The sequence below is a fragment of the Lutibacter profundi genome (assembly GCF_001543325.1).
GTDB classification, from domain to species: Bacteria; Bacteroidota; Bacteroidia; order Flavobacteriales; family Flavobacteriaceae; genus Lutibacter; species Lutibacter profundi.
Map to the genome: position 1 here is coordinate 2,113,431 of NZ_CP013355.1, position 115,343 is coordinate 2,228,773.

General features: G+C 29.9%; 102 protein-coding genes, 1 tRNA gene and 3 pseudogenes (2 of these 106 cut by a window edge). 53 read left to right on the forward strand and 53 right to left on the reverse strand.

Features of this window, described 5'->3' with window-relative positions; genetic code table 11:
- The 8 genes from Lupro_RS09345 to Lupro_RS09380 all read right to left on the reverse strand — a co-directional run.
- On the reverse strand, nucleotides 1-291 hold the start of the coding sequence (locus tag Lupro_RS09345) for an ABC transporter permease (RefSeq protein WP_068209206.1). Its footprint begins 831 nt before the window's first position; the window shows 291 of its 1,122 coding nt (coding positions 1-291); the start codon lies at nucleotides 289-291; its stop codon lies beyond the left edge, outside the window.
- On the reverse strand, nucleotides 291-1,397 hold the full coding sequence (locus Lupro_RS09350; protein WP_068211557.1) for an ABC transporter permease: 1,107 nt from the start codon (nucleotides 1,395-1,397) through the stop codon (nucleotides 291-293). The genes Lupro_RS09345 and Lupro_RS09350 overlap by 1 nt, the downstream gene beginning before the upstream one ends.
- A 167-nt stretch (nucleotides 1,398-1,564) precedes the next feature.
- Nucleotides 1,565-2,293 (reverse strand): ABC transporter ATP-binding protein, encoded by a 729-nt coding sequence (locus tag Lupro_RS09355; protein WP_068209209.1) that lies wholly within the window; start codon nucleotides 2,291-2,293, stop codon nucleotides 1,565-1,567.
- 136 nt (nucleotides 2,294-2,429) lie between these two features.
- On the reverse strand, nucleotides 2,430-3,332 hold the full coding sequence (locus Lupro_RS09360) for an ABC transporter ATP-binding protein (RefSeq protein WP_068209212.1): 903 nt from the start codon (nucleotides 3,330-3,332) through the stop codon (nucleotides 2,430-2,432).
- 30 nt (nucleotides 3,333-3,362) lie between these two features.
- A complete protein-coding gene (locus tag Lupro_RS09365; RefSeq protein ID WP_068209215.1) occupies nucleotides 3,363-3,830 on the reverse strand; it encodes a hypothetical protein in 468 nt (155 codons plus the stop codon).
- Between the two features lie 16 nt (nucleotides 3,831-3,846).
- Entirely contained in the window at nucleotides 3,847-4,746 is a 900-nt protein-coding gene (locus tag Lupro_RS09370) for an HlyD family secretion protein (RefSeq protein ID WP_068209218.1), read from the reverse strand.
- A 10-nt stretch (nucleotides 4,747-4,756) separates the two neighbouring features.
- On the reverse strand, nucleotides 4,757-6,013 hold the full coding sequence (locus tag Lupro_RS09375; RefSeq protein ID WP_068209221.1) for a TolC family protein: 1,257 nt from the start codon (nucleotides 6,011-6,013) through the stop codon (nucleotides 4,757-4,759).
- Complete coding sequence (locus tag Lupro_RS09380; RefSeq protein ID WP_068209224.1) at nucleotides 6,014-6,631, reverse strand: TetR/AcrR family transcriptional regulator; 618 nt, start codon at nucleotides 6,629-6,631, stop codon at nucleotides 6,014-6,016.
- Between the two features lie 103 nt (nucleotides 6,632-6,734).
- Between Lupro_RS09380 and Lupro_RS09385 the strand changes: the two genes are divergently transcribed.
- From Lupro_RS09385 to Lupro_RS09420, 10 genes and pseudogenes are all read left to right on the forward strand, one after another.
- A complete protein-coding gene (locus tag Lupro_RS09385; RefSeq protein ID WP_068209227.1) occupies nucleotides 6,735-8,084 on the forward strand; it encodes a serine hydrolase domain-containing protein in 1,350 nt (449 codons plus the stop codon).
- 409 nt (nucleotides 8,085-8,493) lie between these two features.
- Nucleotides 8,494-9,003, forward strand: coding sequence for a hypothetical protein (locus Lupro_RS09390; protein WP_068209230.1), 510 nt, complete (start codon nucleotides 8,494-8,496; stop codon nucleotides 9,001-9,003).
- Nucleotides 9,004-9,038: 35 nt separating this feature from the next.
- Nucleotides 9,039-9,161 carry a LytTR family transcriptional regulator DNA-binding domain-containing protein gene (locus Lupro_RS13955; RefSeq protein ID WP_227807504.1) on the forward strand — a complete coding sequence of 41 codons (123 nt, stop codon included), beginning with the start codon at nucleotides 9,039-9,041 and terminating at the stop codon, nucleotides 9,159-9,161.
- Nucleotides 9,162-9,346: 185 nt separating this feature from the next.
- Nucleotides 9,347-10,279 carry a helix-turn-helix domain-containing protein gene (locus Lupro_RS09395; protein ID WP_068209233.1) on the forward strand — a complete coding sequence of 311 codons (933 nt, stop codon included), beginning with the start codon at nucleotides 9,347-9,349 and terminating at the stop codon, nucleotides 10,277-10,279.
- A 375-nt stretch (nucleotides 10,280-10,654) separates the two neighbouring features.
- Nucleotides 10,655-11,173, forward strand: a complete 519-nt coding sequence (locus Lupro_RS09400) for a T9SS type A sorting domain-containing protein (protein WP_068209236.1) — start codon at nucleotides 10,655-10,657, stop codon at nucleotides 11,171-11,173.
- Nucleotides 11,174-11,241: 68 nt separating this feature from the next.
- The gene (locus Lupro_RS09405) at nucleotides 11,242-11,880 is read left to right on the forward strand and encodes an outer membrane beta-barrel protein (protein ID WP_068209239.1); all 639 of its coding nucleotides are present in this window, start codon (nucleotides 11,242-11,244) and stop codon (nucleotides 11,878-11,880) included.
- Between the two features lie 48 nt (nucleotides 11,881-11,928).
- Nucleotides 11,929-13,698: a hypothetical protein gene (locus tag Lupro_RS09410; protein ID WP_068209242.1), complete on the forward strand. Its 1,770-nt coding sequence runs from the start codon at nucleotides 11,929-11,931 to the stop codon at nucleotides 13,696-13,698.
- A gap of 142 nt (nucleotides 13,699-13,840) precedes the next feature.
- Nucleotides 13,841-13,909: pseudogene (locus Lupro_RS13960) on the forward strand (transposase); the annotation flags it as partial.
- A 389-nt stretch (nucleotides 13,910-14,298) separates the two neighbouring features.
- Nucleotides 14,299-14,657, forward strand: a pseudogene (locus Lupro_RS13750) (OmpA family protein); the annotation flags it as partial.
- Nucleotides 14,658-14,892: 235 nt separating this feature from the next.
- Nucleotides 14,893-15,978 (forward strand): OmpA family protein, encoded by a 1,086-nt coding sequence (locus Lupro_RS09420; protein WP_227807437.1) that lies wholly within the window; start codon nucleotides 14,893-14,895, stop codon nucleotides 15,976-15,978.
- A gap of 9 nt (nucleotides 15,979-15,987) precedes the next feature.
- Here Lupro_RS09420 and sufD read toward each other — a convergent pair whose 3' ends face one another.
- The 4 genes from sufD to Lupro_RS09440 form a co-directional block, all read right to left on the reverse strand.
- The gene (gene sufD, locus Lupro_RS09425; protein WP_068209251.1) at nucleotides 15,988-17,310 is read right to left on the reverse strand and encodes a Fe-S cluster assembly protein SufD; all 1,323 of its coding nucleotides are present in this window, start codon (nucleotides 17,308-17,310) and stop codon (nucleotides 15,988-15,990) included.
- A gap of 7 nt (nucleotides 17,311-17,317) precedes the next feature.
- Complete coding sequence (sufC, locus tag Lupro_RS09430; RefSeq protein WP_068211561.1) at nucleotides 17,318-18,055, reverse strand: Fe-S cluster assembly ATPase SufC; 738 nt, start codon at nucleotides 18,053-18,055, stop codon at nucleotides 17,318-17,320.
- Nucleotides 18,056-18,139: 84 nt separating this feature from the next.
- Complete coding sequence (gene sufB / locus Lupro_RS09435) at nucleotides 18,140-19,588, reverse strand: Fe-S cluster assembly protein SufB (RefSeq protein ID WP_068209255.1); 1,449 nt, start codon at nucleotides 19,586-19,588, stop codon at nucleotides 18,140-18,142.
- Between the two features lie 23 nt (nucleotides 19,589-19,611).
- On the reverse strand, nucleotides 19,612-19,941 hold the full coding sequence (locus tag Lupro_RS09440; protein ID WP_068209258.1) for a HesB/IscA family protein: 330 nt from the start codon (nucleotides 19,939-19,941) through the stop codon (nucleotides 19,612-19,614).
- A gap of 130 nt (nucleotides 19,942-20,071) precedes the next feature.
- On the opposite strand from Lupro_RS09440, the gene thiL reads away from it, so the two are divergent.
- Nucleotides 20,072-21,121, forward strand: a complete 1,050-nt coding sequence (thiL, locus tag Lupro_RS09445; protein WP_068209261.1) for a thiamine-phosphate kinase — start codon at nucleotides 20,072-20,074, stop codon at nucleotides 21,119-21,121.
- Here the strand turns inward: thiL and Lupro_RS09450 are convergent, their stop codons facing one another.
- Both Lupro_RS09450 and Lupro_RS09455 read right to left on the reverse strand, forming a co-directional pair.
- Nucleotides 21,122-21,904: an alpha/beta fold hydrolase gene (locus tag Lupro_RS09450; protein ID WP_068209263.1), complete on the reverse strand. Its 783-nt coding sequence runs from the start codon at nucleotides 21,902-21,904 to the stop codon at nucleotides 21,122-21,124. It abuts the gene before it with no gap.
- Nucleotides 21,905-21,922: 18 nt separating this feature from the next.
- Nucleotides 21,923-22,585: a hypothetical protein gene (locus tag Lupro_RS09455; protein WP_068209266.1), complete on the reverse strand. Its 663-nt coding sequence runs from the start codon at nucleotides 22,583-22,585 to the stop codon at nucleotides 21,923-21,925.
- A 101-nt stretch (nucleotides 22,586-22,686) separates the two neighbouring features.
- On the opposite strand from Lupro_RS09455, the gene Lupro_RS09460 reads away from it, so the two are divergent.
- Entirely contained in the window at nucleotides 22,687-24,009 is a 1,323-nt protein-coding gene (locus Lupro_RS09460) for an aspartate kinase (protein ID WP_068209270.1), read from the forward strand.
- Nucleotides 24,010-24,078: 69 nt separating this feature from the next.
- On the opposite strand, the gene Lupro_RS09465 is transcribed toward Lupro_RS09460, so the two are convergent.
- Nucleotides 24,079-25,371, reverse strand: a complete 1,293-nt coding sequence (locus Lupro_RS09465) for an aminopeptidase P family protein (protein ID WP_068209273.1) — start codon at nucleotides 25,369-25,371, stop codon at nucleotides 24,079-24,081.
- A 147-nt stretch (nucleotides 25,372-25,518) separates the two neighbouring features.
- Here Lupro_RS09465 and Lupro_RS09470 point away from each other — a divergent pair, with 147 nt between their 5' ends.
- From Lupro_RS09470 to Lupro_RS09490, 5 genes are all read left to right on the forward strand, one after another.
- Nucleotides 25,519-26,373 carry a ChaN family lipoprotein gene (locus Lupro_RS09470; RefSeq protein ID WP_068209276.1) on the forward strand — a complete coding sequence of 285 codons (855 nt, stop codon included), beginning with the start codon at nucleotides 25,519-25,521 and terminating at the stop codon, nucleotides 26,371-26,373.
- 92 nt (nucleotides 26,374-26,465) lie between these two features.
- Nucleotides 26,466-27,698, forward strand: coding sequence for a PAS domain-containing sensor histidine kinase (locus tag Lupro_RS09475; protein WP_068209279.1), 1,233 nt, complete (start codon nucleotides 26,466-26,468; stop codon nucleotides 27,696-27,698).
- The gene (locus Lupro_RS09480) at nucleotides 27,695-28,753 is read left to right on the forward strand and encodes a response regulator (RefSeq protein ID WP_068209282.1); all 1,059 of its coding nucleotides are present in this window, start codon (nucleotides 27,695-27,697) and stop codon (nucleotides 28,751-28,753) included. The genes Lupro_RS09475 and Lupro_RS09480 overlap by 4 nt, the downstream gene beginning before the upstream one ends.
- 113 nt (nucleotides 28,754-28,866) lie before the next feature.
- On the forward strand, nucleotides 28,867-29,691 hold the full coding sequence (locus tag Lupro_RS09485; protein WP_068209285.1) for a universal stress protein: 825 nt from the start codon (nucleotides 28,867-28,869) through the stop codon (nucleotides 29,689-29,691).
- Between the two features lie 82 nt (nucleotides 29,692-29,773).
- Nucleotides 29,774-32,554: a VPS10 domain-containing protein gene (locus Lupro_RS09490; protein WP_068211564.1), complete on the forward strand. Its 2,781-nt coding sequence runs from the start codon at nucleotides 29,774-29,776 to the stop codon at nucleotides 32,552-32,554.
- Nucleotides 32,555-32,714: 160 nt separating this feature from the next.
- Here Lupro_RS09490 and Lupro_RS09495 read toward each other — a convergent pair whose 3' ends face one another.
- The 4 genes from Lupro_RS09495 to Lupro_RS09510 all read right to left on the reverse strand — a co-directional run bounded on the left by Lupro_RS09495 (nucleotide 32,715) and on the right by Lupro_RS09510 (nucleotide 39,464).
- Nucleotides 32,715-35,945, reverse strand: a complete 3,231-nt coding sequence (locus tag Lupro_RS09495; RefSeq protein WP_068209287.1) for a VPS10 domain-containing protein — start codon at nucleotides 35,943-35,945, stop codon at nucleotides 32,715-32,717.
- 154 nt (nucleotides 35,946-36,099) lie between these two features.
- The gene (locus Lupro_RS09500) at nucleotides 36,100-36,846 is read right to left on the reverse strand and encodes a succinate dehydrogenase/fumarate reductase iron-sulfur subunit (RefSeq protein ID WP_068209291.1); all 747 of its coding nucleotides are present in this window, start codon (nucleotides 36,844-36,846) and stop codon (nucleotides 36,100-36,102) included.
- Nucleotides 36,847-36,854: 8 nt separating this feature from the next.
- Nucleotides 36,855-38,768: a fumarate reductase/succinate dehydrogenase flavoprotein subunit gene (locus Lupro_RS09505; RefSeq protein WP_068209295.1), complete on the reverse strand. Its 1,914-nt coding sequence runs from the start codon at nucleotides 38,766-38,768 to the stop codon at nucleotides 36,855-36,857.
- 9 nt (nucleotides 38,769-38,777) lie between these two features.
- Nucleotides 38,778-39,464 (reverse strand): succinate dehydrogenase cytochrome b subunit, encoded by a 687-nt coding sequence (locus tag Lupro_RS09510; protein ID WP_068209298.1) that lies wholly within the window; start codon nucleotides 39,462-39,464, stop codon nucleotides 38,778-38,780.
- Nucleotides 39,465-39,650: 186 nt separating this feature from the next.
- On the opposite strand from Lupro_RS09510, the gene Lupro_RS09515 reads away from it, so the two are divergent.
- From Lupro_RS09515 to Lupro_RS09540, 6 genes are all read left to right on the forward strand, one after another.
- Nucleotides 39,651-40,319, forward strand: a complete 669-nt coding sequence (locus Lupro_RS09515) for a succinate dehydrogenase cytochrome b subunit (RefSeq protein ID WP_068209302.1) — start codon at nucleotides 39,651-39,653, stop codon at nucleotides 40,317-40,319.
- A gap of 14 nt (nucleotides 40,320-40,333) precedes the next feature.
- Nucleotides 40,334-42,337: a fumarate reductase/succinate dehydrogenase flavoprotein subunit gene (locus tag Lupro_RS09520; protein ID WP_068209305.1), complete on the forward strand. Its 2,004-nt coding sequence runs from the start codon at nucleotides 40,334-40,336 to the stop codon at nucleotides 42,335-42,337.
- Between the two features lie 9 nt (nucleotides 42,338-42,346).
- Nucleotides 42,347-43,090 carry a succinate dehydrogenase/fumarate reductase iron-sulfur subunit gene (locus tag Lupro_RS09525; protein WP_068209308.1) on the forward strand — a complete coding sequence of 248 codons (744 nt, stop codon included), beginning with the start codon at nucleotides 42,347-42,349 and terminating at the stop codon, nucleotides 43,088-43,090.
- Nucleotides 43,091-43,227: 137 nt separating this feature from the next.
- Nucleotides 43,228-43,734, forward strand: a complete 507-nt coding sequence (locus Lupro_RS09530; RefSeq protein ID WP_068209312.1) for a DUF2975 domain-containing protein — start codon at nucleotides 43,228-43,230, stop codon at nucleotides 43,732-43,734.
- A 2-nt stretch (nucleotides 43,735-43,736) separates the two neighbouring features.
- Nucleotides 43,737-43,946 carry a helix-turn-helix domain-containing protein gene (locus Lupro_RS09535; protein WP_068209315.1) on the forward strand — a complete coding sequence of 70 codons (210 nt, stop codon included), beginning with the start codon at nucleotides 43,737-43,739 and terminating at the stop codon, nucleotides 43,944-43,946.
- 97 nt (nucleotides 43,947-44,043) lie between these two features.
- On the forward strand, nucleotides 44,044-45,201 hold the full coding sequence (locus tag Lupro_RS09540) for a methionine aminotransferase (protein WP_068209318.1): 1,158 nt from the start codon (nucleotides 44,044-44,046) through the stop codon (nucleotides 45,199-45,201).
- On the opposite strand, the gene Lupro_RS09545 is transcribed toward Lupro_RS09540, so the two are convergent.
- Entirely contained in the window at nucleotides 45,198-46,358 is a 1,161-nt protein-coding gene (locus Lupro_RS09545) for a serine hydrolase domain-containing protein (protein WP_068209321.1), read from the reverse strand. The two genes, Lupro_RS09540 and Lupro_RS09545, sit on opposite strands and share 4 nt — an antisense overlap.
- 78 nt (nucleotides 46,359-46,436) lie before the next feature.
- Between Lupro_RS09545 and Lupro_RS09550 the strand changes: the two genes are divergently transcribed.
- On the forward strand, nucleotides 46,437-47,216 hold the full coding sequence (locus Lupro_RS09550; RefSeq protein WP_068209324.1) for an amidohydrolase: 780 nt from the start codon (nucleotides 46,437-46,439) through the stop codon (nucleotides 47,214-47,216).
- Between the two features lie 108 nt (nucleotides 47,217-47,324).
- Here Lupro_RS09550 and Lupro_RS09555 read toward each other — a convergent pair whose 3' ends face one another.
- The 3 genes from Lupro_RS09555 to Lupro_RS09565 are packed head-to-tail and all read right to left on the reverse strand — an operon-like array spanning nucleotide 47,325 to nucleotide 49,557.
- Nucleotides 47,325-48,320: an acyl-ACP desaturase gene (locus Lupro_RS09555; RefSeq protein ID WP_068209327.1), complete on the reverse strand. Its 996-nt coding sequence runs from the start codon at nucleotides 48,318-48,320 to the stop codon at nucleotides 47,325-47,327.
- A 25-nt stretch (nucleotides 48,321-48,345) separates the two neighbouring features.
- Nucleotides 48,346-49,077: a lysophospholipid acyltransferase family protein gene (locus Lupro_RS09560; protein WP_068209330.1), complete on the reverse strand. Its 732-nt coding sequence runs from the start codon at nucleotides 49,075-49,077 to the stop codon at nucleotides 48,346-48,348.
- A gap of 45 nt (nucleotides 49,078-49,122) precedes the next feature.
- A complete protein-coding gene (locus Lupro_RS09565) occupies nucleotides 49,123-49,557 on the reverse strand; it encodes a hypothetical protein (protein WP_068209333.1) in 435 nt (144 codons plus the stop codon).
- 129 nt (nucleotides 49,558-49,686) lie between these two features.
- Here Lupro_RS09565 and Lupro_RS09570 point away from each other — a divergent pair, with 129 nt between their 5' ends.
- Nucleotides 49,687-52,395 (forward strand): endonuclease, encoded by a 2,709-nt coding sequence (locus Lupro_RS09570; protein WP_068209337.1) that lies wholly within the window; start codon nucleotides 49,687-49,689, stop codon nucleotides 52,393-52,395.
- Nucleotides 52,396-52,878: 483 nt separating this feature from the next.
- Here Lupro_RS09570 and Lupro_RS09575 read toward each other — a convergent pair whose 3' ends face one another.
- The 12 genes from Lupro_RS09575 to Lupro_RS09630 all read right to left on the reverse strand — a co-directional run bounded on the left by Lupro_RS09575 (nucleotide 52,879) and on the right by Lupro_RS09630 (nucleotide 66,080).
- Nucleotides 52,879-53,946: a hypothetical protein gene (locus tag Lupro_RS09575; RefSeq protein ID WP_068209340.1), complete on the reverse strand. Its 1,068-nt coding sequence runs from the start codon at nucleotides 53,944-53,946 to the stop codon at nucleotides 52,879-52,881.
- Nucleotides 53,947-53,963: 17 nt separating this feature from the next.
- Nucleotides 53,964-56,492 (reverse strand): TonB-dependent receptor, encoded by a 2,529-nt coding sequence (locus Lupro_RS09580; RefSeq protein ID WP_068209344.1) that lies wholly within the window; start codon nucleotides 56,490-56,492, stop codon nucleotides 53,964-53,966.
- A 211-nt stretch (nucleotides 56,493-56,703) separates the two neighbouring features.
- On the reverse strand, nucleotides 56,704-58,275 hold the full coding sequence (pgi, locus tag Lupro_RS09585; RefSeq protein ID WP_068209347.1) for a glucose-6-phosphate isomerase: 1,572 nt from the start codon (nucleotides 58,273-58,275) through the stop codon (nucleotides 56,704-56,706).
- Between the two features lie 3 nt (nucleotides 58,276-58,278).
- Entirely contained in the window at nucleotides 58,279-59,541 is a 1,263-nt protein-coding gene (locus Lupro_RS09590) for a peptidoglycan DD-metalloendopeptidase family protein (protein WP_068209350.1), read from the reverse strand.
- 55 nt (nucleotides 59,542-59,596) lie between these two features.
- Nucleotides 59,597-60,397 carry a DUF3108 domain-containing protein gene (locus Lupro_RS09595; protein ID WP_068209353.1) on the reverse strand — a complete coding sequence of 267 codons (801 nt, stop codon included), beginning with the start codon at nucleotides 60,395-60,397 and terminating at the stop codon, nucleotides 59,597-59,599.
- A 107-nt stretch (nucleotides 60,398-60,504) separates the two neighbouring features.
- Nucleotides 60,505-61,662 carry a 4-hydroxyphenylpyruvate dioxygenase gene (gene hppD, locus Lupro_RS09600; RefSeq protein WP_068209356.1) on the reverse strand — a complete coding sequence of 386 codons (1,158 nt, stop codon included), beginning with the start codon at nucleotides 61,660-61,662 and terminating at the stop codon, nucleotides 60,505-60,507.
- A gap of 207 nt (nucleotides 61,663-61,869) precedes the next feature.
- Complete coding sequence (locus tag Lupro_RS09605; protein ID WP_068209360.1) at nucleotides 61,870-63,030, reverse strand: homogentisate 1,2-dioxygenase; 1,161 nt, start codon at nucleotides 63,028-63,030, stop codon at nucleotides 61,870-61,872.
- 299 nt (nucleotides 63,031-63,329) lie between these two features.
- Nucleotides 63,330-63,578, reverse strand: coding sequence for a NifU family protein (locus Lupro_RS09610; RefSeq protein ID WP_068209364.1), 249 nt, complete (start codon nucleotides 63,576-63,578; stop codon nucleotides 63,330-63,332).
- Nucleotides 63,579-63,584: 6 nt separating this feature from the next.
- Complete coding sequence (locus Lupro_RS09615) at nucleotides 63,585-64,709, reverse strand: Mrp/NBP35 family ATP-binding protein (protein WP_068209367.1); 1,125 nt, start codon at nucleotides 64,707-64,709, stop codon at nucleotides 63,585-63,587.
- Nucleotides 64,710-64,810: 101 nt separating this feature from the next.
- The gene (locus Lupro_RS09620; protein WP_068209370.1) at nucleotides 64,811-65,146 is read right to left on the reverse strand and encodes an MGMT family protein; all 336 of its coding nucleotides are present in this window, start codon (nucleotides 65,144-65,146) and stop codon (nucleotides 64,811-64,813) included.
- 17 nt (nucleotides 65,147-65,163) lie between these two features.
- A complete protein-coding gene (gene trmB / locus Lupro_RS09625; protein ID WP_068209374.1) occupies nucleotides 65,164-65,835 on the reverse strand; it encodes a tRNA (guanosine(46)-N7)-methyltransferase TrmB in 672 nt (223 codons plus the stop codon).
- A 47-nt stretch (nucleotides 65,836-65,882) separates the two neighbouring features.
- Nucleotides 65,883-66,080: a DUF6341 family protein gene (locus tag Lupro_RS09630; protein ID WP_068209377.1), complete on the reverse strand. Its 198-nt coding sequence runs from the start codon at nucleotides 66,078-66,080 to the stop codon at nucleotides 65,883-65,885.
- A 40-nt stretch (nucleotides 66,081-66,120) separates the two neighbouring features.
- Here Lupro_RS09630 and Lupro_RS09635 point away from each other — a divergent pair, with 40 nt between their 5' ends.
- Nucleotides 66,121-67,044 (forward strand): hypothetical protein, encoded by a 924-nt coding sequence (locus Lupro_RS09635; protein WP_068209379.1) that lies wholly within the window; start codon nucleotides 66,121-66,123, stop codon nucleotides 67,042-67,044.
- On the opposite strand, the gene upp is transcribed toward Lupro_RS09635, so the two are convergent.
- Both upp and Lupro_RS09645 read right to left on the reverse strand, forming a co-directional pair.
- The gene (gene upp, locus Lupro_RS09640) at nucleotides 67,039-67,689 is read right to left on the reverse strand and encodes a uracil phosphoribosyltransferase (protein WP_068209382.1); all 651 of its coding nucleotides are present in this window, start codon (nucleotides 67,687-67,689) and stop codon (nucleotides 67,039-67,041) included. The two genes, Lupro_RS09635 and upp, sit on opposite strands and share 6 nt — an antisense overlap.
- Nucleotides 67,690-67,971: 282 nt before the next feature.
- Nucleotides 67,972-69,009 carry a glycosyltransferase family 9 protein gene (locus Lupro_RS09645; RefSeq protein ID WP_227807438.1) on the reverse strand — a complete coding sequence of 346 codons (1,038 nt, stop codon included), beginning with the start codon at nucleotides 69,007-69,009 and terminating at the stop codon, nucleotides 67,972-67,974.
- Nucleotides 69,010-69,140: 131 nt separating this feature from the next.
- On the opposite strand from Lupro_RS09645, the gene Lupro_RS09650 reads away from it, so the two are divergent.
- The 10 genes from Lupro_RS09650 to Lupro_RS09695 all read left to right on the forward strand — a co-directional run bounded on the left by Lupro_RS09650 (nucleotide 69,141) and on the right by Lupro_RS09695 (nucleotide 79,526).
- Entirely contained in the window at nucleotides 69,141-69,998 is an 858-nt protein-coding gene (locus Lupro_RS09650) for a YicC/YloC family endoribonuclease (protein WP_082703891.1), read from the forward strand.
- An 11-nt stretch (nucleotides 69,999-70,009) separates the two neighbouring features.
- A complete protein-coding gene (gene gmk, locus Lupro_RS09655) occupies nucleotides 70,010-70,585 on the forward strand; it encodes a guanylate kinase (protein WP_068209388.1) in 576 nt (191 codons plus the stop codon).
- The gene (gene nadD, locus Lupro_RS09660; RefSeq protein ID WP_068209391.1) at nucleotides 70,582-71,160 is read left to right on the forward strand and encodes a nicotinate (nicotinamide) nucleotide adenylyltransferase; all 579 of its coding nucleotides are present in this window, start codon (nucleotides 70,582-70,584) and stop codon (nucleotides 71,158-71,160) included. Before gmk ends, nadD begins: the two co-directional genes overlap by 4 nt.
- A 79-nt stretch (nucleotides 71,161-71,239) precedes the next feature.
- Entirely contained in the window at nucleotides 71,240-72,109 is an 870-nt protein-coding gene (locus tag Lupro_RS09665; RefSeq protein ID WP_068209394.1) for a M23 family metallopeptidase, read from the forward strand.
- A 2-nt stretch (nucleotides 72,110-72,111) separates the two neighbouring features.
- Nucleotides 72,112-73,608 (forward strand): GH3 auxin-responsive promoter family protein, encoded by a 1,497-nt coding sequence (locus Lupro_RS09670; protein WP_068209397.1) that lies wholly within the window; start codon nucleotides 72,112-72,114, stop codon nucleotides 73,606-73,608.
- Nucleotides 73,605-74,144 carry an MOSC domain-containing protein gene (locus tag Lupro_RS09675; protein WP_068209399.1) on the forward strand — a complete coding sequence of 180 codons (540 nt, stop codon included), beginning with the start codon at nucleotides 73,605-73,607 and terminating at the stop codon, nucleotides 74,142-74,144. Before Lupro_RS09670 ends, Lupro_RS09675 begins: the two co-directional genes overlap by 4 nt.
- Nucleotides 74,145-74,370: 226 nt before the next feature.
- The gene (locus Lupro_RS09680) at nucleotides 74,371-75,276 is read left to right on the forward strand and encodes a hypothetical protein (RefSeq protein WP_068209402.1); all 906 of its coding nucleotides are present in this window, start codon (nucleotides 74,371-74,373) and stop codon (nucleotides 75,274-75,276) included.
- Nucleotides 75,277-75,314: 38 nt separating this feature from the next.
- The gene (locus Lupro_RS09685; protein WP_068209405.1) at nucleotides 75,315-76,001 is read left to right on the forward strand and encodes a hypothetical protein; all 687 of its coding nucleotides are present in this window, start codon (nucleotides 75,315-75,317) and stop codon (nucleotides 75,999-76,001) included.
- 24 nt (nucleotides 76,002-76,025) lie between these two features.
- Nucleotides 76,026-78,386 carry a tectonin domain-containing protein gene (locus tag Lupro_RS09690; protein ID WP_068209408.1) on the forward strand — a complete coding sequence of 787 codons (2,361 nt, stop codon included), beginning with the start codon at nucleotides 76,026-76,028 and terminating at the stop codon, nucleotides 78,384-78,386.
- Nucleotides 78,387-78,389: 3 nt separating this feature from the next.
- A complete protein-coding gene (locus Lupro_RS09695) occupies nucleotides 78,390-79,526 on the forward strand; it encodes a hypothetical protein (protein WP_144439135.1) in 1,137 nt (378 codons plus the stop codon).
- Between the two features lie 69 nt (nucleotides 79,527-79,595).
- Here Lupro_RS09695 and mscL read toward each other — a convergent pair whose 3' ends face one another.
- The 3 genes from mscL to Lupro_RS09710 are packed head-to-tail and all read right to left on the reverse strand — an operon-like array spanning nucleotide 79,596 to nucleotide 81,773.
- Entirely contained in the window at nucleotides 79,596-80,000 is a 405-nt protein-coding gene (gene mscL / locus Lupro_RS09700; protein ID WP_082703892.1) for a large-conductance mechanosensitive channel protein MscL, read from the reverse strand.
- A gap of 56 nt (nucleotides 80,001-80,056) precedes the next feature.
- Complete coding sequence (gene alr, locus Lupro_RS09705; RefSeq protein ID WP_068211570.1) at nucleotides 80,057-81,166, reverse strand: alanine racemase; 1,110 nt, start codon at nucleotides 81,164-81,166, stop codon at nucleotides 80,057-80,059.
- Nucleotides 81,156-81,773: a thymidine kinase gene (locus Lupro_RS09710; RefSeq protein WP_068209417.1), complete on the reverse strand. Its 618-nt coding sequence runs from the start codon at nucleotides 81,771-81,773 to the stop codon at nucleotides 81,156-81,158. The genes alr and Lupro_RS09710 overlap by 11 nt, the downstream gene beginning before the upstream one ends.
- Before the next feature lie 172 nt (nucleotides 81,774-81,945).
- Between Lupro_RS09710 and Lupro_RS09715 the strand changes: the two genes are divergently transcribed.
- The 6 genes from Lupro_RS09715 to Lupro_RS09740 all read left to right on the forward strand — a co-directional run bounded on the left by Lupro_RS09715 (nucleotide 81,946) and on the right by Lupro_RS09740 (nucleotide 86,703).
- On the forward strand, nucleotides 81,946-82,599 hold the full coding sequence (locus Lupro_RS09715) for a hypothetical protein (protein WP_068209420.1): 654 nt from the start codon (nucleotides 81,946-81,948) through the stop codon (nucleotides 82,597-82,599).
- Between the two features lie 206 nt (nucleotides 82,600-82,805).
- On the forward strand, nucleotides 82,806-83,441 hold the full coding sequence (locus tag Lupro_RS09720) for a hypothetical protein (protein WP_068209422.1): 636 nt from the start codon (nucleotides 82,806-82,808) through the stop codon (nucleotides 83,439-83,441).
- Between the two features lie 97 nt (nucleotides 83,442-83,538).
- Nucleotides 83,539-84,540 (forward strand): DNA adenine methylase, encoded by a 1,002-nt coding sequence (locus Lupro_RS09725; protein WP_068209426.1) that lies wholly within the window; start codon nucleotides 83,539-83,541, stop codon nucleotides 84,538-84,540.
- Nucleotides 84,537-85,139 carry a DUF4254 domain-containing protein gene (locus tag Lupro_RS09730; protein WP_068209429.1) on the forward strand — a complete coding sequence of 201 codons (603 nt, stop codon included), beginning with the start codon at nucleotides 84,537-84,539 and terminating at the stop codon, nucleotides 85,137-85,139. Before Lupro_RS09725 ends, Lupro_RS09730 begins: the two co-directional genes overlap by 4 nt.
- Before the next feature lie 18 nt (nucleotides 85,140-85,157).
- Nucleotides 85,158-86,198 (forward strand): DUF3089 domain-containing protein, encoded by a 1,041-nt coding sequence (locus tag Lupro_RS09735; RefSeq protein ID WP_227807439.1) that lies wholly within the window; start codon nucleotides 85,158-85,160, stop codon nucleotides 86,196-86,198.
- Between the two features lie 67 nt (nucleotides 86,199-86,265).
- Nucleotides 86,266-86,703: a DUF4252 domain-containing protein gene (locus Lupro_RS09740; RefSeq protein ID WP_068209432.1), complete on the forward strand. Its 438-nt coding sequence runs from the start codon at nucleotides 86,266-86,268 to the stop codon at nucleotides 86,701-86,703.
- A gap of 27 nt (nucleotides 86,704-86,730) precedes the next feature.
- Here the strand turns inward: Lupro_RS09740 and Lupro_RS09745 are convergent, their stop codons facing one another.
- Nucleotides 86,731-87,063, reverse strand: coding sequence for an arsenate reductase family protein (locus tag Lupro_RS09745; RefSeq protein WP_068209435.1), 333 nt, complete (start codon nucleotides 87,061-87,063; stop codon nucleotides 86,731-86,733).
- 80 nt (nucleotides 87,064-87,143) lie between these two features.
- Between Lupro_RS09745 and Lupro_RS09750 the strand changes: the two genes are divergently transcribed.
- Genes Lupro_RS09750 through Lupro_RS09760 form a run of 3 tightly spaced genes read left to right on the forward strand, consistent with a single transcriptional unit; the run spans nucleotide 87,144 to nucleotide 90,029 of the window.
- A complete protein-coding gene (locus Lupro_RS09750) occupies nucleotides 87,144-87,599 on the forward strand; it encodes a DinB family protein (RefSeq protein WP_068209438.1) in 456 nt (151 codons plus the stop codon).
- Between the two features lies 1 nt (nucleotide 87,600).
- Entirely contained in the window at nucleotides 87,601-88,839 is a 1,239-nt protein-coding gene (locus tag Lupro_RS09755; protein WP_068209441.1) for a cation:proton antiporter, read from the forward strand.
- Nucleotides 88,840-88,883: 44 nt separating this feature from the next.
- Entirely contained in the window at nucleotides 88,884-90,029 is a 1,146-nt protein-coding gene (locus Lupro_RS09760; protein ID WP_068209443.1) for a cystathionine gamma-synthase, read from the forward strand.
- Here Lupro_RS09760 and Lupro_RS09765 read toward each other — a convergent pair.
- The 3 genes from Lupro_RS09765 to Lupro_RS09775 form a co-directional block, all read right to left on the reverse strand.
- Entirely contained in the window at nucleotides 90,021-90,818 is a 798-nt protein-coding gene (locus tag Lupro_RS09765) for a THC0290_0291 family protein (protein ID WP_068209446.1), read from the reverse strand. The genes Lupro_RS09760 and Lupro_RS09765 overlap by 9 nt on opposite strands.
- A 57-nt stretch (nucleotides 90,819-90,875) precedes the next feature.
- The gene (locus tag Lupro_RS09770; RefSeq protein ID WP_068209449.1) at nucleotides 90,876-92,474 is read right to left on the reverse strand and encodes an Ig-like domain-containing domain; all 1,599 of its coding nucleotides are present in this window, start codon (nucleotides 92,472-92,474) and stop codon (nucleotides 90,876-90,878) included.
- Between the two features lie 89 nt (nucleotides 92,475-92,563).
- Nucleotides 92,564-93,250 (reverse strand): ComF family protein, encoded by a 687-nt coding sequence (locus tag Lupro_RS09775; protein WP_068209452.1) that lies wholly within the window; start codon nucleotides 93,248-93,250, stop codon nucleotides 92,564-92,566.
- Between the two features lie 231 nt (nucleotides 93,251-93,481).
- Here Lupro_RS09775 and Lupro_RS09780 point away from each other — a divergent pair, with 231 nt between their 5' ends.
- The gene (locus tag Lupro_RS09780; protein ID WP_068209455.1) at nucleotides 93,482-94,366 is read left to right on the forward strand and encodes a hypothetical protein; all 885 of its coding nucleotides are present in this window, start codon (nucleotides 93,482-93,484) and stop codon (nucleotides 94,364-94,366) included.
- A gap of 108 nt (nucleotides 94,367-94,474) precedes the next feature.
- Nucleotides 94,475-96,016, forward strand: a complete 1,542-nt coding sequence (locus Lupro_RS09785) for a glycine--tRNA ligase (RefSeq protein WP_068209458.1) — start codon at nucleotides 94,475-94,477, stop codon at nucleotides 96,014-96,016.
- A gap of 176 nt (nucleotides 96,017-96,192) precedes the next feature.
- Here the strand turns inward: Lupro_RS09785 and Lupro_RS09790 are convergent, their stop codons facing one another.
- From Lupro_RS09790 to Lupro_RS09815, 6 genes are all read right to left on the reverse strand, one after another.
- Nucleotides 96,193-96,744 (reverse strand): DUF3575 domain-containing protein, encoded by a 552-nt coding sequence (locus Lupro_RS09790; protein WP_068209461.1) that lies wholly within the window; start codon nucleotides 96,742-96,744, stop codon nucleotides 96,193-96,195.
- 60 nt (nucleotides 96,745-96,804) lie between these two features.
- Nucleotides 96,805-100,197 carry a hypothetical protein gene (locus Lupro_RS09795; protein ID WP_068209464.1) on the reverse strand — a complete coding sequence of 1,131 codons (3,393 nt, stop codon included), beginning with the start codon at nucleotides 100,195-100,197 and terminating at the stop codon, nucleotides 96,805-96,807.
- 33 nt (nucleotides 100,198-100,230) lie between these two features.
- Nucleotides 100,231-100,713, reverse strand: coding sequence for a methylated-DNA--[protein]-cysteine S-methyltransferase (locus Lupro_RS09800; protein ID WP_068209467.1), 483 nt, complete (start codon nucleotides 100,711-100,713; stop codon nucleotides 100,231-100,233).
- Nucleotides 100,703-101,470, reverse strand: a complete 768-nt coding sequence (locus Lupro_RS09805; protein ID WP_068209470.1) for a TatD family hydrolase — start codon at nucleotides 101,468-101,470, stop codon at nucleotides 100,703-100,705. Before Lupro_RS09805 ends, Lupro_RS09800 begins: the two co-directional genes overlap by 11 nt.
- A 358-nt stretch (nucleotides 101,471-101,828) precedes the next feature.
- Nucleotides 101,829-102,569: a tetratricopeptide repeat protein gene (locus tag Lupro_RS09810; RefSeq protein WP_068209473.1), complete on the reverse strand. Its 741-nt coding sequence runs from the start codon at nucleotides 102,567-102,569 to the stop codon at nucleotides 101,829-101,831.
- Between the two features lies 1 nt (nucleotide 102,570).
- Nucleotides 102,571-103,152 (reverse strand): RNA polymerase sigma factor, encoded by a 582-nt coding sequence (locus Lupro_RS09815; protein ID WP_068209476.1) that lies wholly within the window; start codon nucleotides 103,150-103,152, stop codon nucleotides 102,571-102,573.
- A gap of 119 nt (nucleotides 103,153-103,271) precedes the next feature.
- On the opposite strand from Lupro_RS09815, the gene Lupro_RS09820 reads away from it, so the two are divergent.
- The 4 genes from Lupro_RS09820 (at nucleotide 103,272) to Lupro_RS09835 (ending at nucleotide 109,633) form a co-directional block, all read left to right on the forward strand.
- Nucleotides 103,272-104,306 (forward strand): hypothetical protein, encoded by a 1,035-nt coding sequence (locus Lupro_RS09820; protein WP_068209479.1) that lies wholly within the window; start codon nucleotides 103,272-103,274, stop codon nucleotides 104,304-104,306.
- A 173-nt stretch (nucleotides 104,307-104,479) separates the two neighbouring features.
- Nucleotides 104,480-106,474 carry a PKD domain-containing protein gene (locus Lupro_RS09825; RefSeq protein ID WP_068209482.1) on the forward strand — a complete coding sequence of 665 codons (1,995 nt, stop codon included), beginning with the start codon at nucleotides 104,480-104,482 and terminating at the stop codon, nucleotides 106,472-106,474.
- A gap of 6 nt (nucleotides 106,475-106,480) precedes the next feature.
- Complete coding sequence (locus tag Lupro_RS09830) at nucleotides 106,481-109,177, forward strand: CHAT domain-containing protein (protein ID WP_068209485.1); 2,697 nt, start codon at nucleotides 106,481-106,483, stop codon at nucleotides 109,175-109,177.
- Between the two features lie 3 nt (nucleotides 109,178-109,180).
- Complete coding sequence (locus tag Lupro_RS09835) at nucleotides 109,181-109,633, forward strand: retropepsin-like aspartic protease family protein (RefSeq protein ID WP_068209488.1); 453 nt, start codon at nucleotides 109,181-109,183, stop codon at nucleotides 109,631-109,633.
- 2 nt (nucleotides 109,634-109,635) lie between these two features.
- On the opposite strand, the gene Lupro_RS09840 is transcribed toward Lupro_RS09835, so the two are convergent.
- From Lupro_RS09840 to Lupro_RS09850, 3 genes and pseudogenes are all read right to left on the reverse strand, one after another.
- Nucleotides 109,636-110,373, reverse strand: coding sequence for a transporter family protein (locus Lupro_RS09840; protein WP_068209491.1), 738 nt, complete (start codon nucleotides 110,371-110,373; stop codon nucleotides 109,636-109,638).
- Between the two features lie 126 nt (nucleotides 110,374-110,499).
- Nucleotides 110,500-111,714 (reverse strand): 2-oxoglutarate dehydrogenase complex dihydrolipoyllysine-residue succinyltransferase, encoded by a 1,215-nt coding sequence (gene odhB, locus Lupro_RS09845; protein ID WP_068209494.1) that lies wholly within the window; start codon nucleotides 111,712-111,714, stop codon nucleotides 110,500-110,502.
- Nucleotides 111,715-111,749: 35 nt separating this feature from the next.
- Nucleotides 111,750-114,485, reverse strand: a pseudogene (locus Lupro_RS09850) (2-oxoglutarate dehydrogenase E1 component); the annotation flags it as partial.
- A gap of 328 nt (nucleotides 114,486-114,813) precedes the next feature.
- Here Lupro_RS09850 and Lupro_RS09855 point away from each other — a divergent pair.
- Both Lupro_RS09855 and Lupro_RS09860 read left to right on the forward strand, forming a co-directional pair.
- Nucleotides 114,814-114,887, forward strand: a tRNA-Asn gene (locus Lupro_RS09855).
- Nucleotides 114,888-114,970: 83 nt separating this feature from the next.
- Nucleotides 114,971-115,343, forward strand: the 5' portion of a protein-coding gene (locus Lupro_RS09860) for a hypothetical protein (RefSeq protein WP_068209501.1). It continues 32 nt past the right edge of the window; only the first 373 of its 405 coding nucleotides appear in the window; the start codon lies at nucleotides 114,971-114,973; its stop codon lies off the right edge, out of view.

The window sequence follows — 115,343 nt, forward strand, 5'->3', positions numbered from 1 at the left end:
AATAACATCTACATTTCCCTTTAGCATTTCTGAAGATGCAATTTTTTCAGAAGAGAAGCTATCAACAATATTAAAATATGTTGAGGCTTTAAATTTATCAATAAGTTCCCTCGAAAACGAAGAGTGATCATAATCAACAAATGAAAATTTAATATTTTTTATTTCAAATGTTGCTGCATTTGAAAGAATAATTAATTGTATTAAAGGCAATACAAAAATTAAGGGAAGCATTGCTTTATTTCTAAAGATTTGCTTAAATTCTTTTTGAATGATATACAGTATTATCTTCATTATTCTAGTCTAATTTTATACTTTTTAATACTCAAAACAATAAAAAACACAGTCATTGCAACCAAAATTAAAGTTTCTTTCCAAACAAGTATTAACCCAACACCTTTTAGCATAATTCCCTTTAAAATAACAATAAACCATTTTGCGGGTATAATGTGACTTATAATTTGTAAAGGAACTGGCATGCTAGTTATTGGGAAAATAAAGCCAGATAATAAGATTACAGGAAGCATTAGTCCCATTAAAGAAATCATCATTGCAGTTTGTTGCGTATCAGAAATAGTTGAAATTAAAATTCCAAGTGATAGTGCGTTTATAATAAATAAAATACTTTCAAATCCAAGTAAAAATAAATTCCCTTCAATAGGCATTTTAAATATAAAAATACTTAGTAAAATAATAACAATAGCATTAATAATAGAAAGAAATATATACGGGAATACTTTTCCAATAATTACTTGAAATGGTTTTATAGGTGAAACTAATAAAATTTCCATAGTTCCCATTTCTTTTTCACGGGTTATTGAAATAGAAGTCATCATTGCAGAAACAAGCATCAAAATAATGGTCATTACTCCAGGAACAAACATAAAAACACTTTTTAATTCAGGATTATACACCATACGAGATTCTGGGGCAATTTGATAGGGTATTTTTATTTCTTTGTTAATTTGTTGCTGATATTTTTGAAGAATTGAACTTACATAATTAGTAACGGTATTTGCTGTGTTTGGATCGGTAGCATCTGTAATTATTTGAACCGTTGCTAACTTATTTTTGGTTAGTTTTTTACTAAAATCTTTTTCGAAAACTAATACGGCTTTAACTTTTCCCTTTTTAAAAACCGATTCAATTTCAGCTTCATTGGATATAAATTGTTGATTGCTAAAGTATTTTGAAGCACTTATTTTATTAATAATTTCTTGAGTTGTAGCACCCTTTGATTTGTCTAAAATGGCAATATTTACATTGTTAATTTCATTCGTAATGGCAAAACCAAAAAGCATTACTTGTGCAATGGGCATTCCAAAAAGAATAAATAATGAACGCTTATCTCTAAAAATGTGATAAAATTCTTTTTTTATAAATCCTATAAATCGTTTCATATTTTTTTTGTTGTCATCACTAGGAATGAAATGACGAGGTAATCTCATTTTTAAGCTAGAGATTGCCACACTTCACTTTGTTACGTTTGCAATGAGATTTTAGTATTCATTTTTAATTTTCATTTCGACTTCGCTCAGCGACTATTTTTTTAATTTTACAATATCAATTATCCTCTAGCTAATTTTAAAAATACATCATTCATATTTTTTACTTTAAACAGTTCTTTTAATTTTTTTGGAGTATCCAATGCTTCAATTTTGCCATTAACCATAATAGAAACTCTATCGCAGTATTCAGCCTCATCCATATAGTGTGTAGTTACAAAAACGGTAGTTCCATTGTGTGCTGTTTTATAAATCATTTCCCAAAATTGACGTCGAGTAATTGGGTCAACACCTCCGGTAGGTTCATCTAAAAATATAACTTTAGGATTGTGAAGTAGTGCTACAGAGAACGCTATTTTTTGTTTCCACCCCAAAGGTAAAGACCCAACTAGTTCATTAGCAACATTCTGTAGGTTTAGTTCGTCAATTAGTGCTTTGGATTTCTCTTTAATTTTAACTTTTGACAATCCATATATTCCTCCAAAAAAAGTAATATTTTCTTTTACAGTTAAATCGTCATACAATGCAAATTTTTGACTCATATACCCTATGTTTTTTTTGATATCTTCAGGGTGCGTATACACGTCAAAATTAGCTACAGATGCTTCTCCTGATGTTGGTTTTGAAATACCAATAAGCATTTTCATTGCTGTTGTTTTTCCAGCACCGTTTGCACCTAAAAAACCAAATATTTCACCTTGTTTTACTTCAAAAGAAATTTTATCTACTGCAGTAAAGTCACCAAATTTTTTGGTGAGCTCTTTAACCTGTATTACATTTTTTTCTTTCATTTTTTCTTTGATATAAAATCCATCCTTCTAAATTTGTTTCAGAATTTCATGATATTGATTTTAAATGATTACCCTACTTTATTTCAACTTTGCCCAATAATTGGCTGCCAAGTAGAGGTTAAATTAACCCCCTATTTTATCTAGCTAATTCCATAAATGTATCTTCTATAGTAGCTTCTGTTGGCTTTATAACAATATTTTTTAAACCTTTATTTTCTAAATAGTTGTATAAATCTTTTGGATTGAAATTTGAACGTTCATCGGTATAATGCACAAACTCACCAAAAGGATATACGCTATGATTATGCGGATATTTATTTAGGCTTTCTATCAGTTTGTACATATTATCGGTTTTTACATTAAAAATATTTTTCGGATAGTGTTTTACAATTTCTTCAGGAGTATCAATTTGTAAAATTTTCCCATCCTGAATCAGTGCAATCCTATCACACAATGCGGCTTCATCCATGTAAGGTGTTGAAACTAAAATTGTAATACCTTTTTGTTGTAAACGTTTTAGCATTTCCCAAAATTCTTTACGTGAAACAGGATCAACACCAGTTGTTGGTTCATCTAAAAACAACACTTTTGGTTTGTGAATTAGCGCACAGCTCAAAGCTAATTTTTGCTTCATTCCTCCAGATAAATCGCCCGCTCTTCTGTTTTTAAAAGGTTCAATTTGAATGTATATATCCTTAATTAAATCGTAGTTTTCTTCAATTGTAGTTCCAAAAATAGTAGCAAAAAACTCTAAGTTTTCTTCAACGGTTAAATCTTGATATAATGAAAATCTTCCAGGCATATAGCCAACATTGTCTCTAATATTTTTATATTTTTTAATAACATCAAAATTTGCAACGGTTGCTGTACCTTCATCAGCAATAAGAAGTGTTGTTAAAATTCTAAAAATAGTTGTTTTTCCAGCGCCATCAGGACCTATAAGTCCAAATAACTCACCTTCTTTCACTTCAAAAGAAATGTCTTTTACAGCGGTTACACCTTTAAAAGATTTACTAATATGTTGTAGAGAAATACTCATTGTATCAAAACTTAACGATGGTGGTTACATTTATTTAAAATACGTTGAATACTCAGCTAAATGTTTGTTTAACTCGTTATACGTTTTTTTACATTTAAGAATATCTTTTGATGCCAATCCTTCAAAATAATCTTTCATTGGCACAAGGTAATTGTGTAGCTGATTATGCGATTCTCCTTCCATAGTACACGCTGTTATAATAGTGCCAAATTCTTTTTCGAGACTACTTTTTAATTGGGTATAAGCTTCCGAATTTTCTTTTTTAGAGAAATTATCCATCAGTTTTTTCATGTTAGCAATACCTTGAGTTGTTTCTATATTTGCCATCCAAGGGTTTCCATTGTTTAGTTGAATAGAATTTTCACTACTACTGTGTTGCTGTTCTTCAGTTTGCTCTATTTTTTTAGAATCGGCTTCCTTTTTTTCAGACTTGTTTCCACAAGAAATAGTTGTAATTGTAATTAATAGAACAAGTGTTGTTTTGATAATTTTTTTCATGTTATATGTTTGTTAGTTATTGATTATTTGTTGTAATCCACATTTCTGCGGGCATACCAATTTTTAAACTTCCGTCATTTTTTACAGTTACTTTTACGGCATAAACAAGGTTTACACGTTCTTCTTTAGTTTGAATTATTTTAGGGGTAAATTCAGCTTCAGAAGCTATCCAAGTAATTATTCCATCGTAATTTTTCATGGTTTCACCAGCATCAATTTTAACAGTTACGTTTTGTCCAATTTTAATTGAAGCTAATTGAGTTTCACTCACATACACTCGAAGTTCCATAGTGCTTAAATCAGCAATTTTATATAGTGGTTTTCCAAAAGATGTTATTTCGTAAGGTTCGGCATATTTTACTAATACAGTTCCGTTTACTGGATTTGTAATAACGCTTTTTTGTAGTTGATCTTCAAGTTGTTTAACTTGAGCATTGATACTTTTGATTTCATTTATAATAGGTGCATTTTGAGTTTTAACACTTTGTATTTGTTGGTTGATAATATTAATTTGTCCGTTAATATCATCCAATTGTTTTTGTGTTCCAGCATTGCTATTTAATAAATTTTCAATTCTATTTTTAGATATTTCAGCTGTTTTAAGTTGAGCTTCTAAGACATTTATTTGTGATAATACATTTCTAGATTTTGAGTTTATCCCTCGTTTAGATGCTACTAACTGCTCTTTTTTTAATGCTAGTTGTATTGTGTCAATTAAACCTACAACAGTTCCTTTTTGAATTGTTTGCCCTTCTTCAATAGAGAATAGTAATAATTTCCCATTACTTTCTGCTGAAACTACAGTTTCTGTGGCTTCAAAATTTCCGTAACCGTCTGCTTTATTGTTACTGTCATTGCAAGAAATTAAAGTACTTGCAATAACCAACGACCCTAGTATAGTTTTAATAATTTTCATGTGTATGAATTTAGTTTCCTTTAGTTGTTTTATAATTTGTTTTTGCTAATAATAATTCAATTTTATGTGTGCTTAAATTATTTTCAGCTTCGTATAAATTAGTGAGTTCAGTAATATAAGCTGAAGATGTGATAACTCCATTTTTTAATTGAGACTCGGCAGATTTTAATATTTTTTTTCTGAGTTCAATAATGGTTTTATCAGACTCAATAAACGTGGTAATTTTAGCTATTTCAGTTTGTTGTTGGTCTAATTCAATATTGGTGTTTAGTGTAAATATTTCTTGCTGATTGTTTATAATTTCTTTAGTTATTTTTAAAGATTTTTGCTCTTTTTTTCGAGCACTCCAATCAAAAATATTCCAGTTAAGTTTTAGGCCTACCACATAATAGGTTTGAAATGCATTATCTAACATATTTAAACCTGGATTTCCATAACCCCCTGTAGCAAACCCCATTAATTTTGGAGCATTTTTCTTTGCTATAAGTTGTTCAGAAGCGTTAATTTGCTCTTTTTGTAATTGAAACAAATCCAATTCTGGTCTTTTAATTTCAGTATCAACACTTGGTAAAATTGTAGGATTTTCAAGAGATACATTTAGAGAAATATCTTCATCAATTAAAGAAGAGAGTGTTTTTATCAAACTAATTTTATTTTGGTCAATTTCTGTATATTGTTGTTCAATTTTTAGCAGCTCGGCTTCTAAAACTTTATCGGATGTTGGTAGTAAAACACCAAATTTTATACCGGCTTTCACTTCTTTTAATTTTGATACGAGTTGCTTTTTTTTAGCATTTAGCAAAGCCCTTTTTTCTTGTAATAAAATGATAGAGAAATAGAGTTGATTTACTTCTTTTTTAAGTTGGTATAAATTAACTTCAATATTTTTTTGCTGTGCTTTTAATGCAACTTCTTTCACTTTTGTTGAAGCATTAATAAGTCCACCATCATACACCAATTGATTCACAGAGATGGTTGCTTTGTATTGATCTTTGTTAGGAGAAGCTATTGTAACACCAGGGATGGCTATTGGTAATTCTATAACGTCAGATTGATAAGTAGCTTGTGCATCAAAATCTAATTTAGGCAATTTCCCAGTTTTAATAATTTCTTTGTCTAACGTGTTTTGTCTTGCAAACATTTCATATTGTTTTGCAAGAGGGTAATTTTTATTTACTAAAGAATAACACTCGTTTAAACTCAGTTTTTCTTGGCCAAAAGAATTGAGAGTTATACATAGAATTATAAATGTGCTTAATTTTTTCATTTATGTAATTTTTATTGAATTTATAATAAAGTCTGCTACTTCTGTTTTACGTTCTGTCATTAGTTTTTTATAGGCTTTATCATCTACATTTATAAAGCCTTTTAATAGTGGAGCCCCTATAAAAGGGAATATATTTAGAGCCAAAATATTAATAAATAATTGCTCAGCTTTAATGGGTCTAATAATACCTTCGGCAACTTTATCATTCACTTGTTTCTTAAATTTTTCAATATTTGGAAAATGTTTTTCCGCTAGGAGTTTTTGTATAAATTCTGGACTTCTATTTAATTCTTGAATAATAAAATTTGGCAGATATGGGTGCTTAATTACAAATGAAATATAGTTATTACTAAAGCTTCTAATTTTTTCACAAATTGACAAATCAGAATTTATAATCTCATTCAATTGGGGAGCAAGCATAGAAAATGCTTTTTTAAAAACAGCCTCAAAAAGCAATTGCTTACTGCGGTAATAATAATGTAGCATTGCTTTGTTTATTCCTGCCTCATCAGCAATTTCCTGCATACGAGCACCTTCCATACCTTTATGCTGAAAAACACGTTTTGCAGCATTTAAAATTTCAACCTCTGTAGTGTTATTTTTTACCTTATTTGTCATATATCAACTAAATAGTTTAACCAAACGGTTAACAAAAGTAATATCTTTTTTTGAACTGACAAAATAATTGTTACTTTTGCTTTCTGTTACAAAATAAACTACAATGAAAAAAATTCTTAAAGGCTTGCTATTAATAGGGTTGCTAGCTATTGGTTATGTTGCTTATACCTATTACAATAAATTAGATATTATAACAGGTTATGCATCTAAAAATGAAGCTTCTGTAATTTTTTTAGCACATAGAACTCCAGTTTCTGCAGAAAATGAAGATAATAACTTTTCGCCAATTAAGTTAGCAAAAACCACTGTTAATAGCCTAGAAAAATCTGTGACAGCAACCGTTTTTGGCTTAAAAAAAAGAACGGCTGTTTTTAGAGAAGGTTTAGGAGCCGTTTTAATGATTGATGGCGTAAAAGACAGTTTAAAATATGAGATTCCAAAGCGGGATTTTAAGTTTAAAAATTTGCCGTATCCTTATGGAGATAATCCTCAAAAAGACACTATTTTTTCTACGGTTAATTATAGAAGTTTAGACAAAGCAGTTAAAGGTGCTTTTGATAAGAGCGGTGAATACATAAAAAAAACAAGAGCAGTCTTAGTTATTTATAAAGATCAAATTATTGCAGAAAAATATAGCGAAGGTTTTGATAAAAACACACCAATTTTAGGCTGGTCTATGACCAAAAGTATTACTAGCGCAGTACTAGGAGTATTAGAAAAACAAGGTAAAATATCAGTAGATCAAACAAATTTATTCTCAGAATGGGAGCAAGATAAACGCTCAAAAATAACGTTGAATAATTTATTGCACATGAACAGCGGTTTAGAATGGGATGAAGATTATAATAATATATCTGATGTTACAAAAATGTTGTTTTTAGATAAAGACATGTCTAGAATGCAATTGCATAAGCCATTAGTTGGAGAGCCAAACAATAGTTGGAATTATTCATCAGGAACTACCAATTTATTGTCGGGTTTTATTCGTAATCAGTTTAAAACACATCAAGAATATTTAGATTTTTGGTATACAGCGCTAATTGATAAAATTGGAATGCATTCTATGCTAATTGAAACCGATTTAGCAGGTAATTATGTAGGGTCATCATATGGTTGGGCAACACCAAGAGATTGGGTAAAATTTGGATTGTTATACCTGCACAAAGGCAATTGGAACGGAGAACAAATTCTCAATGAATCTTGGGTAAACTACACGGCAACACCTACAAACGGTTCAAATGGCCAATATGGCGCTCACTTTTGGTTAAATGCAGGAGGAGTTTACCCAAATGCACCCAAAGATTTATTTTCGTGTAATGGGTATCAAGGTCAACATGTTTTTATTATTCCATCCAACGATTTGGTTATTGTTAGAATGGGCTTAACAGAAGCTCCTGAATTTGATTTTGATACTTTTTTAAAGGATATTTTGGCTTCTATTAAAAGTAACTAATATTTCTTTTTTAGATGTTTACACTTAACATCCTTTGAATAGGTTGCGTAAAATTAAATACATAATTTTACGCACGTATGAAAGAATAAAATCAATATTGTAAAAAACAATAATTTAATGTGGTGATATTCAAAAACTTACACAAATATTTAAAACTATGTTAAAATATAGATTTATTATTTGATGATAAATATATATTTTAGCATTCCCTCAAGTATAATTAACTAGAAATTACCCCCTTCAGTTTCTAGGTTAATGTATATATGTTTTAAGTAAAAAATACAATCCGTTGAATCTATACCAAATAAATAAGGTTAAATATTATTTTAATTTTATTAGCCCAATAAGTAACAATAAAAAAGACATTACGATTGCTGTATTGTTTGAGTTTGTTTTTATATTTCTCTTTGTGTTTATTTTAAAGCCTTATGTAATTCAAAATCTTTCTGTAATATCAACAATAGAAGTGTCATTTATTTCGGCCTTTATTTTTAGTTTTTTTTCTTGGGTTTATTTTATAAATACAAATAATATTGATTTAAAAAAATGGACTTATAAAAAAGATATTATTAGGTATTTAAAGGTGCTAAGTTTTACGGCAATAATTTTTATGTGTTATGTCTATTACGCATTACATTTTGTATACATTTCGGAAATTACAGTTGATGTAGATAATTTTTTAATTATTGGTTTTTTGTATGTTTTTTTTATTGGTATGTTTTTTTATTTTTTTGCAAAGTTTATGGATTATCTTAAATTTTCAAAGAATCTAACGTTAGATTTATTAACGAAAGAACTAGAAATTGTTGAGCAACCTTCACTTATTTTCTATGGGAAAAATAAAAATGAATTTATTAAAACTAAAGTTAGTAATATTTTATACATACAAACAATAGGACACTATATTAATTTTTTTTAGTTTCTAAAAATGATGGAGAAGTTGAAGTTAAAATAATACGAAATAGCTTTAATAATATTAGTGATAAGTTGAAACAACATAGTAATTTATTTAAATGTCATAGATCTTTTATTGTGAATTTAAATAAAGTAATTAAAATAGAAGGTAATTCGCAATAAGCAACTTTAAAATTAAACAATAACAAGGTAGAAATAATACCCATATCAAGAGTAAACTATAAATACCTTAAAAGAAAGAATGCATTTGGTGAAATTAACTATGCAATTCAAGAAAAAAAACAGTTAGAATTGGTATAAATAACCAAGCGAGGTATTTTCGTAAATTAAAAAATTCAATTTTATATATGGATACAATTATCAAAGTAAATTCTATTGAACAGATACATGAGATGTTAAATTTAGATAAACCAGAGCATCATCTAATTACGGTAATTAATGTTTCCGATTTAGAAATACCACAAGAAATGGTAGGTGTAAAAATTGTAACACACATGTATTGTATTGCTTTAAAAGATGAGCATTGTGGTCTCGAATATGGTAGGAGTAGTTACGATTTTTCAAATGGAGTGTTACTTTTTACAGCACCTCATCAGGCTTTTTCTGCTACAAAACCCTTGACTAAAAATGAAGGAGAAGGATGGCTACTTTTTATTCATCCAGATTTTTTCAAAAAATCATTTTTAGAGAAAAAGATAAGTCAGTATAATTTCTTCGAATACCAAGCTAATGAGGCACTACATCTTTCCAAATCAGAAATAAATTCACTCAATTTTGTAATTTCAAACATTCGAGAAGAATATATTCAAAAGGTTGATTGCCAAAGCCAAAGCATCATTATTTCAAATTTAGAATTACTTCTTAACTATTCGCTTCGTTTTTATGAACGGCAATTTATTGGGAGAAGCATTGATAATCAAGATATTGTAGCTAGGTTTGAGATTATTTTAAAGACCTTTCTAGATGAAAAGTTATTATCTAAAAACGGAATTCCAGATATTTATTATTTTGCAGAAAAAGTTAATCTATCCCCTAACTATTTTAGTGATTTGGTTCTAAGAGTAACTGGAATTCCAGCCAAAACACACATCAATAATCTAGTACTAAGAAAAGCCAAAGAAATGCTATTAGGTAGTAATAAGTCAGTAAGTGAAATCGCCTATTCATTAGGTTTTAATTACCCACATTATTTCTCGCGCTTTTTTAAATTAAAAACAGATATTACACCTAGTAATTACCGAAAGATAAACAATTATATACCTGTTATGCATGTCATATAAAATTTAAAGGAATATTGTTTTCTAATTTTCCAATATTAAAAAATATTGAATAATTTAGGTTTAGGTATCTGTCCTTTTTAATATATGAAATATTTGGATACTTAAGTGTGAAAATTAGCCTGCACAAACATATAAGAATTAGTTAATTCTATAAAAAAATATTTAATCTAAAGAATTCCTTGAGGCTCTGCCTAGGGGGTAGTTCATTAAGTAGTCTTTCGGTAAAAAGTGTTAGTTATTCTAATTTTTGTGTTACTATCAAAATAAATTTAGTATTAGGTTTGCTGTTTATTTGTAATAATGCTTATTTTATGTATCATAGTTTACCGTTTAAGTGAGTAAGTATTAATTTATATCTTTTTAAATCAATGCAATATGCAACAAAGATTACTTTTTAGTATACTACTCTTTATAGTTACATTTCAATTTACGATAGCCCAAAGTACACAGAGCGATTATTTGGTGCGTTCCATCACAGGAGTTTCGGGTTCATCAGTAACTAGTACTCAAAATAATAAAATATTTATCGTTCAACAAAGTGTAGGACAGGCTAGTGTAATAGGTACTTTTAATACTACTAAATATGTCGTACGTCAGGGATTTATACAACCTCATATACTTTCTAAAATTATTAACAATAACATTTCTTTAGATTTAGAAGCTAGCTTTTATCCAAATCCGTTTGTAGAAAGTGTTACTCTAGCATTTGTAGAAAAAATTGAAGGGAAAGTTGAAGTTGCTGTTTTTGATATGCTAGGAAGGTTAGTGTTTTTAAATAGTTATACCGCAGAACAAAATTTAAAAGTGCAATTTCACAACCTCTCAGTGGCCGATTATATTCTAAAAGTAACCGCCAATAATAAGCAATTCGTTAAAAATATTATAAAAAAGTAAACCTCAGTTAAAGGATACTAAAAATATATATAAAAATTACAACCAAACACTAACTCAATTATTTACCGATGAAAAAAATTACTTTATTACTATTAGTACTAGTAGCAACAAGCGCATTTGCACAACAAATTTACATTGAAGGTGGAAAAACGCTAGCATCTTTTGACTATAAAAACTCACAAGGAGATCGTATTGACAATTTACAGGCAACACCACACAGCTTTATGACTGTAGGATACAGAGATCAACTTTTTATAAAAAACCTAAATATATCTTTAGGAACAAGTTACGCTGGCTATGGAGCCATTGGGAGTGATGATGCGGTTGGTAATTATATGGAGTGGGATGTTAATTATTTAGAGTTTAATATAGGGTTAGACTATAAATTGTTTAAAATTAAGAAGGCTCAGTTTTATATAAAAGGAACAGCTTCTATGGCATTTTTTGTTCAAGGAACACAAACTATTAACTATAAGGTAATTGATTTGAAGAGTCAGGATGATTTTGATAAAACTGTATTTGATTTTAGAGCAGGGTTTGGTTTTTTACACCCTATATCCGAAAATTTAGGTTTCTACGTACAATATATGCGCGGAAAAAGTTTAAAATTAAAAGAGGGAACGGCAGTTACTAATGATCAGGAAGAATTAAGATATGTGAGTGATAATATAAGCTTTGGTTTATTGATTAACATATCCAAAAAATAACTAGCAACAGTTCAATTAAAAAATACATTAAAAAAACAACAACCAATTATGAAAAAATCAGTACTATTATTAATATTCATGCTTACCATATTTCAAGGGGTTTCACAAACTAAAGGAATTAGTTATCAAGCTGTTATTTTAAACCCAGAAGCACAGGAAATACCAGGGGTAAATGTACAAGGTAATATATTATCCAACACTACCGTTGGAATCCAATTTACCATTATAGATGCTTCAGGAAATGAAGAGTACCAAGAAAGTCATACTACAAGTACAGATAAGTATGGGATGCTAAACTTATTAATAGGAACAGGGAATCCTACGAGTAGTACTAATTTCTCAGAAATAGTTTGGGATGGAACATCCAAGAAATTAAAAGTTGCTATTGATTTTTCAGGAGGTAGTAATTATTCACTTTTAAGTGAGCAAAACCTTACTTATATGCCACAACCTCCAACAGAACAAGTATCAATTGCAATTGAAACCAATACAGAGGCAATAATTAACGAAATAATAAGAGCGACTGGAGCAGAAGAGCTTAACACTACAGATTTAGCAGCAGAAGTATTAAGGGCAACAACAGCGGAAGGCGTAATCCAATCAGATGTAGATGCAAATCAAACAGCAAGTGAATTAGCAGATGCAACACTAACTACAGATTTAGCAGCAGAAGTGTTAAGAGCAACAACAGCGGAAGGCGTAATTCAATCAGATGTAGATGCAAATCAAACAGCAAGTGAATTAGCAGATGCAACACTAACTACAGATTTAGCAGCAGAAGTGTTAAGAGCAACAACAGCGGAAGGCGTAATTCAATCAGATGTAGATGCAAATCAAACAGCAAGTGAATTAGCAGATGCAACACTAACTACAGATTTAGCAGCAGAAGTGTTAAGAGCAACAACAGCGGAAGGCGTAATTCAATCAGATGTAGATGCAAATCAAACAGCAAGTGAATTAGCAGATGCAACACTAACTACAGATTTAGCAGCAGAAGTGTTAAGAGCAACAACAGCGGAAGGCGTAATTCAATCAGATGTAGATGCAAATCAAACAGCAAGTGAATTAGCAGATGCAACACTAACTACAGATTTAGCAGCAGAAGTATTGAGAGCAACAACAGCAGAAGGTGTAATCCAATCAGATGTAGATGCAAATCAAACAGCAAGTGAATTAGCAGATGCAACACTAACTACAGATTTAGCAGCAGAAGTATTGAGAGCAACAACAGCAGAAGGTGTTAATGCCACTGCAATTTCGACACTGCAAACAGAACAAATAACTCAAAATACTGCTATTGCTGCTAATACCGCTACAATTGGTGAAATAAAGCAAACTATTGCTTTATCTATGCCTAGTGGCTGGGTAAAGCTAGATGGTGCAGCTATTTCTAGTTTAACTAGCACACAGCAAACTGAAGCAGCAAATCTTGGTTTATTTGGAAACTTGCCAAATGCAACAAATGCCTATTTAAGCCAAAACGGTAGTACTTTAGGAAGTGTAAGTGGTAGTAATTCTAAAACCATTGCTCAAAATAACCTCCCTAATGTTACCCTTTCAGGTACAACAAATTCCGCAGGAAATCATAGCCATTATATTTATGGAAATACAAGTGATAACCTTTCATCTGCAGGAGGTAATAGTGATTATGTGCTTTCAAATACTGATGGAGCTGGAGCTGGAGAGTATACAGCTGCTTCAGGAACTCATACACATACTCTAACAACAGTATCTATTAATGGAGGTGTTACACAACAAGCTATGGATATTACACCAACAACGCTAAGTGTGAATACCTATATTTATTTAGGACAGTAACTTGTTTTAATAATTTTGTTGGCCTTAGTTTTGGTAGTAAAACCCTCCTGTATTTTGAGTGCAAAACTTTAATATTACGAAAAAATCTATAAATTGATGAATTAATTAAGAATATTGGAAAGGCTTTTATACTTTAACATTATTAATATATCACTTAATTTGGGTTGTGAAATATCGCTATCAAGTTTTGAAAGGTGATATTCAATTTTGATGTATAGAATTATTAATACAAATTTGTGAAGTAGAAAGAGTTGAAATTCTAAAAGGTGTGATAAGCTTAGACCATATGCATATTGAGTATGCTCACAAAACTAGCCAGTTGTTAGAGAAAAATTTTCACAAGCCTTATTACCAGGGAGTTTAGTATCTCTTTATAGTAAAAATGGTGAAAAGATTGAAAGTATGATTACAGATAAGTATGCATCTTTTAGTTTTAAGATTGATTGTGAAACAGCATATAAAATTGTAGGAACTAAAGAAAATTTCGATCAAGATAGTGAAGAGTTCAAATCATCAAATGAGAAGGGTTTAGAGTTAATTTTAGGATTAACATTGGCTCCTAGCGAGTTTGTTAAAATTAGGGGGCAATTAATGGTGAATATTAAGCCAATTTATTTTGATTTAGATAAGTCAGAAATAAGAAATGATGCGGCAATAGAACTTGAAAAAGTGGTAAAAATAATGCAAAATATCCAGAGCTTAAGATTGATTTAGGTTCACATACAGATAGTAGAGCGCCTGACACTTACAATTATAAACTATCAGAAAAAAGAGCTAAATCAACTATAAATTGGATTGTTGAAAAAGGGATTGAACCTTCGAGAATTACAGGTAAAGGATACGGTGAAACAAAACTTGTAAATAAATGCTCTAATGGCGTACGCTGCACAGAGGCAGAACACCAGTTAAATAGAAGGACTGAATTTATTATTGTAAATCCAGAAGCTATTAAACAATAATTAGTATTTTAAAAATAGGAATAAAAAATGTTACTTTTTAGTGGCATTTTTTGATTAATATAATATTAAGTACCTTGTACTCAGATTGTTTTATAAAAAATTTGTAAATTATTTTTTGTAAAATAAAGAAGACCTAAGAATTATTGTTTGTTAATGTAATTTTGTATAAAAAACAGATATAAAGTATATGTATATCTTTCATCTCAAAAATAGATATAAAGTAAAATATTGTTTTTTGTTTTTCGTATCAGTATTATTCTTTTTATTTGGAGGAAATGTTATTGCTCAAAATTATGAATTGGTTACTGTAACAGGTGTTTTTTCTGGAAATGAAACGGATGATACGATGTTTAAAGCAACTTCACCTACAATTCCTACTTTAGCATATATTAGAGCTCAAAGAATAGCAGGCCCTCAAAGTGGTGTTTTTACTCAAAGTGGAGATAATATTAGGTATACTGCAATTTCAAAAATAGCTGGAATCCCAGGCAATTTAAGTAAAATTCGTTTTTCATTCTTACAGTCAGATAAGAGGAGTTTAATTCCTCCAAATGATTTTAGATTCGTTATAAATGATATAGATGGACCAAACAATGAAGCATTGGCTACAAATTGTAGTGCTAATGTTCGTTTTGTTGGCACAGCAAATCCCACAAATTTAAAAATAGACAATAATCCCCCAGATTTAAATGCTGTTGGAACAGCTGATGAAAATGAAGGTTCTACTAGTAGAGTAATGTTTGAGTTTGATAATATTTCTATAGTTGAATTTGATAATTACGCAAATGATGGTTATTTAAAAGATTTTGATTTAGATGACGATTACCCTATTGCAACACCCTTGTTTGTAGAATGCTTAAATAGTTTTATTGACCATATTGATTTAGACAATCAAGAATATAGAAAAATTGATTTTTCAATGGAGTTTAAAAATATCAATGGAAAGTTAATTATAAATACAAATCCAATATATTTTGATAGAGACAAATACAATATTAGAGAAGATGCTATAACTGAATTGGGAAAAGTATTAAAAATTATGAATAAATACCCTAAAATAATTATTGAGTTACAATCACATACAGATTCAAGAGCTTCAGATACTTATAATATGGAATTATCAGAAAATAGAGCTAAAGCATCTATTGATTGGATTATAAATAAAGGTATTGATTCAACTAGAATAATGGGAAAAGGATTTGGTGAAACAAAATTAGTAAATAAGTGTTCAAATGGCGTTAAATGTAGCGAAACAGAACATCAATTAAATAGAAGAACAGAATTTATTGTTTTAAATCCTGAGGTTCTAAAACAACTATAAATGTATTCTTTACAATTCAAACCCTAGGTTAACTCCTAAATTTTTGGCAATTAATTTGGTAATTCTAGATTTTAATTGTGGTATCTTAATTTTTTCTACCACATCATTTCCAAAAGCAAATAATAACAATGCTTTTGCCTCTTTTTTAGGAATTCCTCTAGATTGCAAGTAAAATAAAGCACTTTCATCTAATTGCCCAATAGTACAACCATGTGAGCATTTTACATCATCAGCAAAAATTTCTAACTGAGGTTTAGCATTAATTGTTGCGCCATTATCAACTAATATATTGTTGTTTTGTTGAAATGCATTCGTTTTTTGTGCGGCTTGTTGTACAAGTACTTTTCCATTGAAAACACCAGTAGATTTATCGGCATAAATACCTTTGTACAATTCATGACTCTCACAGTTTGGATATTTATGGTTTACCAATGTGTGATTATCAACATGTTGCTTGTTATTTAAAATTGAGATTCCGTTTAGGTTAGAAGTTATATATTCACCCTCGTGTTGAAATTCTAAATTATTCCGTATTAATTTTCCACCAAAAGAGTATGTATTAATTGTGGCAATACTTTGCCGTTTTTGAGAAATAAAAGTATGATCAAATAAAGAAGAATTTGAGGTGTCATTCTGAATTTTATAATAATCTACAATGGCTCTTTTATGAGTAAAAATTTCAGTAACAACATTAGTTAATGTTGTGTTTTTTGATAAATTTTGATGACGTTCAATAATTTGAACATGAGAGTTTTCACCTACAATAATTAAATTTCTTGGTTGAAGAATCACTTCCTTTTCACTTCCTGTTGAAAAATTTATAATTTGAATTGGTTTTGGAACAATAGTATTTTTAGGAATATTAATAAAAGCACCTTCTTTTGTAAATGCGGTATTTAATTCAGATAAGCTATTATTATTTTTAGCAATGGTATTAAAATAATTATCAATTACCATTTTATATTTGGGTTTTGTTAATGCTGAAGATAAAACACAAATATCGCATTCATCATGCGTGGTGGTAGATAAAAAAGAGCTAAACACCCCATCAATAAAAATTAATTTGTAAGATTCTATTTCATTAATTAAGTATTCTTCTACATTTTTAAACCCAATAGATTTTTCAGTTGTAGGGAAAAGATTAAAATCATTTTTTAACAATGATTTCAGATTTGTATATTTCCATTCTTCATCTTTTTTTGTAGGAAACCCTAAAACTTCAAAATTGTGAATTGCTTCTTTCCGAATAGTGTGTACGTTTGAATCTAAATCTAATCCTCCTTTATTTTCAAAGGCCAAAAAAGAAGAAACTAATTTTTCTTTTAACTCCATAGTGCTATTATTTTAACCAATCGTATCCTTTTTTTTCTAATTCAAGAGCCAATTCTTTTCCTCCTGACTTTACTATTTTCCCATTGTGTAAAACATGCACAAAATCTGGAACAACATAATCAAGTAATCGTTGGTAATGTGTTATTAGTAAAACAGCATTATCTTTGTTCTTTAATTTATTTACTCCATTTGCTACCACTTTTAAAGCATCAATATCTAAACCAGAATCCGTTTCATCTAAAATTGCCAACTTTGGCTCTAACATAGCCATTTGAAATATTTCATTACGTTTTTTTTCACCACCTGAAAAGCCTTCATTTAAAGAACGTGATAAGAATTTACGATCTAATTCTAGCAAATCTGCTTTTTCACGAATTAATTTCAGCATATTTTTTGCAGGTAATTCTTCCAATCCATTTGCTTTTCGAGTTTCATTAACAGCGGTTTTAATAAAGTTGGTAACGGTAACTCCCGGTATTTCAACAGGATATTGAAATGATAAAAATATACCTTTATGAGCTCTCTCTTCAGGCGCTAAATCAGCTAAGTCTAGGTTGTCTAATACAACAGAACCTTCTGTTACTTCAAACTCTTCTTTTCCAGCGATTACAGCTGATAGTGTGCTTTTTCCTGAACCATTAGGCCCCATAATAGCATGAACTTCCCCAGCTTTTATTTCAAGATTTATTCCTTTTAAAATCTCTTTGTCATTAATACCTGCGTGTAAATTTTTTATTTGTAACATTTTAATTTTTGTTGATTTGTGTATTTGCTTAATATTTTTACACAATTAAACTTATAAACGATTAAATAGGTTAAATTTTAAATTTTAACCAACAGACCCTTCTAAACTTATTTCTAATAATTTTTGTGCTTCCACAGCAAATTCCATAGGTAATTTATTAAGCACATCTTTACCAAATCCATTCACAATTAATGCAATAGCTTTTTCAGTATTTATACCTCGTTGATTGCAATAAAATAATTGATCTTCTCCAATTTTACTTGTGGTTGCCTCGTGTTCTATTTGTGCTGTGTTATTTTTACACTCTATGTAGGGGAAAGTATGTGCTCCACATAAATCTCCCATGAGTAAAGAATCACATTGTGAAAAATTCCTAGCATTGTTAGCTCTTGCTCCAACCTGTACTAATCCTCTATATGAGTTTTGTGATTTTCCTGCTGAAATTCCTTTTGAAATAATGGTGCTTTTAGTATTATTTCCTAAGTGAATCATTTTTGTACCAGTATCGGCCTGCTGATAATTGTTGGTAACAGCAATAGAATAAAACTCACCTACTGAATTATCACCTTTTAAGATGCAGCTTGGATATTTCCAGGTAATTGCACTACCAGTTTCAACTTGTGTCCAAGAAATTTTAGCATTTTTTTCACATAAACCACGTTTAGTTACAAAATTGTAAACACCACCTTTTCCTTCAGCATCTCCAGGGTACCAGTTTTGTACAGTTGAGTATTTTATTTCTGCGTCATCCAATGCAATTAACTCAACAACAGCAGCATGCAATTGATTTTCATCACGTGCCGGCGCAGTACAACCTTCCAAATAACTAACATAGCTTCCTTTATCTGCTACTAATAATGTACGTTCAAATTGACCAGTTCCACCTTCATTAATTCTAAAATAGGTCGATAATTCCATAGGGCAAGTAACACCTTTTGGAATATAACAAAAAGAGCCATCAGAAAATACAGCTGAATTTAATGCTGCATAAAAGTTATCAGTTTTAGGAACAATAGTCCCTAAATATTTTTTTACTAGTTCAGGGTGTTCTTGAATTGCTTCAGAAATAGGCATAAAAATAATACCCTTTTCATTCAGTGTTTTTTTAAAAGAGGTAGCAACAGAAACAGAATCTATAACAATATCAACAGCTACGTTTGATAAGCGTTTTTGCTCATCAATTGAAATTCCTAGTTTCTCAAATGTTTTTAATAATTCAGGATCAACCTGATCTAAACTGTCTAATTTCGGTTTTTGAATAGGTGCTGAGTAGTAACTAATATCTTGAAATGAAGGTTTTTTATAAGTTACATTTGCCCAATCTGGCTCTTCCATTTCTTTCCAAATACGAAAAGCGTCTAAACGCCATTCAGTCATCCAACTAGGTTCATTTTTCTTTTTTGAAATTGCTATTACAACATCTTCATTTAAACCTACCGGAAATTTATCTGCTTCAATATCAGTGTAAAAACCATATTCATATTCCTTGTTCTCAAGGTCTTTTTTTAAATCGTCTTCAGTAAATTTATTCATTTCAATAATTTAAGAATTAAAAATTATAATGAAAAACTCTCACCACATCCGCAGGTTCTTTGAGCATTAGGATTGTTAAACACAAATCCAGTTCCATTTAGCCCACCAGAATATTCTAAAGTAGTACCAATTAAATATAAAAAGCTTTTTTTATCAACAATAATTTTTATAGAGTTGTCTTCAAAAACCTTATCATCTTCTTTTTTAGCTTTATCAAAAGTTAACGCGTATGAAAGCCCTGAACATCCTCCACTTTTAACACCAACTCTAACAAAATCTATAGCAGGATTAAAACCATCATCATTCATAAGCTCTAATACTTTCTTTTTTGCTATGTCTGAAACTTTTATCATAGTATTCTTAATATAGATTAATTCTAAATAAGTGCAAATATAAGTACAAATTATGGTTTTAAAAACCTTTTTGATATGAATAAATGGAATAGTGTTATAGATGTTACTTATAAACTTTTATCTTTGCAAGATGATTGAAGATAAAAACAAATCGCTTACAAGCATCTCAGAATTAGGAGAATTCGGATTGATAAATCACTTAACAAAGAACTTTAAAATTCAACATAAATCTACCATAAAAGGCGTGGGTGATGATGCAGCTGTTTTAAATATAACAAAGAAACAAATTTTGGTTACTACAGATTTGTTGATTGAAGGTGTACACTTTGATTTGAGTTATATGCCTTTAAAACATTTGGGTTATAAAGCGGTAATGGTAAATTTATCAGATGTATACGCAATGAATGGTGATGCAACTCAAATAACGGTATCAATTGCTGTTTCAAATCGTTTTTCTTTAGAAGCTTTAGAAGAACTATACGAAGGCATTCATTTAGCTTGTAAATCATATGGAATAGATTTAGTAGGAGGAGACACAACATCTTCAACCAAAGGTTTGTTAATTAGCATTACAGCAATTGGAGAAGTTAAAAAAGAAGATGTAGTGTACAGAAATACGGCAAAAGAAAGTGATTTACTGGTTGTTACAGGTGATTTAGGAGCAGCATATTTAGGCTTGCAAGTTTTAGAACGTGAAAAACAAGTTTTTGAGGTAAATCCAAATTCACAACCAGATTTAACAAATTACAGCTATTTAATTGAACGGCAATTAAAACCTGAAGCTCGAAAAGATATTGTAAAATTATTGAAAGATTTAGATGTAAAACCAACGGCTATGATTGATATTTCTGACGGACTTTCTTCTGAAATTTTACACATTTGTACCCAATCTAAAGTTGGATGTGATTTGTATGAAGAAAAAATTCCTTTAGACCCTCAAGTAATTTCAACCTGTGAAGAATTTGATTTAAACAGTACAACCATAGCATTAAGTGGAGGTGAAGATTATGAATTGTTGTTTACTATTTCGCAAAAAGATTTCCTAAAAATAAAAGCAAATCCACACCTAACAGTTATTGGCCATATTACTGAAGAGAATATGGGTGTAAATTTAGTAACTAGAGCCAATCAAAAAATAAAATTAACGGCGCAAGGTTGGAATGCTTTAAAAGGAGATTAATTAATAACACAAGTTCACAAAATTTTGTAATGCTTTGGTTACCTCTAATTTATTTTCAATGTAGCTCATATGTCCATCAGGAAATTCAACTACGTTTACTTTAGTATTTTTAGTTTGTTTAATTAAACTTGCATACTCTAGTGCAGGATCTTGTTTTCCAATAATTAGTTGAATTGGAAAGGTGTTAATTTTATAAATTGAAGTATAGTCTCTTCTTATTTTCATCCCTTCTAAAGAAGCTACAATTCCTTGAGGTAACATTTTTAAAGCCTCTTTGGTTATTTGTTGTATTTCTGAAGTAAAAATTTTGCTGTTTTTATTCGAAAAAAGGAATGGAATTGCAAGTTTTACAAAGGTTTTGTGATTTTGTTTAACGGCTTTAATAGCTCTGTCTCTATTTATTTTTTTCTCTTCAGTATCTGGTAAAGCAGAAGAATTCATTAGGCAAAGTCCTTTTACACTTTTTGGATATAAATGTGTAAAAGCAAGAGACACATAACCACCCATACTATGCCCAATTAAAATATATTTTCTGAGGTGTAGGTGAGCTAAAACCGCTTTTACCATGTTAGCTTGGTCTTCCATGGTATGAATATAACCACGGTTTTCAGTTTTACCATGACCAAGTAAATCAACACAAATAACTCTATATTGTTTTGAAAGATTATTGGCAATTTCTGTCCACATAGTACTATTTTCTAAAAAACCATGTAATAAAACAACAACCCTTCCTTTCCCTAAAGATGTATAATGAACATTGATTTTTTTATAAAGGAAAAACATATATTAAAATAGCATTTATTATTGCCTATTTTTTAATCCTTTAATTGCTGAGAATGCCTTGTCAACTACTTCATCTTCTACTAAAATTGTAAATTCGTTAGTTGTTGAAACTACTTCGTATAAGGCAATTCCTTCCCAGGCTAATCGTTTAAAAAACTGATAATATAAACCTGCAATTTTTGTATTTTCTTTTGGCAAACCAATGGTTATAGCAGATAAGTGATCTTTAAAAGTGGTACAATTTTCATTTTTATAACTTTCTTCAATTTGTTCTTTTAAAGAAGTAGTAATTAGTACATTACTTTCATGTACACCACGGGTAAAAGTATAAAATAAATGATTGTGTTTTTTTATAACTTCTAGCATTTTTAGGTGGCTATGTATTAAAGTTGCGGAGTTTCTAAAAGTATAATCAGAAAGATTAGAGCGAACTGTAATATCTCCTAAATTTTGTAGTATTTTATTTAATTTAATTTTATTAGCCATTTCCTTTGGAGGACTGTACCTTCTCAATGCCATCATTATGGCTCCCGATTTTACAGGTTTTCGTAACATTTTAGAGATAGGTTCTTTAAGTTCTTCTGATAATGCGCTGTAATTTAAAATGTTACGATTTAAAGCATCTTCTAAAAAAGGTTGAGAAATTAATATTTCTTCAACACAAGTAGCTATAGTTTTCATTTTGTTAAATAGTTAACAGTTAGTGCAAAATTAGTTTATAATTTTCAAATAATAACATTAAGTTGAAAAATGATTCTAAATTTACACATTTAAAAGACATAATGAAAGTTTTAAAATTTGGAGGAACATCGGTTGGTTCTTCAGAAAACATAAAGAGAGTAAAAAAAATAATCTCGAATGAGGGTAGTAAAATTATTGTGCTTTCTGCAATGTCAGGTACTACAAATACGTTAGTTGAAATTTCTGAGCAAATAAAAGATGGAAATATTTTAGAAGCAACTCAAAATATTGACAAGTTATATGCAAAATACGTGCAAGTTTTAGACGAATTAATAGTTGAGGCTGATTTAAAGAAAGACACTACAAATTATATTAAAATAATTTTTAAATTTTTAAAAGAATGCACTTCTAAAAAATATTCCGAAGCATTATACAACAAAATTGTTTCACAAGGAGAATTGCTTTCAACGTATATTTTTACAAAATATTTAACTCAAGAAGGTGTAAATGCAAGGTTATTGCCTGCGCTAGATTTTATGAGGATTGACAAGGCAAAAGACCCAGATGAATTTTATATTCAACAAAGTTTACAACGCGTAATTAAAGAAACATTACCCGTTGATATTTATATAACACAAGGCTTTATTTGCTTGGATGGTTATGGTAAAATAGCCAATTTACAGCGAGGAGGAAGTGATTATACAGCCACAATAATAGGAGCGGCAATTGGGGCTGAGGAAGTTCAAATTTGGACAGATATTGATGGGATGCATAATAACGACCCAAGATTTGTTGAAAATACACATGCCATTTCAAATTTATCGTTTGATGAGGCTGCTGAGTTGGCGTATTTTGGAGCTAAAATACTACATCCGCAAACGGTAATGCCGGTGCGGAAAGCGAATATTCCAGTTCGTTTAAAAAATACGATGAATCCAGAATCTTATGGAACTTTAATTTCAAAGGACTTTAAGGGAGAGGGTATTAAAGCTATTGCAGCAAAAGATAACATAACAGCTATTAAAATTAAATCGGCACGTATGTTGTTAGCTCATGGTTTTTTAAAAAAGGTATTTGAAATTTTTGAGAAATACGAAACGTCAATAGATATGATTACAACATCAGAAATAGCAGTTTCTTTAACTATTGATGATGAAAAAAACTTAAATTTAATTGTTGAAGAATTGGAAAAATTTTCAATAGTTGAGGTTGATAATAACCAGAGTATTATTTGTTTGGTTGGACATTTAGTGGTGAGGCATCATGAAACACATAGGTTATTTAGGTTATTACAAGATATTTCTATTAGGATGATTTCTTATGGAGGAAGTAATAATAATATTTCACTTTTGGTAGCTACAAATGATAAAATACAAGCTTTAAAACTCTTAAACACATATATTTTCGATTACGAAATTGCTTAAATTACTATGAATTAAATTATTTGGTTAATAGAAAACTCGAAGTGTAAACTTCGAGTTTTTGTTTATAATTTAAGAGTTCATCAAATCTTCAATTTCTTCAATTTCAATTGGAATATTTTGCATTAAGTTAATTGGTTCTCCAGTTTTTTGAACTACAACATCATCTTCTATTCTAATTCCCATATTTTCCTCAGGAATATAAATTCCAGGTTCAACAGTAAATACCATGTTTGCTTTCATAGGTAATTTAAGTTGACCGTAATCATGTGTGTCTAATCCCATATGATGAGAAGTCCCGTGCATAAAGTATTTTTTATAAGCAGGCCAATTAGGGTCTTCATTTTGAATGTCAACTTTATCAATTAATCCCAAGCCTAACAATTCAGCAGACATCAATTTTCCAACTTCCTTTTGATAGTCGGCCCATAAAACGCCAGGAGTAAGCATTTTAGTGGCTGCTTTTTTAACTCTTAAAACAGCATTATAAACTGCTTTTTGCCTATCAGAAAAACGACCATTTACTGGTATTGTACGTGTCATGTCACTTGAATAATTTGCGTATTTTGCTCCTACATCAAGTAACAACATATCTCCATCTTTACACGCTTTGTTATTTTCAATATAATGTAAAATACAAGCGCTGTAACCTGAAGCAATGATAGGAGTGTATGCAAAACCATCAGAGCGATTTTTTAGAAACTCATGCATAAATTCAGCTTCAATTTCAAATTCCATAATTCCGGGTTTTACAAAAGGTAGAATTCTTCTAAATCCTTTATTTGTAATATCACAAGCGTGTTGTATTATTTCAATTTCTTCAGGTTCTTTAACACCTCTAAGTTGTTGTAATATTTGATTGCTTTTTTCCCATTTATGCGCAGGGTATTTAGTTTTGCACATTTTAATAAATCTGTCTTCACGTGATTCCAACTCTTCAGCTTGGCGATAATGTTCATTGGTGTTAAAATAAATGGTATCTGCTTCGGTCATTAAATCATAAAAAACTTTATCAAATTCTGAAAGCCAATAAATAGTTTTAATTCCAGACACTTTAGCAGCTTCTTCTTTAGAATATTTGGCTCCGTACCAAATAGCAATATGTTCATTGGTTTCGGTTAAAAATAAAATTTCTCTATGTTTGGGGTCAATTGCATCAGGAAAAAGTAATAATATACTCTCTTCTTGGTCAGCTCCGCTTAAGTAAAAAATATCACGGTGTTGTTCAAATGGAAGTGTGCTATCAGCTCCAGTTGTAAAAATATCGTTTGAATTAAAAACAGCAATTGATTTTGACTTCATTTGAGCAGTGAATTTTGCTCTGTTTTTTATAAAAAGTTGATTGTTAATAGGATTGTATTTCATGTGTTTAAATTTTTAAAAAGAACGTATCTTGAAATAAGATGATAGGATTTTTTTTATCACAAATTTCATTATTCAAATTTCATAGTAAATAATTAACAACAAAGTTATAAATTTGCCTCAAATCAAAATATAAAAACAATATTATTTATGCGTAAGTTAATTGTATTTCTACTTTTAGTCTCTTTTTCAAAGTTAATGTTCTCACAAAATAAGCCAGCATACAAATTATACAATGCAAAAGGAAATAAAATTTCTTATAAAAGTATGATAAAAAAAATGGAGAAAGCAGATATTGTTTTATTTGGAGAATACCATGATAACCCAATTGTACACTGGTTGCAATTAGAAGCAACGGTAGATTTAAGCAAAACAAGGAAACTTACACTAGGTGCTGAAATGTTTGAAGCAGATAATCAAATAGCTTTAAATGATTACCTAATAGATAGTATTAATCAAAAAGGATTAGATACAATGGCAAGGCTATGGAGAAATTATAAAACAGACTATAAACCATTGGTTGATTTTGCGAAAGAAAATAAACTAGCCTTTATAGCAACAAATACACCGCGTAGATATGCAAGAAAGGTGTATATAAACGGATTTGAAGTGCTAGATAGTATTACTGATAGTGAAAAATTATGGATTGCTCCTTTGCCTATTAAATATGATTCAACATTACCTGGCTATGTAAAATTTAAAGAAATGTTAGGAAATCATGCTACTGAAAACTCTCCGAAAGCGCAAGCTTTAAAAGATGCAACAATGGCCTATTTTATTCTTAAAAACAAAAAGGATAACAAATTATTTTTACATTATAATGGCTCGTATCACTCTGATGATTATGAAGGTATTAATTGGTATTTAAAATTACAAAATAAACATTTAAAAATTATTACGGTAAGTGTTGTTGAACAAGAGAATGTTAAAAAGTTAGATAATGAAAATAAATTAAAAGCAGATTTCATTATTGTTGTTCCTTCAACAATGACTAAAACTTATTAATAAATAATTTTAAAATAGTTTTTTACCTAAAACACTCTTAAATGTTAATTATTTATTAAATTCGAACTTACTATTAATTAAAAAAATATTGTTTGGCTAATCTCTTTCATGAAAACGAATCTGTTTTTAATGTTCTATTCGAAGCTGTATCTGAAGGTGTAGTAGTAGTTGATGAAAATCAAACAATTGTTGCAACAAATACAGCTGCAGAACAGATGTTTGGTTATGTAAAAGGTGAACTGCTAAATAAACACTTAAATAGATTGATACCTTCTAATCACCACGCTGCTCATGGTGAATATTATAAAACATTTTACAAGCAATCTTCGGCAAGAAAAATGGGGCAAAACAGAAGCTTATTTGGGGTACACAAAAAAGGGCATGAATTTCCTGTTGAAGTTGGCCTAAATCCATTTAAAATAAATAATAAAAAATATGTAATGTCAATACTAATAGATATTACAATTCGTAAAGAATCAGAAAAGAAAATTATTGAGTTAAATGATTTGTTAAAAGAGAAAATATCAGTTAGAACAATTGAACTAAATAATACTGTTATTAATTTAAAGGATGAAATTGAAAAACGAATAAAAGCAGAATCAAAATTAATAAGAGCACTAAAAAAAGAAAAAGAACTTAATGAATTAAAAACCAAATTTTTATCATTGGTTTCTCATGAATTTAAAACACCTTTAAGTGGAATTTTAAATGCGGCATTGTTAACAGGGAGGTATAAACAATCTGAAATGCAGCATAAAAGAGAAAAGCATTTGCTTACTATTAAAAATAAAGTTCATTATTTAGATGGAATTTTAAATGATTTTTTATCTGTAGAAAGGCTAGAATCAGGTAAGGTAAAGTATAAATTTGGTTATTTTAAGTTAAGTAAAGTAGTGAATGAAGTGGTTTATAATGCCAATTTAATGCTCAAAAGTGGTCAGCGTATAAATTACCCATCGAATATTGATAATTTAGACGTTTATCAAGATGAAAAAATATTAGAATTAATATTATCAAACCTATTGAGAAATGCCATTAAATATTCTCCAGAAAATACAGAGATTGATTTTAAAATTAGAATTGAATCTAAAGGACTAATATTTGAAATAAAAGACCAAGGTATTGGGATACCCTTCAAAGACCAAAAGTATATTTTTAAACGCTATTTTAGAGCAGAAAATGCTTTAACTAATGAGGGAACAGGTATTGGGCTTAATATAGTTAAAGGTCATTTAGAAAGTTTAGGAGGCACAATAAGTTTTTTAAGTGTTGAAAATAAAGGGACAACATTTATTATTAATTTGCCATTAATTGAAGAAAAATGAAAACAATATTACTTATAGAAGATGACACCGTATTGAGAGAAACAACGGCTGAAATATTAGAGTTGGAAAATTATAAAGTTGTTACTGCAGCTGATGGTAAAAAAGGTGTAGAACAAGCAAAATTAGTTGTGCCAGACCTTGTAATATGCGATATTATGATGCCAGAAATGGATGGTTATGATGTGTTAAAATCACTTTCTGAAGATAATAAAACCAAACGAATTCCATTTATTTTTATGTCTGCAAAAACTGAAGTAAAAGATGTAAGAAAAGGAATGGATTTAGGCGCAGATGATTACCTTACAAAACCTATGAATATAGACCTTTTACTAAGTGCTATTGAGAGTAGATTAGCTAAAGCTGCACTTTTAAATGAAGAAGATATAAAGTCTAATACACCAAATCAAGTTGAAATTTTTCCAACTGAAATTGAGAATATTAATGATCTTAAAAATTATTTTTGTGATTTTGGAGTAACAAAAATTTACAAAAAGAGAGAACTGATATATGAGGAAAATAAATATGCGAAAAATATTTACCTTATTTATAAGGGAAAAGTAAAAAGTTTTAAAATTGATGAATTTGGAAAAGAACTTATTACAACCATTTATAAAGGTGATGATTTTTTTGGTTTTTCAGCTATTATAGACAATTCTCAAAATTATGAATCAACAATGGCAATGGAAAATTCAGAAATTGTTGTTGTAGATAAACGTACGCTACAAAAAATAATAAAAAACAATTACAATCTTTATTTAGAAATATTTCAACTAATTAATGAAAATTTATCTGAGATTAAAGAACAGTTATTACAAATGGCGTATGGCTCTATGAGAAGAAAAACAGCTCAAACTATATTAAAGTTTGCACAAAAAATGAGCTATAAGTCATCAAGTGATATTAATATCTCTCGCAGAGATTTAGCAAGCGTAGCGGGTATAGCTACAGAAAGTTTAATTAGAACTCTTACCGATTTAAAGAAGGAAGGAATTATTGAAATTGAAGGGAGAAATATTAGAATTATTAATATAGACCTATTAGAGGCTATTTATTAGTGTTATAATAAACTTTAACCCAGTTATTTAATTTATTTGTAATATAATTACTGATTAATGTCATTCTTTATGAGAACAGCTATTGTTAATTTTGTGGTTGTTTTAAAAAGTAAATGAAAAATATATTAATCTTAACAGACTTTTCAAAAAAATCTTGGAACTCTATATTATATGCACTTTCTCTATTTCATGCGGGAAATTGTAAATTTTATATGTTGCACGCCCAGAATATTCATGAAAGTAACTTTGAAAAAGCAAGCCCCCAATTTCTAAACAACAAAAAATCAAAAGATTTAAAAAATCAATTTGATATATTAATAGATAAAATTGAAAATACACAATTAAAAGGAAAACATACATTCACTCCAATAGAATCTGAAAAAAATATTTTAGAAGCTACTCGGTTTTATGTAAAAGAAAAGAAAATAGATTTAATTGTAATTGGTACCAATGGTTTGTGCCCTAATGAAAAAAAACAGGCAAATTCTATTTCAGAAGATATAATAACTAAAGTAAAATGCTCTGTTTTGGTAGTGCCTATGGAGGCGCGTTTTAAAGGGCTAAAAGAAATTGCTTTTCCAACTGATTTCACAAATTTTTATGAGGCAAAATTACTAAAAAATTTAACAAATCTTTCAAATTATTCTGAAGCGTTAATACGTTTTTTATTTCTTTCAAAAAAAGAAGTTACTCTTAATAAAGAACAACAGTGGAATAAAGAAACGTTACATGATTATTTTAAAAATCAACCACATGGTTTTCATGTTGAGGTGAACCAAAATTTTGAAGTATCTATCGAAAAATTCATCAATAAAATGAAGATAGATTTAATAATTATGGCGGCAAAAAACTTAAATTTGTTTGAACAAATATTGTTCAGACCTAAAGTAACAACTATAAGTTATTATTCTAAAATACCATTCTTAATTCTTCATTAATTACACCATTATATAATCTCATTATAAAGTTTGAAATAGTTGTATATTTATGCAAAATAAATATTTAATTAACTTTTTTATAATGAAAAAACTAGTCCTAATTTTTGGCTTTTTATTTCTTTCAGCAGAAATAATTTCGCAAACAACTATTATTAACAATATACCTTTTACAAATATAGGCCCATCAATAATGAGTGGTAGAATTGTTGCTGTTGATGTAAACCCTACTAATACTACTGAGTTTTATGCAGCGTATGCTTCAGGAGGTTTATGGTACACCAACAATAACGGAACAACATTTACTTGTGTAACCAATAATGCTCCAACTCAAAATATGGGAGCCATTGCTGTAGATTGGATAAAAGAAACTATTTGGATTGGTACAGGAGAAAGTAACTCTTCTCGTTCATCTTATGCGGGTATTGGGGTTTTAAAAAGCAACGATAAAGGAAAAACTTGGCAAAATGTTGGGCTTAAAGATTCTCAGCATATTGGTAAAATTATTATTAATAAAAACAATCCAAATGAAGTAATAGTTGGAGTAATTGGACATTTATACACCTCAAATAAAGAACGTGGTATTTTTAAAACTATGGATGGAGGTAAAACTTGGCAAAATGTATTATTTATTAATGAAAATACGGGAGTAATTGATATAAATGTTTCTCCAACAAATCCAGCTATTTTATATGCAGCATCTTGGGAACGAGAAAGAAAGGCATGGAACTTTAAAGGAAGTGGTGAAAATTCAGCCATTTATAAAAGTGCTGACTTTGGAAATACTTGGGAGAAAATTTCTAACAAAGGAAGCGGATTTCCTATAGGTGAAGGAGTTGGTAGAATTGGATTAGCAGTTTATAACGATGAAGTTTTATATGCTTTGTTAGATAATCAAAATTTGCGTTCTGCTGAAAAAAAGAAAAAAGAAGAAGGTTTGGTAAAAGATGATTTCAAAAAAATGACTAAAGAAAATTTTTTGAAATTAGATGACAAAAAATTAAATAAATATTTAAAGAGTAATGATTTTAATAAAAAATATACTGCAAAAAACATCAAAGAAACTATCAAAAAAAATGAATTTAAACCTATTGATTTAGCTACTTATTTAGAAGACGCCAACTATGTTTTACTAAATTCAAAAGTAATAGGAGCTGAATTGTATAAATCAGAAGATGGAGGTAAAACGTGGAACAAAACACATAAAAATTATTTAGATGATGTTTATAGCTCGTATGGCTATTATTTTGGAACAATTGCTGTAAACACAATAAATAAAAATAAAGTTTACATAGCAGGTGTTCCTTTATTAAAATCTGATGATGGAGGAAAAACATTTAGATCTTTAAACAAAGAAAATGTTCACGCAGATCATCATGCAATTTGGATAGATTCAAACTTAAAAGGTCATATAATTAACGGAAATGATGGCGGTATTAACATTAGTTATGATGACGGTGAAAACTGGATTAAAAATAATGCTCCTTCGGTTGGGCAATTCTACGCTGTAAACGTTGATTATAAAAAGCCTTACAATGTATATGGGGGTTTACAAGATAATGGGGTTTGGTTTGGTCCAAGTGATTATAAAGATTCAAAACGTTGGGAAAGTACAGGCGATTACCCTTATAAAATGATTGGAGGAGGAGATGGAATGCAGGTTCAAATAGATAATAGAGATAATGAAACTATTTATTCAGGATCACAATTTGGATATTACTACCGTAAAAATTTAAAAACAAATAAACGAATCAATATTCACCCTAAACACGAATTAGGAGACACACCTTATCGTTATAATTGGCAAACACCTATTTTATTATCACCTCACAACCAAGATATTTTCTATATGGGGGCAAATAAATTATTGCGCTCTATGGATAAAGGAGAAACTTTTCAAGTAATTTCCCCCGATTTAACCACGGGAGGAAAAAAAGGAAATGTACCCTATGGAACACTTACTGCCATTTCTGAAAGTCCACTTCAATTTGGATTAATTTATGTTGGTAGTGACGATGGTTATGTCAATGTAACAAAAGACGGAGGTGTTAACTGGACAAATATTTCTAATAATTTACCACAAAACTTATGGGTTTCACGTGTGATTGCTTCGCAGTATAACAAAAACAGAGTTTATGTAACGTTAAATGGATATAGAAATGATGATTTTAAACCGTATGTTTTTGTAAGTGAAGATTATGGAAAAACGTGGAAAAATATCCAAAGTAATTTACCTAATTCGCCTATCAATGTAGTTAGAGAAGATTCAACAGATGAAAATATATTGTATTTGGGAACAGACGAAGGTGTTTTTGTAACGTTTAACAAGGGAGAAAACTGGCAACAGTTTACTAAAGGATTGCCAATTGTACCAGTTCATGATTTGGCAATTCAAAAGAAGGCTAAAGACTTAGTAATTGGAACGCATGGAAGATCTATCTATAAAGCAGATATTACTGCTTTACAAAAATATAATAAAATTAAAAATAATGATATTGTAGTTTTTGAAATTCCTAAAATTGAGTACTCTTCAAATTGGGGAAGTGCTTGGAATCAATGGTTAGAACCAACTGTTCCAAAAATCACCATTCCTTTTTATGTAACAAATGGAGGAACATACGCGGTTGAGATTTTATCAGAAGATAAGCATAAACTTCAAAAATTTTCAGTAAAGGCAAGCAGAGGGTTTAATTATGTAAATTATGATGTTACTTTTTCTGAAGATAAAGGGAAATCTTATTTTATGAAAAATAAAATTTCAATAAAAAAAGCTAAAAATAAAAAGTACTATTTACCAAAAGGAAGCTATATTTTAAAAATTCATAAAGGTTCAACTAGTACAAGTCAAAAATTTGAAGTTCAATAAAATTTAGTGTTTTGTATTAAACGAGGCTGTCTGAAAAGCAATTATACTTGTCATTTTGAACAAAGTGAAAAATCTCAACATCTTGATATATAAGTGTTTAATTTCAAGGAGATTCTTCATTTACATTCAGAATAACACTTTTTAGACAGCCTCTTTTAAGTTAATACTTGAGGTCTTCCAACTCTTTAAAAGGAGACAGGTTTAATTCTTTAATCATTTTTTTATAAGCAGCCCAGTTAGTTTTATAAAATTTATTTATTTTAGAAATAACAACACTTACTTTAGCATCTGCATTTTTAACTAAAGTAATTTCAGTTTTTCCAGGTTTTTGAAGTAATGAGCTAACGTATCTTCTTGCTAAAAACAAATAAGATATTGTACTTGGGAATTCAGTAGCGGTAATACCTTGTCGTTCATCTTTTTTTCCTAACATATCATCTAAAAGATTATCTATTTTTTTTAGAATCTCATCTTGAGATTTTAAAAGTTCTTTTTTATTTTTAATTTTATCTTGAGTTTTAATTCGCTTTTTGTAATCTTCAACAATTTCTTTTGATGTTAATAAACGTTGCGTAGCTACACTGGCAATACCAATTTTGTTCTCTAATTGTTTTAATAAATTATATTTGGCATTTAGAACTTCAGAAGTTATTTTCACTCTAGGGTCGTACTTCACATTAACTGTTTCACTAACAGTTTCATTCCCTGCATGAAGTTTTATAGTGTAAGTGCCTGGTAAAACGGTTATTCCACGTGGTTCAGGAGCATTCTTTTTAACTTTTTCTCTTGAAGGCATCCTTTCCCCCTTTTCTTTTAATCCCCAATATATTCTGTGTAAGCCATTTTTCTTAGGAGCTTTCATTTTAATACTTCGTATAAGTTTATTTTTAGCATTATAAACTTCAAAGAAAATAGAATCAAATTTTACAGATGGTTTTTCTAATTTCACTTCTGTTGTTTTTGAACTCTTTTTCTTTTTTGTTGAATTTTTTTTAATTTCTGGTTTGTTCAAAACATAGGTTATCATAGCTCCTTTAGGTCTATTATCTCCATTAAAAATTGCATTTGCGCCAAAACGTGTGCCAGAAGGTTGCTGATTTTGTGTTATAAAAGCGGTAGGTGGAGTGAATACATGTAATGTCTTGTCAATTATAGATTTACCTTCTTTTGCCATTGCTCTAAAAGGTCTAATATCATCTAAAATATAGATAGCCCTTCCAAAAGTTCCAATTACTAAATCTTGTTCGCGTGGTTGAATTGCCAAATCCATTGTTGAAACTTCAGGGAAGTTATTAGTCCATTTTGTCCAAGTTTTACCCTCATCAATGCTTATGTATAAGCCATATTCAGTACCTAAAAATAATAAATTTTCTTCTTCAATATCTTGTGAAATTGCAAGTGTATATCCAAATGTTTCAGGTTTTTCTTTCAGTATGTTTTCCCATGTTTTACCAAAGTCGGTTGTCTTAAATAAATAAGGTTTAAAATCAAATAGTCTGTAATTATTTACAATTACATAAGCCTCTCCTTTATTAAATTTTGAAGCTCTAATTTGAGGAACCCAACTTCCTTTAGGTAAACCTTTAATGTTATTGGTTACATTTTCCCAAGTTTTACCTCCATTTTTTGTGAGTTGAACATTTCCATCATCAGTACCCACCCAAATAAGATTTTCATCTAAAATACTTGGTTCAATAGCCAAAATAGTACAATGATTTTCAGCCCCTGTAGCATCCATTGTTAATCCGCCACTATCAAATTGTTTTTGGAACTCTTTATTATTCGTGGTTAAATCTGGAGAAATTATTTCCCAAGTGTAACCTTTATCGGTTGATTTATGTACAAATTGACTGCCAAAATAAAGTGTTTTTTTATCAAAAGGATTTATTGCAATTGCCGCATTCCAATTAAAACGAAGTTTTACATCTGGATTTGGATGTGTAGGTCTAATTCCTTTGGTGTAACCTGTTTTTCTGTCATATCTAGCAACGTAACCTTGTTGAGACATTCCATATCCATATCTCGAATTTTCTGGGTCAGGAACTACATCAAATCCATCTCCAAATAATATTTCTTGCCAATATGAATTTCGAATACCTTGATCTTTTAAAACATAAGCAGGGCCAACCCAAGATCCATTATCTTGCATACCTCCATACACATTGTAAGGGAAATCATTATCAACACTAACATGATAAAATTGACCAATAGGTAAATTTTCAATAAAACGCCAATTTTTACCTCTATCATGGGTAATATTTAAACCACCATCATTTCCATCTATCATAAAACTTGGGTTTGTTGGGTGTATCCACCAAGCATGATGATCGGGATGTACACCTTTTGAAGTGCCGTAAGCTGGCATTAATTGTTTGAATGATTTACCACCGTCTTCACTAACATTCACATAAGTAAAAACAGAATAAATTCTGTTTTCATTAATAGGGTCAACAAAAATATCAGAATAGTAAAAAGGCCTGTTTCCAATTCCTCCAGAGCCTCTTCCACTAGATTTATCATTTATTTTTTTCCATTTAAAACCACCATCTTCAGATTTGTATAGTGCATTTTTTTTAGCTTCAACTAAGGCATAAATAATTTTGGTATTACTTGGAGCAATTGCAACACCAATTCTACCTAAATTTCCTTCAGGTAAACCATCTTTACTTGTTAATTTTTTCCAGTTTTCGCCACGATCATAAGTTATGTATAGACCAGAACCTTCACCTCCAGATTTAAAAGTCCAAGGTTTACGCTGGTGTTCCCACATTGCAGCAATTAGTTTATTGGGATTGTTAGGGTCTACTACCAAATCAGCACAACCAGTTTTATTATTAACAAACAACGATTTTGTCCAAGTTTTACCACCGTCAGTTGTTTTAAAAACACCACGTTCGGGGTGCTCTCCCCAAGGAGAACCTATAGCTCCAACATAAACAGTATTGGGATTATCCTTATCAATTATTATTTTATGAATATTTCGTGTTTTTTCTAAGCCCATTAATTTCCAAGTTTTACCTGCGTCTAAACTTTTGTACAAACCATATCCACCAGTTAGGCTATTTCTTGGATTTCCTTCTCCAGTTCCAATCCAAATAACATCGGGGTTACTTTGTTGAATTGCAATTGAACCTATAGACATTGGGCCGTATTTATCAAAAATAGGTTTCCAGTTAATACCACCACTTTCAGATTTCCACAATCCACCTGAGGCAGAGCCCACATAAATAATATTAGGACTTTCAGTAACCACATCAATAGCTGTAATTCTACCGCTCATACCAGCTGGACCAATGGATCTAGTTTTAATATCTTTAAATTTATTTATATCAAATTGTTGAGAAAATGTAGTTAATGAAATAAAAAGAATAAGTAAAGTTAAATTTTTCATTTGTTTGGTTTTGTTGATTTTAATTCAATTTCTAAATATAAAAAAATGCAAAGCAAAGAAATGTTAAAGTTATTATAAAATGGATATGATTAAGTAAAAACAAAACAGCCATCAATTGATGACTGTTTTGTAATCAAATTAATTTTAAAGAATACTATTTGCTAATACATTTAGCTCTATTGTATTCATAATTCATTCTAGCAATATCTAGTAATTGAACTTCTTGTGGACAAACCATGGCACAAGCTCCGGTGTTTGTACAACTACCAAAACCTTCTTCATCATGAGCATTCACCATCCACAAAACACGTTCGCTACGTTCTATTTTACCTTGAGGCAGTTTGGCTAGATGAGCTACTTTAGCTGACACAAATAATGCAGCAGAAGAATTTTTACATGTTGCCACACAAGCTCCACACCCTATGCAAGCAGCACTATCAAATGCGCTTTCGGCAATATCATGGTGAATTGGAATCGCATTTGCTTCAGGAGCCATACCAGTAAAAGATGAAATATACCCACCAGCTTGAATAATTTTATCCATAGAGCTTCTATCAACTTTTAAATCTCTAATAACAGGAAAAGAATTAGCTCTAAAAGGCTCAATAATTAAGGTGTCACCATCTTTGAAAGAACGCAAATGTGTTTGGCAAGTTGTATAATGAGATTCAGGACCATGTGCCTGTCCATTAATTACTAATGAACATTGCCCACAAATTCCTTCTCTACAATCATGGTCAAATTCTACAGCAGGCTCTCCTTTAACAGCTAGTTGCTCATTGAGTACGTCTAACATTTCTAAAAAAGACATATCAGAACTTAAATCTGATAATTTGTAGGTTACTAATTTTCCTTTGGTTTTGGCATTTTCTTGACGCCATATTTTAAGTGTCAGTTTCATAATCTTTTTTATTTATATGACCGTACTGTTGGTGTAACTTCTGTAAATTCTAATGGTTCTTTATGCAGCTTCCATTTTTCTCCTTCTTGCCATTCCCAAGCAGAAGAAAACATATAATTTTCATCATCACGCATAGCTTCACCTTCCGGAGTTTGAAAATCTTCTCTAAAATGAGCTCCACAACTTTCTTTTCTTTCTAGAGCATCTACTGCCATTAATTCAGCTATCTCTAAATAATCAGCCAAACGACCAGCTTTTTCTAATTCAGAATTCGGACCATTTTCATTACCGGGTATTGCAGCATTTTCCCAAAATTCTTTACGTAGTTTTTTTATTTCGTCAATAGCCCAAATTAAACCTTTTTCATTTCGTGACATAGCTACTTCTTTAAACATAATTTTACCCAATCGTCTATGAATTTGGTCAACAGGCATGGTTCCTTTGATATTCAATAATTTCTTAACTTGTTCTTTTACCCCTTTTTCAGCCTCTTCAAATTCAGGTGTGTCTGTTGAAATTTTTCCAGTTCTAATTTCATTAGCTAAATAATTAGAAATGGTATTAGGCAAAATAAAATTACCGTCAACAGACGCTTGTAAAAGAGAATTTGCACCTAAACGATTTGCTCCGTGATCAGCAAAATTTGCTTCACCTACAGCAAATAACCCGGGAATTGTAGTTTGAAGTTCATAATCAACCCATAAACCTCCCATAGAGAAATGAGCGGCAGGTGATATTTTCATAGGTTCATTATAAGCGTTTATAGCAGTAATTTTCTCATACATTGTAAAAAGGTTTCCATACCTTTCTTTAATGGTCTCCTTACCTAATTTTTCAATGGCAGTTTTAAAATCAAGATATACAGCATTTTTTAAAGGGCCAACACCATGGCCAGCATCCATTCTTTCTTTAGCGGCTCTTGAGGCAACATCTCTAGGAACCAAATTACCAAATGCTGGGTATCTTCTTTCTAGGTAGTAATCTCTATCTTCTTCAGGAATATCTCCAGGCTTTCTGTTGTCATCTTTATTTTTAGGTACCCAGATACGGCCATCATTTCTGAGAGATTCTGACATTAACGTTAATTTAGATTGATGTTCTCCAGATTGAGGCAAAGCTGTAGGATGAATTTGTGTCCAAGAAGGGTTTGCAAAGTAGGCTCCTTTTTTATGAGCACGCCAGTTTGCAGATCCGTTAGAGTTCATCGCTAAAGTGGACAAATAGAATATTTTACCAAAGCCACCCGTTCCAAAAACAATAGCGTGGGCTGCATAACGTTCAATTTCTCCTGTATCTAAATTACGAGCAATAATACCTCTTGCCTTCCCATCAATAACAACAAGGTCTAAAATTTCATGACGTTTATACTGTTGTAGTTTTCCAATTTTAACCTGTTTCATCATAGCTTGGTAGGTAGCCATCAATAGTTGTTGACCAGTTTGACCACGGGCATAGAAAGTACGAGAAACTTGTACACCACCAAAAGAACGATTGCTTAAGTATCCGCTATACTCACGCCCAAACGGAACACCTTGGGCAACCATATGGTCAATTAAATTTGCAGAAACTTCAGCCATTCTATAAACATTGGCTTCACGTGATCTAAAATCACCGCCTTTAATGGTGTCGTAAAACATTCTATATACATTATCACCATCATTTTTATAATTTTTTGCCGCGTTTACACCTCCTTGAGCTGCAACAGAATGTGAGCGCCTAGCTGAATCTTGGAAAAAGAATACCTTTACGTTGTATCCTAATTCTGCTAATGAAGCGGCAGCTCCGCCTCCAGACAAACCTCCACCGACTACAATGATATCTAATTTTTTACGATTTGCCGGGTTTACAATATGTGTTTTAGCAAGGTAATTTTGCCATTTATCTTTTAAAGGACCTTCAGGAATTTTTGCATTAAGAGCCATAATTATATTTTATTTGAAGTAAATAATGATTGGAATGATAGCATATAATATTGCCATAACTAAACTAAAACACAGTGCTACATATTTGATAACATTCATTAATTTTTTAGGATATATTCCTAAAGAACGATGTGCACTTTCAATACCGTGAACTAAGTGAAAACCCAATGCTATAATTCCTATCTCATAGATGAGTACAAACCACCAAGTTTTAAGAGTGACAATAACTAATTCATATAAATCATGCTCTACTTTTAAAACTTTGTATTGCAACCAAAATTGAGCCATATGAATAACTAAAAACACACCTATTATTGTCCCTAAAATACCCATATTTCTAGAATACCAAGTACTTGTAGAGTTATCTGTGACTATGTATTTGTCTCCTCTGCTTCTCCAATTATTAATAGTGATTAAGGTAGCATCAATTATATGTGTAATAATTGCTACATATAAAACCCATGCAACTAATGTTACTGGCCAAAAATGCACTAAAAAGTGTGAATAGGCATTATACATGTCATGCGTATTAGCAACACCTCCCCAAAATTCAATTGGGAAAAATGAATTAGGTATTATGAGTATAAGATTTCCTACAAGGTGAATTATAAGGAAAAAGATGATAAATAGTCCGGTTACAGCCATTAGGTTTTTGCGACCAACCGACGTTTTGAATAGTCCTTTTTTTATTGCCATAAGGCTACTTTTTTGAGTTGAGAGATTAAAGGTAAAAGACGATATTGTTTTTAATAGTGATATTTGTCAGATTTTACTTTGAGCGATATTATTTATAATTAATCTAAATTACAAAGATATATTTATAGGTTTTTTAAAATCCTCAATTCAAATAGTTATATTTGGGCTTTTTAAAACTTAAAAAATATGAGCGGAATTTTATCTTCATCAATAGCAAGGAAAGTAGCCATGGCGCTGTCAGCACTTTTCCTTATTATTTTCTTACTTATTCACTTATCAGTTAACTTAACATCCTTATTTAGTAAAGATGCTTTTAATGAGGCATCTCATTTTATGGGTACAAACCCACTAATACAGTTTGTAATGCAACCAATATTAATTTTTGGAGTTGTATTTCATTTTGTAATGGGTTTTGTTTTAGAGTTAAAAAACAGAGAGGCAAGAAATGTAAAATATGTTAAAAATAATGGAGCAGCTAACGCAACTTGGATGTCAAGAAATATGATATATAGTGGCTTGGCTATTTTAGCATTTCTAGTATTACATTTTATTGATTTTTGGATACCGGAAATCAATCATAAATATATAGAAGTTTTGCCAGAAAACCCTACAAGATACTTTGTAGAATTACAGCATAAATTTTCAGAACCATGGAGAGTAGGGGCTTATGTAATTGCATTTGTGTTATTAGCGTTGCATTTATTACACGGATTCCAATCTGCATTTCAATCTATGGGGTTTAACAATAAATACACAAAATGTGTAAAAACTTTAGGTAAAATTTATGCCATTGTTATTCCTTTAGGGTTTATTACTGTAGCGCTTTATAATTATTTTAGTCAATTAAACCATTAATCTTATAAAAAATTATGACGACTTTAAATTCAAGAGTACCAGAAGGTCCAATAAAAGATAAATGGACACTATATAAAGATAAAATTAATTTAGTAAACCCAGCTAATAAACGCAATATAGATATTATTGTAATTGGAACAGGTTTAGCCGGAGGATCGGCTGCAGCTACGTTGGCAGAATTAGGATACAGTGTAAAAGCATTTGCTTATCAAGATTCTCCACGTAGAGCACATTCAATTGCTGCCCAAGGAGGAATTAATGCCTCAAAAAATTATATGGGAGATGGAGATTCTAACTATCGATTATTTTATGATACGGTAAAAGGAGGGGATTATCGTTCTCGTGAAGCAAATGTATATCGTTTGGCAGAGGTTTCAGGGAATATTATTGACCAATGTGTAGCGCAAGGAGTTCCTTTTGCTCGTGATTATGGTGGGTTATTAGATAATCGTTCATTTGGTGGTGTATTAGTATCACGTACATTTTACGCAAAAGGGCAAACAGGTCAACAATTACTTTTAGGTGCGTATGCAGCTATGAATAGACAAATTGCACGTGGAAAAATAGAAATGTTTAACCGTCACGAAATGTTAGACATTGTAAAAATAGATGGAAAAGCAAGAGGTATTATTGCTCGGGATTTAATATCAGGAAAAATTGAGCGTCATTCTGCACATGCTGTTGTTATTGCTACGGGTGGTTACGGAAATGTTTATTATTTATCTACCAATGCCATGGGTTCAAATGCTACCGCAGCATGGAAAATTCATAAAAAAGGAGCTTATTTTGCAAATCCTTGTTTCACGCAAATTCATCCTACATGTATCCCACGATCGGGAGACTATCAATCTAAACTTACGTTAATGTCAGAATCATTACGTAATGATGGTAGAATTTGGGTTCCTGCAAAAATTGAAGATGCAAAAGCAATTCAACAAGGGAAACTAAAACCTACTGAAATAGCAGAAGAAGATAGAGATTACTACCTAGAAAGAAGGTACCCAGCATTTGGTAATTTGGTACCTCGTGATGTGGCATCAAGAGCAGCAAAAGAACGTTGTGATGCAGGTTACGGAGTGAATGCAACAGGAGAGGCTGTATATTTAGATTTTAAAGCAGCTATTCATCGTTATGGAAGAGAGCAAGCTAAAATTCACGGAATATCAAATCCTTCAGAAGAAAAAATAATTGAATTGGGAGAAGGAATTATTGAAGCCAAATATGGGAATTTATTTCAAATGTATGAGAAAATTATTGATGAAAACCCATACAAAACGCCTATGATGATTTATCCAGCAACTCACTATACAATGGGTGGTGTTTGGGTTGATTATAATTTAATGACTACAGTTCCTGGGTTGTACTGTATTGGAGAAGCAAATTTCTCAGACCATGGCGCAAATAGGCTAGGAGCTTCAGCTTTAATGCAAGGACTTGCCGATGGTTATTTTGTGTTGCCTTATACAATAGGTGATTATTTGTCGGATGATATACGAACAGGAAAAATAGCAACCGATACTAAAGAATTTGATGAAGTAGAGAAAGAAGTGAAAGACCGTTTAGAATTTTTCATCAATAATAAAGGAACACATTCTGTAGATTATTTTCATAAAAAGCTAGGGTTGGTAATGTGGAATAAAGTTGGAATGGCACGTAATGAAAAGCATTTAAAAGAAGCAATTCAAGAAATTCAAGAAATTCGTGAAGATTTCTGGAAAAATGTAAAAGTTCCTGGAAGTTTAAATGAATTTAATCAAGAACTTGAAAAAGCGGGAAGAGTAGCTGATTTTTTAGAACTGGGTGAATTATTTGCGAAAGATGCTTTAGAGCGTGAAGAATCTTGTGGAGGTCATTTTAGAGAAGAACACGTAACTGAAGATGGTGAAGCCAAACGTGACGATAAAAATTATGCGTATGTTGCAGCTTGGGAATATACAGGGAAACCAAGTGAAGCTATTTTACATAAAGAACAATTAGAATTTAAAGATATTGAGTTGAAAACTCGTTCATATAAATAAAAAGACATTATGGATTTAACGTTAAAAATTTGGAGACAAAAAGGACCTCAAGATAAAGGTCAAATGGTCGAATATAAAGTAACAGATATTTCAGAACATATGTCATTTTTAGAAATGATGGATGTGTTAAATGAAAGTTTAGTCGCAAAAAATGAAGAGCCTATTGCTTTTGACCATGATTGCAGAGAGGGAATATGTGGAATGTGTTCCTTGTATATTAATGGGGAAGCCCATGGACCAGATAGGGGAATTACTACCTGTCAGTTACATATGCGTATGTTTAAAAACGGTGATACAATTTATATAGAACCATTTAGAGCAAAAGCATTTCCTGTTATTAAAGATTTAGTTGTTGACCGTATGGCTTTTGAGCGTATTCAACAAGCAGGTGGTTTTATTTCTGTAAATACTTCAGGAAATACACAAGATGCGAATGCAATTCCTATTTCTAAGCACAATGCAGATTTATCTATGGATGCTGCGGCTTGTATTGGATGTGGAGCTTGTGTAGCAAGTTGTAAAAACTCGAGTGCTATGTTATTTGTTTCGGCTAAAGTTTCACAATTTGCTTTGTTACCACAAGGTAAAATTGAAGCAGCTGACAGAGTGAGAAATATGGTATCTCAAATGGATTTGGAAGGTTTTGGAAACTGTACAAATACAGGTGCTTGTGAAGTTGAATGTCCGAAGGGAATTTCTTTAGAAAATATTGCACGTATGAACCGTGAATATTTAAAAGCTAGTATTATTTAAATTTAAAGTCTATAATATTTTAAAAAAACCTGTTTCAGAAACGAAACAGGTTTTTTGGCATATAATTACCCGTTAAAGATAATAAATTATCGTTATTCAATAATTTATTTTATATTTGTAGTGTTAATTATAGCGTTATGAGAAAAATACATATTTTAAAGGCAATTGTAGATTTTGTTTGGATAGTCTCCATTCCAATAATTCCATTTGCAATTGTAGCCATACCACTTATTTTTTTTATGGATGATTTAGGAGATTTTGATATTAAAATAAATGGTGTGCTATTAACTTCAAATTCAATTTTATCAAAAGTGTTGATAGTTGTTTCAATAACAGCATTTTTACTAACTTTTTACAGTTTATACCTTTTTAGAAAAGTATTGGCCTATTTTTTAAGGTTAAAAATATTTGATAATACTGTTATTTCTTCATTTAATAAAATAGGAAATTTACTGGTGATTTCAGGAATATTGTCTTTAGCCGTTTCATTCATCTTCACATTATATTTTAAACACAAAATTATTTTTGAAGTAGGGTACGATTCAAAAATATTAATAATTTGCTTTGGATTATTTTTTATGATTTTAAGTGAAGTGTTCAAAATATCTAAAGGAATGAAAGAAGAAAATGATTTAACAATTTAACAATGGCTATTATTGTGAATTTAGATGTGATGCTTGCTACTCGTAAAATGAGGAGTTTAGAGTTGGCTACTAAAATAGGAATTACTCCTGCGAATCTTTCTATTTTAAAATCTGGAAAAGCGAAGGCAATTCGTTTTTCCACACTGGAAGCAATATGTAAAGAGCTAGATTGCCAACCTGCAGATATTTTAGAGTATGTACCAAATAAATAATAGTTTCAACTTTAGTTTTGTTAATTTTGAAAACAAATTTGTCATCTGAAACACATTTAGAATGATGGTTTTGATTTTCAACTAAATTTTAAAATTTATGCCTACCTATAAATATCCATATCAATCCAAATTACCAACTGTTCCTACATCAATTTTTGCAATTATGAGTCAATTGGCAGCCAAAGAAAATGCATTAAATTTATCACAAGGCTTTCCAGATTTTAAAAGTGATGAAAAGTTAATTGAATTAGTAAATAAAGCAATGGTAAACGGAAAAAACCAATATGCTCCAATGCCAGGAATTTTTAGTTTAAGGGAAGCTATTGCAGAAAAAACAGAAAACATATGTGGTGTCTCTTACAATCCAGATACTGAAATTACAATTACAGCAGGAGCAACTCAAGCCATTTTTACTGTGATTGCAGCAACAATACAAAAAGATGATGAAGTTATAATTTTTAAACCAGCGTATGATTGCTACGAGCCAAGTATTGAATTGTTTGGAGGAAAAACAATAGCAATACAGTTAAACCCTGAAGAGTTTTCAATTAATTGGCAAGAAGTAAAAAGTTTGATTACCGATAAAACGAAGATGATTATTATAAATACACCTCACAATCCATCAGGTAGAGTTTTATCAAGAGAAGATATGATACAATTGGAGAATTTACTGAGAGATACAAACATACTATTACTAAGTGATGAAGTGTATGAGCATATTATTTTTGATAAAGAAAAACATCAATCTGCAGCATTGTATCCTGCATTGGTTGAAAGAACTTTTATAATTGCTTCCTTCGGAAAAACCTTTCACAATACAGGTTGGAAAATGGGATATTGTATTGCACCTACTGAATTGACAAAAGAATTTAGGAAAGTCCACCAATTTAATGTGTTTAGTGTACATCACCCAACGCAAGTAGCATTAGCAGAATATTTAAAAACACCTTCTAATTATTTAGAATTAGGTAGTTTTTATCAACACAAAAGAGATTTATTTTTAAGTTTAATAAAAGATTCTCGTTTTCAATTTAAACCATCAAAAGGAACGTATTTTCAGTTACTAAACTTTAAAAATATAACCGATGAAAGCGATTTTGATTTTGCTGTAAGATTAACAAAAGAACAAAAAATAGCAGCAATACCAATTTCAGTATTTAACGAAAATAAGTACGACTCTAAAGTTCTTCGATTTTGTTTTGCTAAAACGGATGATACACTAAAAAAAGCTGCAGAAATAATAAATCGAATTTAATGTAAAGCGGCATTAATTTTTAACATAAATTCTCTAATTTTTGAAGGTTGAAGCCACCTTGTTACAATAACTAGACTGTTTTCTCGGTCTACTACAATAAAGTTACCACCAAAACCAGCAGCGTAAAAAATATTTTCAGAAAGCCCTTTCCAATGCCTGTTTCCTTTCGTATTAAGCCACCACATGTACCCATAATTTATAGTTGGTTTTGACGGAGTAATTGCTTTTGAAATCCATTTACTACTTAAAAGTCGCTTACCATTCCAAACACCATCATTTAAAAATAACAACCCAAACCTTGCCATATCTTCTGTAGATATAAAAAGTCCAGCTCCAGAATGACCACCACCAGTAACAGATTTCATATTAATTCCATCAATCTCTGTCCAAGCATTATCATAACCAAACCATCTCCAAGTTGTTGAAGCTCCAATTTTATCCATAATATTTTCTTTTAAGACTTGAGGGATTGGTTTTCTCCAAACATGAGTTAACGCATACGCAAGTACATTTACACGAACATCATTGTATTCCATAACTGTTCCGGGCTCATGAAGTTCTCTTAGTTTCCAATCATCTAATCCACCTTTGCTAGGAGGTCTATCAGCCCAATCTTTTCCACCCCAAAGTTCACCAGACCAATCAGAGTTTTGTTGTAATAAATGTTCCCAAGTAATTTTACTATTGTGATTACCATTAAATGTTCCATCCCAAATATAGTTACCAACTTTATCATGTTCACTAGCAATAAGCTGTTTGTCATAAGCTAACCCGGCCACAGTTGATAAGAAACTTTTGGTAACACTAAAAGTCATATCTACTCTATTCGTATTTCCCCATTTAGAAATTATATATCCATTTTTCAAAATCATTCCAGCAGGGCCACCACGTTTTTTTGTTGGACCTAATATTTCATGAAATGGTTCTTTTTCAAATCCTTTTAATATTGCAATTCTCAAATCTCTTGAACCACTGTATTCGTTCATTTGAGCAAATGAAATGGCTTTAGATAACTTGTTTTTGTCAATTTTATAGTCTGTTGGTTTTTTTTGTTTCCACTCCTTATTTGCTTGCGGGAAATAATTATTTTTTTGAGCTTGAAGAGATAGTGTGAATACAAAAATAAATAACGAAATTAGAAGATGTGTATTTCTCATTTTAGATAGATGTTAAAAAAAAATTAAATTACGAATTAAATTTTAAAACATTCCCTGAAAAAAGTGTAATTTTAGTGGATGCAACCAAAACTTACAATAGCCCTTTTACAAGCCAATTTAATATGGCACAATGCGGTGCAAAATAGAATTAATTTTTCTAAAAAAATAAATTCAATTTCAGAAACAGTTGATATAATTGTTTTACCTGAAATGTTTACAACGGGGTTTAGTATGCACCCCCAGCAAATTGCAGAAACCATGCAAGGCGAAACAATAAAATGGATGCAGCAGTTAGCTTCAGAAAAACAGGCAGCAATTGTTGGAAGCATTATTATTTCTGAAAACAATACATACTATAACCGGTTTTTGTTTGTGCATCCTTCAGGAAAAATTGATTTCTATAATAAACATCATTTATTTACTTTGGCAGGTGAGCATAAAGTGTATACTTCTGGAAATAAAAAATTAATTGTTAATTATAAAGGATGGAAAATTTGCACTCTTATTTGTTATGATTTACGATTTCCTGTTTGGGCAAGAAATGTGGAAGATTACGATGTGTTGTTATATGTTGCAAACTGGCCAAAACCAAGAATTTCAGCTTGGGATACTTTGTTAAAAGCACGTGCAATTGAAAATTTATGCTACACAATTGGAGTAAATAGAGTAGGTGTTGATGCTAATAAATTGGAATATAGCGGGCATTCAGTGGGGTATGATGGTTTGGGTAAAAAGCTAACACATATTAAAACGAACCTAGAAGATAAAGCAATTATTACTTTAAACAAAAAGCATATTACGGAGGTAAGGAATAAGCTTAATTTTTTGAGTGATAAAGATACTTTTGAGATAAAATAAATGAAATTTAATAACCCTGAACTTGATTCAGGGTCTCAGCATATATGTCTTTTATGAGATACTGAATTGAGTTCAGCTTGGTATTTAACTTTTATTTTTAGAATAGAATTATAGTATTGGGTTCAACCATTTAAATTCGTATTTGGTATTAGGAACAACAATACGTTCAGTAATGCGATACATTCTATCTGGTAATTTCATTAAATAATCTCTTGCTTTTTCAGCTTCAGAAGTTAGGTTTGTAATTTTATCAATTTCCCAGATGGTATTTAGTTTTTTAAGAATATCAACATAATCAAAGCCCGTATATACACCTGCTCTTTGTGCAACTACAGAAAATTGGTCAAACAAACTTCCTTTTGTTTCTCCAGAATGTCTTAAATGCATCGCAGGCATTACAATTTTATGTTTCATCATATATTGAAAAGCCAGCATCATTTCACTTGGATCGTAGGTGAAAATTTGTTTTACAAATTCAGTATACGCTAAATGATGACGCATTTCATCACCAGCAATAATCCTTGACATTTTTGATAATAAATTATGACCGTTTTTACGCGCAATTTTAGCAACATTATTATGTGAAATGTAGGTAGCCAATTCTTGAAAACTGGTATAAACAAAATTTTTATAAGGATCACGGGCAGTACCAATATCCATTCCATCAGCAATTAAATGTTGTGTGGTAATTTCAACTTCACGCATATTTACTCTACCTGATAAATACAAATATTTATTTAAAACATCACCATGCCTATTTTCTTCACCAGTCCAGGCACGTATCCATTTTGCCCAGCCGTTATCTTTTTCTTCATTTCGTGGTTTAGAAATTCCATCAATATCCAATAGCCAAGATTCATAGGTTGGCAGCGCTTCTTCTGTAATAGTATCGCCTACTAAAACAGTCCAAAAATCATCATCTAAATCTTTAGATAATTCTCTAATTTCTTTAACTTCTTCCATAAAATTTTCGCTTTGAGAATTAGGAAGAAAATCAGTTGGTTGCCAAATTTTTTCTGGAGCTATTAAAAATTTATCTACAAAAGTATCTATACTTTTTTCTAGGGTTAGCATCACTTCTAACCTGATATTGTTTAACGACATGTTTTTGATTTAGTTTAGTTGTGGCCTAAATTACGGAATTTTTAATTGTAGCCTCTACTTTTTGAAATAAGTCCTCAAATTTCATAGATTTTGCTTCTATTGCTTCGTGAAATTCAAAAGTAATTTTTACACCTAATTCCAATGGAAACATCCCTTTGGTATTCAATTTCCAGCAATTGTTAACTGTTACAGGAACAACGTATGCTGATGGCACAAATTTGGTTAGCATTTTTAAGCCATTTTCTGAAAATCGTTTGGGAATACCATTCTTACTCCTAGTTCCTTCAGGGAAAATTACTGCAGCGTATTTATTTTGTTCAATGTATTTACCAAATTCTTTGATGGCTGTTAGAGACTGTCTAGAATCTTTTCTGTCAATTAAAACAGATCCTCCGTGCCTTAAATTATATGAAACACTAGGAATACCTTTTCCTAATTCTATTTTTGAAATAAATTTAGGATGCTGTTTTCGTAAATAGCATGATAAAGGAGAAATATCATGCATACTTTGATGGTTTGAAACTACAATTAGAGGAACATTTTTAGGGATAGAATATTTATTGATAAACCGAATTCGAGTACCTAAAATATAAAGAAGGTAGGTAAATGTACAATTCATTAAATCTACGGCCATTTTATGACCTCTATATTTCCCTATGTTAAAACCAATCCATTGTAAAACATGAAAAACAAGGAGCAAACAGCCATAAAAAAGATAGAATATAGAAGATAGGATGTACGCCAATAGTGTTTTCATAAAATAAAATTACCCTAAACTTTTAAGTTTAAACCGATTTATTATTTAGTTAGAAAACCAACTATGCCAAGGGATTACAGCAAGAATTAATACGAGTGCAATTGAGTAATAAATGGCAATTGTTTTAAATTTACTATAGTCAGTATCTTTCTTTTTGTGTTTTGAAAACCCTATTGTAATTAATGCAATTGCAATTAATATCATAATTGGATGTTCAACCAAATGTTTTCTTAAAATGCTATTTTTCATAACTTCACCCATTCCATGAGCTTGCATTGATGTAAAATAAGTAGAATTAAAATAGGCAAAAAACCCAATAATTAATTGAATATGTGCTGTTATTAAAGTGAATAAAGAAATTCGAATATCTTTAGCTTTGAATTCTTTTTTTGTACTTAAACCAATAACTGCATTTACTACCGCAATTATTAATATTAATAATACAATATAAGCCCAATAAGAGTGAATCATTTTTGTCATAATAGTTAGTTTTAGTAGCAACAAATGTACTAAAATAAAACTAATTTTATATGTTAAAATATGCGCGTTATTATATATATTGATAAATAAATAATAAGTTTGTAACTAATTTAATAAATACACATATAGGTGAGAAAACTACTTAATTTTATATTTCTATTTTTATTTATCATTCCGTTTTATGGGCAAATTCAATCTTATTATAATGGATTAGATTTAACTAAAACAGGGAATGATTTATTTTTAGAATTGGCAGGCAGACTTGAAGCCACACATACGGCGATACCTTATACAGGGTCTCCAGTAGATGTGTGGGATGCTTGTAAACAGGCTGATGAAGATCCAGATATCAATACAAATTTATTGTTAATTTATGGATTTAATGATAATGATGGAATTCCAAGTACTGATAGAACAAGAAATAAAAACTTACAAGATACGGGAAGTGGAGTATCAGGTGTTTGGAATAGAGAGCATGTTTTTGCAAAATCATTAGCCAATCCAACTTTTGGCACTGATGAACCTGGCCCAGGTACAGATGTTCACAATTTAAGGCCTGCAGATAGAGATAGAAATTCTTCTCGCTCAAATAGAAAATTTACTGATGGTACAGGAAATTCGGGTATCATATCAGCGAATGGAGGTTGGTATCCTGGAGATGAATGGAAAGGAGATGTAGCTCGTATTATTATGTATATGTACACGAGATACCATGGGAATGGTTCTTTAGTGGCAGAAACGAGTTGTTTACCAAAAAATGTAGGCTTTGGTACCGAGTTAGCCATAGATCCAAACATGGTAGATTTATTTTTAAAATGGAATGTTGAAGACCCTGTTTCTCCATTTGAAGCAAATAGAAATGAAGTCCTTTTTGGAATTCAAGGAAATAGAAATCCATTTATAGATAACCCTTATTTGGCAACAATAATTTGGGGAGGATTAACAGCTGAAGACAAATGGTGGGCTAACAATTCCTCAGATACTGAAGCTCCAACAGCTCCAACAAACTTGATAGCTTCTAATATTTTAGATGATTCTTTTGATATTAGTTGGGATTCTTCTACGGATAATGTAGGTGTTTTTGATTATTTAATATATGTAGATGGTGTTTATTTACAATCAGTAACTTCTACTTCTGTAACAATAGTAAACTTAAGCCCAAATACAAATTATAATATTACAATTAAAGCTAGAGATGCAGCATCAAACCTTTCTGCTGAAAGTACTGTACTTAGCGTAGTAACTTTAGAGGGCCCAAAAATTTTACTAGTGGAAGATTTTGGAGATTGTTCACAATTATCTTTTTTTACATTTAATGAGGCAAGTAATAAAGATTGGGGTTGTGAAACTCAGTTTGGAGAAAATAATTCCGGTTCTATGGGGATTAATGGATATCAAGAAGATGTGTTAAGTAAAGATTGGTTAATTACAAATAATCCAATTAACTTTGATGTAGAAACTGGAGAAAAAATAAGTTTTTATACTGATGCAGCATACGGTTCAACACCTTTAGAATTAGTATATTCTTCAGATTATGATGGCTCAGGTAATCCAAGTGATTATACTTGGGCACAGGTTCCAAATGTTACTATTCCAATACATTCTAATGGTAGTGGAACCGAAGAAGTTTATACTTTTACAGATGTAGACATTAGCACTATAACAGGGACTGTGTATTTTGCATTTAAATATTATTCTAATGGAAGTCCAACTAGATGGACTGTTGATAGTTTTGAAATTATTGCAGATAATGACAATCCAGATATGGATGGTGATGGCGTTTTGAATGTAAACGATTTGTGTCCAAATACTCCAGCAGGAGAAACAGTAGATGTAAACGGATGCTCAAATGGGCAATTAGATGACGATAATGATGGTGTTCAAAATAGTGAAGATTTATGTTCTAATACTCCAAGCGGAGAAGCTGTAGATGCAAATGGATGTTCAAATAGTCAATTAGACGATGATGGAGACGGGGTAATGGATAATTTAGATTTGTGTCCGAATACACCAACAGGAGAGGTTGTTAACTCAGAAGGTTGTTCAAACGGACAATTAGACGATGATGGAGATGGAGTTCAAAACAGCAATGATTTATGCCCAAACACCACTCTAGGAGTAACAGTAGATGCTACAGGGTGTTTCACCTTACCCGAGGACAATTTTAATGTTCAAGTAATTAGTGAAACCTGTCCAGATAAAAACAACGGCCAGTTAGTTATCACAGCTCAAACAGTTCAAAATTATGCCGTAACAATTAATGGTACAGCTTATACTTTTACCGATAGTTTAACCGTTGATAGTTTAGCTCCGGGAATGTATAATTTTTGTATTACCGTTACAGGAGAAACCTATGAGCAGTGTTTTGTTGTGGAAGTTATAGCAGGGGTTACCGTATCGGGAAAATCAAGCGTAAGTTCAAATAGAGCCACCATAGAGATAGCAGAAGGCACGGCACCATTTATTATTTATGTAAATGGGCAAGAGGTATTGGAAACAAACTCACCGGTATTTAATGTTGAAGTAAAACACGGAGATTTATTAGAGGTAAAAACGTCAAAATCTTGTGAGGGGGTTTACAGTAAAACAATAGCATTATTAGAAGGTATTGTTGCATATCCAAATCCAACAAGTGGTGTTTTAGAGATAGCCTTACCAGTTTCACAGAAAGAGGTAACAATAAGTTTGTACAGTATCCATTCACAATTAATATCAAGAAAGGTATATCCAATAATAAATGGAAAAGTACAGTTAAATATCGCAAACAAACCAATAGGGTTGTATATAGTAAAAGTACAATTAGATAAACCAGTTGTATTAAAGATTATTAAAAATTAATAAAACAAATGTCATTCCCTGCTTGGCTTGGAATTTTAAGGAATAAATAGCACATAAACTGTGATGTTAATAAAATAGCTTGGGTTGTAACCCAAGCTATTTTAATTTTAATACAGTTATGAAGAAAGAAGATTTATTTTCTGATAAAATTCTAAAGCGGCAGCCCTGTTCTCTATTGTTTTAACTATTATTTGTTAAAGTTTTCTTAGATCAACACCTATGTAAACATAAGATGACGAAATAACCGTAAAAGTAAATAATTCGAAGTGTCTTCTATAAAGGGTGACAACGTAATTCGTTGTATCTGGATTAGCTACAAAATAGGGGGCTATTTTTTAAGCCTGATTGTCTATTTCTTTTATTAATGCACGGGGTTTATCTCGCATTGAATACAGAATAAAAAATGTATTAAAAAAATAATAGACACAAAAAAAGACTATCATTTAAGATAGCCTTTTTTTGTAATTTAATTAAAGTATGTTTTTATTGAAGAACGTACTGACCTCCAGTTAATATAACTTTCATTTGCCAAACTTCATTAGCTCCAGAATAAACATTGTAAAAAACAATAAATTTTTGTCCTTCTGCCATTCCTGGAAAGTTGTTTAAAAGAATTGTATTAATTTTAGCTAATCTAGCTTCAACAGATTCTTCATCTTTTCCAGCTCTTACATCAAAATTACCATAACGATCATTACCAACCAATGCATAGTCAGCAGATGTTAAAGTATATTTAATAGTGTTATCTGGTACCCAAGTAGTTCCATCATGACCAAATTTAATAGTCTCTAAAGCTACATTGTTATATTTAGACCATGAAGTTCCATCAAAAATATAATTATTCACATAACTTTTTGTTTGACCTCCACCTTTGTAAAGTTCATACATTGCTTGAACAATATCTCCAGCTTTTTTAGGGTTAAATTTATAAATATCAGGTAAAGCTAAAGGTATTTTTATAGCAGCTTCATCATGACTTGAAAAATTAGGATAACTTTCACCCATTGCATTATATTCATCTGGAGTAAATCCAACAAATCTAGTCCATTGTCCATTTTCATATAAGAATCCATCAGTTAAAGTAGTTTCTCCACCAGCATAAAAACGGTATCTTAATGAATGAAATTCACCTTCACTTGGAGAAGGGAAGGTTGCATCTAAATAGTTAAATATATGATAACTTCTATCGAAATTCCCATAAGTTCTTCCTGTTATTGCATTGTGTTCCGCATCAGATAATGCATAAACATATCCGCTTGGAGTACTCATAGGGTTATACCATTTAAAGGTAACTGTTGCTAAAGAACCTTCACCCCACACAGGAAACTTTTTATTTAATAAACCAGGTATCATTGCTTTAGCATCATCAATAGAGCTAAAGTTACCATAATTTAAATTCAAAGCATCATAATCATCATCTGATAATGTTAATGTAGCATCACCGCTAATTATTTGTTCTTGAGCATCAAGAACAGCATTTATATCTTCCATAGGGTCACAGGCCGTAAAAAATAAGGCCAAAACCGGTAATAAATAAATAAATTTTTTCATTGTTATTATTTTTTTAATTAAAATCTAATTTTTGCACTTATGTTAAAAGTTCTTCCAAACCCGTACCAAACAAGAGCAGTTTGAGCAGTTGAACCAGCACCATCAGTTGCATCAGCAATATATTGTGTATCAAATACATTGTTCATTCTTCCTATCAAGGTTGTATCTAAATCTCCAATTTTAAACCCGTATCTGAAACTCATATCAAATGTTGTATATGCAGGAGCTTTCCATGCTTGAGGTGCATTAGGTGTACCTCTATCATTAGGATCATATCGAGCGTATAAATTATCAAAGAAGTTAAAATCTACTGTAAAATGTGTTTTTTCCATTATTTTGTAGTCTAAACCTAAAGCTGCTGTAGTTTGAGCAGCATCAGAAACTTTTAAACCATCAATAAACATATTTACAGTATTCACTAAGTTTTGTTCTTCATCAAAAATTTGAATATTTTCAAGGTCATTAGCCCAAGTCCAGTCACCTAGAGAAAGCATTCCTGTTATGGTTAAATTAGGAACTCTATACGTAAAATCTAATTCAACACCTTGATGTAAAGCATTTACTCCTAAAATATTAGCAGTGCCAAATGTACCGTCTGGGTTTTGAAAACTTCTTGTTAAAGTTCTGTCGTTCCACTGCGTTCTGTATATATTAATATTAGCTGCAAATTTTTCACCTCTAAAACCATATCCTAGTTCAGCACTAAATATTTTTTCATTTTCAGCATCCGCATTAATATGTTCATTATCATACTGCAAGAAAACAGAAGTAAATATAGGAGCTTTTTCAAAGTAACCAATATTAGCAAATACATTATTTTCATCATCAATATTGTAATTGGCTCCACCTTTTACACTATAGCCAAAAAAGTCGTATTTATCGGTTGTTTGAAGAGGGTCACTATCTAAGTAGTTAAAATAATCAACTCTTCTATAAGAAGTGTTTGATGCAGCTACAGAAAGAAAGGTAGATAAGTCTTCAGTATTGTACTCTAATTGAGTAAATAACCCTTGCCATCCTACTTCACCATCATTATTATAAGCAAACGTGTCACCAACTTTTAAGGCTCTATTTGGATTGTTTATATCAGAATTATCATAAGCATATTCTCCACCTAACAAATCGGTTACTTCTCTAAAGTGTTTACCAACATAAGATCTAATGTCTACACCACCAATAAATGATATATTATCAGTTAATTCGGTTTTAAAAGTTGATAAAACTCCATACCAACTATGGTCATTTCTTGAAGCTCTTAAGAATGCTTCAGACCCTAACGCTCCGTTAGCTCTGTTAATTTCAACAATATTATCTAAATCAATTGGTTGGTCAAAACCACCTAGTCTAACTTTAAATAAATCTCTGTTAGTACCAGCAGTTCCACCACCACCTCCTGAACCCCAAGAGGCATATAAAGCTGTAGATAAGTTTGTTTTATCACTTATTGTCCAATAGTGATTTAAAGAAGTTTGAGATTTGTGATAGAAGTTGTCTTCTACATGCACTACTTGTCCATTTTTGTAACCCCAGTCTGGGTTAAATTTAATACCACTTTCAGCATTTCTATATGTTGAAATTAAACTTCTGTTTTGTCTTTGACCATGTCTTTGTGGTGCTCCAAAAGAAGTTAAAGATAATTTATGATTGTCATTTATTTGTTTAGAAATATTCACAAAATAATTGTAACCTTCAAATTCGGTTCCATCTACATAACCATTTCCTTTAGTTTTAGCAGCAGAAACTGTTGCAGCAAAACCATTATCTAATAATCCTGTAGAGACAGTTACTCCATATTTTTGGTAACCATCGTTACCAACAGAAGTAGTTACATTTCCTCCTTTTTCAATATCGGTAGTTTTAGAGATAATATTTATTGTACCACCAATAGAAGGTACAGCAACTTTAGAAGCTCCTAAACCTCTTTGTACCTGCATAGCACTTGTAACATCGGCTAAGCCAGCCCAGTTGCTCCAATAAACTCTACCGTTTTCCATATCATTAACAGGCACACCATTAATCATAACAGCAACATTTTCAGAGTTAAACCCTCTTAAATTTAATCTACCATCACCAAAACCACCACCTGATTTAGTAGCATATACACCTGGTGTAGATTTTAAAATTTCAGGAAACTCTTGAGATCCTAATTTATTTTCAATAACATCAGCTTTTATTGTAGAAACAGCTATTGGTGTTTTTCTATCAACAGCAAAAGATACGGCAGTAATAACAATCTCGTCTAAGGATTCTGCAGAAAGTTTTAAAGCAATTGTACCAAAGTTTGTGTCTCCATTAAAAGTTAATGTTTTTGTTTCGTACCCAACAAATGAAACAACAATAGTTCCACTAGAAACCGAAGTTTCAAATGTAAAATATCCATCAAAATCTGATGAAGCTCCTGTCTGTAATCCTTTAAGGACTACGGAAGCACCGGGTAGTGGTTGATTTGTTTCATCCACTATTTTACCAGTAAGTTTAGTTTGTCCAAAAATGATAGATGTTGAAACCAACATAACTACCATTAGCCAATTTTTTAAATTTCTCATTGTGTAATTTTAATTTGAATTAAATGTTTGTGCAAAAATGCAACTAATTATTGATTTGGTTATTTAACTAATTGTTAAATTTTAACAAAAAATTAAGACTATTAAAATTAAGCAAAACAACCTTAAAAACTGAGTTACATCACTTTAAATATTAACAGTTTATTAACAGATGTTAAAATTTTAAAAGGGTTGCTTTTTTTTAAAATAAAAATTAGTTTTTTTCATATATTTTTTGAGCCAATTCTTTCCCTAATTCAACCCCAAACTGGTCATAACTAAAAATATTCCAAATAATGCCTTGAACAAATATTTTGTGTTCATAAAAAGCGATTAAACTCCCTAAAGTTTTAGGAGTTAGTTTTTCTATTAAAATGCTTGTACTAGGTTTATTTCCTTTAAATACCTTAAAAGGTAATAGTTGATTAATATCATCAATATTGCCTTGTGTTTTTAAATCTAAATGAACTTCTTGTTTTGTTTTACCTTCAGCTAAGGCTTGTGTTTGGGCAAAAAAGTTTGCCATTAATTTTTTGTGGTGTTCTTCATCTCCGTAGAGCGATTGTTTGAATCCAATAAAATCTGCGGGAATTAATTTTGTTCCTTGATGTAATAACTGCATAAAGGCATGTTGAGCATTTGTACCTGTACTTCCCCAAATAATATTACCAGTTTGATAATTTATATTTTCGCCATTTCTATCAACACTTTTTCCATTACTTTCCATAATGGCTTGTTGTAGATATGGAGCAAATTTTGTTAAATATTGTGTGTAAGGTAAAATAACTTCTGTTTCAGCATTAAAAAAGTTAGTATACCAAACACCAATTAAGCTAGCAATAATTGGAGCATTTTTTTCAAAAGGAGTATTTTTAAAATGTTCATCCATTTCAAAAGCGCCAATTAGAAGGTTGTGAAAATTTTTAAATCCTATCGCCAAACTAATGGAAAGGCCAACAGTACTCCAAAGTGAAAAACGACCTCCAACCCAACTCCACATTGGGAAAATATTTTCAGAAGCTATTCCAAATTCACTAGCCATAGTTAAGTTTGTAGACACAGCTACAAAGTGTTTTGCCACATCTTTTTTGTTGGCTGATTGTAAAAACCATTTTTTTATTGTAGTTGCGTTGGTTAAAGTTTCTTGTGTTGTAAATGTTTTTGAAACAATTATAAATAAGGTAGTTTCAGGATTTAAATTTTTGAGTACTTCTTGTACATGGTCACCATCAATATTTGAAATAAAATGAATATTTAAATGATTTTTGTAATATTTTAAAGACTCTACAACCATATCTGGACCTAAATCTGATCCACCTATACCAATATTTACAACATCGGTAATTGTTTTTCCTGAATAGCCTTTCCATTGGCCAGAAATAACACTACTACTGAAAGAATCCATTTTATTTAATGCCTCTTTTATTTCTAGCATTATATTTTTATCATCTACAATAATTTCACTATCTAATTGGTTTCTTAATGCGGTATGTAAAACAGCTCTCTTTTCGGTTTGATTAATTTTTTCTCCTGAAAAATAAGCATTTATTGCATTTTTTAAATCAACTTCATTTGCAAGGTTTAATAGGTGGTTTAGTGTTTTTTCTGTGATTCTATTTTTTGAAAAATCAAATTCAAAACTATTAAAGTTAATGGTGAATTTATTTTTTCTGTTACTATCATCTCTGAATAATGTTTTTAAATGGATATCTTTAACTTCTTTATAGTGAGTAGTTAGTTGTTTCCAAGCGTTGGTTTTTGTTGGATTAATATTTTTCATGGACATATTCTAGTTCTTTAATTCTTCTTTTGAAATTACTATATCATCAGTTAGTTCAGGGTAATTTATTTTATCTAATTTAGTTTTTAGAGGCTCTATAAATTTAAAATAAGCAGCTTTTATTTCCTTTTTCATGGGTTTTGCAGCAGGCAACTTTTGCTTCAGAGGGTCAACTTGTTTCCCGTTTTTCCAAAATCTGTAACAAACATGTGGTCCTGCCGTATTTCCAGTCATTCCTACATATCCTATAACTTCACCTTGTTTTACAACATCACCAACCTTTACGGCTCTTTTACTCATATGTAAATATTGTGTGCTGTAGGTTCCATTATGACGAACTTTTACATAATTACCATTACCTCCTTTATAACGAGACTCTATTACAGTTCCATTTGCAGTTGACATTATTGGAGTCCCAACTGGGCCGGCAAAATCTGTACCTTTGTGAGGTCTAATTCTGTTGCCATAAAAAGCAATTCTTCTACGTAAATTATAACGAGAAGAAATTCTACTAAATTTCAAAGGTGCTTTTAAAAATTGGCGACGTAAATTTGCTGCTTTATCATCAAAATAATCGGGAATGCCTATGGTTGAATCTGCCAAAAATTTAAAGGCATAAAAGGGTTTGCCTCCATGTTCAAAATAGGCAGCTTTTATTTCTCCAATGCCAACAGGGATACTATCATTGATGTATAACTGCTCATAAATTAATTTGAATTTGTCATTTTTTTGCAATCTAAAAAAGTCAATAGTCCAGGCGTATATGTCTGATAATTCATAAGCGAGGTATAGATTCAAGCCTTGTTTATCCATTGCTTCAGAAAGGTTATTTGTAATTACACCTGAAGCGGTTTTAATAACTGTCTGTATAGGTTTTTTAGCATTATAAGCTGTAATTATAGAGTCTTTAAAATCAATTACGGTATAGCGTACTTTGGAGTGTTTATAAATAAAAACTTGTGCTTTTTCAGTTGAATCTTTTTTTGCTAAAATGGTATAAGGGGCACCACTTTTAATTTTACGAACATTAAAAGTATCTTTAACTTTACTTACTATTTCAAGTACTTTTGGGTATTCAATATGATGTTTGTCAAGTATTTCACTGAAATTTTCACCAGGTTTAATAGTGTCATTAATTACCTTGTAATTGCTTAATTTAAAACCATACTCATAAATTTCAATGGGTTCTGGAGGTGTTTTTTTTATTTCAGGTTTGTCATCTTTACAGGCTATAAAAATTAAAGCAATTAAAAGTGAAACTATTTTTTTCAAGAGGTGCTATTTTACGAGTTAATTTAGAATAAAAAATAAAACGCAAAAGTACAATTTAATTGTTAAAAATAATATTAAAAGGGTGGACTAAACCTTTAAACTCATCTAAATCGGCTCTAAGTGATCCAACAGCTAGAGAAGCTTTAATACGGAGAGGAATTTTATTTTTATCATCACTTATCCATACGGTAACACTTTCTTGTTCTTTAAAAACTCGGCCTGCCTGTACAATTGGTCTAAATTTCAAGGCTCTAACGTTACCATATTTTGTTTTTATAATTTCTTTACCTAAAAACCGAAGTTTGAAGTTGGTAATTTCTTGATCTAAAAACATTTTTAATTCAATTTCTTCGCCAATTGATAAATTATTAATTTTTTGATTTCTTAAAAAATATAAAGAGGATAACATATCCTGAATGTTACTACTTATTGGATATTTTTTTTCGGTTTTGTGTTTGTGGTTTTTAACAATAGCATGATTTGTATCATAATCAAATAAAATCTCCTTGTCTTTAGTATGTCCCCCTTCGTTAATTTTTCTAATAAACCGGTAGGGTTTTAAAGATTCTTTGTATATAAAGGATTCATAATTATCATTTACTTTAAAAAACAGGCTAATAAACCCAGTAGATTTTCCTTTTCCTATAATGTGAAAAGCTTCTTTTGAATTATTTGTAGTTTCCCTAACTTCAATTGTTGAATAACCCGCATTAAAAAAATTACTATAGCTCATTCTAAATTTAAGCCATTCTCCTTTTTGAAAAGCAAATTTTGTTTCAGTATTTTCATTCCCAGATGACTGTGCGAATGAATACATTGAAATTATTAATATTAACAGGTTAATTAATTTTTTCATTAGTTTATTAATGGACGATTATTTTGTAGATAAATTACAACTACTGTTCCAAAAGTAATAAAAGCTTAACAAATAGGGTTAAGCTTTTATTAAAATAATAGTTTTAATTATAATGTTCCTCGTCTTTCTTGTTCTGCTTCAATTGATTCAAAAAGCGCTTTAAAATTACCTTTCCCAAAAGATTGTGCACCTTTTCGTTGAATTATTTCAAAAAAGAGCGTGGGTCTATCTGAAACGGGCTTGGTAAATATTTGTAATAAATAGCCTTCATCATCTCTATCAACTAAAATACCTAAATCTTTTAATTCGGCTAAATTTTCATCAATTTCGCCAACTCTATCTAAAACAGTATCATAATATGAGCCGGGAACATATAAAAATTCAACACCTCGCTTTGTCATAGCTTTTACAGTTTCTAAAATGTTATTAGTTGCAACGGCAATGTGCTGAACACCTGGTCCGTTATTAAATTCTAAATATTCTTCAATTTGTGATTTTTTAAGTCCTTCAGCAGGTTCATTTATTGGAAATTTAACTCTACCATTGCCATTGGTCATTACTTTACTCATTAAAGCTGTAAATTGGGTTGAAATATCTTTATCATCAAAAGTAATTAAGTTAGCAAAGCCCATGGTTTTACGGTAGAACTCAGACCAAACGTTCATTTCATTCCATCCAACGTTTCCTACCATATGATCAATATATTTTAACCCAACATCAGTTGGGTTGTATATAGATTCCCACTTTTCAAATTTTGGTAAAAACAATCCGTTATAATTTTTACGTTCTACAAAAATATGAACGGTATCTCCGTAAGTATGAATTCCAGAGCGAATAACTTCTCCGTTTTCATCACTTTCTTTGGTTGGTTTTAAAAATGATTTCGCCCCTCTTTTTGTAGTTTCTTCCCAAGCTTTGGTTGCGTCTTCAACCCATAAAGCCACAACTTTAACTCCGTCTCCATGTTTTTCTATATGTTCAAAAATTTCATTATTTTTTGAGTTTGGCATTGGAGTAGTTAGTACTAGCCTAATTTTATCTTGTACGAGTACGTAACTTGTTCTATCGGTTAAACCAGTTTCTAAGCCGGCATAAGCTAAAGATTGAAATCCGAATGCAGTTTTATAATATACTGCTGCTTGTTTGGCGTTTCCTACGTATAATTCTACGTAGTCAGTTCCTAATAAAGGTAAAAAATCGTCGGCTTCAGGAAATATTTTTTCTAAGCCATAATCAAAGTTTTGTATGTTTTTTAGTTTTTGCATTTTTAAAATTTTAATAAAAGAAAAAAAATATAGAGAAATACTACGCTAAACCATTATGGGAACCATAGTTGTTTTTTAAAATTATTCTGTTTTTTCTTCGAGTTTGTTTAATGTTTCGGTATTAATGTGTGTTTTACGATGAGCAATTAAAAAAGGTATTGTAATTTGTTAGCCTTTCTTCTTTGCTCTTTTTTCTAGCAGTTTAATTTATTCAATAATCCATGATTTATAGTAATCATCAACTTGTAAATTCATAGCTTCTTCAGTAATCATTACTGGATTAAAAGGGTCAATCATTACTGCTAATTCTTCAGTTGATTTTTTACCAATACTTCTTTCAATAGCTCCTGGATGTGGACCATGAGGAATTCCTCCAGGATGCAATGTTAGTTGTCCTTTTTCAATATTATTTCGGCTCATAAAATCACCATCAACATAATATAAAATTTCTTCAGAATCAATATTGCTATGATGATAAGGTGCAGGAATGGATTTTGGATGATAATCGTACATTCTTGGTACAAAAGAGCAAACCACAAAATTTGCCGCTTCCCAAGTTTGATGAATAGGTGGAGGCATATGAATTCTTCCTGTTATAGGTTCGAAATCATGAATTGAAAAAGCATATGGATAATTAAACCCGTCCCAGCCAACTACATCAAAAGGATGGTTTTTATAAGTATATTCCCACAGAATTCCTTGTTTTTTAGCTAAAACTTTAAATGCTCCTTTTTCGTTATGCGTTTGTAAATTTGTAGGCAATCTAAAATCTCGTTCACAAAAAGGAGCGTGCTCTAATAATTGTCCAAAATTATTTCGATAGCGATTTGGAGTTACAATTGGGCTAAAAGATTCGATATATAATAGCCTATTTTCTTCAGTTTTAAAATCTATTTGGTACAAGGTACCACGAGGGATTATTAGATAATCACCATATTTAAAATCTATATTTCCATACATAGTTTTTAAAGTTCCAGAGCCAATATGTACAAATAGTAGTTCGTCTGCATCTGCATTTTTGTAAAAATAGGTAGATGAAAATTCTTTTGGAGCAGCCAATCCAATATGTAAATCGTTATTAACAAAAAGTGTTTTACGGCTATCTAAATAGTCTTTTTCAGCGTTTAATGAAAAACCTTTAAAACTCAAGGCTTTCATGTTTTTTTTAATAGCTACTTTTGGAGTTACATTTTTCACTTCTTTTATTTCTGTAACAACTGTTGGTGGATTAATATGATAAATTAATGATGACATTCCTGCAAAACCAACAGTTCCAAAAAGTTCTTCTTGGTAAATACCTCCATTTGGGTTTTCAAAAACGGTGTGGCGTTTTGGAGGAATTTTACCTAATGAATAATATCTAGGCATGTTTTTAATTTTTTAGTTAGTATTTAATATAAAGTCTCTTTAAAATTTAATCAACTTTAAAAAGTATTGAGGTTGATTTAAAAACAGAGGTGTATACACAAGAAAATTATGGAATCCTCTTATGTTGAAGAGTTAATTCATTCAGGATCTCTCTTGATTAAGAATTTTAGAAGTAATAATAATCCGGTCCAAGTATTTTTCATACTTTACAAATATAGCATATTTTTTTTGGACTAAACTAATAAAAAAGAGCGCTTTAAAGCACTCTTTTTGTTTTGTGGATTCTTTTATTTAGGAAGTTAGAAAGAAATTCCATTAATTTCAATAACACGTTTAATTTGTGGAGCGTGTCTTTTTATTGTGGCTTCAACACCATTTTTTAAAGTCATTTGATTTACTGAGCACCCCAAACAAGCCCCTTCTAACTGAACACTTACGGTGTTATTTGTTATTTCAACTAATGAAATATTTCCGCCATCAGCTTCTAAGTAAGGTCTTATTTCTTGCAAAGCAAGCTCTACGCTAGCTTTAAGTTCATCAGTTGTCATACTTAATTATTTAGTGCTACATCCACTCATTGTTGTAATTCTTACAACTTCAGTTGGAGGTAAGTCGTTATTTCTTTTTACCAATTGTGTAAGTGCGTTTTTGGCGATTTCTGAAAAAGCATTTTCTAAAGGTGTGTTGTCTTGCAAGGCAACTGGATGACCAATATCACCAGCTTCTCTAATACTTTGTACCAAAGGAACTTCACCTAAAAATGCAGTTTCTATATCTTTTGCTAAATTTTTAGCACCGTCTTTGCCAAAAATATAATATTTATTATTAGGCAATTCTGCAGGAGTGAAGTAGCTCATATTTTCAACAATACCTAATACAGGTACGTTTATATCTTCCTGTTTAAACATTGCTACTCCTTTTTTTGCATCGGCAAGTGCAATAGCTTGAGGAGTACTTACAATTACTACACCTGTAATTGCAACAGCTTGTACAATAGATAAATGAATATCTCCAGTTCCAGGAGGTAGATCAATTAATAAAAAATCTAATTCTCCCCAATGTGCATCAAAAATCATTTGGTTTAGAGCTTTAGAAGCAATTGCACCTCTCCATATTACGGCTTGATTTGCATTCGTAAAAAAGCCTAATGAAAGTATTTTAACACCATAACTTTCAATAGGTTTCATTTTTGAGCGCCCGTCTATTTCTACAGATAATGGTTTTGCATTGGGTACATCAAACATTAAATGAATTGAAGGGCCATAAACATCGGCATCTAAAATACCAACTTTAAATCCCATTTTTTGTAATGAAACAGCCATATTTGCAGTAATTGTAGATTTTCCAACCCCTCCTTTACCTGAAGCTATGGCTATAATATTTTTAATTCCTGGAATAGAATTTTCTTTTAATTTAACTTCTTTTGTAGGAACTATTGCAGTTACATTTACTTTTACATCAATTTTTTGATCAATTTGGCTGTGGATAGCCTTCATTATTTCAATTTCAATTTTCTTCTTTGCTTGTAAAGTAGGGTTGCTAATGGTAACATCTACAACAACTTCTTTGTCAAAGGTTACAATATTTTTAACGGCTCCACTTTCAACAAGACTTTTACCTTCGCCAGGAGCGGTAATAGTTTCAAGTACTTTAGTTATATCTTTTTTATTTAAATCCATAATTGTTTATCTAAAATCATTCTAAACAACAAATATACAGAGTTCTGATGGATATAAAAAAAATCCAATAAAAAAGAAATGTAGTAGTAGTTACAAAGAAATTAGGTGTTTAATTCTTTGAAAGGATCCCAAAAAACAGCATTCAAATTTTGGATTTTATTTTCTTTAATAATAATACCTTCACTTTCTAAAAGCTGTTGCATTAAGTTTGTACCATCAAAATGATGTTTGCCAGTTAATAATCCATTTCTATTAACTACTCTGTGTGCAGGAATTTCATCAATGTTATGAGAAGCATTCATGGCCCAGCCAACCATACGAGCCGATTTGGCTACTCCCAGATATTTTGCTATTGCGCCATAACTTGTAACTCTTCCGTGGGGAATTAATTTTGCTACGGTATAAACTTTGCTAAAAAAGTTTTCAGAATTGTTCATTCTTCAAAAATAACAATTTAATAACGAAGTCTAAATTTAATATAAGTAATAGGTTTTCCTTTTTCTAAATATTGATTTTCGTAAAAGGTTTGGGTTGAAGTTGCTTCTATAGGAGCGTGTGGGTTATTATAAATATTGTGATGTGCATAATCAATTTCGTGATTTTCACCTTTAAGCAGTCCTAATGTATAACCATGCATAAATTCACTGTCGGTTTTTAAATGAATAGAGCCTTTAGGTTTTATAATATGGTGGTATTTTTTTAAAAATTCAGGATTGGTTAATCGATGTTTTGTTCTCGTATATTTAATTTGTGGATCTGGAAAAGTAATCCAAATTTCTGAAATTTCATTTTTATCAAAAAGAAAATCTATCAATTCAATTTGAGTTCTAATAAATACAACATTGGTAAGGTTTTCTTCTAATGCTGTTTTTGCACCACGCCAAAAACGGGCTCCCTTTAAATCAATGCCTATATAGTTAGTAGTTGGGTTTTTACGAGCTAAAGAAATGGTATATTCACCTTTTCCACAGCCTAATTCTAAAATAATTGGGTTATTATTTTTGAAATGGTTATGCCAATTTCCTTTCAACGAAAAACCTTGAAGTAACTCTTTTCTTGTAGGTTGGATTACATTAGAAAACGTTTCGTTTTCACGAAATCTTTTAAGTTTGTTTTTACTCCCCACAAATTTAAGGTTTTAAAAGGAAATGAAATAAATAAGAAGATAAAAGACTACTCGTTTACGGAGTTTCTATGTTTTTTAAGTTCTCCTAGCCAGTAGATAAAAGCCGTAAACGCAATTACAACCAATATCCAGTTTATTGTATTTTGAGTCCACCAATTAGTCATAAACCTTAAAGCATCAAATGGTTGGAATAAAACATTGGTACAAAAATCACCTATTGCTTTAAAAATATTGTTTGCAATCATATCTTAATTATATTTACAGGCAAAAATAGAAAATATAGTAATGATAGCAAATTTTTTTAATAAAACTAAACCAATAGCTACATTTAGTATAGCTATATTACTATTTATATACTATTGTATATCAATTTTAATGAAAGGTTTTGATAGTTTTTCAGTGATGTTTGTTGTAAAAAAGGCACTTTACTTTTGCTGGTATGTTTTATTTTTATTTTTATTTATTTTTATTCTAAAAAAAAATAAACTTACTCAAGATAATTCTTACGCATTACTTTTAACTGTTTTTATGTTAGGAGCCTTCTCAAAAACTACTTTTTTAAATCACATTATTTTTTCAAATATAACACTGCTTTTAAGTTATCGAAAAATATATAGTTTAAGAAGTGGAATAAATACTAAAATAAAATTGTTTGATGCTGCTTTTTGGATTGGTATTTCAACATTGATATACTCTTGGAGTATATTTTATATACTTTTAATTTATGTTGGAATTTTTATATATCAAAAGGGTAGTTTTAAAAATTTATTGATACCAATTGTTGGATTTGTAACACCTATTTTTATTTATTTTACGTATTGTTTATATTTGGATAGTTTGCCAACTTTTTACGATAACTTTAATTATAATTTTAATTTAGATTTTGTTGCGTACAATTCATTAAAATTTTTAATACCAATAACATTTTTAATAACTATATTACTGTGGTCTATTTTGTCTGCTACTCCAAAAATTATTTTAATAAGTAATAATTTAAAATATTCATGGAATGTACTAATAAATCACCTTCTAATTTCTATAGTAATTATCATTTTTTCACCAGTAAAAAATGGATTAGAATTCTTTTATTTAGTATTTCCAGCATCAATAATAATTGCAAATTTTTTAGAAAGAAGTAAGTCGACAATATTTAAAGATATAATATTGTATTTATTTTTAGTTATATCAATAAGTGTGTACTTTTTATAACTTTTCACCAAAAGCTAAGTCACCAGCATCACCTAATCCAGGGACAATATACCCTTTGTTATTTAATTCATTATCAACAGTTGCTATCCATAATTTTGTACTTGAAGGAAAGTGTTTTTTTATAAGGGTAATGGCTTGTGTAGACCCAATAACGCAAGCTAAGTAAATTTCTTTAGGTGTACCATGCTTTTTTAGTCCTTCAAAAACACTGACAATTGATTGTCCTGTGGCTAACATTGGGTCGGCTAAAATAAGGGTTTTACCATCTAAATTTGGGGAGGCAAAGTATTCAACTTTAATTTCAAATTCAGTATCAGTTATGTGTTTTCTATAGGCAGAAATAAATGCATTTTCAGCATCATCAAAATAATTTAAAAGACCTGTGTGTAAGGGTAACCCAGCTCTTAGGATAGAACACAAAACAATATCATTTTTAGGAATAGGAACTGTTTTAGTTCCTAAAGGAGTAGTTATAATTTTATTTTCATAGTTTAGAGATTGACTTAATTCATAAGCTAAAATTTCACCAATCCGTTCTATATTTCTTCTAAAGCGCATGGCGTCTTTTTGAACAACAACATCTCTAATTTCAGAAATAAACTTATTTAACAATGAATTTTTAGTATCGAGGATGTTAACAATCATAGAAAAAAATATTTTTACAAAAATAACATTTTAAATTAAGAATTTAATGAAATAAATTTGGTTAATTTTTAGGTGTCAAACGTGCCTAAAAAATATTAATTCTAAAGATTTTCTAAAATTTTAGAGGCCAGTAGATAACTACATATAAATTTGAAATGGTAAAACACTGAATATGAAAAGTGTAATGCAAAATAATATGTTTGTTCGAGCGCAGTCGAGAACTATAGCCTGAATTCAAGAACTTAACGCAACAAATCATAATCTTAGATTTGTTGTATGAAACTATCTACTGACCTCTAAAATTTTATTTACTACAGTTTTAGGTGAAATACTTCTCATAACATCTTCATAACCTTTACACACTTTGTTTCCATAAATAGAACAAGGAATGTTAGGGTATTTTTTTAGATTGGGTAAAATAGCATTTTCAAATGGTTGATTAAATGGAGAAAATCCGGTAAAAGGATGTGTAATTCCCCAAATAGTTAGTGTATTAACACCTAGCATTGCAGAAAAATGAGCATTTCCAGAATCCATACTCACCATACAATCTAGGTTTGAGATAAGATTTAATTCTTGTTCTAATTTTATTTTCCCAGCAACATTTAAGGTATTTGAATATTTATGAGCTATATTTTCTAAAACTTCAACCTCTCTTTGACCACCGCCAAACAATAAAATTTTAAAATTTTCTTTATTTTCTAAATTTGCAATTATTTGCTCCATTAAGTCAAGAGGATACATTTTAGAATTGTATTGGGCAAAAGGTGCAATGCCAATCCATTTCCCTTCTTTACGTCCAGTTATGTTTATAATTTCGGGTGTTAATTTTTTCTTTTCAGGAAATTTCGGATTGGTAATATTAAGCTGAAACCCTAATTTTCTAAAAGCATCTGCATAGCGTTCATGAGTTGTTTTTAATTGCTTAAAAATTTTATTTTTAGAGCGTGTTAATGCGCGTTTTTCACCTCTTCCTTTATCTATGTACGTAATTTTCACAAACATAAATTTAAAAAAAGTTCTTAAAATTTTTGAACGTAATACATTGTGCAAATCTACTACAGCATCAATTTTTAAATGTTTTAACTCTTTAAAAAGCGTGTAAATACCCCAAAACCCTTTGTGTTTGTTATTAACATCAGCACTGTAAAAAGAAACATTTTTTAGATCTGCAAATAAAGGCTTTAAAAAAGGTTTAGAAAGTACGGTAACTTTTACAGTTGGATGCTGATGAGCAAAAGCTCTTAAAACAGGAACAGTCATGGCTACATCTCCCATTGCAGACAGCCTAATTACTAATAAATGTTTAATTTCACTCAAAATAAAAATAAAAATTTAGTTATAAAAAAACAAAAGTACACAATAGTTTTAGCACAAAAAACTTATATCAATTGCACAAAAAAATAATACATATCATAAAATGTTTAAATTTGCTTAAATTTTAGAAATAGATGATACAATCAATGACTGGATACGGGAAAACCGTATTGCAACTTTCAACCAAAAAAATTACGATTGAATTGAAATCGTTAAACAGTAAAAATTTAGATTTAAACGTTAGAATTCCTTCTTATTATAGAGAAAAAGAATTAGATATTCGGAAAAAACTAGCGTTAAATTTAGTTAGGGGAAAAATAGATTTTTCTATTTATATTGAAAATAATGGCGGTGAGCTATCATCAAAGATAAATGAAAAAGCAGTAAGAGAATATATAAGCCAATTAAAAAAAATTGTTAATTCTGATGAAATAGAATTATTAAAAATAGCGGCTAGATTACCCGATTCTTTAAAAGCAGAGAGAGAAGAATTAGACGAAGAGGAATGGAATAAAATAGCTGAGGCAATAAATAAAACGATAAAAAAAATAATTTCATATAGAACTGATGAAGGAAAGGTGTTGCTAAAAGATTTTGAGATGCGAGTTGCTATTATTGAAGATTTATTAAATAAAGTAATTGAAATAGACCCAAAACGTATTGAAAATGTTAGATTGAAATTAAAAAAAGGAATTGAAGAGTTGGAAGCGAAAGTTGATGAAAATAGATTTGAACAAGAACTTATTTATTACATTGAAAAATTAGATATTACAGAAGAAAAAGTTCGTTTAAAAAATCATTTAAACTATTTCTTAAAAGAATTAAAAGAACAAACATCAAATGGTAAGAAATTAGGATTTATAACTCAAGAAATAGGTAGAGAAATTAATACTATTGGTTCAAAAGCTAATTTTGCAGATATGCAAAAATTGGTAGTTCAAATGAAAGACGAATTAGAGAAAATCAAAGAACAAAATCTAAATGTTTTATAAATATATTAATTGTGAAAAAAGAGGGTAAACTAATCGTTTTTTCCGCGCCTTCAGGATCAGGAAAAACAACAATTGTACATTACTTATTGGAGCAAAAAGAATTAAATTTAGATTTTTCTATTTCTGCAACTTCTCGTAAAAAAAGGGGAATTGAAGAAAATGGTAAAGATTATTATTTTATATCTCTTAACGAATTCCATAAGCATATTAAAAACAATGATTTTGTTGAATGGGAAGAAGTTTATTCAAATAATTTTTACGGAACTTTAAAAGAAGAAATCCATAGAATTTGGGCAGAAGGAAAGCATGTAATTTTTGATATTGATGTTATAGGGGGCTTAAATGTAAAATCACAGTTTCCAGAACAAACCTTAGCCATTTTTGTGCAGCCACCATCAATAAAAGAAATGGAGCGTAGACTTAGAAATAGAAAAACAGACAGTGAAGAAAAAATAAAAGAACGTGTAGCAAAAGCCGAAAAAGAAATGAAATATGCACAAGATTTTGATACAATTTTAATTAATGACAATTTAGAAGAAGCAAAAAAAGAAGCATATAAAATTGTTAAAAATTTTATAAACAAATGAAAATAGGATTGTTTTTTGGAACCTTCAACCCAATTCATGTTGGTCATATGATTATTGGAAATTATATGGTAGAATTCTCAGATTTAGATGAAGTTTGGTTTGTAATAACGCCACAAAGTCCGTTTAAACAAAAAACATCGATGTTGGGGAATTATCACAGATTGGCAATTGCTAATATTGCTGTTGAAAATTACCCAAAATTAAAAACAACAGATATTGAATTTAATTTAAAGCAACCTAATTACACAATAGATACTTTAGTGCGTATTGAAGAAAAACATCCAAATAAGCAATTTTGTTTAATTATGGGTGAAGACAATTTAAAAGGGTTTCACAAGTGGAAAAATCATAAAGTAATCCTTGAAAATTATGAGCTATATGTGTATCCAAGAGTTTCAGAAGGAAAAGCAGAATACAAACTTTTAAATCATAATAAAGTTCATAAAATAAATGCACCAATTATTCAAATTTCCTCAACATTTATTAGAAAATCAATAAAAGAGCGTAAAGATATTAGCACAATGTTACCACATAATGTATGGAAATATATTGATGAAATGAACTTTTATAAATAATAAATTTTAAGCATGAGTAAACAGGTAAATTGAAATTATTTAAGTAAAATTTCGTTGTATATTTGTTTGAAATTAAATTATGGCTAAAACACCTAAAAATAAAGGGAGATTTAAAGAGAAATTAATTAGTAAATACCGCTTGGTAATACTAAATGAAGATACTTTTGAAGAAAAAATATCTTTTAAATTAACTAGATTAAATGTGTTTATTTTAGGTGGGCTATTTTCAATTTTGTTAATTGTAGGCACTATTTTTTTAATTGCTTTTACACCTTTGAGAGAATATATACCAGGCTATTCTTCAATTAAATTAAAAAAAGAGGCTACACAACTGGTCTATAAAGTAGATTCTTTAGAGCAGGTATTGAAAGTTAATAATGTGTATATTGAAAAAATAAGAAAATTGCTCACAGGAGAAATAGCAGATGTTCAATTTGATAAAGATTCAGTTTTGCAATCCATTCACTATGATAAAGACACCATTAATTTAGAGCCTTCAAATATTGATTTAGAATTTAGACAAGAAATAGAAAGTACAGACAGATACAGTATTTTTAATCAAGCAACTAAAGGGGCTGAAATAGTATTTTTTGCTCCCGTTTCAGGAATAATTACAGATGGATATAATCTTGAGACAAAACACTTCGCTGTTGATATAGCGGTTGAAATGGGGACACCTGTAAAATCTGTTGCTGATGGTACTGTTATTTTTGCAGAATGGACTGCAGATACAGGGCACGTTATTATAATAGAACATACAGGAGGGTTTATTTCGGTTTATAAACACAATACATCGTTACATAAACAGCAAGGAGATTTAGTAAAATCTGGTGAAGTAATCGCTTCAGCAGGGAATACAGGAGAGTTTAGTACAGGGCCACATTTACATTTTGAACTTTGGAATGAAGGTTATCCAGTAGATCCAACTAATTATATTGATTTTGAATAATTATGAGCATTAAATCAAGTTTAGCAAAACCATTTGCAAAGCAAGTTGCTGTAAAATTTTATAAAAAAAGTAACAACGCTATAAAAGTTCAGCAAGAAGTTTTTAAAAAGTTAATTTCTAATGCTAAAGAAACAGTATTTGGAGAAGATCACAATTTTAGCAGTATAAAATCGTATAAAGATTTTAAAAAGCAAGTTCCTATTCGTGATTATGAAGCACTTAAGCCTTATGTAGAAAAAGTTGTAGCAGGAGAACCTAATATTTTATGGAAAGGAAAACCATTGTATTTTGCAAAAACATCTGGAACAACTTCAGGAGCCAAGTACATTCCATTAACTAAAGAGTCTATGCCCACTCATATTACGGCAGCGCGTAATGCATTATTATTGTATATCAATCAAACGAATAAATCTGATTTTGTAAACGGTAAAATGATTTTTTTACAGGGAAGTCCAGAATTGGATGAAACTAATGGAATAAAAACAGGTAGGCTTTCTGGTATTGCAGCTCATTATGTACCTAAATATTTAACAAAAAACAGGATGCCAAGTTGGGAAACCAATTGCATAGATGATTGGGAAACTAAAGTTGATGCCATTGTTGAAGAAACCGTTAATGAAAATATGACTTTAATTAGTGGAATTCCTTCTTGGGTACAAATGTATTTTGAAAAACTAATTGAAAAAACAGGTAAAAAAGTAGGTGAAATTTTCCCAAATTTTAACTTGTTTGTTTATGGAGGCGTTAATTTTGAACCTTATAGAAACAAATTTGAAGATTTAATAGGAAGAAAGGTGGATACTATTGAATTATACCCAGCTTCTGAAGGATTTATAGCCTACCAAGATTCTCAAACTAAAAAAGGAATGATGTTGTTAGTAGATAATGGGATGTTTTATGAGTTTATTCCTTCTGAAGAGTTTTTTGACGAAAATCCTACAAGAATTTCTTTAGCCGATGTGAAAGTAGGAGTAAATTATGTGCTAATTTTAAACACTAACGCAGGACTTTGGGGATACAATATTGGAGATACTATTGAATTTATTTCAGTAAATCCACCCAGAATTAGAGTAACAGGAAGAATAAAACATTTTATATCTGCATTTGGAGAGCATGTAATAGCTAAAGAAGTAGAACAAGCCATAAATGAAAATACAGTAAACACAAAAATTAGTATTACCGAGTTTACCGTGGCACCACAAATAACTCCTAAAATAGGGTTGCCATATCATGAATGGTTTATTGAATTTAAAAACGAACCAGAAAACCTTCAGGATTTTGCCACTAAAATTGATCTTTCAATGCAGCAACAAAATAGTTATTATTTAGATTTAATTGAGGGGAAAATACTGCAACCATTAAAAATTACAGCTATTGAAAAAGGAGGGTTTAATAGTTATATGAAATCTGTAGGAAAATTAGGTGGGCAAAATAAAGTGCCTCGTTTAGCTAATGATAGAAAAATAGCTAATGAACTTTCTAAATTTAAAGTAAAATGAAAGTGAAATCGGTTAATGTTGGCGAAAGAAAAACAATTAATTATAAAGGTAAAATTGTTGAAACAGGAATTTTTAAGTTTCCTGTAAAAGAGATATATATTGATACAGAAGGGGTTCTAAACGACACTGTAATTGACAGAAGGTATCATGGAGGAATTAACCAGGCCGTATATGCTTATTCTGAAAATCATTATTCGTATTGGAAAGAACTGTATCCCAATTTAGACTGGCATTATGGCATGTTTGGTGAAAATTTAACCATTTCAAATTTGGAGGAAACTAAAATTCAAATAGGTGATATTTATAAATTAGGAGAAGCCTTGTTAGAAGTTACTAAACCAAGACAACCTTGCATGAAGCTGGGGATAGTATTTAAAACTCAAAATATTTTAAAACAATTTTGGAACTCAACCAAAAGCGGTATTTATTTTAAAGTACTAGAAAAAGGAGAAGTTACCAAAGGAGATAAACTTGTTTTGATAAAGAAAATAATAGGTTCTCCTACAATTGCTGAGGTTTATAATTCTATTCCTTAATAGTAAGCTAAAAACAAGTTAGATTCTGTTTTTACTTGTTTGTTAACAATAAATTTAAAGAATAAAATAGAATTAGTTTTTTTTAGTTTAAATTTTTATTCGTAAATTTAATAGCTCGATGAGATTTATGTTGCTTGTTATAAGCATTTTAATTTTTATTGATTTCTTTTCTACTAACTAATTTTATATAAGAAAACATTATTCTAATTATATAAAATTATCTGTTATGAACACCTTTGCTAAGTTAGCATATCTGCGAATCTTAGGGTTTGCTAAGCTATTTATTTTTTTAATTTCCATTTCTTTAAGTTTCTCTGTAAAAGCCCAAATTGGGGGCTCTTTTACTGCAGAAACCCCCACTTATGATTTTACAGATTTTAAGCCGCTTACTGCAGCAAAATTTATTGAAAACGAGTTTGTTTTTTTAAAAAGAGAGTACGATAAGTACCCTTCTACTTTAGAAAAAGGATATAGAATTGAAGTTATTCCTTCAAAACGACAAGGCTTTAGACCTTCGGTAAGTAACCATCAAATTTACAGACATCTTATTGATAATGCTGTGTTAGAATGGGCGCATCAAAACAATTACACTGTTTATTTAGATAATGGGTATAAAATAGTTAATAAACTAAAAGACAGTACAGAAGTTGTTGTTTACGTTATCTCAGCTTTTACATCTCCTTTATTTAATAAAACGATAGAGCAGGAATTCGACAAAAACCACAATAGTAATTGGAACAACCAAACCTCTGGATGGTCTGTTGTTAATACCCAATTTGGAACATTGCACGGTCTTAAATCTTTTGAAACAATACGTGTAGCAATCAATGGGGCTAAATTAATAGATGAATGTCAAAAAAAGCTTAACCAACTCACTCAATCTGGCAATGCTTCAAAAGAAAAATCAATCGCAATTATAAAATCATTTACAAATCATTATGAAGCTTCTATTGAATTAATTCGCTCAAGATATGGCGAAGTTTCTGGCGAAATAGAAAACCGTCAAAAACCTGTGGGAGTCAAGGGAGATTTAGTTCCTGTAAAAGACATGATTGACTCTATGTTAACTTTTTGTGATCACAAAATAGATGTGGCTAAATCTCTTTTTTTAGAAAGAAATAAAAGCCATTAAATTATGCTCTAAGCTATCACATATAAAAAAACTTTCAAATGAAAAAGTCTCTTTTAGTTTTCAAAACGAAGCTAATTTTAGCTTCAAATATTATTGTTCAAGGATTGCTCCTACTGATGTTCTCAATTTCACTTTGTGCACAAAATTCAAATGCTGCACAATGGCAAAGTGCTGGAGGGGAAAAAATTCTATCGGGTAGTCACAGTTTTTTAGATACATGGACATTCAATTCTAACCAAAGTGAAAAAGGATTTTGGAAGGGTGGTTTTTATGACCCTGAAAAGACACGTAATTATCAACCCTGGGACAATGTGGTTAAAAATTCAGTTGCTCCAATAAAAGGAACGTTTACCGTTCAGGGTCCAGGACATATTGGTCTGTATCAAAAATCAAAGGGTGGAAGTTCTATTGTGATGTATAATGCTGATACAAAAGAAGCCTTTCGTCCATGGTACGGTACAGGAAATAACTTCGACCCTGAAGAGTTTTGGGGAAAAGTCCCTGAAAAAGCGGTAATAACAATTGTTGTAGAAGCGCAAATGACGGCTTATGATAATCGAAATATGACCGGTCAACTTTCTTATGTTGCGCCACAAGAAGTTGAATATGAAGTTTGGTTTTTTCCTCAAGACGGCGGAAAAATTATAAAAATTGATAAGCCTGTTGCAAAATTTGACAAACCAAAACCCGGCATTTTGTATTATAAAGACAAGGTGTGTAATTAAAAAATTAATTTAAAGATTTTAAAAATGAAACTTAAAAATAAATTTTTAGCGACTATTATAGCTGTTATAGTTTTTATCACCTCTTCTTGGACAAAAATTGGAACAAGAGTCAGGGTTACTGCGGTTAAAGGCATTGTTACCACACAACTTATAAAATCTAGATTTGACAGTAAAATTTACTGCCCTCTAGAAAGAAAACTTAACATAACTGAGTCAAGAGTTATAAATAGTAATGTTAGAATTAAAACGGGTGCTGACAGTTTTGCCCAGATAGAATATCCCGATCATACTAAAATAAAATTAAGTCCCAACACAGAAATAATTTTAGAAGGAAATAATATCTTCATTAATGATGGAAGTGCATGGTTCAAAGTTGAAAAACAGAAGAACGGTGGATTAATTATAAAAACACCAACGTGCATAATAGGAATCAGAGGAACAGAATTTGTGGTAAAAGTATCAAAAGATGGTAGTAGTAGCTTAAGGTTAATTGAGGGGCAAATAGAATTGTCTGATAAATATAAAATAAATACGATTACAATGAACAAGGGCATGGAAGTTAATGTTGCCAAAAATTCTTCTACTTTAATCACAAAAATATTTCGACTTACAGAAAATGATAAATGGTGGACTGATTGGCCAACTCTTGTTCCTATCGCTGAAATGCCCAAACCAAATGCTTCTCATTCCACTTTTAAAAATGCCTTGGGAAATCCTTGTGGTACAGACAAGGAATTTGTCAGATCTTTATATCAATCGGTATTAGGAAGAGACCTTGACGTATCATTAACTAATAACGGCGGTTCTCATTTACGCAAGCTACAAAACGGAGGGCATAGATGGCGGACTATCTGGAATTTTTTTAATGCACCAGAATATAAAAATAAACAAAAAAGGCATAAAGAATTTATAAGAGATGCCTATCAAGCCGTACTGGGAAGAGAACCTAGTAATTACGAACTAAACGATTGGCCTAAAGTGGATAGAAATGATATTTTAAGAAAATTCTTTAATTCTGATGAGTACCTAAAAATAATGGCCAATTGTTCTAAAACGGGACAAAAAGTAATCTCATCATCAATTTCCGGAACTTGGAACCTCAATCAAGATAATGGTTATACGGGCGTTATGACTATTCAGCCAGATTTAAATAATCACTTTACAGGAAATGTCACTTGGAATGGTTCTCTAAAAGGGACTATAGACAGTAATGTGTCTGGAAATACCGTCAACATTACCATTGATTATCACAACGGCACTATTGGGTATTACAAAGGTACTTTGACTCAAAACGGAACCCAAATCATTAATGGCACTGTAAAAGGCAATAATGGCGTTTCGGCAAATTGGACTGCCAGTAAGGTTGTAACATTCTCATCAATTTCCGGAGCTTGGAATCTCATCCAAAGTAACGGTTATAAAGGAATAATGAACATTAAGCAAAACCAATCTGGAAAACTAAGCGGAAGTGTTAATTGGGGTGAAAATTTAACAGGTACAATTGATGGAGGTATTTCTAATAATATTATTGAGTTTACATTAAGCTATTCAAATGGAATAAACGGGATATACAGAGGAGTTTTATCTAAAAATAGCATTAGGATAGACAATGGCACTTCAAATAGTAGTACTGGAGAAACTGCAAGTTGGTATGCCACAAAGATTATAACCTCTTCAAATAAAAAATCTATAGATTATGTTTGGACCATAAACAAATCGGGATTAATTTATAATTGGAATGGCGGTATTTGGGATTATTATCCGGGCAAAGCGCAAGATATTGGCGTAGGCGCTAACAAATCTGTCTGGATAATAGGTGTAGAACCGCATAGATATGGCTCGGAAATTTATCATTTGGTAGGGAATAAATTTGTAAAAACAGCTGGTGAAGGTGTTAGAATAGACGTGGGTCCTTACGGAAATCCTTGGGGTGTAAATAATCTTGATCATATTTACAAATGGCAAAATAATACTTGGCACAGAATGCCTGGAACGGCCAAAGATATTGGCATTGGTGCCAACGGTGATATTTGGATAATTGGAAGTGATGCTATTAATAGTAATTATGGCATTTATAAATGGAATGGTACACAGTGGGTTAAATTTCCCGGTGCTGCTGTACGAATTGATGTTGGTCCCAACGGAACTCCTTGGGTTGTAAATTCTTTTGACGATATCTATAAATTATCTAATAATAGGTGGCAAAAATTACCGGGAAAGGCTAAAGATATAAGTGTGGGTGCAGATGGTAATGCTTGGGTAATTGGTACAGACAGTACTTTAGGCGGACATAGTATTTTTAAATGGAGTGGCGCTAAATGGATTAAAGTTCCCGGCAGTGCAACAGTTATTTCTGTAGGTGGTAAAAGACAATCTGCTTATTAAACTATGAAAATAAAAAGGTTTTTGGGATATCTGTTTTTTAGTTTGGCTTTAGCCTTTGCTTTTGGACCTTTTACAGGTGTAAAAAAAGTACGGCAGAGCGTAACAAATGTGTTGCTCTCTGTCGTTACATTAAATGACGTTCAAAATAAGTCTGTTATTCCAGAATTAAATGAACTTAAATTAGCAAATTTTCCTGCATTAAACACATTTATTAATAATTACAAAATTGAAACAGCTGTAAAACCACTTAAAAAGATAACTAAAGTGAGTCCTAATAATAAAAATGGCTATGCTTCTAAAGATATTGTTAAATTGATAAATCAGCTAGAAGGGAGCCGTAAAACAAAGAAGGATACTGTCAAACAAAAAAAAATTCTACATCCTAAAAATTATAGCCTTAAAATTGATGGCAAAAAATGGCGGTTGTTAAAAAATGATTTGAATTTAAAATCGGATGTCGCTTTTATTAAAATTGGGGATGTCATCTTAAAAAGCAATCCTCAAGAAAATAATGAATTAACACTTGTTAAAATTAAATGGTTTGCCCAACTTAGGTATATGTTATTTGGATTTTTCCTCCTAGCTGCTTTTCTATCCCTCAAAGGTCTTTACAAAAAATTACCGGGCATAAATTTAAATCCGATTTGGGCTTCAAAACTAGGCGACTTTATTTCGATATTATTTTTGAGTACTCTTGGTTACACCGCTATAGAATATTTATTACATGCCTTTACAGGGGCGTATCCATACTTTTACGACAGTCTTTTTGTAGCAATGGGAGCCATTTTTTATATTCCAGTTATGTTAATTTTTACATTTTTTAATTCTAAACAATTCAGTCAAAATATAGAAATCACAAAAGAGGGGATTACAGTTTATTATCTTGAAAAATCTTCTTTTGTAGAATGGAAACAAATTCAAAAATTTGAATTATTGTCCTCTTTTTTACTAGTTAGCAGGCTCAATTTTCCTATGCCAAAAAAATTACAGACTTATCTTGTTATTAAAACTGAAAAGAATTCTATTTATATTGTTGAGCCTGATTTAAAATCAATTAAAAATAAAATTTTACGAGCTCTAAAAAATAACTGCCAAGAAAATTTGAAGCCTCAAATAGCTACAATTATTGATAAATGGTAACCGCATAATACCATTATAAAAAAGGGCTTACAACTGCAAGCCCTTTTAGTTTATCAAATAAAGTTTGGTTTACTTTTTAGATAATAAATCTCTTATTTCAGTTAATAAATCTTCTTGTGAAGGGCCTTTTGGAGCTTCAGGAGCTGGTTCTTCTTTCTTTTTCATTTTATTAATTCCTTTTATTATCATAAACATAACAAAAGCCACAATAATAAAATCGATAACATTAGTTATAAAATCTCCATAAAGAACAGCTACTTCACCAACAACTTTTCCTGCTTCATCAGCAACACCATCTTTTACAACGTATTTTAAATCTTTAAAATCTGAGTTAAAAATTAATCCAATAAGAGGCGAAACAACACCTCCAGTAAATGAAGTTACAACACTTTTAAAAGCTGCACCCATTACAAAACCCACTGCAATATCAACAAGGTTACCCTTTATTGCAAATTTTTTAAATTCATTTAACATTCCCACAGTATAATTTATATTTAGTTAATTGAGCTAATATACTAAAAATAATAATTTTAGCAACTTTTTAATACACGTCTAACTCGCTGTGAAATGGCTGTCAATAATTCATAAGGAATGGTATTACTTGCCTTTGCCAATGCTTCAATATGTTGTTGATTTTTGTAGATTATAACTTCATCTCCTTCATTACATACAATATTAGTAACGTCAACCATAATCATATCCATGCAAACATTGCCAACAATTACGGCCTTTTTATTATTAATGTAAACGTAACCAACACTATTACCTAATTTACGAGAAATACCATCAGCATGTCCTATAGGTATTGTAGCTGTTTTAATAGTTGTTGTAGCTTTATAAGCCCTGTTATACCCAACAGTTTCTCCTTTTCGAATAGTTTGGATTTGAGATATAATTGATGTTAAGGTTAAGACGCTCTTTAATTTTTTAGTATGTTTTTCGTCATTTCCAAAACCATATAACCCAATTCCTAAACGCACCATATCAAATTGAGCTTCAGTAGCATAATTTAAGACACCAGAAGTGTTTAACATGTGTTTAAAAGGAGTGTAATTTAATAGGTTAATTACTTCTTTTGAAATGGAGTTGAAGATATTTATTTGTTGTAAGGTAAATACACGTTCATTTAAATCTTCACTTGCAGCAATATGAGAAAAAATAGATTTAACAATAATTTCATTTTGATTGTTTATTAATGAAGATATTTCTGAAATATCATTTTTTGTAAATCCTAATCTGTTTAAACCAGTATTAAATTTTAAATGAATAGGGTAGTTTTCTAATTTTAAAATTCTTGAAATTTCAATAAACCGTTTTAGTAAATTAACTGAATAAATATTTGGTTCTAAACGGTGTTCAATAATCTTTTCAAGGTTGCATTTTTGTGGATGTAGCACCAAAATAGGTGTTTTAATTCCTCCTTTTCTTAAAGTAACACCCTCATTTAAGTAGGCTACGGCAAAATAATCAACACTATTTTCTAAAAATTTTGCAATTTCAACGGCATCACTACCATAACCAAAAGCCTTTACAACTACTACTATTTTAGTTTTTTTGTAAAGTTTAGATTTGAAATAATTTAAGTTGATTTTAACAGCATTTAAATCTATTTCAAGTACAGTAACGTGGCTATTTTCCATTGTTATTTTGCGCTTCCTTTTTATTTTTTTCGGCATGAACAGCTTTGTAGTATGCTGCACGACTTAAAGGCTCGTATTCTTGCGTTTCACCAAGTAAAACAAGCTCATTACTTGTGGCTGTTCTATGGCTAAAATGCGCTAAGTTTCCAGTTCTTGTGCAAACGGCATGTACTTTTGTAACATATTCAGCAGTAGCCATTAAATAAGGCATTGGGCCAAATGGATTCCCTTTAAAATCCATATCTAAACCAGCAACAATAACTCGAACGCCACGATTTGCTAATTCATTGCAAACAGCAACAATTCCATCATCAAAAAATTGTGCTTCGTCAATTCCAACAACATCTACATCGGCGGCTAAAATTAATATATTGGAAGATGAAGGTACAGGTGTTGATCTAATTTCATTCGCATCATGTGAAACTACCATTTCTTCATCATAGCGAGTATCTATTGCAGGTTTAAAAATCTCTATTTTTTGTTTGGCAAATTGCGCTCGTTTTAACCTGCGAATTAATTCTTCTGTTTTACCAGAAAACATGGATCCGCAAATAACTTCTATCCAACCAAATTGTTCGTTATGATTTACTGTATTTTCAAGAAACATTTTGTAATTTCACGCTTGAAAGGTTATTGTATATTTTTAATTTCTATAAATGTAATTAAAATAGAATTGTATTTTCTTGTAATACTTGATAAGATACAAAAGATAATTCTATTTTGAATTCTTACAAATTTATTAAAAATAATACATCAAAAATTATTTAATAGCGCAACTTATGCACAAAAAATTAGAAGCTGAACTTGTAAGCTTGGCACACAGTATTTTAGAAATGGAAAATAAAGCAGATGTAAAAGCCTTACAAAAAAAAGCGAGACTTATTTACGAAAAACTTTCTGTACTAAAATTTATTGAAAAAAGTTTTATTGAAGAGCCTGATACAATTAATGAAAAATTAGTTGATGAGCTTAAAATGAAAGAAATAACAGAAGATCAAGTTGAAAAAACGTTTAGTACTCAAGAGATTTCTATAAAAGATGATACAACTCAAATTCCTTCTCTCCAAAATTCATTGAAGGAAGAATTAAAAGATGCAATATCAGCAGATGTTGCTACACAACTTTTTGAAAGAGTTACAAAAGAAAACCCCGTAATTGAAGATATTAATGAAAACAGTCAGCAATCTTTAAACGATACCTTGTTTAAAAATAATTTACAAATTGGATTGAATGATAGAATAGCTTTTGTAAAACATTTATTTGAAGGAAATCAGGGGGATTTTAACCGTGTTTTATCGCAGTTAAATTCATTTAAAACAGAAAAAGAAGCCAAAGATTTTATTGTAAATATGGTGAAGCCAGATTATGATTGGAATGAAAAAGTTGAATATGAAGAGCGTTTAATAACAATTATTGAGCGTAAATTTTTATAATCAACGTCGTTACGAAAGAGTGGCTGTTAAGCGGAGTCGAAGTAAAACTTCTGAAACAATCTATCACTTTGTAATTCCAATCATGAGATTGCTTCATTCCACATAATTATGAGAATCTTTTCACTACGAAGTAATCTGTTTTCTAGCGTAAAATAAACAGGTTTTATATTATTTGTCATGAAAAAAAATAATGTATTTTTACAATAATGAATTATGTTACGCTAGAAAAAGAACTTAGAAAAAGAACAAAATTCCCATATTCTTGGGGTAGAAAGCAGTTAGATAAGTTTGATAAACAAACTAATTTTATTTATAAAACGGACTCGCTGTCTTCAGTTTTATCAGAAATTGAAGTAAAGTTTAAAGACAATTATCAATATAACAATTTAAAAAATTACACCCTAAATAGATGGTTTAATTTTTGGTCAGCAAAAGCTGTTGAGACTATGTTTTGTGAACATAAAAACGTAAAACCACACATAGACCCTTACAATAAGTTTACAGATTTTTTTATTGAAGATATTCCATTTGATCACAAAACAACAATTTTTCCAAATGGTTATAGCAAGTCTATTCCTTATGCAATAGAACACAAAGGAGAATTGATAGAATGGTTGTATAAAAACCAAAGTCAGCAACAGCGAAAGCATTTTAAAAACAGGCTTTTTATTATTTTAGTAAACTATCAAAATGAAAATGAGCATTGGAAACTAAAAGCCGAAATTAGTTGGTTAAAAGAAATAATATCAGCTTATTTGTGTAATTTTGAATCCGAAAAATTATACAGTTTTAAAAATGAAAATAAGATTGTGAAAGCTGATATTATTTGGGCTATAAAGTAATTTTCCCATTTAGGTATTAAGAATGTGATAACCACGTCTTTATCACGCTTCGTTATGGCGTTTGGGTTATAGTGAAATATAAAAATTAATTAAAAAAGTGAATTATATAGGCTCTAAACATAAATTATCATCATTTCTAAAAAAATCAATAAAGGAAGTAGTTGCTGATGATTTGTCAGAACTTGTTTTTTGTGATTTATTTGCAGGAACTGGAATTGTTGGGCGTAATTTTAAACCATTTGTAAAGCAAGTTATTGCAAATGATATTGAATGGTACAGCTATATTTTAAACAAGAATTACATTGGAAATTACCAGCTATTAGATTGTGATGAGAAAATTAAAAGGTTAAATAGTTTAAAAGGTGTTGAGGGTTTTATTTTTCATAACTATTGCGAAAAAGGAAGTAGTAATAGGTTGTATTTTTCGGCTGAAAATGGAAGAAAAATTGATGCTATTAGACAACAGATAGAAGTTTGGAAAATAAATAGTGAAATAACAGAAGACGAATATTATTTTTTATTAGCATCACTAATTGAAAGTGCAGATAAAGTTGCAAATACGGCATCAGTCTATGGAGCTTATTTGAAACAATTAAAAAAATCGGCTCAAAAGTTGTTGGTGTTCTCACCAGCAAAATTTAAAGAAACTAAAAATTCACACCAAGTTTTTAATGAAGACAGTAATCAGCTTATTAAAAAAATTACAGGCGATATTTTGTATTTAGACCCTCCTTATAACTCACGGCAATATGGTTCAAATTATCACTTGTTAAATACCATTGCTAAATATGATACCTTTATTCCTCAAGGAAAAACAGGATTGCGAGATTATTATAGGTCGTCTTATTGTAAGAAAAATGAAGTAAAAAAATCTTTCGAAGATTTAATAAAAAACGCTAACTTTAACTATGTTTTTTTAAGTTATAACAATGAGGGTTTAATGACTGAAAATGAGGTAGGTACAATAATGTCATCCTATGGGAAATACAGTTTAAAAACAATTAACTATCAACGCTTTAAAGCAGATAAAACCAAAAACAGAAATCATAAGGCAACTGCAACAGTTGAATATTTACATATTTTAGAAAAAACAGTATGAGCGCACAAGAATACAATAAATTATTTGATGAGGTAATTGCAAAATATCACATTATTGACAAAGTAGATCAACCATTTGAAAACCCGTTTAATAAAGATACTTTTGAACACTTATTGTACAGAAAAAATTGGATTGATACGGTTCAATGGCATTATGAAGATATAATTCGTTTGCCAGATATTGATCCTGTTGAAGCAATTGTTTTAAAACGAAAAATAGATGCTTCAAATCAAGACAGAACAGATATGGTTGAGTTTATAGATAGTTACTTTTTAAATAAATTTAAAGATGTAAAAGTACAAGAAGGAGCCAAAATTAATTCAGAAACTCCAGCTTGGGCTATAGATAGACTTTCAATTTTGGCTTTAAAAATTTATCATATGAATGAAGAAGCAACGCGAGAATCTGCATCAGAAGAACACAGAGTAAAATGTCAGAAAAAATTAGATATTTTATTAGAACAAAGAGTTGATTTATCTACTGCAATTGATGATTTATTAGCCGATTTTGCTTCGGGTAAAAAGTATATGAAAGTGTACAAACAAATGAAAATGTATAATGATGAGGATACAAACCCTATGTTATATGCCAAAAAATAATATAAAAAACAGAAATTATTGAAGGCTTATTTACAAAGTTATAAAGTTATTCTATTCATTGGAGTACTACTTATTTTAAATAGTTGTAAAAGTGTGGTAATCCCTGTTTTTGCTGCACAGTTGCCACCTGATAAACCAAATTATCAGAAACAAGCATCATGGGCTGTATTGCCAAATACATACCCAGAAAATTTATTACATTGGAAAATAAATAGAGATTCTTTACAAGCAGATGTGTTTTATATTTACCCAACGCTAAATATTGATGAAAAAGATTTGAGATGGAATGTTCCAATTACAGATTCCGTCCAGAATAAAAAAGTAATCAACAAAGCTGTTTATTATCAAGCATCAGCATTTATAAATGCAGGAAATTTGTATGTTCCATATTATAGACAAGCACACCTTAGGTCATACTCACAATATGATACAGGTGGGAGTGAGGCTTTAAAATTAGCTTATATAGATATTAAAAATGCGTTTGAATTTTATTTAAAAAATTATAATAAAGGAAAACCAATTATTATTGCATCCCATAGTCAAGGAACAACCCATGCCATAAGACTTTTAAAAGATTTTTTTGATGGAAAACCACTACAAAGTAAATTAATTGCGGCTTATATTCCAGGAATTGCTATAAGAAAAGAAGAGTTTAAACATATTTATTTAATGAAAAGCCCAACTGAAATAGGAGGTTTTGTTTCTTGGAATACATATAAAAACAATTATTATCCAAAAACATATAATGAATGGTTTAAAGGAGTTGCAACTACAAACCCTATTACTTGGGATGCTAAAATAGCATCTCAAAGAAAAGACCATAAAGGATTTTTGTTTACAAATAACAAATTGTATAAACAAGCACTTAAAGTTTATGTAAAAGATGGCATTTTATGGATTACTTTACCACGTTTTCCGTATCGTATTTTTGCTTTAGGTAAAAAACGTTACCATACAGGAGATATTAATTTATTTTGGGAAGATATTAGAGAAAATGCAATGTTACGTGTTAAAGCATACTACAATAGAAAAGAAATAATAAAAAAAAACATTAACTAACTTTTTTCTAATAAAAATAAAAAGTTACAAAAAAGGTGCTTAATCGTCATAAGTTAAACATTTTTTTATGAAAAATAGTATTCTACTTTTAACAATACTAATTTTAGTAACCTCTTGCGCATCAAAATCATCGTTCAATTCTTTTTATGTTGAAAATAGAGAGAATAGTAATTTTTCAATAAGTACACCAGCTTTTTTTACAAATCTATTTATCCCAAAAGATGATGTTAAAGAGTTCGAAGATTTGTTTAAAAAAGTTAGACATTATAAATTGATGATATTTTCAGAAGATTCAACATCATTAGATGAAAAATTTGATAGGTTTATTAAACGTAAAAATTACATATCTTTTTTCAGAATAAATAAAAATAGAGACAAGGTTCAATTTTATCTTTTAAAGAATAAAAATAAAATTAAAGAAATAGTTATTAAAATTAAAAGTGATGGTTCTTTAACATTATTGGGGTTAAAAACTAATTACTCGCAACTTAAACAATATTATTGAAAGATCAATTGTTAAAGTTGCGAGTAATTAGTGTTTGTCAACCCTTTTTTTTGTATTTCCAACATAAACTTCATTGTTATTAACAATAACAGGACGTTTTAAAAAGGTATATTCTTCAAGTATTAACTGGCGGAAATCTTTTTCAGTTAATTCTTGATTTTTTAAATCCATTTGTTTGTATTTTTTTGCTCTTCTGCTAAATAAAACCTCATAGTTATTGGTAAGCGAATGTATTTCATCTAATTGTTTTACTGTAATTGGTTCAGTTTTTATTTCCTGTAAAATATAGTCTGAAGTGTCCATATCTTTTAAAATTCTTCTACAAGTATCACAGGTTTTTAAGTAGTATATTTTTTTCATTTGTAATAAATTAGTTGTTAAAGTAAATTTAAGTTGTTTTATCTTTAAATTTGAATACTTTTAATAAAAAAATAAAGACAATGCAACAGCAGTTAGAAACATTGATAGAAACAAGAAAATTCACATTAAAAGTTATTGAACATTGTACCATTGAGCAATTAAATAAAATTCCGAAAGGATTTAAAAATAACATTGCTTGGAATTTGGCACATTTGGTAGTAACACAGCAACTGTTGTGCTATAAGCTTTCTGGGTTAACCTGCTTAATTTCAGAAGAAATGATTGAAAATTTTCAAAAAGGAACAGCACCAACCTATATAATTTCTGAAGCTGAATTTGAATTGATAAAAAAACAATTCATAGCACTTCCAAATCAATTAAAAGAAGATTATTTTAAAGGTATTTTTAAAAATTATTACGAATATGAAACTAGCGTTAACATTACTTTAAAAAACATTGAGGATGGCATTTTTTTTAACAGTTTTCACGAAGGAATACATCTTGGAGTGATACTTCAATTATTAAAGTTTATATAAAATGGATTTATTTGCAATTGCAACTATATTAATAGTACTTTCTGCACTTTTTGGATATCTAAATGTGCGTTTTTTAAAGTTGCCAACTACCATTGGGTTAATGGTAATTACTATTGTTTTTACGTTATTAGTTTTAGCAACAAGTTTAATTGATGATACTCTATTGGAACATGAAAAGTTATTAATTTCACAAATAGATTTTGAAACTGTTTTATTAGATATTATGTTGAGTTTTTTATTGTTTGCAGGTGCATTACATACTAATTTTCAACAATTAAAAGTTCAGCGTAAACCAGTTTTAATATTTGCTACATTTAGTACACTAATATCTACGTTATTAGTAGGGATATTTTCTTATTATTTACTAAAACTCATAAATTTAGAGGTCGATTTTATTTATTGTTTATTATTTGGAGCATTAATTTCACCTACCGATCCAATTGCGGTTTTAGGAATTTTAAAACAAGTTGGAGCTCCAAAAAAACTGGAAACAAAAATTGTAGGAGAATCATTGTTTAATGATGGAGTTGGGGTAGTTGTATTTTTAACTATCTATCAAATAGCAAAAGGAGGAAGAGATATAACTTTCGGACACGTTGCAGAAATGTTTTTGGTAGAAATAGTTGGGGGAATTGCGCTTGGTTTTTTGTTGGGTTGGATTACGTATCGATTTTTAAAATCTATTGATGATTATGATGTTGAGGTTATAATTACCATTGCAGCAGTTATGGGAGGTACTGTTTTAGCACAATATTTTCATTTGTCAGCACCATTAGCAATGGTAACAACAGGATTAATTGTAGGTCATGATACTGTGAGAGAATCGTCAATGAGTAAAATTACAGAACAATATGTAGATAAGTTTTGGGAATTAGTAGATATATTACTAAATACGGTATTGTTTGTAATGATAGGAATGGAAATTTTGGTGCTAACATATAATAGTCAATTTATATTAGCGGGTTTATTATGTGTACCAACCTTATTAATAGCTCGTTTTTTATCGCTTATGTTGCCTATTAAATTATATGCTAAAAAATTAGAATTTGTTCCAAATACAAATTTAATAATGACTTGGGGAGGATTACGAGGAGGAATCTCAATAGCTTTAGCACTTAGTTTAACACAAAATATGCACCGTGATTTATTTTTAGTAATTACATATATTATAGTTGTTTTCTCAATTATTGGACAAGGATTAACCGTAGGAAAATTAATTAAAAAATTAAGTAAAGAATAAGTACATTTGTACTTAAATAATACATTGAATTAACACCATATAAAATGAAGTTTAACACCAAAACAATTCACGGAAATCAACAACATGACCCATCAACTGGAGCGGTGATGCCTCCTATTTATCAAACATCTACGTATGCACAAACTTCACCGGGGAATCATAAAGGATATGAATATTCAAGGACTGGAAACCCTACACGTACAGCTTTAGAAAATGCGTTTGCAAGTATTGAAAATGGAAAATTTGGATTGGCTTTTGGCTCAGGATTAGCAGCCATTGATTGTGTATTGAAATTATTAAACCCTGGAGATGAAGTAATCTCAACCAATGATTTGTATGGTGGTTCTTATAGAATATTCACAAAAATATTTGAAAATTTTGGTGTGAAATTTAAGTTTATTGGAATGGAGAATGCAGGAAATATTGAGAATTATATTTCTAAAAAAACGAAACTAATTTGGGTTGAAACACCAACAAACCCAATGATGAATATTATTGACATTGAAGCAGTATCTAAAGTCGCAAAAAAGCATCAAGTTTTATTAGCAGTTGATAATACGTTTGCAACCCCTTATTTGCAAACACCATTAGATTTAGGAGCCGATATTGTTATGCACTCTGCAACTAAATACCTAGGAGGACATTCAGATGTTGTTATGGGAGCATTAATAGTAGACAATAAAGAATTAGCAGATAAATTATATTTTATTCAAAATTCTTGTGGTGCAGTTTGCGGACCTATGGATAGCTTTTTAGTGTTAAGAGGCATAAAAACATTGCATGTACGCATGCAACGACATTGTGAAAATGGTAAAGCAGTTGCTATGTTTTTAGTGAATCATCCAAAAATTGAAAAAGTATACTGGCCTGGATTTGAAAATCATCCAAATTATGAAATTGCTAAAAAGCAGATGAGAGATTTTGGAGGTATGGTTTCATTTGTAACAAAAGGGAATAATATTAAAGACGCATTTAAAATAGTTGAAAATTTAAAAATATTCACTTTAGCTGAATCTTTAGGTGGCGTTGAATCACTATCGGGGCATCCTGCAAGTATGACCCATGCTTCTATCCCAAAAGAAGAACGAGAAAAAACAGGTGTTGTAGATTCTTTAATTAGATTAAGTGTTGGAATTGAAGATATAGATGATTTAATTGCTGATTTAAATCAAGCGTTGAATTTAATTTAGGTAATAAATATACCCAATGTGAACCCAAAGTAGCCAATCGTTATATTTATTGGCAGGATCGTCTTTTGCATTTAACCCGTCAACATAATTAGAGAAAAAATACTGCCAACGAGATTCAATTAGAATATCTGAATATTCTCCTAGTTTGCGTCTTGTTCCAATACCAAATGTTGCAGATCCGGTAATATTAGATTTCATTTTTGCAGCTCCAGGCACAGCCCATTTAGAGAATAGCAAGTTTGGATTTTGTTCCCAATCTCCTAAATCAGATTTTAATTCAGGATCATAATAATCTAGCATAAAACCAGCACTTACATAAGGTGACCATTTTAAATCTGGAATTCGTCTAGAACCAAAATCTACAATATCAACAATATGAAACTCAAGTTGTGCTCCAAAATTTATGAGTTTAGTTTTTCCATGCATTGCACGTAATTGATCTGCTTCATATGTTTGCCTATAATCTTGAACCCATTCTCCATAATGATCTAATTCGGCAGACATATAAGATAATTCTACTCTAACTCTAAAATGTTCTGCAAAATAATTTGTTCTTTGATTCCAGCGATATCTATAATCTGTAAAGTTTAAATAATAAATCAATCCAAACCCCATGCCAATATTTCCGCCAACGTTACTTGAAAAGTTGTTGCGTTGCCCATAGTCTGTAGTAAATGATGCTGAACCGGTAATAAACCCAATTTCATGGCTATTGTAATCTTGAGCTTGAATATTTATTGTTAAAAAGCAAAAAATAAGGAGGGGTAATATTTTAATGTTTTTTTTCAAAGTAAGGGTTTAATATGTCAAATGTAATAAAAACTTCATAAATCATTAATTGATACTTCATAAATCTAAATTAAACACTTCATTTTCTTCCCAATTTGCCATTATTGTAATCACGGTTTCAAAATATTTAACTACTTCAGGTTGCTTTTTATTTAAAAAATCACCAGTATCCCAAATACCATTATTGTTTTTATCTAGTGTTACTTTTATTAGGTATTTATTAGGAACTAGCAAATGAAAACTTACTTTTTTTGGTTTGTTCAATTTTTTCAATCTAACTAATTCTCCTTTTTCAGTTAATAATTCAACAATTAAAGGTGTATTTTTAGAACTCAATAATTCAAGATTTAAAATCCCATAATTTTCAGGTAACTTTGTTTTTAGTTTAAAAAACAATGAATCATTTGAAACACCAAAAATATCTGTAATTGTTTTAGGTAATAACTTGAAATTATAATTAGTATTGTGTTTTTTTTCAAAATTTAGGTAAATTTTGGTTTTTAATACGGTTGCTTTAAAGTCAACATTTATAGAGTCTTCTTCTAAAATTTGAATTGAAGATTTATTAAAATTAACTATAGGAATATTTGTAGAAATAGAAAAGGTGTCTAATAAATGTAATGTACTACTTGTACTTTTTGTAATTTCTAAAGAATCCATTTTTGAGCTTCTGGGTTTTATTACAAATTTTTCAGAATATTCTCCTTTCGAAACTAAAAAATTTAAAGAATCAACTTCAAAAGGAGTGTACCAATAGTTAATGGTGTCTTTATTTTTTTCGAAAACAATTTTAGAATTAAAATCGCTAGGCGTTTGTGTTAGTAGATCTATGTTTAAATTTTTCGCATTGCCTTCAAACCCAAAAATAAGATGACCTTTTGATACCTCTTTAGGTTTTATTATTTTTAATGCAGGAATTTCTTTAAAAATGGTAAAATTATATTTTTTATCGGTAGGTATTATAATGGTGTCTTTTACAAATCCAATTTCATCAATTTTAGGATTGTAAATTTTATTACCATTGGCATCTTTTAAAGCAATAAGTAAATATTTCCCAGCCCGTAAATTTGTAAGTTCAAATAAAGTGCTATCCAAAGTGTTAGCAATATAGCGTGGTTTCTCTTTAAAAATAATTGAATCATTAAAAGAGTCACTATACGGATAAAGCATTACGCTAATATTTTTTTCTGTCTCTTTTTTAAGAGGGTTGGTAACTTCTCCTGTTAAATTTAAGGAGTCAATAAAACTTCCTGTTGAAAAAACATATTTAAAATTACCCAATTTATTTTCTTCATTATTATCAACTATACTATTCCCAAAGTTAAATACATAGGTAGTATTTTTGTCTAAAGTGTCTAAAATTTTTATGGTAATGAATTTACTTGCAGTTCCAAGAGGTGTAATAATGGGATTGTTATTTTGAGGAGGAGAAATAACCAATTGCTTATTTACATCTTTTAATTTAATGTATTCATCAAAATAAATTTTTATTTTTTTAGCTGTAAAATTAATACTGTTATAATTAGGAGAAGCGCTAACCAGTATTGGAGCAATGCTATCTTTTAAACCTCCTGTTGGTCTTCCTCTTTTTGCACAATTACTAATAGATAAGCCAAGCGCAATAAAAAAAATAATTTTAAAAACTTTATAATTCATATATTCAAATTACTTTGCTGCAAAATAACAATTTATTTATTTAAAAACGTATTTGATTGTTTTAGATTCTATCATATTATTAACATAATTTATTTGGTATAAGCCATACAAGCAATGCTTATTTTTAAGTTTTTGATATTTTCAAAAGCATTGCAACAAGATTCAAGAGTTGCTCCAGTTGTAATAATATCATCAATTAATAAAATATGTTTATTCTCTAGCGAAATTTTGTGTTGTACAACAAATAATTCTTGTACATTTTTCCATCTCTCTAAACGTAATTTATTCGTTTGTGTTTTTGTTGAAGATATTTTAACCAGAAAAGTTTCATTATAAGGAATTTGTAATTTTTTTTCCAAACTTTTCCCAAAATTGGTAACTTGATTGTAGCCTCTTAATTTTAATTTTTGAAGATGAAGAGGTACAGGTATAATATAATCTATGTTTTTAAACCGATTGCTTTCAGCTATTTCTTCTCCTAACCAATTTCCTATAAAATTACCTACTTGCTGTTGTTTATTATATTTAAGTTCGTGAATTAATTGTTGTACTTTTCCTTTTTTAGAAAAATAAAATAAAGAGGTTGCAGCAATAATTCGTACTCTTCCATAAAAAGATTTTTCAACTAAATTATTTTTTTCAAAGCTAAAGTGTGTTAAAGGTAAATCATGTCTGCACTTTAAACAGATGGTTGATTCATTATATGACAAAGCTTTATAACAACATAAACAAACTTCAGGAAAAAAAACATTAAAAATATCTTTTAAAAAATTCATAGCATTATTTTTTATTAAAAGTACATGATTTAATCAAAAAAGTAACCTTTTTCAACTAAATAATTATCAAATAATTATGAATTATAGTTTTTATGATGTAACTTTATGGCTCCTCAAAAAACACCTCAAAATTATTTATTGAATACCTCAAAGTTATTTATTGAATTTGTTATAATTTTGTTGCGCATTTTGCGTTAAGTAAATTAAATAAACAAATTAAGAAATTAAAGAATGATGGAAGAAAATAAAAAATCCAATACTAAAATAATAGTTATTGTTTTAGCGGTATTATTACTTGTTGCTTTGGCATACACTTTTTATAACAATAAAGAACATAAAAAGTTAACAGACGCCATAGAAGAGGAAAAACTTGAAATAGAAGGAAATTTAGACAGTATGATTGTTAAATATGAAGAAGCAATAGGTCAAAACACTTCAATGTCTAACGAGTTATCTTTAGAAAGAGATAGAATAATTGCATTAAGAGATTCAATTAAAGGTTTAAAAGCTACAAATTACAGTTTAATACGTCGTTATAGAAAACAAATAGCAAAACTGGAAGAAACAAATAGGCGTTTATTTTTTATGACAGATTCATTAACAGGTGTAAATGAATTATTAACAATTGATTTGGATAGTGCAAATGTTAAAATTTCAAAACAATTAGCTAAAAACGATACGTTATCATTACAAAATTTACAATTGTCAGAAAAAGTAGCAATTGGATCAGTTTTAAAGGTGAGTAACGCAAAAATATTGGCTATGAGAGAACGTAAAAATGGTAAATTAGTTGAAACTTCTAGAGCTAGAAATACAGATGCTTTTAGAATTAATTTCACCATTGCAAAAAATGAAATAGCTGGAAAAGGAGAACGTCAAGTTTATATACAAATTGTTGATGCAAAGGGGCTTACCGTTGCGGGGAAAGGAGAATTAACTTTTAATGATGTACAAATTAATTATAGTGACCAAACAATTGTAAATTATTTAAATGATGCTGTAGATATTATTTCTTTAGTTGAAGTAGATAGAGGTACAATTAAAAGAGGAGTTTATACGGTTAATATATATATTGAAAATAAATTTGTAGGAGCAACTCAAATTACTTTAAAGTAAAGAAAAGTAACTCCAGATTAATATTATTTAATGTTGATTGAGTGGAAATAGTTTAGGCTATTTCCACTTTTTATTTTTTAGTATTAAAACCTTTCCTATTTTTGCAAAATGGCAAATCAAGAAGATAAATTTAAAAAAGTAGTTTCACACGCTAAAGAATATGGTTTTGTATTTCAATCAAGTGAAATATACGATGGTTTAAGTGCAGTTTATGACTATGCCCAAAACGGTGTTGAACTCAAAAAAAACATTAGAGAATATTGGTGGAAAGCTATGGTGCAAACACATGAGAATATTGTAGGTCTTGATGCTGCAATTTTTATGCATCCAACAACTTGGAAAGCATCTGGTCATATTGATGCATTTAACGATCCTCTTATAGATAATAAAGATTCTAAAAAAAGATATAGAGCGGATGTTTTAATTGAAGATTATGTTGGAAAATTAGACACCAAAATTGAAAAAGAAGTAAAAAAAGCAGCAAAACGTTTTGGAGATGCTTTTAATAAAGAAGAGTTTTTAGCAACCAATGCAAGAGTTATAGGCTACAAAGAAAAAGGAGAAGCTATATTAAAACGAATGGGGAAATCTTTAGAAAACGAAGATTTGGCTGATGTAAAAGCGCTAATTGAAGAATTAGAAATAGCTTGTCCACTCTCAGGTTCTAAAAACTGGACAGATGTTAAGCAATTTAATTTAATGTTTGGCACAAAGTTAGGAGCCTCAGCTGATACAGCAATGGATTTATATTTGCGTCCGGAAACAGCTCAAGGAATTTTTGTAAACTTTTCAAATGTGCAAAAAACTGGAAGAATGAAAATTCCTTTTGGAATTGCACAAACAGGGAAAGCTTTTAGGAATGAAATAGTTGCACGTCAATTCATTTTTAGAATGCGTGAATTTGAGCAAATGGAAATGCAATTTTTTGTGCGTCCAGGAACTCAAAAAGAATGGTATGAAAAATGGAAAGAAACACGGTTAAAATGGCACCTATCATTAGGAATGGGGAAAGATAATTACCGTTTTCATGACCATGAAAAACTAGCACACTATGCTGATGCAGCGGCAGATATAGAATTTAAATTTCCTTTTGGATTTAAAGAATTAGAAGGAATTCATTCACGTACAGATTTTGATTTGTCGAGCCATGAAAAATATTCAGGTAAAAAATTACAATATTTTGACCCTGAAATTAATAAACATTATATACCTTATGTAGTTGAAACTTCAATTGGATTGGATAGAATGTTTTTAGCTGTTTTCTCTAATTCATTACAAGAAGAAGAATTAGAAAACGGAACCACACGTACTGTATTAAAATTACCATCAGTATTAGCACCAACCAAAGCAGCCATTTTGCCATTGGTTAAAAAAGATGGTTTACCAGAAATTGCACGAAAAATTGTAGAAGATTTAAAATGGGATTTTAATGTTGCTTATGATGAAAAAGATGCTGTTGGAAGACGTTACAGAAGGCAAGATGCTGTAGGAACGCCATTTTGTATAACTGTAGACCATGATACTTTAAACGATGATTCAGTAACAATTCGTTATAGAGATACAATGGAACAAAAAAGAGTAAAAATTAAAAACCTTCGTTCAATTATTAAAGAAGAGATTGAAATTAAAAATTGGTTAATGAAAATGTAATTCCTATTAAATAAAAGATAAAAAGAGGCTGTCTAAAAAGTGTCATTCTGAATGTAAATGAAGAATCTCCTTGAAATTAAACACTTATATATCAAGGTATTGAGATTTTTCACTTTGTTCAAAATGACAAGTATAATTGCTTTTTAGACAGCCTCTTTTTTTATAAAATTCAATTTCTATTTAAACCGGTAACCTATAGAAACACCTCCACGCCCAACAACTTCAATAGCACTATTGTTTAATAAATCTCTACCAATTCCAGCATATATTTCAGCAATAAAGCCTCTTTTTGTTACAAATTTAGCTCCAACAGATATTCCTACGGCTAAATCTGTATATTTATCTTCAGTAATAATAGTTTCATAAGGCGGAAAATCTGTATAAATATAATTTTCAGTTTTTCCTGAATGAATCATTCCAAATGCTTCAATAAAAAAGCCTTGAGCATATTTATTTGAAAAAAAATGTCTGTAGTAAGGTGTTATTGAAAAAGTTCTATATTCATCTATTCCGTTTATACTAGAATCAAGGCTAAAAAGAGTTCCAACGCCAAAGGTAGATTCTTCATTAAGAATTCTTTCATAACTTATATCTACCCACTTAAAGGCAATTAAATTAGACATGTTAATTTTCAGTTCATTTTTTTGGAAAGTTTCCTGATTTTCTTCTTGAGCAAAAATAGATGAGCTTAAGATCAATAAAATACCAGTAATTATAATTTTTTTCATAGTTGAAGTTTAAAATGGAAACAAAAGTAGCATCAATAATTAAACCAAACTATTTTTTGGTTAAAAAATAGCTTTTAATTGTATTGCCCCTGTGTGAACTGTTCTTGAAGTTTCACTTTTTCGTCCTAAATAATTGATATTCAAATTTAAAAATGAATTTAATTTATGTTGAAATAGAAAACTCCAAGTATAGTTTTTTCCAGGTTGGAAACCTTCTAACATTTGATAAGCTACCGGTGAATTATTAGCTCCTTTAAAAGTATTTTTTAAAAAATTTATTTCAATTTTTAAGATACTTTTTAAGCTCTTCACATAATTTAATAAAAATCCTATTTTTTGTAATTTCAAAGTCTCTAAGCCTCCCAATTTATTTTCTTTATTTTTATTTTCATAAAAAGCAGAAAAAAAACTTTTTTTACTATAGTAGTAAGATAATTTTGGAAATAAGGTGTTGTTTTTTAAAAAATAATTTCTATTTGTAAAATTAGCTGAATTTGTTTTGTTTTCAGAAGAGCTGATATTGAAGTTAAATAGCCAAAAATCATCAAATTTATGCTCAAATTGAAGTTTGTGTATTTGTGTTTTATTCTCAGTATTATCAATGGTAGTAGTTAGTTTATTTTGAGATTTGATAAAACGATAGGTGGTTGAAAATTTCTTTTTACCCTTATTGAAATAAACACTATTGTTTAAATTAAAATTTAGGCCCAATAAATTTTTATTATGAATATCAAAAGGATTTAGATTAAATTTTTTAGCTAATTTTTGTTGTTCACCATCAATTAAAATAAAAGTATGATTATAAAAATGTGATATTAATTTTTTTAAACCTTTTTTTGAATTCCATTGCTGAGGGTTAATAGCAATAGTTTGTGTAAATTTATTTTGATGTGTTGCAATGTAATTTACTGTTGGTAAAATAATTCGTAAATATTGAGCTTGATCTGTGAATTGTGCAATTTCAAATTCATCTAGCTCTTTTATACCATTTTCATTATAGTCTATCCAAGTATAAAAACCTTGCCCTTGTTCTGTTTTAATATATGTAAAATCCTGTTGTGGTAATGTTCCTGAAAGTGTTTGGTAAATGGTATTAAAAGTTAAAAATTGATTAAATAATTGTTGCTTATAAGCAATTTTAGAGTTTAAAGATTCTTCGTTTTTAAAGTTTGTATTTTTAACACTTCTATAGTTTATGTATGTGGTTAAGTTAGCTGATATTGAGTTGATTAAATTTGATTTTAAATAATAAGTTTCAGAGGTATTTACTTGTGCAAATTTGTTATTTTGAATACTATCTGTAGTTCTAAAATTAGCTCCTATTTGTACAAATACTTTTGTAGAATCTCCAACACCCATAAATGTTTTAAACTCTTGATATTTATGACTTAAGTTTTGTATAGTATTATCTAAAATATTGGTGCGTTTATTATTTTCAGAATTAAAATTTACACCAAACCAACTTTTAGTTAAGTTGTATCTTGCATTCAAATAATATCGTAAAAAAGAAGCTTTTTCAGTAATTGTTTCATTGTTTAATAAACTACTATTAAAGTCTAAATTAAAATTTTTAGTAGTAAAATTCCCATTCAAATTATGTTTATTACCTTTAAAATAATCACTGAGTTCAAGGTTTTCAAATTTATAATTTATAATCTTATTTTTTTTATTTGAAAGCTCTAAAGTGGTGCTAAGTAATTTTTGACTTCCCGTATTAGTTTCAATATTCCAATCTCTATTAAATTCAATTTTCTGAATTCGTTCAATACTTTTAAATTGTTTATCAATAAATTCAAATTTAAAGTTACTTTTTAAATTCCATTTTTTTTCAAAAATTAGTTGTTTCCAACCAAGTTTAGTTGCAATCCCTTTATTTGTTGCATTGTCTAAGGTTGAAAATAAATTTATGTCATTATTACTAAAAGCAGTTTCTGCATTAATGGTGGTTTTTTTATAAGGATTGTAAGAAGCTTTAAAAACAGTAAGTTGTAATTTATTGGGTGCAGTTAATCGTATAATAGGATTGTAATTACCCAAATTTTCTCCAACATATTCAAATATTTTGCCAATAGCAATGAAATCTTTTAAAATATAGTTCCCTAAATTTTCTCCAACATAAGTAAAGGTTACTTGATATAATTCTTCAGTCTCATCAGTAGAAAACTCAAAAATTTCAGAAGCACCTATACTAATTTTTTTATACAGTATTTTATCTTCTGAAAAAGGGGTAATAAAGGCTGAAGGAGTAACCATTTGATTTGTGTTGCTTCCTGCATTGGCTAATAGTTGTTTTTGTTCGTTACTTAAATCTTGTTCTAAAGATTGATTTTTTAAATCGTTTTCATTGTAAAAGTATCCGTTAACTGTCAGTTTTTTTGTTTTGTAAGCAACGTTGTTGTAAGTTGTAAATCTAGTGTAAGCTCTATCTGAAAATTGATATTCGGCGGTAATTCTAACATCAGCACTCATTGGGAAAGTAGTACTAAAAGTAACTTCGGCGGTATTATAATCAATAGTATAGTCTTTATTTTCACCTCGTTTTAGTAATTTTCCGTTTGCATAAATTTTCTCAGTACCTATTAAAATTAATATATAGCTGTTATTATTTAAATCTGATAACCTATATGGACCTTGGTTTCCTTCTCGTCCATTAAATTGTACTTTTTTATATTTACCTCTAACAATAGCTCCTGTAGTTTGGATGTTTATTTCAGAATTATTATTTTTTATATTGGTATTTATGGCTAATCCTGAAACTTGTTTATTAAACCTTAAATAAGAAGTTTCATTATTATTTAGATAAATATCTCCTGCATCAATACTCCATGTATCACTAAATAACTTGATAAAAACGCGATCAAATTCGTTTAATTTGTAGGTGTTTCCATTTTCTTGGATGGGTAAATTAGTATCAATTATTTTGGCTTTTAACGTAACTTTATCAGATAATTTTCCAGCTATTTGTAAATCCAATGTAGAGTTAACAACGGCATTCTGGTTATTGCCAATAGTAACACCTCTTGTGATATTTCCCATTGTATTTAGCCCTTCAAACGGTTTAACAACTATTTTTTGTTGATTGGTTGTTAAGCTATAAAGTTGTGCCTGACTTGTTGCCTTTGGAACAATTATTTTTTTATTAAATTTAAAATAATTCTTAGTTAAAAACTTAGGGAAAGAAGTGTATTGAACTATTACTTCTGAAAACTTTTTAAAACGTTCTTTTTTGAAAATTAATAACGATTTTGAAAAATTAACACTATAATTTTTAGGATCAATTTCAATATTTTGATTTGTAAATACTTTAAAATTAGCAGAGCTAATACTAATTGTATCTATTTTTATAGTGTCATTTTTAACAATAAAAGATTTTAAATGAATATTTTCTGATTGAACTTGAGCATTGATAACAACACTGATTAAAAGAACCAATAAGAAAAAACTTTTTTTCATTTTTTAAACGAACGTTGTAAAGTTAAATATAGTTTAAAATAATAACTGTTGGGGAGAAGGACTTTCATGTGCCAAAAGCCATTTTTTTCTCCATAAACCACCCGCATAACCTGTTAACGAACCATTGCTACCAATAATTCTATGACAAGGAATTATGATCCAAATAGGATTTTTACCATTGGCAGATGCTACTGCTCTAATAGCTTTTGCATCTCCTAATTTTTTAGATTGTTCTAAATAACTACGTGTTTTTCCAAAGGGTACGTTTAACAATTCATTCCAAACTCGTTTTTGAAAATTGGTTCCTTGTGGGTTTAGTTTTAAGTCAAATACGGTTCTTGTTCCATTAAAATATTCATCTAATTGTTGTACGCAACTTTGAAGGTAGTTTGGAATATTGAATGGAGTTTCAATTTTTTCATCAATAATAGTGATTGATTGAATTCCATTTTTGTTACCTTCAATTTTAGCAGTTCCAATAGGTGTTTTGTAATATGTAACTTGGTTAGACTCCAAAAATTTCTTTTGAGTTTTGGGTTGTTATAGTGGCAATTTCTTCAGAATTTAAATTATAAATACTGGTTAATTTATCTAATACTTTAGTTATATAACTACTTTCATTTCTTTTTCCTCTGTATGGGGTAGGAGCCAAATATGGAGCATCAGTTTCTAAAACAATATGTTTTAAAGGAATTTGATTTAAAAATTGATCTATTTTTCCATTTTTAAAAGTGACTACGCCTCCAATTCCTAACTTCATATTGTATGAAATAGCTTTTTTTGCTTGTTCTAAATTTCCTGTGAAGCAGTGAAAAATACCGAAAAGTTTACCGTCATTAACTTCTTCAAGAATTTCAAAAATTTCATCAAAAGCATCTCTACAATGTATAACAATAGGCACGTTTTTTTCTTTGGCCCATTTAATTTGTATTTTAAAAGCAAGTTGTTGTTGTTTTAAAAATGTTTTATCCCAATACAAGTCAATACCAATTTCACCAACGGCATAAAAATTACGTTTGTCTAACCATTTTTTCACAAAAGCCAATTCTTCTTCAACATTTTCTTTAACATGAGTAGGGTGTAACCCCATCATTAAAAAAGTATTGTTTGGAAATGCTTTTTCCAAATCTAACATGGCATTAAAGTAAGTTGAATCTATAGCAGGGACAAAAAAACGTGAAACACCTGCATCAATAGCACGTTGTACCATTTCGTTTCTGTCTTCGTCAAATTGTTCACTGTATAAATGTGTGTGAGTATCGGTAATTATCATAGGGCAAAAGTAACTAAAAAAGTAAGATAAACGTTGTTACGGGACAGAGCGTAAAAAAATGTTTAGTGAATATTTTTAGCGAATGAGCCAGCTGGTGTAAGGCAGAACGACTGCAGCAATCTGTTACTTTGTAGTTCCAATCATAAGATTGCCGCGCTTCGCTCGCAATGACACGTCATTACGAAGGAGGCACGACTGAAGTAATCTACTACTATTATTTCATCATTACGAGTAGCAGTAGCGACGAAGCAATCTCATAATAAAACGAAGCAATCTATTACTTTGTAGTTCCAATCATAAGATTGCTGCGCTTCGCTCGCAATGACGTTTCTGAATTAAATTTCGATACTGCTGAATTTTACAACTTCCTTAATAATTTTTTAGCTTGTTTATATTCTTCAGCAGTTTCAGGTATTGTTTTTAATACTTTTTTACATTCATCAAGTTTTCCTTGTTTTAAAAATCCAAGAGCTTTATACCATTTGGCAGTGTTTGAAAAAGAAGAATTCCCACTACTTATTTTATTAAAAATAGTTTCAGCTTTCTTATATTTATTAAGTTCTAACAAAGAAATTCCTTTGTACAATTGAATTTCAATATCGTTAGGGTTTTTAGAAGCTAAAATGCTTAACTGTTTAAAAGCTTCTTCATAATTTTTTGAGTTAAAAGCTTCTTCTGCTTTTATAGATGCAGTATTATTCTCACCTCTAACAACTAATTCTAAGGGATTATGATTTGAAAAATCACGATATACAGGGTTTCCATCTTTAAAAATAAATAAGCCAATTAATAAAGCTATACTAGCCGCCACCATTAATTGTTTATAGTTAAATAGAGAGATTATTTTTCCTTTGTTTTTGACTAATTTTTCTTTCTTAATATATTTTAATCCTAAATTTGATAAGGTATTTCGTAACTTCTGTTCTTCCTCTTCATTCTCAAATTTCGAAGATAATGAGGTGTTAAGGGTTTTATAAATTTCAAATTCTTGTTTAAAATTGGTGTCAGATTCTAGTTTTTCCTCAAAAGAAATTATTTCAGAAGCGGAGAGTTCTTTATTTAGGTAGTTATCAAACAATATGTAGTTGTCTTCTTTCATTTTAGTTGGTTTTTAGTTGATGAAACTCATTTGAATTTTTCACAAGCTGAGTTAATTTTCCCATACATTGTGATTTCTTTTTGCGAGCATAACCATAAGTAACACCTAAAATTTCAGCAACTTTCTCCATCGATTTAATTTTAAAGCAGGTTTTTAATAGTTCTTGGCATTTTGCACCTAATTCTTTAAATTTTGATTCAAAAAGGTGATATTGTTTTTCGAAAATTTCAGTTTCTTCAACTTGTTGTTCTTGCTCTACAGTTATAGATGTATCATCTTCTAAAATTGTTACCCTATTATTTCCTCTTTTTTTAAGTTCATTTAACCATCTTCTTTTACACAATAAATAAAAGTAGGCATCAAAAGGACAAGTAAGTATAAAATTTTTCTCTTTTGCTTGATGAAATATAGTAACTAATGTCTCTTGAATAATATCCTGTGCATCATCAGAATTTCCATTGTTGTTTTTTACATACGAAACAATTTTATGAGAAAAATTCTTATAAATATCAGAAAGTACTTTGCTGTCGTTTTTTAGCAAAGCCTCAATATATATATGATCTGCGTGTGGTTTTTTATTCATTTACCATTATTATAAATAGCTAATTTAATTTTTTTTTTAGAAAGAAGGGGTAACAAAAAAGAAAACCTATTGATATGTTAGTGTAAATACAAATTTAAAAAAAAGAAAATTCAATAATTATGAAAATACAAAAACAAAATTTCACACACTTAAATAAAAGTAAAGTTGTGAGTAGAATTTTAAAAAATCTAGTGGGGCTGTCAATACTTGTATTATTTGCAAGTTGTATTACCAATGATAATGATTCAGAAGTTTTAGAACCTCAACCAGATGGCGAAGCATTAGCCGCTAGATTTGAGGAGAATAGAGCAAATGCTACTCAAGAGTTTACTTTAGATGCCTCAGTAGGAGGAACTATTACAGGAACACAAGGAACACAAGTAACTTTTCAACCAAACTCTTTTGGATTAAATGGTACTCCAGTAACAGGGAATGTAACTGTACAATTGATAGAAATTTATGATAAAGCTTCCATGCTTTTAAAAGATAAATCTACTTTAGGGATACGAGATAATGGCGATAAAGAAGCCTTAAAATCGGCAGGTGAATTCTATATAGATGCTGTGCAAGGAACAAATAGTTTAGAATTATTAGAAATGGCAGGAGTTCAAAGCAAGCCTATAGATTTCGCCGACTTAGAAGGTGGAATGCAAATTTTTAGAGGTGATGATGATACAGATGGAGATTGGATTGAAGCAGATGAAGATGGTGATGGAGAAAAAGATAATGCACAAATTAGAGATGGCGGAGGCCCTAATGGTGAGTATGCAACATATAATTATGATATTGGTGATTTTGGATGGACAAACTTAGACAAATGGTATAACTATACTGGGTCTAAAACACAACTTTATATTGATGTTCCAGATGGGTTTAACCAAGATAATTGTGCAGTATATTTATCATACGATGGTGAGCCAACAGCATTGGCGAGAATGGATACTTGGGATACATCACTTCAAATGTTTACAGAGCATTACGGGTTAATTCCAATAGGATTAGAAGTACATATTATTATGGTTGCTGAAATTGACGGACAATTAAATTATGCGATACAAGGAACAACAATTGTAGATGGACATATTGAAGTGATAACAAGTTTATCTCCAATTACTCAACCAGCTTTAGAAACATTAATTAACGGATTACCTTAAATATTGCAATTAGAGAACAGTTAGAAATAGGTTAATTGCTAGGTAAAAGAGCTATCCAAATTTAGGTAGCTCTTTTTTATCTACTAGATTTAAGTGTTAAATAAAATAGTACAGATTTATAGAAGCAAAACAATATAAAATGCTTTTTCTATATTTGTGAAAATGCAAATGTTATGTTAAAACAATTTATTTTTATTTTTATTATAGGCTTTAGTCAGCTCTTTTTAGCGCAAACAATTGAAAAGGATACAGTTACTAGAAATGCTACAATTGTTTATTCCGTTGATGAGAATAAAGTTTCTTTCAACCCCAAAACACCAGAATTAAACCAAATTGCAGGAGCTCCAAAAGCATTTTACACGTATTTTTGGGAGTTTGGCGATGGGAATTATAGTTTTGAAAAACAGCCAATTCATACCTATAAAAATAAAGGAATATATAAAACAAGTCTTTCTGTTACTAACAATTATGATGATGGAAAACCACCGGCAACTAGGCCAAAAGAGGTTGCAATAAATTCAATAAGTTTTGATACTTCTAAAAATGAAAATCATCATTTATTAACAGCTTATAATGGTTTTAGGCTACAAATAAATAGAGATCCAGTTCCAGAAGAAGAAATGCAATTTATTTTAAGTTATGGAAATACAAAAGAATACACTACTAACGGAAAAATATATATTTTTTATAATGAAAAAAAATACAAGGCTAAAAATTTTGAACTTGTTGATGATAGGCTGTATTACGGTGAAAAAGAAATATCAAATGAAATAATTGTAACTACTAGTAAAAAGATTTCTAAAGATGAATTTTTAAGAACAACAGGAGTTTCAAGTTTTATTAATGAAAAATTAATAGTAAATGACACCCTCAAACAAAACCTTCCACTTACATTGGAAGATGCAAAATCCTATTATCAAGATTTTAAAATTTATGAGATAGACAACATAGAAAAAAACGAAGAACGCAATATGTTTTTCACCTTTAAAACAACACCTGAAATGTTGAAAGACACGAGTGCAGTAATTTCTATTAGAAGTATTTATGTTCCAGATCGAGGGAATGATGCTCACAAAGTACTAACAAAAGAAATGGAAATTGTGACTTCACACGATCCAAACAAAATGGCTGTTTATGATACCCGGTTAAATTATAGGTTGGTTCGTTTTAAAAGATTAAAATATAAAGTTCGTTTTCAAAACAATGGAGAAGGGCCGGCGAGATTGATAAAACTTAATGTTGATATTCCTGAAATGCTAGATAAATCAACATTAAAGGTATTAGATATGTATCCTAAATGTCCAATTTGTCCTGATGAAGAAGTTAGCTATAGCTGTTTAGATACCATTATTTTAAAAGACCAAATATCGTTCCAATTTAAAAACATATACTTACCAGGAACTGCTCAAAAAGGAGTTCATGAGAAAGATTCTACGAAAGGGTTTGTGAAATATTCTTTAAAATTTGGAAAAGATTTTCACAAGCAAAAATCTAAAAGTAAAACCGAAATAATTTTTGACAAAAATGAACCAATAATTACAAATACATCAACATCTCGTTTTTCTCCAGGAATATCAATAGGTATAAAATCGGGTTATAATAGCTATTTAGATGTTAGAGATTCTAAAAGTTATTTTGTTGGAGCTACTATTTCACCCTATAAATCATATAAAAAATATTTACAGGCTGAAATTATGATTTCAACACACGAATTTGGGGATTTCAAAAGTACAAGCGAGCAACTTGGCCCAATTGATTTGGAACAAGGAGCTATAATAGATAGTGCCATACGGTTTGATGAAGTAAATTCAGAAATAACAAAATTAAATATTGATATTGTGCCAATTTCGTTTCGTTATAATTTAAATGGAATTATTGGAGTTGGGGTTGGTTCTCAAATTTCGTTTGATTTATCTAACAAAATTAATACCACGGTAAATTCTAAATATTTCACATATTATAAAAATATTGTAGGAGATCCAATTGATGTATTGTCTAGTACAAGCACAACAACAAAAACATCTTCGTTTAGTGATATTAGGTATGGTGTTTTTGGAGATATTACCATTGGGGCGTCACGCATTGGGCCAAGTTTAGGTTTTCGTTATATTTATAATTTTAATAAACCAAATACACAATTTCATTTTTATGCAATTTGGAAAATTTAAGATACAATGCTAAAAAATGTTGTCTTCCTATTTTTAGTGCTTTTTAGTTTTAATATAGCGGCTCAACATGCGAAATCTAATTTCAAAACTACTTTAGACTCATTAAAGAAACAAGATAACTTTTCGGAATATATTTATACACATTTAGATAAATTTTCAGAAAACCCATCAGTTGAAAATTTATCATTTTTTACAAATACACTATCAAGGTTATGGAGAAATCCAACTACTAAAAGTGAGTATATAGCATTACTTTATTTGCATGTTAATTATGGGTACTATTTAAAACAATATGGATTTATTGATTTATCGATAAATCAATACGAAAAAGCCTATAATATTTACAAAAACAACAGAATAATAAATTACAATATTATTGAATTTTGTTTAAAACCATTGGCTAATAACTATACGAGATTAGGGGAATTAGACAGGGCTGAAGATATTTTAAAAATAACAATTGAAAAAGCTCAAAAAGAAAACAATAATAAACAACTAATTGCTGGGTATTCAAATTTATCAGCAGTTATTAGAACGAGAGGAAATTATAAGGAGGCAGTAAACTATTTAAATATTGCATTAAATTTAGCAAGAGATAAACAACTTAAATCTAGGATTTATTCAGATTTGGCAATTAATTTTTTGTTTTTGCATGAACCCCAAAGAATAATTGAAAACATAGAGATATCAAACCAATTAAATACCAAAAAGAACAAAGCTATTTTAACAAGAAATTCTATTACTTTAGGAAGTTATTATAAACAACAACAACAATTTAAATTAGCCTTGCTTGCATTTAAAAAATCTTTAGTAACAGCTAAAAGTGTGTTTGGTAAAAATGACAGAGAAGTAGCTAAAATATATAACCAAATAGCTGAAGTTTATCAAGCGCAAAATAAATTTAAAAAATCGTTAAATTCATATCAAAAGTCATTACAAACATTACTGCCAAAGTATAAGCCCAAAACAATATATGAGAATCCTTTAACTACTTATTTTTATCCTGAAAACACATTAAAAGATGCTTTAGACGGAAGGGCAAGCGTATTTATTGAAATAAAGAATTACAAAGATGCACTTAAAAATTTTGATTTGGCTTTTAAGGTTGAAGCACAATTAAGAGCATCATACTTAAATCAAAGCGCAAAATTAATACAACAACAGGAGAGTAAAAACAGAAGTGAAAGTAGTATAGATTTATGTTATGAGTTATTTAAACAAACAAGTAATTTTAACTGGATTGAAAGAGCTTTTCAATACGCAGAACAATCAAAATCAGTTATTTTACTTGAAGCAAAAAAAGCTGCTTTTTTAAAATCATCTTTAAAAAAGGATAGTTTATTTAGTAAAGAAAAAATGTTGCTTTCTAAAAAAGCACAACTTAATAAAAGTATTGTAATTGAAGAATTAAAAGGGAGCAAGGCTGTTGTAAATTTAATAGCTAAATTAACGAAAGAGAGAAATGAAATTTCAAATAAACTTCAACTATTAAAACAGCAAATAGAATTAAAATACCCTAATTTAAAAATACAAAGTAATCGTTTAATCTCAGTAAAAAGAATACAAGAAGAATTATTATCAAACTATAAATCATTCATTGAGTTTTTCGAGGGAACACGTACTGTTTATGTTTTTTCAATTTCAAAAAATAATCAAATTAAACTTCATAAAATAGCTAAAACAGTTGCTTTTAAATCCAAAATTTCAAAATTCTTAAAATTATTTTCAGATGACAGGGGTACTATTTTACAAAATAACGTAAAAGAATACACCTCATTAGGCTATCAACTATATAGAGAACTGTTTAATATTGAGTTAAATGAACACACAATTATAATACCAGATGGTGTGTTCTCATTTATTCCGTTTGATGCTCTAATTACTAAAGAAACAGCTATTACAAACTTTAAAACATTACCATATTTACTTCATAAAACGGTAATTAGTTATGCCTATTCAGCTGCCATATTAATTTATAAAAAGAAATTGGTTCAACCAGTTAAAAAAGAATTTATTGGTTTTTTCCCAGTATTTGAAAATAACCATAGAGGGTTGTTAACGTTAAATTATACGTTACAAGAAGCAAAAAGCATTGAAAAAGAGCAAAAGGGAGAATTTTTATTAGGAAAGAATGCTTCTAAAAGGATGTTTAATCAACTAAGCGATAAGTATTCAATTATACATTTATCAACACATGCAACTGCTGGAGATTTTTATACGCCACCAGCAATTGAATTTTATGATGAAACAATGTATTTGCCTGAAATATACGGCTATAATTTACAAACCGACTTGTTGGTTTTAAGCGCATGCGAAACAGGAATTGGCACAATAAGAAAAGGGGAAGGAGTTATGAGTTTAGCAAGAGGATTTTCTTATGCAGGAGTACAAAATTTAGTAGTTTCTTTATGGAAAGTGAACGATAGATCTACTGAGAAATTAATGTCAGAGTTTTATAAAAATTATCAAAAAACAGGAAATAAAGCTATTGCACTACACAATTCGAAACAGGCATATTTAAAAAATAAGTCTATTTCTTCAACTAAAAAATCGCCTTACTATTGGGCAAGTTTTGTGTATATTGGAGAAACAACTTCCAAAAATAATACCAGTTATAATTATTTATGGATTTTACTATTGGGATTCATTTTAATAGGAGGTTATTTTCTGTTAAAAAATGGTAGATTTGGCAAAAATAATTGATGCATGAATTTAAATAAAATTCTTTTAAGAAAAGGCTATACTAGAATAAAACTAAAAAAAATAAATACAAATCATTTTGAATTAAAAGCAACATTAAATGGTGTTAAAGGACGGTTTATTTTAGATACCGGAGCCTCAAATTCTTGTGTTGATATTAAATTAGCTGAAAAATTTAAATTGAAAGTAGAAGATTCAGAAACTAAAGCTGCTGGTGCTGGGGCTACAGGAATGGATACTAAAGTTTCCAATAAAAATGATTTAAAAATCAAAAAATGGGAATTTCACAATTTTACAATTGTATTACTAGATTTAGCACACGTAAATAATGCTTTAACTGAACATAAGGCAAAACCAGTTGATGGGATTATTGGTGCAGATATATTGGAAAAAGGAAAAGCAATTATTGATTATAAAAAGCATCGACTGTATTTAAAAAAGAAGGTGTATAAATTTTAGTTTTATTTAGTGTTGATTATCCAAGTTGCTCTTGCACCTGTATAAAATAAACTATGATTTAAACCCTTTGCTATTGAAAAATCTAGAGTTAATGACTCTTCTATATTATAACTTAAACCAGTAGTAATGTTTTGTAAAAAATTATGAGTTTTTGTATTATTTCCAGAAAACTCTAAAAATATTAGGCCTTTTAAAAACAGTTTATATGTTAAATTGGTAATAATAAAACTTGATAATTGGGTGTTTTTTTCAAATGCATAACCAATATTGTAATTTAAATTTAATTTTTTAGTAAGTGTATTTGATAAATTTAAGGAAAAAGTTTGTCCAACGTAATTAAAATTGAGATTTGATAAGTAATGAAGATAAATTCGTGTCATAAAAGCTGCTTCAGGCAGCCATTTTTTTTGATTCCATAGATTTACAGAAAATCCAAGTTGAGTGTCATCAAATTTATGTGTAGCATATACAAGTTCATTTTCTTCATAATATTTTTCCTTTATAATTGGTATTGCTATTTGTAATTCTATATTTTTTAAAAAACCATACCTGAATAAAAAATTTGGTGTGCTTATTGATTTAGACAAGCCATTATTTTCTTTTTTATCAATAGAGTATATAGATTCTAGTTCTATTTGAAACTTGTTTTTATCAATACCTTTTGACGGTTCTACCGTTTGAGCATTTAAAGTGTGTTTGTAAAAAAGAAGTATAAATAAAAGATAGTTAATATTTTGCATTATTTTTTTAATTTGATACAAAATTATTCTTATTTAGACTAAATAAAAATGATTTTTATCAACTTTATAAAAAAAGCCAAGCAATTTTGCTTGGCTTTTAAGAGATATTATAAAAATTAATAGCGGCTATAATTCTAATGCTTTTTTAATATTATTATCCATTAATATTTCAATAGGATTTTCTAAGGCTTCTTTTACAGCAACCAAAAACCCAACGGATTCTCTTCCGTCAATAACTCGGTGATCATAAGAAAGTGCAACATACATAATTGGTCTTATAACAACTTCCCCATTTACAGCTACAGGTCGCTCAACAATATTGTGCATTCCTAAAATACCACTTTGTGGAGGGTTAATAATAGGAGTAGATAGCATAGAACCAAACACGCCTCCGTTTGTAATGGTAAAAGTACCTCCAGTCATTTCATCAACTGTAATTTGTCCGTCACGTGCTCTTAAAGCCAAACGTTTAACTTCGCTTTCTACACCTCTAAATGTTAAGTTTTCAGCGTTTCTAATTACAGGAACCATCAATCCTTTTGGTCCAGAAACTGCAATTGAAATATCTTGAAAATCATGCATTATTTTATAATCTCCGTCAATCATTGAATTTACATCAGGATATAATTTTAAAGCTCTAACAACAGCTAAAGTAAAGAAACTCATAAATCCTAAACCAACTCCATGCTTTGTTTTAAAGAGTTCTTTATATGCTGTTCTTAAATCAAAAATAGGTTTCATATCTACTTCATTAAAAGTAGTAAGCATAGCAGTTTCATTTTTTACAGCTACTAAACGTTGCGCTACTTTTCTGCGAAGCATAGACATTTTTTTACGTTCTGAACTACGTGTTCCGCCTCTAGGAGTACCCATACTTGGTATTGCATTTACAGCATCATCTTTTGTAATTCTGCCATCGCGTCCTGTTCCTTTAACTTCTGAAGGAGTTATCCCTTTTTCATCAAGAATTTTTTTGGCAGCAGGAGAAGCTGTTCCACTAGCATAAGTATTTTCTACGGAGCTTGAAGTGACAACTTTTTCTTTATTCTTTTCAATTGACTTTTCATTGCTTACGGAAGATTGTTCACTAGCAGCAGGTTTTTTGCCGTCTAAATCTATTAAACATACTACTGCGCCAACTTCAACCGCATCACCTTCTTCAGCTTTTAAAGTAATAATACCACTTTCTTCAGCAGGTAATTCTAAGGTTGCTTTGTCTGAATCAACTTCGGCAATTGGTTGATCTTTTTCAACATAATCTCCATCCTCAACTAGCCAAGTTGCAATTTCTACTTCTGTAATAGACTCTCCCGGTGAGGGAACTTTCATTTCTAAAATCATCTTATTAATTTTTTGTCCTATTAGACGAATTTTTATTAGTTAGTTTTAAATACTTTATCAATAATACGTTGGTGTCTTCTTTTAAACCTTGCCGCTGAACCTGCAGCAGGTACAGCATAAAATGGTTGCGAAGCTACCTCAAGGGGTACTAACCTAAAGCGTTGTAACATAAAACTCCAAGCGCCCATATTTTCAGGTTCTTCTTGTGCCCAAACATAATTTTTAACGTTTGTATATTTATCAATTATTTTTTGTAATTTATCTAAATGTAACGGAAATAATTGTTCAATTCTTATGAATGCAACATCATTTCGTTCTAATTTGTTACGCTCTGCTAACAAATCGTAATAAAATTTCCCAGTACAAAATACTAGTTTGGTAATGTTTTTTGCTTCAATTGTATCATCAATTACTTCTTGAAAATTTCCTTCTGAAAATTCATTTAGTGAGGATACGGCCAACGGATGGCGCAACAAACTTTTAGGTGTAAATACAATTAAAGGTTTTCTGTAATCACGTTTCATTTGGCGACGTAACAGGTGATAAAAGTTAGCAGGTGTGGTACAGTCTGCCACAATCATATTATCAATAGCGCATAATTGTAAAAATCGTTCCATACGTGCTGATGAATGTTCAGAACCTTGCCCTTCATAACCGTGAGGAAGCAACACCACAATACCATTTTGTAGTTTCCACTTATCTTCGGCAGCCGATAAATACTGATCAAAAATAATTTGGGCACCATTACTAAAATCGCCAAATTGAGCTTCCCAAATGGTTAGTGTATTTGGATTTGCCATTGCATAGCCATAATCAAAACCAAGTACGCCGTATTCTGATAATAAGGAATTGTAAATATTCATTTCCCCTTGTTTATCATCTAATTTATTTAATAAGTTAATGCGTTCTTCAGAAATTTCATCTCGTAATATGGCGTGACGATGACTAAATGTGCCACGTTCAACATCTTGACCAGAAATACGAACATCAAAACCTTCTTTAAGCAAACTACCATAAGCTAAAGTTTCCCCCATTCCCCAGTCAATTTTATTGATTTCAAAAACCATTTTATTTCTGTCACGTAAAATCTTTTCAGCTTTTCGTAAAAATTTAACACCTGTTGGAATTGTAGATACTTTCTTTGCAATGTCTTTTAATTTTGATTCAGGATAGGTTGTATCTACTGAAACTAGCATAGCATTTAAATCTCTTCGGGTAAAACCTTTCCAAGTATCTTGCATAAATTCACGAACTTTTGAAGTTTTAACTTTTTTAGAATGTTGATATTCTTCTTCTAATAAGTTTTTGAATTCAGCAATAGAATTATTTAAATAAGCAGTATCAATAATCCCCTCTTTTATTAACCTTTGAGCATAAATATCTCTTGGGTTAGAATGTTTTGAAATTGCTTTATATAAGTTTGGTTGTGTAAATCGGGGTTCATCACCTTCATTATGCCCGTACTTTCTATAACCTAATAAGTCTATAAAAATATCACGCTTAAATTTCATTCTAAAATCTAAAGCCATTTCCATAGCATGAACAACGGCTTCAACATCATCTGCATTTACGTGTAAAACTGGAGATAAAGTAACCTTAGCAACATCAGTACAATAAGTACTTGAACGCGCATCTAAATAGTTGGTAGTAAAACCAATTTGATTGTTAATTACAATATGAATAGTACCACCAGTAGAATACCCATTTAGTTTACTCATTTGAGTAACTTCATAAACAAGACCTTGCCCTGCTATTGCGGCATCTCCATGTACAATTATTGGTAATAATTTTGAATTATCACCATTGTATACTTTGTCAATTTTGGCACGTGATATACCTTCGGCTACTGCAGCTACAGTTTCTAAATGAGAGGGATTTGGAACTAAATTCATTTTAAGTTCCTTATTGTTTTTTAATATTTTAGTTGTTGTTAAACCTAAGTGATATTTTACATCACCATCAAAATCTTTCTCTTCAAAATCTTTGCCTTCAAATTCACTAAAAACATCACGTATTGGTTTTCTAAAAATATTGGTAAGTGTATTTAAACGGCCTCTGTGCGCCATTCCTAATACAAATTCATCGGCATCATAAATTTCTGCAGCATTTCTTATAACAGCACTTATTGCAGGGATTAAAGTTTCTCCACCTTCTAAAGAGAAGCGTTTTTGACCAACGTATTTTGTTTGTAAAAAATTCTCAAATGTTACTGCTTGCGTTAACTTTTTTAATATATATTTTTTAGATTCATTAGAATAGTTAGGAAGGTTAGAATTTTTATTTAGTTGTTTTTGAATCCATTTAATTTCTTCAGGATTCCGAATATACATATACTCAACACCTATAGAATCACAATAAACAGTTTCAAGATGTTTAATAATTTCACGTAAAGTAGCTTTACCTGTTCCAATGCTGCTTCCTGCGTCAAAAACAATATCTAAATCTTCTTTAGATAATCCAAAATTTTCAATTGCGAGTGTTGGTTCGTATTTACGCCGTTCACGAACAGGATTTGTTTTGGTGAATAAGTGCCCTCTTGTTCTATACCCATTAATTAAGTCGAGGACTTTAAATTCCTTCAACACATTTTTAGGAACCTTAAAATTAGTTTCTTCATTGGTTGATGAATATTTTTCATTGGCAAAATCATAGCCTTGAAAAAAACTTTTCCAACTAGGTTCTAAGGTGTCAGGGTTTATTAAATACGTATCATATAAATCGGAAATATATCCTGTATGTATGGTATTTAAGAATGAAAACTTGTCCATGTTTTTATTAGATGTCTGTGATTTATTTAGTTGTGGCTAAAATACAATTTTTACAATAACTATTGTTTTTATTAAAAGCTTTATTGTAGATATTATTTTTTTAATACGAATTAACGAATTTTGTTAAAAATGTAGTTTTTTTAATGCTTTTTTAAGCAAATATTGAAAACTCAACAATAAAAGATGATTCTTAATAGAAGTTTTTAATGTTTCGTACTTAGTGAGTTAGCTAAATCAAAAAAAAAATAGCATAAAAGAATGCTTTTTTTTCATAAAAATCTTGCAAAAAGTTTAAAACCTTGTATATTTGCACTCGCAAAAGAGAATAAATTCCTCCTTAGCTCAGTTGGTTAGAGCATCTGACTGTTAATCAGAGGGTCCTTGGTTCGAGTCCAAGAGGGGGAGCAAAAGAAAAAGACTTACAGTAACGTAAGTCTTTTTTGCCCTTTGTATAATTTTCCCAAACCCCATATTTTAAATCATTGAATATGACACGAATTTTAATTTTTATGTTTCTACTTTCTCTGTCTAGTTATGGTCAAGAAATAGGGAGTGTTAAAAGTAAAAATCATTCAATAAAACTTCTAAAATCAAATAATCAATTTTTGTTAGTTTATTCAGATTTGAATTCAGAAAGTTTTAATAACAAGTCGTTTCATTTTCCTAATAAAAATACTATTTATAATATTATTGTTGATGGTTTTGATGCTGTAAATGACCATCAAGTAATAGTTAAAACTAACAATGATACTATTATAAAGTTTGAATTTAAAAGGATTAAGGGAAAAAAAATGCTTAAAATTAAACAGAATAATTTAATAAGTAAAACATTTAGTGCAAGTGCTTTTTTTACTAAAAATG

Bases quoted from the DNA above. Each gene is read 5' to 3' on its own strand.
- Lupro_RS09680 (WP_068209402.1), top strand. From the start codon at position 74,371: ATGAACACCTTTGCTAAGTTAGCATATCTGCGAATCTTAGGGTTTGCT.
- Lupro_RS09775 (WP_068209452.1), bottom strand. From the start codon at position 93,250: ATGAATTTTTTAAAAGATATTTTTAATGTTTTTTTTCCTGAAGTTTGT.
- Lupro_RS09750 (WP_068209438.1), top strand. From the start codon at position 87,144: ATGCAACAGCAGTTAGAAACATTGATAGAAACAAGAAAATTCACATTA.
- Lupro_RS09690 (WP_068209408.1), top strand. From the start codon at position 76,026: ATGAAACTTAAAAATAAATTTTTAGCGACTATTATAGCTGTTATAGTT.
- Lupro_RS09815 (WP_068209476.1), bottom strand. From the start codon at position 103,152: ATGAATAAAAAACCACACGCAGATCATATATATATTGAGGCTTTGCTA.
- Lupro_RS09510 (WP_068209298.1), bottom strand. From the start codon at position 39,464: ATGGCAATAAAAAAAGGACTATTCAAAACGTCGGTTGGTCGCAAAAAC.
- Lupro_RS09635 (WP_068209379.1), top strand. From the start codon at position 66,121: ATGATAGCAAATTTTTTTAATAAAACTAAACCAATAGCTACATTTAGT.
- Lupro_RS09595 (WP_068209353.1), bottom strand. From the start codon at position 60,397: ATGAAAAAATTAATTAACCTGTTAATATTAATAATTTCAATGTATTCA.
- Lupro_RS09535 (WP_068209315.1), top strand. From the start codon at position 43,737: ATGGCTATTATTGTGAATTTAGATGTGATGCTTGCTACTCGTAAAATG.
- thiL (WP_068209261.1), top strand. From the start codon at position 20,072: ATGATTGAAGATAAAAACAAATCGCTTACAAGCATCTCAGAATTAGGA.
- Lupro_RS09375 (WP_068209221.1), bottom strand. From the start codon at position 6,013: ATGAAAAAATTAAGCACATTTATAATTCTATGTATAACTCTCAATTCT.
- pgi (WP_068209347.1), bottom strand. From the start codon at position 58,275: ATGTCCATGAAAAATATTAATCCAACAAAAACCAACGCTTGGAAACAA.
- Lupro_RS09610 (WP_068209364.1), bottom strand. From the start codon at position 63,578: ATGACAACTGATGAACTTAAAGCTAGCGTAGAGCTTGCTTTGCAAGAA.
- sufB (WP_068209255.1), bottom strand. From the start codon at position 19,588: ATGAATAAATTTACTGAAGACGATTTAAAAAAAGACCTTGAGAACAAG.
- Lupro_RS09790 (WP_068209461.1), bottom strand. From the start codon at position 96,744: ATGAAAAAAATTATAATTACTGGTATTTTATTGATCTTAAGCTCATCT.
- Lupro_RS09665 (WP_068209394.1), top strand. From the start codon at position 71,240: ATGGCTAAAACACCTAAAAATAAAGGGAGATTTAAAGAGAAATTAATT.
- Lupro_RS09495 (WP_068209287.1), bottom strand. From the start codon at position 35,945: ATGAAAAATTTAACTTTACTTATTCTTTTTATTTCATTAACTACATTT.
- Lupro_RS09440 (WP_068209258.1), bottom strand. From the start codon at position 19,941: ATGATAAAAGTTTCAGACATAGCAAAAAAGAAAGTATTAGAGCTTATG.
- Lupro_RS09710 (WP_068209417.1), bottom strand. From the start codon at position 81,773: ATGTTTCTTGAAAATACAGTAAATCATAACGAACAATTTGGTTGGATA.
- Lupro_RS09840 (WP_068209491.1), bottom strand. From the start codon at position 110,373: ATGCAAAATATTAACTATCTTTTATTTATACTTCTTTTTTACAAACAC.
- Lupro_RS09685 (WP_068209405.1), top strand. From the start codon at position 75,315: ATGAAAAAGTCTCTTTTAGTTTTCAAAACGAAGCTAATTTTAGCTTCA.
- Lupro_RS09470 (WP_068209276.1), top strand. From the start codon at position 25,519: ATGCGTAAGTTAATTGTATTTCTACTTTTAGTCTCTTTTTCAAAGTTA.
- Lupro_RS09540 (WP_068209318.1), top strand. From the start codon at position 44,044: ATGCCTACCTATAAATATCCATATCAATCCAAATTACCAACTGTTCCT.
- Lupro_RS09500 (WP_068209291.1), bottom strand. From the start codon at position 36,846: ATGAAACTGACACTTAAAATATGGCGTCAAGAAAATGCCAAAACCAAA.
- Lupro_RS09615 (WP_068209367.1), bottom strand. From the start codon at position 64,709: ATGGATTTAAATAAAAAAGATATAACTAAAGTACTTGAAACTATTACC.
- Lupro_RS09825 (WP_068209482.1), top strand. From the start codon at position 104,480: ATGTTAAAACAATTTATTTTTATTTTTATTATAGGCTTTAGTCAGCTC.
- Lupro_RS09650 (WP_082703891.1), top strand. From the start codon at position 69,141: ATGATACAATCAATGACTGGATACGGGAAAACCGTATTGCAACTTTCA.
- Lupro_RS09480 (WP_068209282.1), top strand. From the start codon at position 27,695: ATGAAAACAATATTACTTATAGAAGATGACACCGTATTGAGAGAAACA.
- Lupro_RS09505 (WP_068209295.1), bottom strand. From the start codon at position 38,768: ATGGCTCTTAATGCAAAAATTCCTGAAGGTCCTTTAAAAGATAAATGG.
- Lupro_RS09715 (WP_068209420.1), top strand. From the start codon at position 81,946: ATGCACAAAAAATTAGAAGCTGAACTTGTAAGCTTGGCACACAGTATT.
- odhB (WP_068209494.1), bottom strand. From the start codon at position 111,714: ATGATTTTAGAAATGAAAGTTCCCTCACCGGGAGAGTCTATTACAGAA.
- Lupro_RS09560 (WP_068209330.1), bottom strand. From the start codon at position 49,077: ATGAAAACACTATTGGCGTACATCCTATCTTCTATATTCTATCTTTTT.
- Lupro_RS09520 (WP_068209305.1), top strand. From the start codon at position 40,334: ATGACGACTTTAAATTCAAGAGTACCAGAAGGTCCAATAAAAGATAAA.
- Lupro_RS09575 (WP_068209340.1), bottom strand. From the start codon at position 53,946: ATGAAAAAATTTATTTATTTATTACCGGTTTTGGCCTTATTTTTTACG.
- Lupro_RS09370 (WP_068209218.1), bottom strand. From the start codon at position 4,746: ATGAAAATTATTAAAACTATACTAGGGTCGTTGGTTATTGCAAGTACT.
- Lupro_RS09405 (WP_068209239.1), top strand. From the start codon at position 11,242: ATGAAAAAAATTACTTTATTACTATTAGTACTAGTAGCAACAAGCGCA.
- alr (WP_068211570.1), bottom strand. From the start codon at position 81,166: ATGGAAAATAGCCACGTTACTGTACTTGAAATAGATTTAAATGCTGTT.
- Lupro_RS09785 (WP_068209458.1), top strand. From the start codon at position 94,475: ATGGCAAATCAAGAAGATAAATTTAAAAAAGTAGTTTCACACGCTAAA.
- Lupro_RS09835 (WP_068209488.1), top strand. From the start codon at position 109,181: ATGAATTTAAATAAAATTCTTTTAAGAAAAGGCTATACTAGAATAAAA.
- nadD (WP_068209391.1), top strand. From the start codon at position 70,582: ATGAAAATAGGATTGTTTTTTGGAACCTTCAACCCAATTCATGTTGGT.
- Lupro_RS09360 (WP_068209212.1), bottom strand. From the start codon at position 3,332: ATGAGTATTTCTCTACAACATATTAGTAAATCTTTTAAAGGTGTAACC.
- sufC (WP_068211561.1), bottom strand. From the start codon at position 18,055: ATGTTACAAATAAAAAATTTACACGCAGGTATTAATGACAAAGAGATT.
- Lupro_RS09675 (WP_068209399.1), top strand. From the start codon at position 73,605: ATGAAAGTGAAATCGGTTAATGTTGGCGAAAGAAAAACAATTAATTAT.
- Lupro_RS09400 (WP_068209236.1), top strand. From the start codon at position 10,655: ATGCAACAAAGATTACTTTTTAGTATACTACTCTTTATAGTTACATTT.
- Lupro_RS09530 (WP_068209312.1), top strand. From the start codon at position 43,228: ATGAGAAAAATACATATTTTAAAGGCAATTGTAGATTTTGTTTGGATA.
- Lupro_RS09465 (WP_068209273.1), bottom strand. From the start codon at position 25,371: ATGAAATACAATCCTATTAACAATCAACTTTTTATAAAAAACAGAGCA.
- Lupro_RS09365 (WP_068209215.1), bottom strand. From the start codon at position 3,830: ATGAAAAAAATTATCAAAACAACACTTGTTCTATTAATTACAATTACA.
- Lupro_RS09830 (WP_068209485.1), top strand. From the start codon at position 106,481: ATGCTAAAAAATGTTGTCTTCCTATTTTTAGTGCTTTTTAGTTTTAAT.
- Lupro_RS09555 (WP_068209327.1), bottom strand. From the start codon at position 48,320: ATGTCGTTAAACAATATCAGGTTAGAAGTGATGCTAACCCTAGAAAAA.
- Lupro_RS09695 (WP_144439135.1), top strand. From the start codon at position 78,390: ATGAAAATAAAAAGGTTTTTGGGATATCTGTTTTTTAGTTTGGCTTTA.
- Lupro_RS09820 (WP_068209479.1), top strand. From the start codon at position 103,272: ATGAAAATACAAAAACAAAATTTCACACACTTAAATAAAAGTAAAGTT.
- Lupro_RS09770 (WP_068209449.1), bottom strand. From the start codon at position 92,474: ATGAATTATAAAGTTTTTAAAATTATTTTTTTTATTGCGCTTGGCTTA.
- Lupro_RS09525 (WP_068209308.1), top strand. From the start codon at position 42,347: ATGGATTTAACGTTAAAAATTTGGAGACAAAAAGGACCTCAAGATAAA.
- sufD (WP_068209251.1), bottom strand. From the start codon at position 17,310: ATGGAGTTAAAAGAAAAATTAGTTTCTTCTTTTTTGGCCTTTGAAAAT.
- Lupro_RS09380 (WP_068209224.1), bottom strand. From the start codon at position 6,631: ATGACAAATAAGGTAAAAAATAACACTACAGAGGTTGAAATTTTAAAT.
- Lupro_RS09805 (WP_068209470.1), bottom strand. From the start codon at position 101,470: ATGATAATTACCGATACTCACACACATTTATACAGTGAACAATTTGAC.
- Lupro_RS09720 (WP_068209422.1), top strand. From the start codon at position 82,806: ATGAATTATGTTACGCTAGAAAAAGAACTTAGAAAAAGAACAAAATTC.
- upp (WP_068209382.1), bottom strand. From the start codon at position 67,689: ATGATTGTTAACATCCTCGATACTAAAAATTCATTGTTAAATAAGTTT.
- mscL (WP_082703892.1), bottom strand. From the start codon at position 80,000: ATGTTAAATGAATTTAAAAAATTTGCAATAAAGGGTAACCTTGTTGAT.
- Lupro_RS09670 (WP_068209397.1), top strand. From the start codon at position 72,112: ATGAGCATTAAATCAAGTTTAGCAAAACCATTTGCAAAGCAAGTTGCT.
- Lupro_RS09515 (WP_068209302.1), top strand. From the start codon at position 39,651: ATGAGCGGAATTTTATCTTCATCAATAGCAAGGAAAGTAGCCATGGCG.
- Lupro_RS09485 (WP_068209285.1), top strand. From the start codon at position 28,867: ATGAAAAATATATTAATCTTAACAGACTTTTCAAAAAAATCTTGGAAC.
- Lupro_RS09755 (WP_068209441.1), top strand. From the start codon at position 87,601: ATGGATTTATTTGCAATTGCAACTATATTAATAGTACTTTCTGCACTT.
- Lupro_RS09395 (WP_068209233.1), top strand. From the start codon at position 9,347: ATGGATACAATTATCAAAGTAAATTCTATTGAACAGATACATGAGATG.
- Lupro_RS09350 (WP_068211557.1), bottom strand. From the start codon at position 1,397: ATGAAACGATTTATAGGATTTATAAAAAAAGAATTTTATCACATTTTT.
- Lupro_RS09450 (WP_068209263.1), bottom strand. From the start codon at position 21,904: ATGTTTTTCCTTTATAAAAAAATCAATGTTCATTATACATCTTTAGGG.
- Lupro_RS09580 (WP_068209344.1), bottom strand. From the start codon at position 56,492: ATGAGAAATTTAAAAAATTGGCTAATGGTAGTTATGTTGGTTTCAACA.
- Lupro_RS09490 (WP_068211564.1), top strand. From the start codon at position 29,774: ATGAAAAAACTAGTCCTAATTTTTGGCTTTTTATTTCTTTCAGCAGAA.
- Lupro_RS09795 (WP_068209464.1), bottom strand. From the start codon at position 100,197: ATGAAAAAAAGTTTTTTCTTATTGGTTCTTTTAATCAGTGTTGTTATC.
- Lupro_RS09810 (WP_068209473.1), bottom strand. From the start codon at position 102,569: ATGAAAGAAGACAACTACATATTGTTTGATAACTACCTAAATAAAGAA.
- Lupro_RS09620 (WP_068209370.1), bottom strand. From the start codon at position 65,146: ATGAACAATTCTGAAAACTTTTTTAGCAAAGTTTATACCGTAGCAAAA.
- Lupro_RS09780 (WP_068209455.1), top strand. From the start codon at position 93,482: ATGATGGAAGAAAATAAAAAATCCAATACTAAAATAATAGTTATTGTT.
- Lupro_RS09550 (WP_068209324.1), top strand. From the start codon at position 46,437: ATGCAACCAAAACTTACAATAGCCCTTTTACAAGCCAATTTAATATGG.
- Lupro_RS09545 (WP_068209321.1), bottom strand. From the start codon at position 46,358: ATGAGAAATACACATCTTCTAATTTCGTTATTTATTTTTGTATTCACA.
- Lupro_RS09355 (WP_068209209.1), bottom strand. From the start codon at position 2,293: ATGAAAGAAAAAAATGTAATACAGGTTAAAGAGCTCACCAAAAAATTT.
- Lupro_RS09740 (WP_068209432.1), top strand. From the start codon at position 86,266: ATGAAAAATAGTATTCTACTTTTAACAATACTAATTTTAGTAACCTCT.
- Lupro_RS09730 (WP_068209429.1), top strand. From the start codon at position 84,537: ATGAGCGCACAAGAATACAATAAATTATTTGATGAGGTAATTGCAAAA.
- Lupro_RS09760 (WP_068209443.1), top strand. From the start codon at position 88,884: ATGAAGTTTAACACCAAAACAATTCACGGAAATCAACAACATGACCCA.
- Lupro_RS09605 (WP_068209360.1), bottom strand. From the start codon at position 63,030: ATGCCTAGATATTATTCATTAGGTAAAATTCCTCCAAAACGCCACACC.
- Lupro_RS09455 (WP_068209266.1), bottom strand. From the start codon at position 22,585: ATGAAAACTATAGCTACTTGTGTTGAAGAAATATTAATTTCTCAACCT.
- Lupro_RS09565 (WP_068209333.1), bottom strand. From the start codon at position 49,557: ATGACAAAAATGATTCACTCTTATTGGGCTTATATTGTATTATTAATA.
- Lupro_RS09460 (WP_068209270.1), top strand. From the start codon at position 22,687: ATGAAAGTTTTAAAATTTGGAGGAACATCGGTTGGTTCTTCAGAAAAC.
- Lupro_RS09630 (WP_068209377.1), bottom strand. From the start codon at position 66,080: ATGATTGCAAACAATATTTTTAAAGCAATAGGTGATTTTTGTACCAAT.
- Lupro_RS09385 (WP_068209227.1), top strand. From the start codon at position 6,735: ATGAAAAAAATTCTTAAAGGCTTGCTATTAATAGGGTTGCTAGCTATT.
- Lupro_RS09410 (WP_068209242.1), top strand. From the start codon at position 11,929: ATGAAAAAATCAGTACTATTATTAATATTCATGCTTACCATATTTCAA.
- hppD (WP_068209356.1), bottom strand. From the start codon at position 61,662: ATGCAAAAACTAAAAAACATACAAAACTTTGATTATGGCTTAGAAAAA.
- Lupro_RS09745 (WP_068209435.1), bottom strand. From the start codon at position 87,063: ATGAAAAAAATATACTACTTAAAAACCTGTGATACTTGTAGAAGAATT.